A 115,343-nucleotide genomic window follows, 5' to 3' on the forward strand; every position below is an offset into this window, starting at 1 on the left:
TCCAGTATCGCGAACGGGTCATCGCTCGACGAATAAAAGAAGCTACTGTAATCATAGTCGGAGACGCTCATGCTCGTCTGCGCTTCGACTCGTGTTGCCATGGGTGACCTCCAAGTGAATGCCGAGAGCGCCGGCTTGTCTCCGCAGCACGCTCCTTCTCCGGATCCAGCTGCACCACGACCACCCATCCTCCCCTCGTCCGGATCCCGACTTGCGCGTATCGGGCGCGTACTACGCAGCGGCATTTTCTTCGTCATCTACTTCTGCTACGTGACCATCATCATGGGGCTTGGGCAGCGGTTGCTGCTATGGCCCGCAATTTTTCTTTTTCCTGCGCGGCGCCGGGCGATGGTCCGCGCCTGGCTCCGCTTTCACGCCACTGCCACGCTCCGAATGGCGCGAGCCCTCGCGGGCGTGCGCCTTACGACAAACGGATTACTGCCCGCCGAGAGTTGCATCGTGGTGATGAATCACCAGTCGGTGCTCGACATCCCACTCGGCCTCTTCTTGGTACGCGGACCCTATCCACTCATTCCGACCCGCGACCGGTATCGTCGCGGCATTCCAGGCATCTCGCCGCTCAGTCGTCTTGCGCGCTTCCCGTTTCTCTCGCAGAAGCGCACGCTCTCGCGTCCCGAGCTGGCATCGCTCACCGAGGCAGCCGAACAGGTTGCACGAGGCGAGCAATCGCTGTTGATCTTTCCCGAAGGACACCGCACCGACGATGGCCGCATTGGTCGCTTCATGCGCAACGGCTTGCGGATTACGCTCGCGCGGGCTTCCCGACCTATCTATTGTGTAGTGGCCGACGGCATGTCGCACGTTCGAACGTTCGCCGATTCCTTCGTGCGATTTGCCGACACCCACATTCGTGCTGTCGTGCTCGGACCCTTCGACCCTCCGACCGATGAAGCACAGGTCGACGAGTTCATCGACATGCTGCACCAGCGTATGACAGCGGCGCTCGACGAGATGCGGCAGTCGTGAGCCGCAACCGCCGGTAATGTCCAACCGGCAACCGCACTTTTCCCTCCCGCGCGATCCAGCGCTTGGCGCCCAGCTCGCGACGGGACTGGACACCGCACGCTCGGCGCGCACGGACCAGCTTGCTGCATTCATTGCGAGCGCGTGCGGCCCGACCACGGTTGCACTCGTGCACTACGGATCACACGCCCAACAATCCCAACCGAGAGCCGAAAGCGCTCACGACTTCTTTGTCATCGTGGATCGCTATCGGGACGCCTATCGCTCACTCACGTCGAACGGCGTTGCACGATTTCGGCCGCACGTCGCCACGGTGCTCAATCATCTGCTTGCGCCCAACGTCATTCGTGTCACCGTTCCCGGCGTCACCCCGGTGCTCGAGGGCAAGTGCGCCGTGTATTCGTGGTCCGATTTTCGCCTTGCTGCGTCGTCCCTGGCGAGCGATCACTTCGCGTTAGGGCGACTCTTTCAACACGTGCAAGTTGCGTGGGCGCGAGATGAACAGAGTCGAGAACGTGTTATCGACTTACTGGTCGGCGCGCGCATCGCGACGTTCGTGTGGGGCAGACCATACTTACCCCAACAATTCGATGTGGATGCGTACTGCCGGATTCTGCTCGAGACGTCGTTTGCTGCAGAGATTCGACCCGAAGGGAGTGAGCGCGTGAATGCTTTGGTTGACGCGCAACGTGAGACGTTGATACCGGTCTACACGGCGTTGCTGGACCAACTCGTCCAGCAAAGAATAGTTGCACGGAAAGGTAAAGTCTACACCATCGTCGAGCCGGTTGGAAAGTGGGCCAAGTTCCGTGCCGCCATGTATTTCCGGCGTAGCAAAGTTCGCGCGACGCTGCGCTGGCTCAAATACATCGCATTGTACGATGGATGGCTCGAGTACATTCTTAAGAAGGTCGCCGGCCGCAGCGGTGTTTCGGTCGAGCTGACCGAGCGCGAGCGGCGTTGGCCGCTCATCTTCCTATGGCCCAAGGCGATTCGCTACCTCAGATCTCGACCACAACGACGAAGCTGAAATGACGCCTACGACGTATGCGGCGCTGATTCTCGCCGGAATGTTCGTATTGACCATGCCTGTGTTCGCTGTCGTGTCGCGGAACCGGCCGGTGGATGCCGATGTCGCGCGCCGCCCAACGACGTTTCTATTGGGCACGTGGGTGCGCGACTGGTTGATGTGGCTGATCTCGCCCGCCGAACGTGCGTTCGTGTCGTGGGGCCTCTCCCCCGATTTGTTCAACTACTTCGGCGGACTCATGGGGCTGTTCGCCGGCTTCGCGTACGCGAAAGAGTCGCTGGCCTTGGGCGGCTGGCTGGTCCTGGTGGGTGGCGTGGCGGACATCATCGACGGCCGCATCGCGCGCGCTCGACGCGTGGCTTCCGACTACGGCGAGTTTCTCGACTCGATGCTCGACCGCTTTGCCGAGATGTTCGCGTTCATCGGGCTCGCGGTGTACTTCGAGGCGGTGCCGCTGGCGATGACGGCGACGATCCTTGCGTTAGGCGGCTCGTTGATGGTGAGCTACGCGCGCGCCAAGGGCGAGGGCGTGCGGGTGGACTGCCGCGGCGGTGTCATGCAGCGGGCCGAGCGTCTGGTGTTGTTGGGCGTGGCCTCGCTGGTCGACAGCCCGCTGACCCGCGCGCTCCACTGGCACAACGGCGCACTGCTGCTCACGGTGATCGTGCTGATCGGCGCGGGCTCGATCGGGACGGCAGTGTATCGGACGGTGTTCGTGGCGCGCGAGCTCAGGAAGCGGGAGCGCGAGACGGGGGAAGGGCGGCACATCGTGTAAGGCACCACAGCGTCAGCGAGCGCCTCGCTTCGCCAGATTCCGCAACACGTACGGCAGGATCCCGCCATTCCTATAGTACGTCGCCTCCTCCGGCGTATCGATGCGCGAGCGGACCTGGAACGTCCGGGTCGTGCCGGCCGCGTCCGTCGCTCGCACCGTGAGCTCGGCGCGCGGCGCCATGTTGTTCGACAGCCCGTCGATCTCGTAGGTCTCGAATCCGGTCAGGCCTAACGACTGCCGGGTCGCTCCATCCACGAATTCGAGCGGGATCACGCCCATGCCGACCAGGTTCGAGCGATGGATGCGCTCGAACGATTCGGCGATCACCGCGGAAACGCCTAACAACAGCGTGCCCTTGGCCGCCCAGTCGCGCGAGGAGCCCGTGCCGTATTCCTTGCCGGCGATGATGAGCAGCGGCGTGCCTGCCTGCTGGAACTGCATCGACGCATCGAAGATCGTGACCGGCGTCCCGCCCGCCTGGAGCGCCGTCCAGCCGCCCTCGGTGCCCGGCGCCAGCTCGTTGCGCAGGCGAATGTTCGCGAACGTGCCGCGCATCATCACTTCATGGTTGCCGCGTCGCGAGCCGTACGAATTGAAATCGGATGCCTTCACGCCGTGCGCGATGAGCCACTGGCCGGCCGGACTCTTCACGGGAATCGAACCGGCGGGCGAGATGTGATCGGTCGTGATGGAGTCGCCGAGCATCGCGAGCACACGGGCGCCGCGGATCGGCCGCACGGGGGGCGGGTCGAGCGTCATGTCCTGGAAGAACGGCGGGTTCTTGACGTACGTCGACTTCTCGTCCCACGCGTAGAGATCGCCCGTCGGCATCGGCAGCGCACGCCACCGTTCGTCGCCGTCGAAGACGTTGGCGTACTCCTTCGTGAACATCTCGCTCTTCACCGACGACAGAATCGTCTCCTGCACTTCCTTGGACGACGGCCAGATGTCGCGCAGGAACACGGGCCCGTCGGCGCCGATGCCTAACGGCTCGGTAGCGAGGTCGATGTCCATGCGGCCCGCCAGCGCGTACGCCACCACGAGCGGCGGCGACGCCAGGTAGTTGAACCGCGTCAGCGCGTTGACGCGACCCTCGAAGTTGCGGTTGCCCGACAGTACCGCGGCCACGACGAGCTTGTGCCGTTCCACTGCATCCGCGATGTCCGGCGGCAGCGGGCCCGAGTTGCCGATGCAGGTGGTGCAGCCGTAACCGGCGAGATAGAAACCCAATTTCTCGAGGTACGTCATGAGGCCGGACTTCAGATAGTAGTCCGACACGACCTTCGACCCGGGCGCGAGACTCGTCTTGACCCACGGCTTGACGGCCAGACCTTTCTCAACGGCCTTCTTGGCCAGGAGTCCGGCGCCGATCATCACCGACGGGTTGGACGTGTTGGTGCAGCTCGTGATCGCCGCGATCACCACCGAGCCGTGCGTGATCGTGAACGTCTGCTCGTGCATCCGCACGCTGACGGCGGCCGCGGCGGCCGCCGGTGCGACGCCCACGCCGCCCGACCCGCCGGCGTTCGACAACCCGCCGCCCGTGTCTTCGCCTAACCGTTCCAATTCTCCGCGCAGCGCTTCGGCGAACATGCTCTTGGCCTTGGCGAGCGGCACGCGGTCCTGCGGCCGCTTGGGCCCGGCAAGCGACGGCTCGACCGTCCCGAGATCCAGCTCGATCGTGTCGCTGAACACCGGATCGGCCGACGCATCCGTCCGGAACATGCCCTGCGCTTTGGCATACGCCTCGACCAACTGCACCTGATGCTCGCTCCGGCCCGTGAACCGCAGATACTTGAGCGTCTCGTCGTCGACCGGGAAGAAGCCGATGGTCGCGCCGTACTCGGGCGCCATGTTGCCGATGGTCGCACGGTCGGCGAGGGACAACGATGAGAGTCCGACGCCGTAGAATTCGACGAATTTGCCGACGACTTTTTTCTTGCGAAGCATCTGCGTCACCGCGAGCACGAGATCGGTGGCCGTCGCGCCGGCGGGCAGCCGTCCGTGCAGCTTGAATCCCACCACCTCGGGGACGAGCATCGAGAGCGGCTGGCCTAACATGGCCGCTTCCGCCTCGATGCCGCCCACGCCCCAGCCCACGACGCCTAACCCGTTGATCATCGTCGTGTGCGAGTCGGTGCCGACCAACGAATCCGGGTACGCGTACCGCACACCGTCGATCTCGGTGCTGAAGACCGAGCGGCCGAGGTACTCGAGATTCACCTGGTGGCAGATACCCGTGCCGGGCGGCACGACGCTGAAATTGCGGAATGCCCGCTGTCCCCACCGCAGGAAGGCGTAGCGTTCGCTGTTGCGCTCGAATTCCTTCGTGGTGTTGATGAGCAGCGCCGCTTCGGTGCCGTACTCGTCGACCTGCACCGAGTGGTCGATGACCAGGTCGGCGGGCTGCAGCGGGTTGATGCGCGTCGGATCTCCGCCTAACCGGGCAATCGCGTCGCGCATCGCGGCGAGGTCGACCACCGCGGGCACGCCGGTGAAATCCTGCAGCAGCACGCGGGCGGGGCGGAATGCAATCTCCTGCTCGCGCGACGCCGTCACGTCCCACGTGGCGAGCGCGGCAATGTCGTCGCGCTTGACGAAGGCGCCGTCCTCGTTGCGGAGCAGGTTTTCCAGCAGGACGCGAAGCGAAATCGGAAGGCGGTCGATGTGCGCGCCGTCGAGCGACGCGAGACCCGGTGCATCCAGGCGGAAGATGGTGTAGTCGGTGCCGTCAACGTGCAGCGTCGAGCGGCTCCTGAACGAATCGAGAGATGACATGTGCACTCGCGATCGGTGCGCACCGCGAGAAACGGGCGCCGTGAAGAACTGAGCCACTGCCGCCGCGTAGTCGAGCGGCGACAGGCTAAATGCAATCTACAGCGGCGCCACGACGCCGGTCATGCGTGGCCGCCTTAGAGGGAAGACGGGCCGCGGCCCGAGAACGTGTAGCACCATGCTTCACCCTCGAGCACCACGTCACCCGTCTGGCGGCGGACCACGATGCGCAGCTGCGTCACCGGCTTTGTCGCATGCACGCTCACGACTTCCGCCTCGGCCGTGATGGTATCGCCGATGTAGACCGGTGCGGTGAATTTCCAGTTCTGGCTCAGAAACACCGTGCCGGGTCCCGGCATATCCATCGCGACCAACGCGTGGAGCAGTCCGGTCGTGAGACCGCCCTGCACGACCAGCTTCCCGAAGCGCGTGCGCTTCGCGAACGCTTCGTCGAAGTGCAGCGGATTGTAATCGCCCGTGAGCTCGGCGAAGGCCTGCACTTTGTCGGCGCCGATGGTGAGACTGCGGGTGGCGCGTTGGCCAGGTGTGAGAGGCATGGCTGGTAAGGGAGTCGCGCTGGGGCGCGGGCGCCGGCTACATGGTGAGGACGAGCGGCGCACCTGTCCGGATCACGATCGTGTGCTCGTGGTGCACCGCGAGCGCGCCGCTCAGCGTGCGCAGCGTCCAGCCGTCGTCATCCTGCACCGCTCGCGTTGGGCGCGGGGTGACCATCGGCTCGAGCGCAATCACCAGCCCGGGCGTGAGCACGCCGCGGGTCGCCGGATCGTTCCAGTTAGGCACCGATGGGCTTTCGTGGATGCGGCGTCCCACGCCGTGGCCGCAGAGCTCTCGCACCACCGCCAAGCCGTGGCGCCGCACCTCGCGTTCGACCGCGCCGCCCAGCTCGCCGAGCGAGGTTCCCGCGCGCGCCGAGCGCAGCGCCGCCGAGAACGCCTGCCTCGCGCATCGCTGCAGTTCCCGCGCGCGCTGTTCCGCCGGCGGGACGAGCACGGTGATGGCCGCGTCCGCGATGTAACCGTCGAGCTCGAGCGTGACGTCCAGTTTCACTGCGTCGCCGCCGCGGAGAACGCGCGGGCCGGGGATGCCGTGCACGATTTCGTCATTCACGCTGATGCAGGTGAATCCGGGAAAATCATAGGCGAGTTGCGGCGCCGAGCGCGCGCCGTGCGCGCGCGCGAACCGCGCGGCAACTTCGTCGAGCGCGGCTGTGGTGATGCCGGGCCGCACCGCTCCGCGCATCGCGGTGAGCGTTTGTGCGACGAGCTGTCCGACGCGTTGGAGTCCGGCGAGATCCGAAGCGGATTGGATGGTCATGAATGGTGTGCGGCCGGTGCGCGCGCCGGAGGAGCATCCTCCCCCGGCGCAGGCATCCCTCGACTGCCGCTATCCTCTCTTGAAGTACTGGACGGCTCGTTCGTGTTTCTCCGCTGCCGATCGCGACTTGAACGTGCCGAGGTTGCGTCGTTTCCCGGTCTGCGGATTCTTCTTGCGCGAGTAGAGACGGTATTCGCCGTTCTTCAATTTGCGAATCATGGTGTCCTCCCGGCGGTTCGCGCCTTGTCGTGGTGCCAGAGCACGATGGCGAGCAGCACCGCGCCGACCGACACTCCGGCATCGGCCACGTTGAAGGTCCAGAAGTGCCAGGCGCCGAATCGCACGTCGATGAAATCCACGACGCCGCGCGCCGAGCGCAGGCGATCGATGAGGTTGCCCAACGCGCCGCCCGACACCAAGCCTAACGCAGCACCCAGCCAGGCGTCGCCGGCGGCGGTCTTGCGGTACATGCTGAACAGGATGATCAGCGCGATCACCACCACCGCCGCCAGCGCGCCGCGGGCCAGGATGCCGCGCCCGACAGGAATTCCAAATGCCGTGCCGGGATTGTAGGTGAGCGTCAACTGGACGATCGTGCCGATGAACGGATGCGCGATGTGCGCCGGCTCGAGGTACACGACGGCCAGCGCCTTGGTGATCCAGTCCGCGACCACCACCAGCACGGCGAGCGGCCAGTAGGCGAGCGCCTTACGCGGAATTCCCGTCGTGGGCACGCGCCGGCTCAGGACGGACGGTGCGAGGCCACGCCCGACACCACGAGCAGGAGCGCGATGGATACCGGCGCGCTCATGGCTCGACTCGTCCTAACGGACGATCGGCGGTCACGCCAGCCCCAGGTAGTGGCAACCAGCTTCTTCCGCACGCGCCACGCCGAAGACCCCGGATGGCACCACGATCACGCCCGGCACGAGCGATCGCCTGACCTCGGCCGACACGGAATCGACGCGCTGCTTCGCGTCGTCGGCGAGCTCCGCCGCGAACCCGCCGAGCGCGAGGTTGCAGCAGAGCACGATCACGCCGCGCTTGATCAGCGCGTCGAGCGACGATGTCTCGTCCACCAGCGCGTACTTGTCGTCGGACTTCACGCCGACAAACGGATTGCGCTTCGCTTTTTTGCCGGTGGTCGGGTCCTTGAGCTTGGTATGATCGGCCACGAAATCGTACCGCGCCCAGATGTCATCGCCGAGCGCCATGGGAATGGCCCGGTGCCGGATGACGATGACGACGTTGACGTCGGCGTCGCTGGTCCCGTACACCTGATGAAAGCCGTCGAGATAGAGGGCTGCTTTGCCGAGCGCTTCGCCGTCGGCGATGGCGGGCGAATCGAACACCTGGCGATGTTGGGCGGTCAGTTTATCGACCCACGACAGGTCCCACGGACCGCGCGCCGGCCCTGTGGTGTCGGAGCGTGCGCGTGCGTCCCGCCGTTCGTTGGGCACGGCGTCCGCGAACACACGCGATGGCTGCACCAAGCCTCCGGCGGCGAGAGCAACGGCGGCGGTCGCCAGTTGGGCGAGGAAGCCGCGTCGTGGCGGTTCGGGTGAATCGAGTGACGTGCGGCGTTCTCGCATGGCGGGTACGGAATGAGCGGGGCGATACGGGTGTGAGAGAAATACTCTCCGGAACGCAGAAGGGGGAAGAGCACAGGGGCAACGCGAAGTTGCGCCTGGTCTCTTCCCCCTGCTTGTGCAGCCGAAACGAACTTACTTCTTCGACCCGCGCCGCGTTCCACGGAGCTCGCGGAGGAGCCGATCGACGACGCTCGTGGTGGATTCGCGCGAGTGCTTCTTCTCGCGATCGAGGAAGGCGCGTGCCGCCTTGCTCACCCAGATCGTGGTCTGGTCCTCCCGATACTCACGATAGCGATCCCGCGTGGGCATGAAATGAGCCCTCAGTGTAAGGGTGAAATGTTGACCAGCCGCTTCGCGGTGCGTCGATGGACGACCGCCCAACGTCTGACACACGCACATGCTGGAGGGTGGTGTCGCGCCTTACGAGCAGCACGACATTCCTCCGCGATGAACGGGGAGTCCCGCGCGAGCGAGGCTCGCCTCGTCATCGTCCTGCAGCGAGAGCGTACCGACTCCCGCATCCGACTCGACCGACAGCATCAACGCGCCGCCGCGATAGACTGCCGGGTCACGTACGGCGGCCGGTCCAGCCACGCTGCCCAACAGACCATTGGGCAGCATGTCCTGCAAGACGGCAGCCGATTCGCCGGTGAGCATCCACCGGTCGCCGGCGCTGGCGACGCGCCGCCGGAACGGCGCCAGGAGTTCATCGAGCGCGGCCCACGTCGTGCCCGGCACGTACGGCGGACCGAGAAATCCCAGCGTAAACTCGTCGGCGCCCCGGGTCATGCACCAGTCGAGCAGCCGCCAGCTCGACGCCGCCGTGTAGTCGTCACGTCGAACACAGAGCATCGATGCGGTCCTGGTGGCTGGTTCCGCGATCCGCCGTGTCCGGCCGTTCGGTGTCTCGTTGCCTAACTACCGGCTCGTCTGTGCCGGATCCGGCCACCGGGTTGCGTGCATCGCAGTCGCGGCCGAGCGCGCGCCATCATCGCATCGCGCTGGCGCAGTATAACATCTTTCTCCGCGATGTCGAGAGGCAAGCGTGCAATCGCCGCTCGGGCGCGTCCCTAACGGTGCGACGTCGACACCGTTCGCCCAACGCTACGCCGCCGCGGGCCGGTTTGGCGGCGCGCCCGCACATCGACCACGTGTTCCGCGTCCCAAATCTGCCATCGGACCTCAAAAAAATCGCATCGACCGTTGGGCGTATGCCCAACGCAACACTCGGACGGCCCGGCTCAGCGCCTAGCGGCGGGCGATGAGCACGGCGCCGATCACGCCGAACGCGTACATCAGGGCGACGGCCTGCCATGCGTGGGTAATGAGCGGCTGCGCCTCGTCGACATAGAGCCGGCGGCGCCAGCGGAACGGCACGATCACATAGGCAGATCGCGGCATCCCGGGGCGCCGCAGCCGCTGCAGCCGAAAATCGAGCTGCCACATCCGCACGGCATGGAATGCGGCCGCGACGATCGCGACCCCACCCAACAAATGCATCCACCACATGGCGCCCCCCCGGCGACGGCGTCGACGGCAGACGCGGTCGCAAACATCTGCCGCGTTCCGTTAGCCACACGCGCGTCGCGAGCCGCGACGGCCGCGTGCGGGATGGCCGCAACGCCCGGCGGGCGCGCGCATCAAGAAAGCGTTGTGCGGAACGCGCCGGCTCAGTGCAGCGCTCGGATCTTGATGTTCCGCAGCGCGAGCATCCCCGGATGGTCGCCCTGGATCCCGATATATCCCTGTTTCGCCATTCCGTAATTCGCGTAAGGCGCAAACTTGCTCGTCTTCACCTTCGCCGCCCACGCCGGACTCCACAGCTGGTAGCTCAGCAGCTTCTTGCCGTTCAGCCAATGCTCGACGTGCGCACCCTTGACGATGATGCGCGTCGTGTTCCACTCGCCGGCCGGCTTCACAATGCCCGCGGGCGACGGGTAGAGCGCGTAGGCCGAGCCCGCCGCCGTTAGACGGCTCTTGCCGTCGGGAGCGTTCGCGTCATCGAGCAGCTGAAACTCCGGTGCGCTCCAGTAAATGTGGTCGTACTCCTCCGTTCCGCGATAAAAAATTCCGCTGTTGCCGCCCCTGCCGATCTTCCAGTCGAGGTCGAGCTCGAAATCGCCGTATTGCTGCGCCGTGACGATGTCCTCGGTCTCCGTGCTCTTGGTCAGCGTTCCATCCAGCACGGACCAGCCGGCGGGCATGGTCTGCTGCTTGTACCCGCGCCAGCCCGCTGTGGTCTTGCCGTTGAACAACAGCGTCCAGCCGTCCGCCTGCTCGCGCGGCGTGAGGGTGTTAGGCGCAGACTGGGCAGCCGCGGGCAGGGCGGCGAAGGCGGCGATGACGAGCGCGGTCGAATACCGTGCACAACGGCAGCACACCATGGACAACCTCGATGGGACGATGTGTGGATTGAGGTACAGGAAACGCCGGCGGCAGTACCTTATCCCGGGCGACGCGACACCCGCAATGCCTACGCGTCTCGGCGAGGAATGGCGATTGGTTCAGCGGCGGAGTGCGCGTCGGCGTGACGCTCGGCGAGGAGTCTGGTGGCGAAGCGCTGCGCTTCCGAAATGCGTTCGACCTCGATCGCGATCGCGTCGACCGCCTGCTCGAGATGCTCGAGCCTGGTGTCGTCCAACGGTGGACGCTCGCGCGGCGGGCGTTTGAGCAGCTTCATGCCGACGACAACGGCGCCGATCATGACCAGCGAAAACGTGCCGACGATGGCGAGAACCTGTGCGAGCTCGATGACGTCGGGATCCATGGCGGCGACCGGGGTGGCGAGGAAGTTGGCGGCCTCATGCCTCTCCCTACGCGCATGCACTCGGGCGGGTTTCCCCTCGCGCTCGCGTCCGGCGCAGCCGCCATGCGGTTAGTCCGATCGGAGCGCGTGCATGGGATCCGCGCGCGCGGCGCGCTGGGCCGGCATGAAGCTGGCGACCCCGGCGACGGCGAGCAAGACGGCGGCGACGAGTCCGAACACCCAGGGGTCGCGGGGCGATTCGTGGAAGAGCAGCGGCGCGACCCATCGCGCGACGAAGAGCGCGATCCCCGCTCCGAGCAGGACACCGATCACGGTGAGCTGCATGGCCTCCCGCACCACCAGCCGCGCCAGGTCCGACATCCGCGCGCCTAACGCAGCGCGGACGCCGAGCTCGTGGGTCCGTTGGGCAACGTTGTAGGCGATCACGCTGTAGAGGCCGATGGCCGCGAGCACGAGCGCCAGCACGCCGAACACGACGAACATTGTCGCGCCAAGGCGCCACGAGCGCGTCTCGTCGCCAAAGACCTGGGTGAACGGCGTGACCACGAGATACGATGCGCCCGGCATGATGGGTTCGAGCGCGCGCCGGATCGTCTCCTGGTAATTCACCGCCGGGCCCCGGGTGCGCACGAACAAACCACCCATGTCCGGATGGTATTGGTCGATCGACATGTAATAGTAGAGGCCGGGATCGTTGTCGAGCGCGCGCTCCTTGATGTTCTCGGCCACCCCGACCACGTACGTACACGGAACGGTATCAGCGCCAACCTTCACGCACTGACCGATCGGGGACCGCCCGGGCCACAATGTGTTCGCCATCGACTGGCTGACCACCATGGCGCGCGGCGCGCCATCGCGTTCCGCTTCGGTGAGCGATCGGCCGGCGATGATGCGTGTGCCCATGGTCTGGAAATAGCTGGGGGACACGGCGTTCAGATCGAACGCGCCTAACTTGTCGACCGAATCGATGCCGGCGACGTACAGCGACATGTCCCACATGCTCCAGAACGGCATCGTCAACTGCCGCGTCGCGCTGACCACTCCCGGAATCGAGCGCGTGGCCTCGAGCAGACGCCGGCGCAGCGCAATGTTCTGCGCGCTGTCGAGCGTCACGCCGCGCATCTGCAGGTCGACCGCGGCTACGTGCTCGACATCGTAGCCGAGCGGCGTCTCCTGCACGTGGCGCAAACTGCGCACGAAGAGGCCGGCGCCGACGAGCAGCACCACGGACAGCGTGCCTTGGAAGATGAGCAGGCCGACGCGCAGGCGGGATCTCTGATACGTCCCCTCGCGGATGCCCGCTTTCAGATCGCCGGCGAGATTGGCCCGGCGTGTCTGCACGATGGGCGCGAGACCGGTGAGCAGGCCCGCCACGAGCGCCGCAGCGCCGGCGTAGAGCAGCGTGCGCACGTCGGTCACCACAGCGGGTTTGGCGGTGCCGTCGAGCAACTGTGCACGCAGCAGCGAGCCGCCCCACTGTGCGATCGCGATCCCGATCACGCCGCCGGCCAACGCCAGCACGATGCTTTCCGTCACCAGCTGCGACCCCAGCCGCGCGTCGCTCACGCCTAACGCAAGCCGCACCGCGATCTCGCGGCGGCGGCGAAGTGCGCGCGCCAGCAACAGGTTGGCGACGTTCGCGCACGCGATGAGCCACACGACGATGGCGACGCCGGTGATCCACGTGGCCACCTTGGCGGTGTTCGATTCGTCAGGCCCGCGGTTGCTGAGAATCGACGAGACGAACGCATGCGGCCGGCTCAGCGCGATCGACTGCATGTGGGGCGACTTGGCCAGCGCCGCCTGGTAACTGCGCACGTAGGCCTGCGTCATATCGGCGTTCGCCGCCGCCAGGCTCACTCCGGGTTTTCGCTCGGCGATCATCGATGCCCACGTCCAATGATACGTGGTCCACCACTCTTCTCCCGGCAGCCGAATTCTCGAGCTCATCTCGTGACCGTAGGCGGAGATGGGAACGAACGCGGCAGGCGGATCGCTCTCCCAGAGCCCCGAGAATCCGGCCGGCGACACGCCGATGATCGTATACGTCGTGGCGCCGATCTGAATGGGCTTGCCCAACACGTCGCGCGACCCGCCAAAGTGCGCCTGCCACATCGGGTACGTGATCACCGCCACCGGCGTCCCGTTAGGCGGACGATCCTCGGCCGCCGTGAAGTAGCGGCCGAGCGCGGGCGGGGCGTCGAAGAAGCCGAAGAAGCTCGCGCTCACGACCCCCACCTGCATCTGCCGCGCGCTCGCGCCGGTGCCGATCGCCAGCTTGTCTTCCGCGACCTCCGCGGTGCGGCTGAACGACGTCGTCCAGCTCGTGAGGTCCGTGTAACGCGCGTACTGGACGCCGCTGTTGACGTCCTCTTTGCCACGGAACGTGCTCGCCAGGTAGACCCGGTGCGTCAGGTCTGGATCGCGCAGCATAGCCGGCGGCCGGAACAGTAGCCGGTCGACGATCGAGAACATCGCCGAGTTGGCCCCGATGCCGAGCGCGAGCGTGGCGATGACGGCGGCTGTGAAGCCGGCTGAATTTCGCAGGCCGCGTATCGTGTAGCGGAGGTCCTGACGGAACGCGCTCCACCAATCGGTGGTTGCCCGCGAAGTAATGGCGCGTGGCGTGGAGGCGGGCATGGGAGCGGGGTCGGGGAGACCTGAGATCATGTCGGGATCGACTCGCGTGTGCGCGGTGGGTCGGAGATCAATGGTTCGACACCGGAATGAGCGCAAGGGTGGCCTGCCGATTGAACGGCGGCGTGATGCTGCCGTCGGGCCACTTCCGTACCGGGCAACGCGGCCGACTTTTGTTTCGGCGCCGACAACTCGCCGCGCGCGGCATGTATGGCTCCGCGCCGCTCACCCTCGATCCACAGTTGAGTCGCCAGACCAGGCGGCGCATGTTCGAGCCGGAGTCCCGCGTCTGATTCCTGACGCGGTGGCCTAACGAACTACGGCGGCGTCGCTCGATCGACGTGGAGCACGGTCATCATCCCCGACCCCAGGTGCTCGGCGATGTGACAATGCAGCATCCAGTCGCCCGGGTTCGATGCGTCGATCAAGACGTCGACGGTCGAGCCAACCGGAATCAGCACCGTGTCCTTCCAGACGAGATTCTTCGCGCGAACGCCATTGCGCGCCACCACGAGCATGCGTTGGCCGTGCAAATGAATGGGATGCTGCATCGGATGGAACGACTTGGGATCGTTGTAGAGCTCGAGCTTCACGACTGATCCCTGCTTCACGTGCCAGTCGATGTCCATGTTTTCCTTGCCCGTTGCGTCGTCGCGCAGGATCCACCGGACTTGTTCGCTGGTCGACAGCCAGTTCATGTCGGGCATGCCGTCCACCCACTCGACGGGCGCGTAGTACGCGGTATCCACGTTCATGAACTGCACCGTGGCGAGCGGCAGAGCGCTCCCGTGCACGGTGAGGGTGAGGCGCTTGTCGGGCGGCTTGTCGAAGTACGGGCGGTAGCGGTCGATGTCGCGCGTGACCGCGGCGTTGTCGCGCAGCGCGTCGAACGCCGCGGCATAGTCGGGCACGGCCGCCGACGAGTCGACGTCGATCATGCCTAACGTATCCGACTCGGCCTCGAATTCTCCGCGGAAATGGTTGATCGCCTGCACGGCGTTGACGAGCGCATACCGCCCAGGATGCTCGAAGCGGACTTCCACGATGTATCGCTCGGCGGGCGCCAGGACGACGCTCGGCACGCGTTGCTCGTGCTCGAAGCGGCTCACGTCGGACGCCAGCACTTTGATCGGCGCGCCGCCGAACGAGATGTTGTAGGTGCGTGAACTGGCCGCGTTCGTGAGATAGAACCGCACTACGTCGCCGCGATGCGCGTCGAGCGTGTAGCGCGGCTCGCCGTTCACCAACAGCAGGTTGCCGACCCGTCCCATGAGCGCAAAGTCGGGCCCCTTCTTTCCATAGGGAATGAGCGTATCGGCGTTCACGAGCAGGTCATCGAACACCAGCACCTGCTCCTGATTCGCCGGCGAATAGTAGGACGAATCGGGCGAATCGACGATCATGTTGCCAAACAAGCCTAACGCCTGCTCGATGTCCTCGCGGACGTGGGGGTGATACCAGTAGACTCCGGCGTCCGGAAAGTGGACGCGATAGACGAAGCTGTCGCCGGGAGCGACAGCCTGCTGGGTCACGCCGGGCACGCCGTCGTAGCGGTTGTCGAGTCGAACGCCGTGCCAGTGGATCGAGCTCGGCAGGTCAATGCGATTGTGAAACCGCACGGTGATGGTCGCGTTCTGCGGGACGCGCAACAGCGGACCGGGCACTTCGCCGTTGAAGCCGTACATGATGTACGGCCGACCCGCCACCGTTCGGCGCACGAGCGTGGCCGAGAGGTCGAGCGTGTCGCCATCCTTCACGCGCAGGATTTGGCGTGGCCTAACTTGCGGCACCGACGCCGGATCTGCGCCTCCGCCCGGCAGGAACGTCCCGCCCGGCGGCGTGAGCCCGACCAGCCCCGGCATCATGACCATACCCTTGGGCATCGGGATGGGCATGGGCATGCTGTTCGACGACATGCCCGGCATGTTCATCGAGTCGGCGGGTGCACGACGGGAGGCAGTGTCTGCCTTGCCGGGGCTGCCCGGCATGGGCATCCCCGGCGGCATTGCGGGCATGGTCGTGTCGTGCTGCTGCGCGCTGCTGGTCGCCGCGACAGCGGCGACCAGCAGCGCCGCCGTCGTCAAAATGCGGCGATTCAATCCGTCACTCCATGGAAGAATGCCGTGTGCGCCTGGAAAATCTGCAGAAACGTACTCGGCGAGCTCCCGTGCAGAACGGACGGGCCGCCGTGCGTTGCCACCGCCGAGTCTCGTTCGGCCTCGATCACCAGCAGAAATTTGTTCATCGCGACAGTGCCGACGGTCGACTTCCCATTCGTCACGACGCCGAGCCGCTGCCACCGCGAAAGATCTGACGATACTGCCCACGCCACGTAGGCCCGGTACGCGCCTAACGACGATGGCGCGGGCAGTCCCGATGCGGTGATCTGCGCATCGTACCGGGCGTGGCCGTCGGCCGTGACGGCCACGCCGAACGGCGACTCGTCGAAGACGAGGCGCGCGCTCCCCTTCGCCGTGGGCGCCGTCGGCGTGGCATACAATGGAATGTCGTACGGTCCGACATCGGGCCCCGTCGCCGCGACGAGCGCGGCGAGGGCCGCCAGTGCGCGCAGACGCCCGATCACCGGCGACCCTTGCCCGGCGACGTCGCGGGTTTCGGCGCGCCATCCGGCCCGTGATCGTAGTCCTGCACGCTCGAGATGTTAGGCATCCCCATGGTGCGTCCGTTCCATCCCTTGAAGCCGTCCATGCGGAACAGCCACAAGCCCGTGCGCATGTCGGACAACGCGATCAGCCCGTCGTAATTCCGCACGTCGACGCCGAACGCGCCTTGTTCGACGCTGATCGTGCTCTCCCACCCGTTGTCCGGCGTGCCGCCGAATCCGTGCTCGTGCGTGCAGTCACACGTGTAGTAATGCCCATCAGTTTTCGGAGCGAGCGGATTCTTGAGATCGAAAATCTGCAGACCATCCTCGTACGCGGACACGAACACGTACGGCCAGCGCACTTCGTGGTTGTGCGACAGGTCGCGCCAGTCGGCCGTCCAGGCGCTGATCGGCGTGTCGAGGTTCTGCGTCTTGCCGCTCTGGCCGTCGCTGAGGTCCCAGACGCGCAGCGGCGTGTACTGGTACTCTGTTTCCGTGACGGCATACTTGGCATCCGGCGACGGCGTGAAGGTGTGTGCGACGTCCAAGCCGAGTCCCGTGATCGTGAAGAGCTGCTTCGGGGATTCGGGCTTGCTGACATCCCACACGGAGTAGCCGCCTAACCCGGCGCCGTAGAACTTGTCCTGGTGCGTGGTCGCGTCGTACCCGACGTAGAAGTCGTGATAGCTCGCGGTGCCGAACGCCTTGAACGGCGTCGGATTCGGCACCTCGCCGATGAGCCACGTGCTCGAATCGGCGCCGCTCACGACCTTGTCGAGATCATAGATCAAGGCGTGTCCTTCGTTTACGGTGGTGAAGTACAGCACCCGTCCGTCGGAGTGCTTGTACGCGAACGTGTTGTGAAATCCGCCGGGGGCCTTGGGATATCGGATTCGGGCGACGACTTTGACCTTGGACGAGTCGGGCAGCCCGGTGACATCGAAGATCACGGCGCCCAGATCGGCGTCGGGCGTGCCCTGCATGAACTGATACGACTGCGCGTAGTAATAGCGGTTGCCGATCTTGAAGTACTTTCCGTCCATTGCGCCGATGCCGCGGTGCAGCTCCGGATTCTCGATGGTCCACGAGTACACCATCTTCGGGTGCGACGGATCGCGCACGTCGTAGATCTGCACGTCGAAGTTGGTAAAGCCGCATGCGTACACGTATGGCCGGTTCGGATCCTGCTCCATCTCGACGTCCGCGAGCTTCCACGCGCCCTTGTGCGTCACCACGTGCGCCAGCATGTGCACGTTCGGACTGCCGCCGCGCTTGGCGTCGAACGGCTTGACCGACATGCCTGGATCCTGGGCGGCAGCCGCCGCGGCGCCGACGACGGCCGCGATGGCGACGAGAGCGAGAGAACCGCGCATTGCACTTCTCCTGTAGGGTGAAAGTGGGTCTTGCCCGTCGTTAGGCATTGCCCGAAACATTACTCGAGTGCGGGCTCGAATTCCTCGTGCACGCGGGGGTGCAGCCGCTCGATCTTGTTTAGTAGCCGCGCGCACGCGTTCCAGCGCAGGATGGCGTCATCGTTGCCCGCGGGCCTGAGATGTTCGGCGCGCTCGTAGTGCGGCATCGCTTCGCGAAGCCAACCGTCCGCCACCTCGTGCGCGCGCGGGCCACCGCGCCGCAGGTGTGTCGTTGCCCTTCGCTCGCAGATGATCCCGGCGTAGTAGTGCCGCTTGTACTCGTCGTCGAGGCGCGGCAACACCGCTCTCGCGCGCGCCACCGCCTCCGCCGCGTTGTCGCCGAAGCCATCCGTGATCGCGAGCAACATCATGACCAGCGCGTCCTGGTTTGCCGGGTCGACGTCCAGCACGTCCTGGCAAATGCTCTCGGCAGCCGTCCAGTCGTTGAGTAAACGGTATCGCTCGGCTTTCTGCAAGGCAGCCGGAACGCCCGCGGACGTGATCGGCTTGAGGGAATACATCGGTGCCTCCCGCGCCTAACTGCGACGCTTCCGCGAAAAGATCTTCACCAGCTTTCCGATCGGGTCGTAGTACTCGTCAACCACGCGTTCCTTGAGCGGGATGATCGCGTTGTCCGTGATCGTGATCCCCTCCGGACACACCTTGGTGCAGCACTTGGTGATGTTGCAGTAGCCGATTCCGTCGGCTTCCTTGAGCTCCGGCACACGGTCCGCCACGTCGAGCGGGTGCATCTCCAACGCCGCAACGTACACGAGGAAGCGCGGGCCGATGAATTCGTCCTGCTTCTGGTGCTCGCGCAGCACGTGGCATACGTCCTGGCACAGAAAGCACTCGATGCATTTCCGGAATTCCTGCACGCGATCCACGTCGCTCTGCTGCATGCGCCACGTGCCGTCGGGCGCGTCGGGCGGGCGAGGCGTGAAGCGCTGGATCCGCTTCTTCACGCGGAAATTCCACGAGACGTCCGTCACCAGATCCTTGATCCGCGGGAAGGTGTGCATCGGCTCGATCGTGACCGGCTTGTCGAGCGGCAGATCATTGAGCCGCGTCATGCACATGAGCCGCGGCTTTCCGTTGATCTCGGCCGAGCACGAGCCGCACTTACCTGCCTTACAGTTCCATCGTACGGCAAGATCGTTCGCTTGCTCGGCTTGTATCTGGTGGACGGCGTCGAGCACCACCATACCCGGGGTGATGTCTGTCGTGTAGTCGCGAAATGCGCCGCCGTTCGCGTCGCCGCGCCACACCCTGAACGTGGCGGGTCGCGCGGCCGGCGCGGATGGTTGCGGCGCGGTGGTCGCTGCGACGCTCTTCTCGACTGTCGTCGTGGCCATACTCGATACCTCCGATCAGCCCATCTCGGCGATCACGGCGCGCAGCTCTTCGGGCATCGCCGCGATCGGCTCGCGACTCAGCGCCATGCTGCCGTCCTTCGCCTTGCGGATCACGATGTTGAAGGAGCTGTAGTTCGTGTCTTTTGCCGGGAAGTCGTCGCGGAAATGGCCGCCGCGGCTCTCGCGCCGCTCGAGCGCCGATCGGGTGATGGCTTCGGCGATCGTCAGCAGGTTGCGCAGATCGAGCGCCGTGTGCCATCCGGGATTGTACTCGCGATTGCCGTCGACGCTCACGCGTTGGGCGAGCGTCCGGAGCTCGTCGATTTTGCCTAACGCCCGACGCATGTCGTCTTCGCGGCGGACGATGCCCACGAGGTCCTGCATCGTTTGCTGGAGCGCGTGCTGGATCTGATACGGGCCGTCCCCCGTCTGGCGGTCGAACGGCTCGAGGGCGCGGCGCGCGGCGGACGCGGCTTCGCTCTCGTCGACGGCCGCCGCACCATGGTCGCGCGCGAACGCGGCTGCGTGCTCGCCCGCGCGCTTGCCGAACACCAACAGGTCGGAGAGCGAGTTGCCGCCTAACCGGTTGGCCCCGTGCAGACCGGCCGCGCATTCGCCGGCGGCGAACAGGCCGGGCACGGTCGACATCTGTGTGTCGCCGTCGACGCGGATGCCGCCCATCACGTAGTGCGTGGTCGGGCCGACTTCCATCGGCTCCTTCGTAATGTCGATGTCCGCGAGCTGCTTGAACTGATGATACATGCTCGGCAGCTTCTTCTTGATGTGCTCGGCTGCGTTAGGCAGGCGTTCCGCGATCCAGGCGATGTCGAGGTAGACGCCGCCGTGCGGGCTGCCGCGGCCCTCGCGCACTTCCCGCATGATGCAACGCGCGACGTGGTCGCGCGTGAGCAATTCCGGCGGACGCTTGGCCGACTTGTCTCCCTGCGTGTACCGCCAGCCCTCGTCGGGGTCGGTCGCCGTCTGCGCGCGATAGTTCTCGGGTACGTCGTCGAACATGAAGCGCCGACCCTCGCTGTTGCGCAGCACGCCGCCCTCGCCCCGCACACCTTCCGTGACGAGAATCCCCCGCACGCTCGGCGGCCACACCATGCCCGTGGGATGAAATTGCACGAACTCCATGTCCTGCAGCGCAGCGCCGGCGTGATACGCGAGCGACTGGCCGTCGCCCGTGTATTCCCAACTGTTGCTCGTGATCCGAAACGCGCGGCCGATGCCGCCCGTAGCCAACACGATCGCCTTGGCGCGAAACAAGCGAAATCGTCCGCGCTCGCGATCGTACCCGAACGCCCCCGCCACGCGGTCGCCATCCTTGAGCAGCGCCAGCACCGTGTGCTCCATGTGCACGTCGATGCCCAGATGGATCGCATGATCTTGCAGCGTGCGGATCATCTCGAGTCCCGTCCGGTCTCCCACGTGGGCGAGCCGCGGATACTTGTGGCCGCCGAAGTTGCGCTGGAGAATGCGGCCGTCCGGCGTGCGGTCGAACAGCGCGCCCCACGCTTCGAGCTCGCGCACGCGCGCGGGCGCTTCCTTGGCGTGCAGCTCCGCCATGCGCCAGTTGTTGATGTACTGGCCGCCGCGCATCGTGTCGCTGAAGTGCACCTTCCAGTTGTCCCGGTCGTCGACGTTGCCGAGCGATGCCGCGATCCCGCCCTCGGCCATCACCGTGTGCGCCTTGCCGAGCAGCGACTTGCAGACGACGCCGACGGTGAGGCCCGAGCCGCCACAGACCGCGGCAATCGCGGCGCGCAGGCCGGCGCCGCCGGCGCCGATCACCAGCACGTCGTGGGATACGGTGTCGTACTCAGCCATGCACCATTCGCCTAACGGAGATCACAAGAGGCGGAGATCGTGCAGCACGCCCATCGAGCACAGCCGCACGTACAGGTCGGTGAGGGCGACGCCGAAGAGACTCAACCAGGCCCAACGCATGTGCCAGCGGTTGAAGCAGCTGGCGCAGGCGTACGCCGTGCGCCGCACCGGACGGTTGGCGAGCCGGTCGAAACAGCCGCCCACAATGTGGCGCAGCGAGTGGCAGCCGAACGTGTAGCAGCTGAGCAGCACGACGTTGAGCGTCAGGACGAGCGTGCCGACGCCGATGCCAAAGTGCGTCTGACCGGTGGCCGGATCCCTGAACCACAGCGCATTCCATGCGTCGTGCGCCAGAATGACGAGGAAGATGAATGCGATGTAGAGAAAGTATCGATGGATGTTCTGCAGGATGAGCGGAAACGAGTGCTCGCCGAGGTACGTGTTTCGAGGCTCGCGAACCGTACACGATGGCGGATCGGCCCACATCGCCTTGTAATACGCGCCGCGATAGTAGTAGCACGTCACGCGAAAAAGACCCGGAAACGGCAGGATGATGAGCGCGGGCGAGAACGGCAGCCAGAAGGGCCACCATCCAGGCTTCGGCCCCAGCAGCGCGTGCGGCGAGCTGCCGAATATTTCAGGCGAATAGAACGGCGACAGATAGGGCCCGAATGTGTAGTGGGCGTTCTGGAATGCGGCCCACGTGGCATACACGACGAACGACGCCAACACGATGGCCACGACCGTCGGCTGCACCCACCAAGCGTCGCGTCGCATGGTGAGCGCCCGTTGCTGATCGACAACCGGGAGCTGCGCGTGGGCCATCGGGTTCCTCCGGGCCGAGCTGGTCGCGAGTCGCACATCGAGCGATCCGGCGGATCTCTCGATTCGGAGCGGATACTCCTACCCGGTCCGCCCACTGTCAATAGAGAATGCTCGCCCTTTTCACCCTTTGCCCCTGGCTGGTTTCGTCAGGGATCACTTGCGTAACGCTGACATACCTGACAAGCCCGAGGCCGGGCCGCATCGTAGCTTGTCCATCGACCTCTTCGGCGACTGCGATCGATGCGTTCATTCGTTCGACTGCGTCAGACAGCGCGCCGCTTGCTGCGCGCGCCGGGCTTCACCGTGTCGGCGACGTTGACGCTCATGCTCGGCATCGGAGGGACCACGGCGGTGTTCACCGTGGTGAACGGCGTGCTGTTGCGTCCGCTGCCTTACGCGCACGCGGACCGGTTGGTGGATCTCTCGCATACGCTGGCGGTTTCGGGTATCGCGCACGTCGACCAATCAGATGCGACGTATCTCGTGTATCGCGCCGGGAACCGCGTCTTTACGGACGTCGGCGCTTACGAGGCGACGTCGGCGAACGTAGTTCCCTCGACGGCATCGGGCCTCGGTACCGGGGAAGCCGAGCGGGTTCCGGCGGCCGTGATGACCGCTGGTGTGTTTCGGGTGCTCGGCGTCGGACCGCACGCCGGGCGCGAGTTGAGCGATGCCGACGTCGCGCCTGGTGCGGCGCCGGTGGTGCTCATCGGCGAGTCGTTGTGGAGGCGGAAGTTCGGCGGCGATCCGTCGGTCATCGGGCGCCAGGTGCTGGTGGATGGCGTCGAGCGCACGATCGTCGGCGTCATGCCGCGCGCGTTCCATTTTCCGGAGCCGGCGACGGCGCTCTGGATTCCGTTAGTCATCGATCCGGCGCACACGGCATCGGCGGCGTTCGACTTCCGCGGCATCGCCCGGTTGCGCGACGGCGTGACGATCGCCGCGGCGCAATCCGATGTGCAGCGGTTGCTGCCGACGGTGCCGGTGGTGTATCCGGGGCGGCTGACGGTGGATGCGATCCGGGTGACGCACATGCAGGCGGTGGTGCGCCCGATGCGCGATGTGGTGGTCGGGGACGTGGGCCGGGTGTTGTGGGTCGTGCTCGGCGCGGCGGTGGTGTTGCTGGCCATTGCGTGCGCGAACGTCGCCAACCTGTTCCTGGCCCGCGCCGAGGGGCGCCAGCGTGAGTTGGCGGTGCGGCGTGCGTTAGGCGCCGGGCGCGCCAGCGTGTTGGGCCAGTTCCTGGGCGAGGCGGCGCTCATCGCGGCGCTCGGCACTGCGTTGGGCATTGGATGCGCGCTGGCGGCGCTGCGGGCGCTGGCGGCGGCGGGCGCGGCGCGCAGCGTGCCTCGGTTAGGCGACGTGCGCGTGGACGCGGCCGTCGTCGCGGTCGCGGTCGCCGCCGCGGCGCTGGCCGCGTTCCTGGTGAGTCTCGTTCCGCTCGCCCGGGCGCGCGCGCTGTCGCTCTCGGCCATTCTCGGTGCCACCGGCTCGAGCGCCAGCGGTGGACGTGCGCGCTCCGGCGCCCGCCGCGCCTTGGTGATCGCGCAGGTGGCGCTGGCGCTCGTGCTCCTGGCGGGCGCCGGCCTGCTCGCGCGCAGTTTCGCTGCGCTGCGCGCGGTGGATCCGGGCTTCGTGCCGGAGCACGCGCTGACGTTCCGCATCGCGATGCCTAACGTCGAGTATCCGGCGGCCGCCGACGTCGCGCGCCTGGTGTCGCAGCTCTCGGACTCGCTCGATGCGCTGCCCGGCGTTCGCGCCGCCGGCGTCGTGACCAAGCTGCCGTTGTCCGACGAAAGCAGCCAGGATAGCGCCGTCTTCGTCGAAGACCACCCGCTCAAGCCCGGCACCATTCCCGGCATCCACCCCATGGCGTTCGTCACGCCCGACTACTTCCGCGCCATGGGGATTCCGCTCGCGGCCGGCCGCACGTTCGACCGCATCGACCCATCGATGGATCCCGCGAAGCGCCCGCGCGAAGTCGTGGTGAGCCAGGCGTTCGCCCAACGATACTGGAGCGGCGCGTCACCGATCGGACGGCGCATTCGGATGACGATCTCCGACCCGTGGTCGACGATCGTCGGCGTGGTCGGAAGCGTGCACGACGCCGGACTCGACCAACCGCCGGCCGAAACCGTGTACATGCCGGCATTCACGCTCAATGCCGCCGGGAAGGCATGGGCGCCGCGCGATGTGGCTTTCGTGGTGCGCACGACCGGCGATGCAACGGGAGTGATTGGATCGGTGCGCCGGATCATGAGCGAGGTCGCGCCGGCCCTGCCGATCTATGCCGTGGCGCCGATGACCGCGCTCGTCACGCGCGCCGAAGCGCGCACGACGTTCACGCTGACGATTCTTGGCATCGCGGCCGTCATTGCGATGGGCATCGGCGCGGTGGGGATTTACGGCGTGATCGCCTACCTGGTGAGCCTGCGCACGCGCGAGATCGGCGTGCGGTTGGCGTTAGGCGCGCAGCCGGCGCAGGTGCGCCGCCTGATCGCGGGCCATGCGCTGGCCGACGCGGCGATCGGCATCGTCGCGGGACTGGTCGGCGCGGTGGTGCTCACCCGCGTGCTCGGCTCGGTGCTGTTCGGGGTGAGCCCCACCGATCCGGTTGCGTTAGGCGGAGCGGCGCTGCTCCTGATCGCGACCGCCGTCGCCGCGAGCTGGATCCCGGCGCGGCGCGCGGCCGCTCTCGAGCCATCGATTGCGTTGCGGGTGGAGTGACCGGGTGTCCGGGTCGAGCGGAGGCGCCGGATGATGACGCTGGTGGTGTTGGCCTTTCTGGGCGGCGTGCTCACCATCGCCAGCCCGTGCATCCTGCCGGTGGTGCCGCTCGTGATGACGCGCACCGGCCGGTCGCTGCGCCGTGACATCCTCCCCATGCTGGCCGGCATGGCGGTCACGTTCGCGGCGGCGGCATCGATCGCGACCGCGAGCGCGGCGTGGCTGATACGGGCGAGCATCGTCGGCCGCTGGATCGCGCTGGCCCTGCTCGCGCTGGTCGGGGCGAGCCTGCTCTTTCCACGGGTGGCCGACGCGCTGGCGGCGCTGCCGGTTCGGTTAGGCGCGCGGCTCGATCGCGCGGCCGGCTCCCTGGTGCCCGGCGTCGCCGGCAACGCCGTGATCGGCGCGGCGGTTGCGCTGCTGTGGGCGCCGTGCGCCGGCCCGATCCTCGGGCTCGTCGTCGCGATCACGGCCGCCGGCGGATGGAGCGCGCGCTCGGCGTCGCTCTATCTCGCGTTTGCCGCGGGCGCCGCATTGTCGCTGGCGGTGGTGCTGTTCGCCGGCGCTCGGCTGCTCGAGCGGCTGCGGCGCGGCGCCGGCGTGGACCGATGGGTCCGTCGTGCGTTAGGCGCAGCCGCGATGGCCGTCGTCGTGCTGCTCGCGTCGGGCCGCGACTCGGCGCTCTTCGCGCGAGCGGGCGTCTCGACCGCGCCGGCGGAAGCGCGGCTCGTCGCCCTCGTGCGTGACGGCGCCACGCCAGGCAGCAGCCGGCCCGGTGTGGACTCGTCCGTCGTGGCGCGGCCGGCGTCGTTGCCGTCGTTGACGGCGCAGGGCTCGTTCCCCGGATTTGCCGGCGGCGGCCCGTGGATCAACTCGACCGCTCTCACGCCGGCATCGCTGCGCGGCAAGGTGGTGATGGTCGATTTCTGGACCTTCCTCTGCGACAACTGCCTCAATGCGCTGCCGCACGTCGAAGCGCTGGCGAAGAAGTACCACGATCGGGGATTGGTTGTGGTGGGCGTGCATACGCCCGAGTTCCTGGCCGAGCACGATGAAGCGAGCGTGCGCGACGAGGTGAAGCGGTTGGGCATCGCGTATCCCGTGGTGATGGACAACGACTACGCCATCTGGCGAGCGTTCAACAATCAGTACTGGCCCGCCGCATTTTTCATCGACAAGGCCGGGAAGATTCGCTACCACCACTTCGGCGAAGGCGCGTACGACACGCAGGACCGCGTGGTGGCGCAGCTCCTGTCCGAGCCTGCGCCGTAAACCGGCCGCCGGCAACCGTCGGGCACGTTCCGTCTCCCTCCTCCGTTTATGTTTGACGGACCCGTTTTCCGGCGGCCTCGCGCCGGGCGCGGGCGATTGACCCATCACGCGACAGGAGACGGGCTGGGCTGTGACTGCGCCATCACGTGCATCCGGAGCCGCCGTCACCGCCGCCTCATTGGCGGCGAACGACGCGGCCGATGCGGAGCTCAACAAGCACCGCTGGCTGATTCTGTTAGGCCTGATCACGGCCGCGATCATGGAGGTGCTGGACACCACGATCGTCAACGTTGCGCTGCCGCAGATGGCCGGCAACCTCGGTGCGACGTTCGACGAAATCGGATGGGTCGCCACGGCGTACATCCTCTCGAACGTCATCGTGCTGCCGATGACGGCGTTCTTCACGGCGCGGTTCGGTCGTCGCAACTATCTCACGGCGTCGATCGCCATCTTCGCGTTCGCGTCGTTCATGTGCGGCACGTCGCACAGCCTGACGGAGCTGGTGTTGTGGCGGATCATGCAGGGCGCGGGCGGCGCGGCGCTCCTGTCCACCGCGCAGGCGACGCTGCGGCAGGTCTTTCCGCGCGAGCAGCAGGGCATGGTGCAGGCGCTCTTCATCCTCGGCATCATCGTCGCGCCGACCGTCGGGCCGACGTTGGGCGGATGGATCACCGACAACTACAACTGGAACTGGATTTTCTTCATCAACATTCCCATTGCGGCGGCGTCGACGTTCCTGGTGACGGGCTTTCTGCACGACCCGCCGTGGATGACGCGGCGCAAAGAAGACATCGATTGGTTGGGCATCGGTCTCCTCACCGTCGGGTTGGGCACGCTGCAGTACGTGCTCGAAGAAGGCCGCCGCGACGACTGGTTTCAGGATCCGTTGATCATCCGACTGGCGATCGTGGCTGCCGTCGCGCTGTCGGGCATGCTCTGGTGGGAATTATCAAAGCGCAACAAGCACCCGGTGATCGAGTTTCACGTGCTGAAAAACCGCGAGCTCAGTGCGTCGATCTTCCTGTTCCTTGCACTCGGCTTCGGTCTGTACGGAGGCGTGTTCATCTTTCCGTTGTTCACGCAGACGATTCTCAACTTCACACCCACCGAGACGGGTCTCGCACTCCTGCCCGGCGGTATCGCCACGGCTGTGGCGGCCGTGATCTGCGGCCGTCTGTTGAACGGCGCCAAGCCGTTGGTCGATGGCCGTATTCTGATCGTGATCGGCGTGTGCGTGTTCCTGGTGTCGATGTGGCAGTTAGGCCATTTGACGACGGCGGCGGGCGAGCCCGATGCACGCGCGGCGCTCATCATCCGCGGCTTCGGCCTGGGCCTGCTCTTCACGCCGATCAACAACTCGGCGTACGGCAGTCTGGATCCCAAGACGGCGCAGCAGGCCTCGGGGCTGATCAATCTGGCGCGCCAACTCGGCGGCTCGTTCGGGATTGCGGCACTGAGCACGTACGTCGACAAGCACACGCAACTGCACCGCGTGGATCTCGTGTCGAACATCTACGCCGGCAATCCCGCGTTAGTCGCGCGCCAGCACCTGCTCACCCAGGGCTTCATGGCGCACGGCTACACGCCACTCGAGGCTGCGCACGCGGCGATGGGTGCGATCGACCAGCTGGTGATGCGCCAGGCGGCGATGCTCAGCTACAACGATGCCTGGATGCTGATCATGATGGCCTTCATCATCGCGTCGCCGGCGATCATCCTGCTGCGGAAGCCGAAGGGCGGCGGCGCCGGGGCCGCGGCGCACTGAGCGCGGTCGTCCGTCGCCTAACGCAATCTACCACGACTCGTCGGCGGTCGGCCCGTACATCGAGGGCAGCGGCACGTCGTTCAGCCGCAGGTACACGGTGAGCTGGCCGCGGTGGTGGACGATGTGATTGAGGTGCTGGCGCACGACGATGCGCCGCGGCATGGTGAAGAGCACCTGGTCGCCGTGCACGAGCGACCAGGGCGCGTCGAGGTCGCGATCGGTGGTCGCCGCCAGCGCTTCGTGCGCATCGTGCACCCCGCGGTCGAACTGCGCGAGGAGCGCCTCGGTGTTCTCGAGGCTGTAGCCCGGGGCGGCGCCGAGGTCGAGCTTCGTGTCGCGCAGCATCGGCACGAGCCAGCCGGGCATCCGTGCCACCAACTGTGAAAGATGGCCTAACGAAAACGATTTCTGGTGCGGCTTCCACGCGCCGCGATCGCTCGGCACCCGCTCGAGCAGTTTCCGGGTGGGCGGCATCTCCCCATCGAACTCCGCCAGGAATTCTTGCGCTACGCTCATGACCTGCTCCGCACTCAGGGATGATCTCGCAGTCTGTACTCGAATCGATATGAATGCTTGCCGCCGCTGATGTCGATCTGCATGGTTCCGGAGATGCCGGCCAGGCCGTCGGTCCCTGAGTCCGGCACAACCGAGATGCGGAGGTCCGGCGCACCCCGCGTCATTGTCGCTACATGGTAGAGCGCGAATGACCCGCTGTGGCCGTCGAGCGCACCTGTGACGCGCTCGATGGCGACGTATGCCGCCGACCCGGATACGGCCGTCCCGGCGGAGAGCATTTCGCCGATTGAAGTAGCCTCGAGGTCGCCGCGGTATGTCTTGTCGAGGGACATGCGGGCAATGCGCGATCCCGGGGCCTGGTCGTAGGGCGTGAGAGGCTTGACCGACACCTCGAACGGCCCGGCGGCGATGGTCGACATATAGATGAGTGGCTCCAGATGGGTGCGGGCAGCGTCGGGCCTTCGTGGGTCATGCCCACACTCTAGGCGCACGCGTCATCCGATGCAATTTAGTGGGCTTGGCGCCGCGCCCGGCCGTCACAGCAGTTTCACGATTGCCGTCGCCAAGCCCACCAGTTTTTTGTCGTCAGTCGGTTGGATGCTGAGCATGAAATGCGTTTTCCCTTTCAATACGTGTAGCCAGTTTCCTGTGTCATCCGGATTTTGCCAATAGGTGGAGTCGCCGACGGCCGGCGCCGGCTTTGACTTGTCAGCCAGGTAGACCGCGATCTTGTTGAAGGCTTCCTTGGCTTCGGCCGAAGACGCCTCCTGGTACACAAGGAAGTCGACGGTGGTCTCGTGACCTCGCGCAAAGGGAGGCTTGGAAGAGAATACGCAGCGCATGCCCGTCGCGCCGGCATAGGCAGGCACCGCCGGGGATGCGACCGGCTGATCATTGAATTTCTCGCCGAACGCGCTGTCGAGCAGCGATATCGGGATCACAGCGCACCCGCTCGGTGCCGGCGCGTGGCGCACGTGCGCTTCAGCCGGCGAGAGTCGAAGGGACGCCAAGAATAGTACTGCTATCACGGCTACTGCCGGTCGCAACGTCATATCGTTTCCTCCAAAAAGGACTCCTTACTGCACGCGGATCGGCACTCTGGCCAGCAAGTTCCGCTGGCCGCCGTTCCGCCGGATCTCCAGTCGGAGGTTCCCCGGGTGCTCCGGCACGTACTCGAAGTCGTACGTCTCGCCAATCCCGATGTACTGGCTCGCCAGTCGCAGCTGCCGCTCGGCCTCCGGAAAATCGAAGCCGTCCTTGGCTAACGGTCGCCACCGAACGGTCATCGTGTCGGTGACCCCCCGCAGCGAGCTGTCGGGCCGCGCCGTGAGCGCGGCGATCGGCGCAGTATTCACCGTTGACAGATTGAGGAAGCGAAGGCGCGCCGGCCGCCCAACGTGAAGAAGAATGGTGTCGGGGTTTGCTGTGCCGTTGATTTCGAACGGGTGCTCGACCGGACCGTTGAACACGGTCAACGTTCCGTTGATGCCCTTGAGAAAGAAGACATAGTCGTCCGCCGGCGGCGCCGTCCCGGAGTCACGAACGATCAGCGCTCCCTCGAGTCCGCCGATCTCGGCGCGCAACTCGTCCATGTGAACGTGATACATGAACGTGCCGGACCGCGGCGGCGTGAAGCGCGCGTCGAATGAATCGCTCGGCGCGATCTCCGGCGATCGGTGACCGCTCTCTCCGCTGAACCCCATCACCCCGTCCATGTAGCTGTCCTGGAGCTCGATGCCGTGCCAGTGCACGCTGGTGGGCTCGTTCAATCGATTGACGATCATGATCGAGACCGGCGCGCCGCGCGCGAGATCGAGTTCGGGACTCATGTCCGACTTCGATTCGACACGATGCCCATTCTCCTCGAGCACGAAGTGCATCGACGGTATCGCGCTGGCCGTGCCGTTCGCGCCGCCCAACGGAGTTTCTTCGGCGATGAGGCGCAGATGCCGAACGGGCGAGGGCGGCGCGCTCGCGGCCTGAGCGCCGGGATGTTGGCCAACGGTTATGCCTAACACGAGGCCGACCATGCCCAGCATGTGCGGATCGTTTGGCTCCGCCGACGTCGAATCGGGCTCGAGGTGGACCGCGAGATGGCAATGAAAGATCCAGCTGCCTGGCCGGTCCGGCGACCAGGACATGGCCATCGCCGTGTATGGCGGCAGGAGCTGGGTCACGACCATCTCGCCCGGCGTGGGCCGGCTCAAGTTGCTCTGGCCCGAGAAGTCGTCGATCCGGAAGTAGAAGCCGTGCAGATGCATCGGGTGCGGAAGAAACGAGGCATTGATGACCCGCCAGTGCAGCGAGTCGCCGACCGTTGCGTTGATGCGCTCCGTGTTAGGCCAGGAACGACCGTTGATCGTGTAGATCAACCGCCCGACCGGCGCGCCCGGTTGCGATGGACCCTGCACGGTGTCACGGAACGCGTTGAGGGTCGAGTCTTGCGTCGCCATGATGACGAAGACGCGGTCATCTGCCGCGCGCGAGCCCGATGTATCGACCACGATCGCTCCGGTCAGGAGCCCGGTGACGCCGGTTCCCTGGCTCGCTTTGTCAGGCATCAGCGCGCGATACATATAGTTTCCGGGCACGGTCGCGTGCAGCGTGAGCATGCCGGTCGCTTTTGGCGCGATGACCACCGAGTCTCCCCGTTTGGGCGCTTTCGGGTCCCCGCGGATCGCGGACGGCACGAGAAACGTGAGCGGCGCCGCGAACGAATTGCGCACTGAGATCCGAATCTCCGTTCCCGCTGCCACGCGAATGAGGGGGCCAGGGACGAGCGGTGCCTTCCCATTTTCGGAGAACGCCGCGATGGCCACCGGTGGTCGATGCGGTCCGTCGCGCCACCACCTGGCCTGGCCCGCTTCGAGCGAGACCGTGAGGACGCCGTCGCGCAGAAGTCCGGCGCGCTCGACGTTCGGGTTGGGCCGCACGACGGGCGGCACAGCGTAATGAGCCACGTGGGCAGACAGGACTAGCGTGCCCAGGAGCAGTATCGCGGAACGAGGCGACATAGGAGGCATGGTGACGGTTAGGAACGAGATGCTACCGCCGCGCATCACGCCACCGTCACTCCACCGTCACCTGCCCGTGTGCATCCACTGAGTGCCAGTATGCGGCCTGCCATGGCCTCCCGCGTACATATATTTGGCTGATCAGTTCGCCACCTGCATTCCGGCTTCCCGAGGTCTCCATGAAACGATCCGCGCGCATCACAGCCGCCGTTCTTGCGCCGATCGGCGTCGTACTGGTACTCCTCGCGCTGCTGCCGTTCGTGTTTCGCGACCGGATTGCACTGCGCGTCCAGCAAGCGGTCAACGACAATGTGAACGCGCACGTGGCATGGCGCAGCATTGGGCTCTCCTTCTTCCGGCACTTCCCCAATTTGAGCCTCACGCTCGACGATCTTGCCATCGTCGGCGCGGGACGCTTCGAGGGCGACACGCTCGCCGCCGTGAGCCACCTGCGCGTGGTGCTCGAGCTGACCAGCGTGGCGGGTAATCTGCTGCACGGCGCGCCGCTCGAAGTCGGCGCGCTCGAGCTCGATCGGCCGCGCGTCCACCTGCTGGCGCTCGAGGACGGCACGGCCAACTGGAACATCACCAAACCGGCACCGGCGGCGGCGCCGACCGCGCCTAACGCCAAGCCGTTCGCGGTGCGCCTGCGCCGCGTCGCGATCACCGGCGGCACGATCGTGTTCGACGACCGGCACGCCAACGTCCTCGCCTCGCTCGCCGGCTACGACCAGTCGTTGAGCGGGGACGTGAGCCAGCGGCGTGTGAGCATTCGCACGACGGCCGGCGCCGACACCGCCACCCTCGTCTTCGCCGGAATCCCCTATCTCGACCACGTGAAGCTCGGCCTGACGGCCAACGTGGACGCCGACCTCGCGGCGAAGGCGTACACGCTCGCCAACACGGAGCTGCGCCTCAACGACCTCGCACTCGCCATCTCCGGGTCGGTGAAATCGGCGGACAGCATGATGGCGCTCGACCTGGCGTTCACGGCGCCCAAGGCCGACTTCAAGAGCATGCTGTCGCTTGTGCCCGGCGTGTACGCGCACGATTTCGACAAGGTGCAGGCCACGGGCGCCGTCGCGCTGGACGGCTGGGTCAAGGGCCGGTACGGCCTAACGGCGTTTCCGGCGTTCGCGCTCACCGCCAAGGTGACGGACGCGGCGTTCAAGTACGCGGATCTGCCGCTCCCCGCGCGCTCGATCGGCGTCGATCTCTCGCTCGACAACCCGGGCGGCAGCGCCGACAGCACCGTGGTCACGCTCGACCGGTTTCACGTCGTGCTCGGCGCCAATCCCATCGACGCACGCATGGTGATGCGCACACCGATCTCCGACCCCGACATCGATGCTCGCCTAACGGGCAAGGTCGATCTCGCCGACGTGCGGCGCACCGTGAAGCTCGAGGGCGTCGACCAGCTCGCGGGCACCGTCGCCGCCAACGCGGCGGTGCACACGCGGATGTCCTTCCTCGCGAAGCAGCAGTACGACAAGGTGATGGCGAACGGCACCGTGGACGTGGCCGGTCTCACCATGAAAGGCGCGGCGCTGCCCCGCCCGCTCGCCGTCCAGCAGGCGTCGCTCGTGCTGGCGCCGCAGCGCGCGCAGCTCAAATCGTTCACGGGCACGGTGGGATCGAGCGACCTCCAGGCATCGGGCACGCTCGACAACCTCATCGCCTTTGCGCTGCACGGCGACACGCTCCGCGGATCGGCGACCGTCACGAGCAAGCGGTTCAATCTCGACGAGTGGCGCTCCGGCGGCGACCTCGCGATCATTCCGGTGCCGCCCAAAATCGACGTCGCGCTCGACGCGACCGTCGGGCAACTGCTGTACGACAAGCTGACGATGAGCAACGTGCACGCCCGTCTCCGCATCGCCGACCAGCGGGCGACGCTCGAGCAGTTCCAGGCCGGGGCGTTAGGCGGCCAGATCGCCGTCAGCGGCGTCTATGAAACCACGCAGCCCGCCAAGCCGACGTTCGACGCCACGGTGACCATGACCAGGGTCGACCTTCCATCCGCGTTCCAGGCCTTCACCACCGTGCAGATGCTGGCGCCCGTGGCCAAATATGCGAGCGGCACCGCCACCACCACCGTGCACGTGAGCGGAGCGTTAGGCAAGGACATGATGCCGCTCTTGCCGAATCTGAGCGGCGCCGGCACGCTCGAAACGTCCGAGCTCGCGCTGCGCGGGTTCCCGGCGTTGAGCAAGCTCGCCGCCATCACCAAGCTCGACGTCCTCGACAATCCCACGCTGCAGCCGCTCCGCGCCCGGTTCCGGATCGACAACGGCCGCCTGACGGTGCAGCCGTTCGACGTCAAGGTGGCCGGCATCGCCGCCACGATCGCCGGCTCGAATGGACTCGACCAGTCGCTCCAGTACACCATGAACATGCACGTCCCGCGATCGATGCTCGGGACCGCGGCGAACGATGCGCTCTCGAGCCTGGCGTCGCAGGCCGGCAGGGCCGGGGTGAACCTCGGCGCCGCACCCGAGATTCCCCTGGCCATTCAGTTAGGCGGCACGGTCGCCAATCCGACCGTCAAGGCCGGCGCCGGGACCGCCGCGTCGTCGGCTGTCGCCGCCGCCCAACAGGCCGTCACGCAGCAGGTGTCGGCCGCCGCGTCGAAGCTCGTCGAGCAAGCCGAGCAGCAAGCCGCGACCATCAAGCAGAACGCACAGGCCCTGGCCGACACGGTGAAGCAGATCGGCCACGCCCAAGCCGACTCGTTGACCGCCAAGGCCGGCTCCAATCCGCTGCTGCAGGTCGCGGCCAAAGCCGCGGCCGACAAATTGCGCAAACAGTCGGACGACAAGGCGGCCGCGATCGTGCGCACGGCCAATCAGCGCGCCGACAGCCTGGTCGCCTCGGCGCGCGCGCAGGCGGCCAAGGCGGGCGCCAAGCCGTGAGGCCGAGCGTTAGGCGACGAGACCGCGTCGCGCTCGATCGCTGAGGACCGGGAATGGAGCAATTCCTCGCCAGCCTGGCGCTGATCGCCATCGTCCTCATCGCGGCCGCTCTCCTTTCGAGCGCGCTCGAGCGCGCCGGCGTCCCGATCGCCGCCGTGTTTCTCGCCCTCGGTGCGCTGCTCGGTCCGTTCGGCATGGGGCTGCTCGATGTCGGATTCCATTCTGCCGCGCTCCACGCGCTGGCGACCCTTGGCCTGGCCCTGGTGCTGTTCAGCGACGCGGTCACCGTACGCATCGCAGAGCTCAGCGCGCAGCGCCGGCTGGTCTGGCGCGTGCTCGGCCCGGGCACGCTCATTCCGGCCATCCTCATCGCCGTGGCCGCCTGGCTTCTGTTAGGCGTGACGCCGCCCGGTGCGGCGATCCTCGGCGCCGCGCTCGCGTCGACCGACCCGGTGTTGCTGCGCGGCGTACTGCGCTCGCCGGCGCTCCCGGCGCCGGCTCGATTGGCGCTGCGGATCGAGACCGGGATGAACGACGTCGTGCTGCTGCCCATCGTCGTACTCGCCATGCTCCTGCTGCGCGCGCCGTCGAGCGGCGTCGCGCCGCACGACGTCGTGCGCAGCGTGCTCGGTCTGTTCCTGCTCGGCCCATTGTTAGGCGCGGCGGTCGGCTGGACCGGGATCGCGGCGCTGTCCCGCGTTCGCGAGCGGATTGGCGTGAGGCGCGACTACGAGTCGCTGTATGCGCTGGGGCTCGCGTTCGGCGCCTATGCCGCGGCCGAGGCCGTCGGCGGAAGCGGGTTCGTCGCGGCGTTCGTGGCCGGCCTCATGGTGGCGATGCAGGACGTCGAACTGTGCGACTGCTTTCTCGAATACGGCGAAGCCACCGCCGAGATGCTGCTGCTGCTCACGTTCGTCGCGTTAGGCACGTCGCTCATCTGGTCGGGATTCGCCGGCGTCGATTGGCGGCTCGTCGTGTTCGCCTGCATCGCGCTCGGCACGAGAACGGTGGTCCTGTATCCCATCCTCGTCGGCGCCGGGATGGAGACGCGCGACCGGCGGCTGGTCGCGCTCTTCGGCGCGCGCGGGCTCAGCTCGCTGCTGCTCGTCCTCCTGCCCGTCTTCCTCGGACTGCCCGGCTCCGACCGTCTGTTCGCCATCACGAGCTTTGTCGTCGTGCTGTCGGTGGTGCTCCACGGGGGCGGCATAGGCCTGTTCGTTCGCCGGCACCGCGCCGCCACCGCGCCGGCCCCTGTACTAACGGAAAGGCCAGCCCTTCCGATCGCCGCGCCAGCCACCGATGGGGTTCCCGAACGGATCGGCATCGACGAGATGCGCGCGATGCAGGCGCGCGGCGAACCCGTCGTGATCGTCGACGCGCGCGCGCGCCGGAACTACGACGCGGATACCATCACTGCCGCCGGCGCTGTCCGACTCGACCCGGACGACCCGGTTCGCGATGCGACCGCGCTCCGGCTGTCGCAGCGAGCAACGCTCGTGGTCTACTGCGCCTGACTCGACGAAGCCACGAGCGCCCGGGTGGCGCTCCAGCTGAGACGAGCGGGTTGGCCCAACGCTCGAGCACTTCGCGGCGGATGGACGGCGTGGAAGAATGCCGGATTGGCCACCCAAGCGAAGGCGCACTGACGCGCGCGTGAAGAAACCGCGGGTCGCGCCGGCGTGAACGCACACGGCTGCCGTCAGATAACTGCCGCGTAACGTCCAACGTAGCGCCGGGATAACGGGAGCCGACCATCATCTGCCCGCAACCACACCTTCGGTCGGGCCTCCATGTCGTTGTCATCCGCGCGCGGTGCGCGCCGGGCTTGTCGCACACTCGCGCTCGGCGCTCGCGTCATGTGCGGCACGGCGGCCGCCCTGTTGCCGGCTTGCGCGCTCGCGCAGCCGGCGAGAGCACAGGCCCCGCGCACCCCGGGACTCATCACACAGTTCTAAACGGAGGAGTTTTCTCATGTCAGTCATGCGCCTGTGGCCGCTCGTCGGCCTGTCGGCTTTGGCGTCGGCGATCGGCGGCGCCGCCAACACGAAGGATCCATGTTCGCTGCTCTCGGCGGCCGAAGCCGCGCCGTACGTCGGCACGCTCGCGTCGCCGCCCTTCCGCGCGAACGACGGCACGGGGGAGCCTAACGTAACCGGAGAGGTGTGTGTGTATCGCGGCGCCGACAGCCGGGTGCTGACGGTCCAGGCCTCCTGGACCGGCGGCAGGACCATGGCCAACGCCCAGACCACGGTCACGACGAGCGCATCGTCGCTCAGCCAGGCGACCGGATTGACGGCCGGCAGCAAGGTCGCGCAGCAGGACAGCACCGGGCCCTGGGATCAGGCGACGTGGTATCCTAACGGAGCGCTGTTCGTGGTCAAGGGAGAGGCCACCGTCATCATCGACGTGAGCGGCGCGAGCGGACAGAAGGGCGACGCGTACGCGATCGCGCGGACCATCGTGCCGCGCATCGCCCATCCCCTCGCGTACGACGGCGCGAAAGCGGTCGCGCTGGCGCCAAAGCCCGTCAAGCATCCAGCGAACGCGTGCGACTTTGTGTCCCGCGCGGCGGTGGAAGGTGCGATCGGCCCGCTGTCGGCTACGCCCGTGCCCGACTCATCGGGTAACGGGTGCAAGTATCGCGTCGCCTCCGCGCAGGGCTCGCGGACCTACGCCGTGAGTTACTCGTGGCAGTACGGCGAGAAGAGTTACAACGCGCTCGCTCACGGGCCGGCGATGATGAGCGGTTTGTTCGGCACACCCGCCAGCACGCCGATGGACACGATGAAGCCCACTGGCCCGACGGGCGCGATCATGTCGGGGATGATGAAGATGGTGACTGGCGCACCCAAGTCTCAGGCGTCGGGCGCCGTATCCACCGTGGGGTTCCAAACCGACACCACGCTCAAAGGTCCGTGGGACAGAGCGGCGCTGATTCACGGCACGCAGCTCATCGCCGTCCGACACGACGTATTCGTGGGCATGGACCTGACGTCCGCCGACTACCAGAAGGCGAAGGCCCTCATGGTTGCCATCTGCTCGCGCCTCTAAGGCAGCGTACACCACCGGAGCCCGGGACATCGTGTCATGACCGAGCGCAAGCGCCGTGTGTTGTGGACGCTGGCCGTCATCATTGCGTTCATCATCGGCTTTCTGTTAGGCAGGCGGTATTGTGAACGGCACATGTTCGGCGGCTCCGGCGGCGGTGTGATGTTGGGCAAGGGCGGAAGCGCTGGGGGAGGCGGCGGTGGTCGCTTCGCCCGCGGCAGCGGCGGCGGCACCACGAAGAGCAATGGCGGGTACCTCAAAACCCCCGTCGACACCGATAGTAGCGGCGGTGGAAACGCCGCGCCCGGCGGCGGCGGCACGAGCGATGTCCAGGGTGGCAACGGCGGTGGAAACTCCGAGACTCCGTACGACTCGGGTGAGTTCAAGAAGAAGCCTAAGGCTGTCGATACGCTGAGCGCCGGTTTCGTCGCCCAGCTGTCGCAAGACCAGCTCACGGGTCGAGCGCCAACCGGCCCTCCGCCGCCGCCCAGTCCCAACGTGACCACCAAAACCGCCGACGACTTCAGTCTCGATCAGACGTCGCTGCCGCGTTTTCCGATGGACGTCAAGACTGCGTACAGCAGCGTCTCTACACGCTCCGATAAACCGGCGGACACCGGCACCGCGACGGTGTTTGCCACGAGCGATAGTTACGACTCGGTGACGTCATGGTATCAGCACCACATGCCGGCCAGCACACACCCGCTGAGCGTCGACGCCAAGAAGTTGTCGGCGATCGCCAGGCAACTCACGCCCAAGAACATCATGAAGATGTTCACGGACTCGAATGACTCCACGAAAGCGTTGGACACCGCGGCGGTCGACAGCACGGTCCCGGACCGCAAATTCACCGGTTGGACCATTCCTGATGACGGAGTACACGGGCAGCGGACGGTGATGGTGGTCGACGAGCCGGGGAAGCCGACCACGATCCTCATGACGCGGGGGAAGCGGCCATGAATCGTGCTATCGCATTCGCCGCCTTTACGTGGCTCACCGCGCATCACGTGGCGCTCGAACCGCAACCCAGGTAAAACCAGCGGTCACTCTGGCGGACGCAGGCACTCCGCGCGACATTCCCTGCGTGGCCACCGACATCGGGCGCCTAACCGCGATCCTCGCCGACCGCTACGTCATCGAGCGGGAGCTGGGCGCCGGCGGCATGGCCACGGTGTATCTCGCCCAGGACGTCAAACACGACCGCAACGTCGCGGTCAAAGTGTTGCGGCCGGAGCTCGCGGCGGTCATCGGCGCCGAGCGATTCCTGGCCGAGATCAAAACGACGGCGAACTTGCAGCACCCGCACATTCTCCCGCTGTTCGATTCGGGAGAAGCCGACGGCATGCTGTTCTACGTAATGCCGTTCATCGAAGGGATCTCGCTCCGCGACCGGCTGGTGCGCGAGAAGCAGCTGCCGGTTCCCGACGCCGTGCGTATAGCGACGCAGGTCGCCGCGGCGCTCGACTACGCGCACCGTCACGGCGTCATCCATCGCGACATCAAGCCCGAAAACATCATGCTGCACGACGGCTCGGCGCTCGTCGCCGATTTCGGGATTGCGCTCGCGGCGAGCAAGGCCGGCTCGCGGATGACGGAGACCGGCATGTCGCTCGGCACACCGCAGTACATGTCGCCCGAGCAGGCGATGGGCGAACGCGAGCTCGATGCGCGCAGCGATGTGTATGCGTTAGGCTGCGTCGCGTACGAGATGCTCGTCGGCGAGCCGCCGTTCACCGGACCCACCGCGCAGGCGATCATCGCCCGCGTGATGACCGAAGAGCCACGTCGCCTCACGCTGCAGCGAAAGACCATCCCGCCCGAAGTCGAGGGCGCGGTGCTGCACGCGATCGAAAAGCTGCCGGCGGACCGCTTTGCCACCGCGGCGCAGTTCTCCGACGCGCTGGCAGGCCAGGGCCTAACGGTAACCACGCGCGCGACGGCGGCCGTACCCGGTCGCAACGCCTGGCGCGCGCGCTTCCAGGTAGCAAGTGGTGTGGCGATCGTCGCGATCGCATTCGGTATCTGGAGCGCGCTGCGCGGACGGACCGTCGACGGCCCGGTAGAGCGACGCTACATCTCGCTGGGCGACAGTGTGCGGCTGCAGACGCCACAGCGCGTCGCGTTGCCGTTAGCGCTCTCTCCCGACGGCTCGCGCCTCGCGTTCATCGGCGACACACTGTTCCGTATCTGGGTCAAGCGCCGCGACGCGCTGGACGCCGCGCCCCTTGCCGGCACTGAGGGCGCGAGCTCGCCCACATTCTCTCCGGACGGGCAGTGGATCGCCTACGTGGTCGACGGCCATCTCAAGAAAGTACGCGCCGGCGGCGGCGTGAGCATCACGCTCGCCGATTCCGCCGGAACCGGATTCGGCGAGGCGTGGCTCGACGACGGAACGCTCATCTATACCGACGGCAGTCTGCTCGGCTTGCGCCGGGTGAAGGAATCAGGCGGCCCCACCTGGGTGGCGGTGCCCGACACGGCGTTCAAGGGCCTCGCACCGATGTTGGCGACGCCGCTGCCGCACGCGCGCGGCGTCCTGTTCGTGGTCTGCGCATCGAACTGCGTGACGATGAGTCTGCACGTGCTCGACTTCAAGACGGGCCGTTCCAAACGGCTGGTGGACAATGCATCGGCAGGATGGTACCTGCCCAGCGGCCAGCTGATGTATTTCGAGCCTAACGGGGTGGCGATGGCCGTGCCGTTCGACCTCTCGACGCTGACGATCCGCGGCGCGCCGATTCCCGTGTTGCAGGGTGTGCGGATGGCCGGCTACATACCGGAGCTGGCGTGGTCGACCTCTGGACGGCTGGTCTACGGGATTGGATCGGGATCTGCTTCCACGGTCACACTGCGCGAGGCCAACCGCGACGGAACCAGCACGGCCTTCGATCCGTCGTGGAGCGGCGCGTTCAACTCGTTCGCCCTCTCGCCTAACGGACGCCAGGTGGCCGTCGGCGTGAGTACGCCCGGCGCCGGCCTCGACATCTGGGTCAAGCAGCTCGACCGCGGCCCATTCACGCGCCTCACGTTCAGCGGACGCGACCGGCGCCCCACGTGGTCTCCGGACGGGCGGCAAGTGGCGTTCGTCCGCGACAGCGCGAGCGGCGGCGACGTATGGGCGCGTGCCGCCGACGGCGGCGGCACGGAGCGCCGGCTCACCCATTTCGGCCGCGCCATCCAGGAAGTGTCGTGGTCCAAGGATGGCCGGTGGCTGCTGGTACGCACGGAAACCGGCGCCGCGGGGAACGGCGACATCGTCGCCCTGTCAGCGTTAGGCGATACAACGGTGGTGCCGATCGCGGCGACCCCGGCAACCGAGCTGCAGCCCGCCCTGTCGCCTAACGGTCGGTGGGTCGCCTACGTCTCGAACGAGGCCGGAGTGAACGAAGTGTTCGTCCGGCCATTCCCGAACGCCGACGCCGGACACTGGCAGGTGTCCAACGGCGGCGGCGGCTCGCCCGTCTGGTCGGCCGACGGCAAGGAGCTCTTTTTCCTCAACGGAAGCGATCGCCTCATGTCGGCCGAGATCGGGCCAGGCCCGGCGTTCAGCGTGACCAGGCTCGTTCCGCTCTTCGACGCGACGGCATTCGCATACGTCGGCTATCACTGGGCGTTCGACGTGACGCGCGACGGGAAGTTCGTGTACATGGGCCAGGCGGACACCGAGCGGCCGAGCACCGGGCAACTCGTGCAGGTCGACAACTGGTTCGCCGACATCCGCGCCCGGCTGCAGCCGTAACCCGGCCGGCGCGCGCTCTCTACTGTACACAAGATTTTTCTTGCGTAAGGCTCGCAACCGTGTTCGGCGCGAGGCCAGGTTTCCCGTGATGGTCGCTGTTGCGTATGTGGCGGGCGGCACGCGCCTTATCCGCCAGCCCCTGGCCTGCCGCCTGCGCCGCCGGCCCGTGCCCGCACGCGCTCGAAGTGAACCGATTGCCGTCCCATCGAAAGTCGAGTGGGCTGACCGAGCTCATTGAGATCGAACGTCACGTACTGCGTTCCGTAGTACTGGTAACGCCATGCGACCCGGAACGTGTTGTCATGCCAGTACTCGAGATCGCCGATGAAGTCGAGGTTGCCGAGCCGCAGCACGAGATGTCCGTCCTCCATGCTGACCCGCACGGCGCCGGCGAACGGATCCTCGTAGACGCCGGCATAGTCGGGCAAGGGATGCGGTGCGCGGCCCGTGCTGTCGCGGGTTGCCGCCAACTTTGCCGCCGCGGCCTCGCCCGCCTTCTGCGCGCGCTGCGTCATCGCGAGCAGCGTGTCGCTGAGATTTCCCGGCGGCAGCCCGAGGTAGGCGTTCAGCACGCGCTGGATGATCCCGAACCGTGCGTCGCTCTGGTTCATGTTCGACAACACCACGACGCCTAACTGGGCGTCCGGCACGAGCGCAACGGCCGATGCCATCCCATCGATATCACCGGCGTGCCATACGAGCGTGTGCCCTCCATAGGTCTGGATGAAGAGCCCGAGACCGTAGGTGTAGAAGGCGCTCCCCGGAAGCCATGCGCGGATCTCGCGGCCCACGCCCGACGTCGCCTCGATCAGCATCTGCGGCGTCTCCATGTCCCGGACCGTCGCCGAGTCGAGCACGGTCTTCCCATCGTACCGGCCGTCGGCCAGGAGCATTAGCATCCAGTGGCTCATGTCATCGGCGCTGGAATTGATCCCGCCTACCGGCGACATGATGTCCATGTTGTGACCCCAGTACGGGCGGATCGCCACCACTTTTCCTTCGTAGAGGCCGTGCGGCACCGCGACGTCGCTCGCGGCCGCGACTTGAGCCGACGTGGTGACCGTGTGATCCATCCCGAGCGGCGCGAAGACATGCTCGGCGACGTAGCGGTCCCAGGTTTCGCCAGTGACAGCGGGAATGAATCGGCTGGCGGTGAGGTACAGAATGTTGTTGTAGCAGAATTCCGCGCGGAATCCGTACTCCGGTTGTTGGTAGCGCACACGCGCGATCACGTCGCTGTCGTCCGATGTATACCACATGCCGGGATCGCAATATCCGCTGCGATGCGTGAGCAGATCGCGCAACGTGATCGATTGCGTCACGTAAGCGCTGCTCAGCTGGAATGGCTTGACGTAATCCACCACGTGCGCATCCCAGTCGAGCTTCCCGGCGGCGACCAGCGTGCCGAGGGCCGCGGCAGTGAAGGCCTTGGTGTTGGAGCCGATATCGAAGATGGTGCCGCCGTCCACCTGAGCGGGCTTGCCCACCTCGCGCACGCCGTAGCCTTTGGCGAGCACCACCTTACCGTCCTTGACGATCGCGACTGCGAGTCCGGGCACCTGCCACTGCGCCATGACGTGCTGCACGTAGGCGTCAAAGCCCTTCATCTGCGCCGGAAGTTTACCCGTCGCCTGAGCCGCGGCTTGGGTTCCGAGCAGTACGATTGCCGCGAAGGCAATGAGCCATTTCTTCATCAGGGGATCCTGTTCAGGGTATCGACGGGCGACTGGGCGGGGTTTGCGGAGCGGTGAGGCGGTTCGACGAAATACACAACTGTGTACATTTTCACACATGCGCTCGCCGAGCGCAAGGAAAGCCAGGCCGCCGGGCCTGCGCCTAACTCGCCGCCGGCGCCGCCCGGACCCAAGGCCAGCAGCCTGCCGAATCCGTCGAGGCGCAGCTGGCCGCTATTGACTATCCCACTGGTTGCAATAGCGTAGTTCGCCCGCTCCACAGACAATCGACGCCCCTCCAACCAGGCGCTTCGCCCCGGAGACACCGATGTTTTTGGCCCTCCTTGCCGCCGTCGCGTGCTGCGGGACCCCGGCGCACGCGCGCGCCGCTGTGCCGCATTCTTCTTCCGTCATCGCATCGAACGACAACCGCCGCCCGGCCGGGAGGCTGCGCAACGGCGTACTCACGATATCCCTCGAGGCGCGGGTCGGAACGTGGTTCCCCGAGGGGCCTAACGGGAAGTCCATCTCCACCGCGGCATTCGCCGAAGTTGGCGGCCCGTTGCAAGACCCCGGACCACTCATCCGCGTCCCGGTCGGCACCGAAGTGCACGCGACCGTCCGCAATGCGCTCGAGACTCCGATGACGGTGTTCGGCTTGGGCGCGGTGCGCGGCGGCCGCGACAGCATCGTCATCGCGCCGGGGGCATCGCGAGAGGTCCGATTCACCGCGACGACCGCGGGAACGTACTACTACTCCGGCAAGACCACCCCCGGTCCGATCGTGGCGCGCGTCAACGATGGCACGCAGCTCAATGGCGTGATCGTCGTCGACGGCGCGGCCTCGGTGCCGGCCGATCGCATCTTCGTCATCTCGTGGTGGTTCACGCTCGACTCGCTGAGCCCGACCGGCATCGGACTCGGGACAATGACCATCAACGGATTGTCTTGGCCGCACACCGAGCGATTGGAGATGACGCAGGGCGACAGCGCGCGGTGGCGGTTCGTGAACGTCACGGCGTTGGACCATCCGATGCATCTGCACGGATTCTATTTTCGTGTCGATGCGAAGGGCGACGGGGAGCGCGACACGATATACACGGCTGCCCAACGGAGGTCGGCCGTCACCGAGATCCTCGCGCCCGGACAGACGATGATGCTGTCCTGGGCGGCGACGCGCCCCGGTGATTGGATCTTCCACTGTCATTTCGCCGGCCATCTCTCGACGCTCGTGTCGCTCGACGATCAGCATGGCATGATGGACTCGTCGGGCGCGATGCGGCACACCTCCGACCGCCCCCATCAGATGTACGGCCTGGTGCTCGGCATCCACGTTGCGCCTAACGGGCAGGGCCCGCGCGTCGCCGCGGACGAGCGACACATCCGCCTGCTGGTGCGCGAGAAGCCGAACGTCTACGGCCGGGCGCCCGGCTATGCGTTTGTGTTAGGCGGATCGCCGGACGACTCGAGCGGCGCCATGCCGGTGCCCGGTCCAACGCTCGTCCTCCAACGCGGCCAGCCGGTCGCGATCACCGTCGTCAACCAGACCGTGGACCATGCCGCCGTGCACTGGCACGGCATCGAGCTCGAGGACAGCTATGCCGACGGCGTGCCGGGATGGAGCGGCACCACCGACAATCTGATGCGCGCCATTCCTCCCGGTGATTCGCTGACCGTGCACTTCACGCCCCCGCGCGCAGGCACGTTCATGTATCACTCGCACTTCAATGAGTTCCAACAGATCCCGTCGGGCCTCTACGGCGCGCTCGTCGTGGTCGACAGCACGCACACGCTGACCACCGACGGCGATCGCATCTGGGCGTTCGGCGACCGCGGCCCGACGACCAACGTCATCCGCGGCCCCTTCGCATCGGCGACGATGAACGGCGATACCGCTCCGCCGCCGATGGACCTCCAATCGGGTCACGTCTATCGCTTGCGCTTGATCAACATTCGCGGCGACGGCTCGTTGGAGCTTTCGCTTCGCCACGGCGACTCGCTGTTGACGTGGCGCGAAGTGGCCAAAGACGGCGCCGACCTGCCATCCAGCCAGGCGACGGAACGGCCGGCAACATTGTACTTCGACCCCGGCGAAATCTACGACTTCGCCTTCACGGCCCCCGCAGCGGGGACGTACACGCTGCGCTTCGGCGATTCTCCGTCACCCACGCCACCCAACGAGACGCGCGACGTCGTGATTCGCGTGCACTGAGTACCCCGCGCCGCCGGCCGATCGTCTGCTCAACACGACCGGCGGTGCGACCGGAACTCCGAGGTGAGCGATGGCAGTGGGCAAGATGGACGGTGCAGGGATCCAGAAGCTGAAGACGATCGATGAGGCGCAGTCGACGATGCAGACGTTGCACGGCCACGTCGAGCGCATGGCGATCGAGGTGAAGAACCACCGTGGAACGGGCGTGATTCCGCAGCAGATCAAACGCATTGCCGGCCCCCTCCAGGGACAGCTCAAGGGGCAGTTCGGCGTCATCGCCGATCAGGTGTCGGGGATGATCCTCGCGTTAGGCAGAGGCGGCAGCGACCAGCTGCGGGTGCGGGTGATGCGCGAGTACGTCGGCCAGATCCGCCAGGCGCTGGACGTCGCCGCGTCCAAGGTTCAGGAGCAGCACACCGTCACCGAAGAGGCGCCGGGCGGCGCCGGCTGACGCCGTTAGGCAGATGCGCCGGTGCGCGGGAGCCGCACCGGGCGATATACCGTGACCGGCGATCCGTCGGCTACGAACGCAAACGCCGGCTGGCCGGCGAGCAGCGCGTCGAAAGGAACACCGTAGAGCGCGAGGGCGTCCGCATCGAAGCGCGCATCATCCGCCGGCGCCGCGCGCCAGCGCGGATGCGCCACGCGATATTCGATGGTCGAACCGTCTCGCTGCCGCGTGTACCCCCAGTAATGCTCGGCGATGAATGCTTCCGCCGAATCCGCCGCGATCGGTGCCGGCTCGGCGCTCGTTCGCACTGAAAGGCCTTCCCACCGTCCGCGCCGCCGCCACTCGTACCGCGCGGCGGTCGGCCAGCCGTCCGCGCGCCGGGCGATGGTGTGGCGCATCGGCAGTGTGCGATACGGCTCGTTGTACCACGCTCGCGCCGTCCATGCGATGGCCCGGCGCGGCACCAGCTCGTGGATGAACACGACGCCCCGCCGCCATCCCTCCGGCGCCCGGTGCCTAACGTACGTGCGCAGATTCACTTCATCGAAATCGACGTGGCCCGGGATGCGGATGCCCAACACCCGGGTCGACGCAAAGCGAAACCCGACCACGCTGACGTACGCGGCGCCCTCGTGCTCATCGAGCTCGGTGCCGGCCGGCACGCAGCGGCGCACCGCGTCGGGCGGCACGCGGTAGTTGAGCATGGCGAGGTCGAGCCATGCCGCGGTGAGCGCCGTCTTCCGGTGTGACGCGAGATCCGCGCCGGCGCCGTCGAGCCGCGACGTCACTCGTTCGTGTCGCGGCGCAGATGTTCGTCGGCCTGTTCCATCCCCCACGCCGGCGATGCGCTCGCGAAGAGCAGTGCGCACTCGTCGGGCAGCGCCGATCGCTGCACCGTGTCGAGCACCCGCGGCTCACCGAACGCGTCGATGGTGGCGCGAAGCGCCGCATCGCTCAGGTACAGATCGACGCCGTCCGAGTCGTCACGGGTGCGCGACCAGAGGACGACGCCGCCGTCGGCGTCCCGATACGATGCGCCGCGCGGGCCGCGGACGAATCGCGACAGCGCCGCGACGAACGCCGCTGCCTCCTGGCGGTCCGGAAAGCCGCAGCGGTGATACGCCTCGTTAGGCTCGGCGGACTCGCGGCCCATGTCGCCCGGAAGATCCAGCGGCGCCGTCATGGCGCGGCGGGTTGCTCGAACAGCGGGCCCGGCGACCGCTCGATCGCCAGCATCCGCAGCTTGGTCGGTACGCCGCTGCCGCCCGAGAAACCGCCCGTCCGGCCTCCGGCCGCGAGCACGCGGTGACACGGCACGACGATCGGGAACGGATTTTCGCCTAACGCCTTGCCCACCTCGCGCGCCGCGCCGGGGTCGCCGAGTCGGGCCGCCAGTTCGCCGTACGTAATGGTCGAACCCGGCGCGACCGTCCGCGCGATCTCGTACACGCGGCGGTTGAAATCCGGCACACGGCGCATGTCCAACGGAACGCCGGACAGATCGGTCCGCCCCCCATCGAGCAGCGTGATGATGTCGTCGATCGCGGAGCGCACGAATCCGGGCGGAGCGGACTCGGCCGCGGCGGGAAACCGCTTGGACAGGCGTGCGCGCGTCGCGGCAGGCGTCCGTTCAGGCAATTGCACGCCTGTCACGGCCATGCCAGTCCAGGCGATACCGCATTGGCCAATGGCGGTGGCGAAGAACGCGACGCCCGAATCGCTCCCGCTCGGAAGAATCGAGTCCATGATTGCAGCCTAATGCGACACGGCGCGCCGAGGTAGACCCTCGAGGCTACGGCGCGCGCGCCAGCACCTCGCCGCTGCCCAGGTCGATCGACGCGACGTTGCCGTCCTGTGTCAGCGCGAACGTGACGAGGGTCTGGCCCAACCAACGATTGCGGTAGTGCGCCATGAACGTGTCGTAGTTCCACGGCTCGAGATCCGCTTGGAGCAGTGGCACCGTTTCCAGGACCAGCGCGCCGTGCTCCACGCGCACGCGCGCCGTTCCGTAGAGGCTGTCGGTGTACGTGCCGGCGTATCGTTCGAGCGGCAGCGACGGTTTGGTGCCCAACACACGCGTCGCGAGCGCCGCCCGCTCCTGCTCGTGCTGCTTGCGGTCGAGGTCCGTGTACATCGCCAGCATTTCCTTGCTCCAATCGTGCGTCGCGCCGCCCAGGTATCGGTCGAACACGGTGTACATGAGCGCGTGGCGCACTTCGGTATGGTCAATGTTCGCGAACACCACCACGCCTAACTTGCGATCGGGAATGAGCCCGACGATCGCCACGTAGCCGTCGATGCTTCCGGTGTGGAACACGACGTACTCGCCGCGATAATCCTCGACGAACCAGCCGAGTCCGTATGCCGTGAGATGCGGGTGCGTGAGACGCTCGGTCGGATAGAACTGATCGGATCCCACCATCATTTGCGGACGGAACATCTCGTTGAACGACGCGCTGTCGACGAGGCGCCTGCCGCCGACGCGGCCGCTGTCGAGCAAGAACTTCATCCACTTGGCCATGTCGCTGACGCTCGAGAACATGCCGCCGGCGGGCCCGATGCCGTCGATCGCGAGGCGCGGAATCGCGCGCACGGTGTCGTTCACGAGATAATGCGGCGTCGCGATGTTCGCCTGGGCTGATGCAGCGACGGGATTGGTGTACGTCTCGTGCATGCCGAGCGGGTCGAAGATCCGCTGCGCGTCGAACTGTCCCCATGACTCGTGCGTCACCTGCTCCTGGATCAGTCCCGCCGTCGCATAGGTGTCGTTCTGGTAGGTGAAATGTGTGCGCAGGCTCGTTTCCGGCTTCACCCAGCGCAGCCGCCTAACGATTTCGGGCAGGTCCAGGGTCGTGCCGTACCACAGAAAATCTGCCTCCGGGAGACCGGTGCGATGGGTGAGCAGATCGCGCACGGTCACCTCGCGCGTGACGTATGGATCGTACAGCTGGAACCACGGCAGATAGGTGGTCACCGGAGCGTCGAGCCGAACCGTTCCGCTGTCTTCAAGCATCGCGATCGCCATCGACGTGAACGCTTTGGTCGTCGATGCATTGGCGAACAGCGTATGCGTGTCGACACGATTCGCGGTGCCTATCGTGCGTACGCCGTAGCCTTTCGCGAACACCACCGAGTCGTCTTTCACGACCGCGATGGCGAGACCGGGGACGTTCCAATCCTTCACCGCCTTGGCCACGTACGCGTCAAAACCGCCGAGCGGCCCTTGTGCTCCGGCGGCCGGCGCGACGACCGCCAATGCGAACAGCGCGGCGGCGGTTCGTGCGGTGCGGGGCAGCAGCCGGCGAATGGTGCGGGCATTGTTGCGGTGGACTGGGACGACCGGTTCGCGCATGGCGGTAGGGGTGGAAAGCGAAACGAAATCGTTGCGGGCTCAGCCGTGCGAACGGCCGACGAAAACTGGTCGTTCGTACGCAGGCGCGCTAGATTCGCCGACACGATCAGCTTCTTCTGCGAGAGTGAAGGATTATGCGGTCATTGCACCCAGCCTCGGCTGTGCTCGCTTCGGCGTTCATCATGGTGATCGGTGTCAGCGGCGCAGCTGCGCAGGCAGCCGCGCCGGATTCGAGCGAGGCATCCGCGATTGCCGAAGCGCGAGCCGACAGCGCGCGGTACCCGTATACGGACGCGGACATCAAGTTCATGAGCGGCATGATTCCGCATCATGCGCAGGCGATCGTGATGGCGGGTTGGGCGCCGACGCACGGGGCCAGCCCGGCCGTGCTCACGCTGTGCTCGCGCATCATCAACTCGCAGCGTGACGAGATTCACCTCATGCAGACGTGGCTGCGCGATCGGAATCAACCGGTACCGCAGCCGGATTCGTCGGGCACCGTCATGATGGACATGAACGGCATGCGGATGCCGATGGTGATGCCCGGGATGCTCACGCCGGAGCAGATGAAGGAATTGAACGCGGCGCACGGCCAGGACTTCGACCGGCTGTTTCTGCAGTTCATGATCCAGCACCACCACGGCGCGGTGTCGATGGTTCAGGATCTGTTCGCGACTAACGGGGCGGCGCAGGACCTGATCGTGTTCAAGCTGGCCACGGGCATCAACGCGGATCAGACCACCGAGATCGCGCGGATGCAGCGGATGCTCGCCGATATTCTGTTCGCGCCGAGCTCGTCCTCGCAATGACGGACTGAGTCGCGCCGTCCACGCACGCGATGTCGGGGGAAACGCACGAATACGCGGCTCGCCTTACCTGGGAGGACTCGGGCGGGGAGGGCACGGCGTCGTACGAGCGCTACGGCCGGCAGTATCGCGTGCGTATTGACGGGAAGCCCGATCTCGTCGGCTCGGCCGATGCGATGTTTCGCGGCGATGCGGCGTTGCCTAACCCAGAGGACTTGTTTCTCGTCGCGCTCTCCTCGTGCCATATGCTGTCGTACCTGGCGTTGTGCGCACGGTCCGGCGTGCGCGTGCTGGCCTACGAGGATGAGGCCCGCGCGACGCTCGAGTTCGACGGGAAGGGCGGCGGGCGTTTCGTCGAGGTGATGCTGCATCCGCGCGTGACGATCGCGGCCGACTCCGATGCTGCGTTAGCATGGCAGCTGCACGAGCCGGCGCACGAGATGTGCTACGTCGCCAGCTCGTGTTCGGTGCCGGTCCGTCATCGCGTCACGGTCACGACGGCGTAGAAATTTCCGCCGCCCGGCGACCCAGCTCACGGAAGCGTGATGGTGGTCGAGGCGAGCGTCGATTCTTCCGTTTTGCCCGCGTTCACCGTGCGCAATGCGAGGCGGGCCGCGCGCGTGCCGCTCGGCACATCGTGCACCGTCACCGAGAACGCCGTGGGGATGGCGAGCACCGGGCACGGCCGCGTCGCGATCGCGGTGCTGAGCGTCATGATCAGGCTTCCGGAGCGAAGACCGGCCACGACCGTCGGATGCGACGCGCAGGGATTGTTCGGGTTCGCGGCCACTACGGCGACGCTATCGCCCGCTGCGGCGACGGATGGCAACCCGTCGTTGGAGAACGCCACCAACGACACTCGTGCCGGCAGGCCGTTAGGCGGAGCCGTGAGGCTGCTCGAACACCCGGACGCCGCGGCGACCGTCAGGCCGCAGATCCAACGAGTGAGACGCATGGGTTTTCCTCCTCGCCGATGGCAGCGTACGCGGGCAGCCGACCCCGCGCCGGGCAGCGGCGCCCCACCACAACGACGGCGGCGCTGCGTTAGGCCTCCCCGGGCGGCGCGACTACTGCACCGTGATCGGGCCGGATCCCAGTTCGATATATGCCGCGTTGCCTCCGCTGATTCGCCTGAGCACGACGCGGGCCGAGTCCGTGCCGGCGGGAACCGCGTGGACGACGAGACGGATCGGCAACGGCACAACGGCGGCGAAAGCGGCAACAGGCCCGCAGGTCGTACGGACGACCTGCGCCGATACCGTGACGACGAGCTCGCTCCCCCGGATGCCGGCCGCCGCGGTTGGCGGACCGTCCTCGCACGTGAACTGGGTCGGCTCGCTGACGATCGCGATCACGCTGTCGGCGCCGCTGGTAATGGATGGCGTCTGCACGTCTGATTCGACGAAGGACAGGTCCACCGGAAGCCCGTTGGGCGGCGCCGTCAGGCCGCCGGAGCAGGCGGCTGCGGCGATCAACGTCACGGCACAGATCGAACGTGTCAGGCGCATCCTGCCTCCTCGAGTGGGTTCCGCGTTCAACGACCGGCCCGCGTTGCGGCGGGTCGATGTCGAGTAATACCTCACCATACAGCGCCAGGACACTTTCCCGGTTAGGGAAAACCTGTACGCGACCGCTCTTCCTGAATGCAGTATCGGCAACGGTCCACTGGTCATGATCGGGCGCCATTGCTCCGGAAGCCAGTCGCGGGTAGCGTGGAGGCATGCCCCCTCGCGCGGCCAGTCCGCGGGCGGGCCGCTTCGACGCCCGTCCATCACGGTCCGGCGTTGGGCGACGGTGCGCGCCGGCACACCGGCGCGCCGTGCTGTCGCTCGTCGCCGTGGCCTTGGCGTGTGCATGCACTCCGGTGCCGGCGCAGAACCTCGGGCCGACGCCCGAGCGCAAAGCCCGACATGTCCAACGCGACTTCGAGATGCTGCGCCGCGCCCTGCTTCCCCGCGTGCCGGCCCGGGGCGACGGATGCGACGTCACGATCGGCGACATCTGCTACTGGGACGACAACGCTGATTCGCCGCTGCCGGCCGAGCGGCCGCGCGTGGCGCTCGCGCGCCGGCAGCTGCGCTCGTCGCTCGACTCGTTAGGCGCGATCGATTCGGCCAGCGACTACATCGCGGGCCAGCGCGTGCGGTACGCAGTCGAAGCCGGCGATGCCGCCGGCGCCGCACGGGCGCTCGCCCACTGTGCGGCCACACCATGGTGGTGCGCGGCGCTCCGCGCGTTTGCCTGGCACCGCGCCGGAGACGAAGCCGCGAGCTCGGCTGCCTTCGACACCGCGCTCGCCGAAATGCCGGACACGCTTCGATGCCAGTGGCTGGATGTGCACGATTGGCTGCCACAGGGCACGAACCTCGAGGCGGCGCGGGATCGGCCCTCCTGCGACGCACGCGCGGCGACGAGCGAGCGGGTCTTCTGGCTGGCCGCGCCCCTGCTCACCTGGCGCCCCGATGCGGCGCGCGATGAGTTCTTCTCGCGGCGCACGCTGACAAAGATGCTGGAGGGCACTGCCAACGCGCAGTACTCGTTCTGGCGATGGGACAGCGAGAAGACCGCGCTGCGCTACGGCTGGCCCGATCAGTGGGCGCGCGAAGACACACCGATCGACCCAGCCGCGTTCCCCGATCCGCGCATCATCGGCGACGAGCCGCGGCCCAGCTTCAGCCTCGTGCCCGATCCGCACGCGCTCGAGTCGCCGTTCGCCGCCAACCCCGGCGACTGGCGACTAACGGAAGACCGCGCCGCGATCATGCGCTACGCGCCCGGTTGGCTGCGCATGATCGACACGCTTCCGGTTCAGATCGCGCGCTTTCGCCGACCCGGCGACAGCATGGTCGTGGTCGCCGTGTACGACGCCGGAGTGCTGCTCGACAGCGGCAGCACGGCGTTCGTGGCGGCAGCGTCGCTGTCCTCGGGCCTCGCACCGGAGAGCACGCTGGCGATCGGGCGAACGCAGGGCGCTCCGACGGGAGACATCGTGCTCGATGCACCGGCGCGCGCGGCGCTCGCTGCGGTCGAGGTCTTCGATTCCGTTGGGCATCGGGCCGCCCGCTGGCGCGCCGGGCTCGCCCCGCTGCCGGCGTCGGCTGCGATCTCGGACCTGCTCGTGGGACGCGCGGGCGCCGCGTTCGCGCCGGCCACGCCCGACAGCGCCGCGCGCGTGGCCATGCCCACGCTGCGCGTCACGGCGCGCGACACCCTCGCGCTCTACTGGGAGAGCTATTTGCGTCCTCCCCCCGGCGTACCGATCCGCACCACCGTCCGCCTAACGAAGGCCGCCGGCTTTTTCGGCCGCCTCGGCCACGCGTTCGGCCTTGGCCGGTCGCAAGCGGGCCCGGCCGTATCCTGGGAGGATGCCCAGTCCGACGCGACGGTGGCGCATTCCCTCCGCTTCGGCGTCGCGGACTTGCCGCCCGGCCACTATCGGATCGAGGTGACCGTGCAAACGCCGGGTGCTCACGGCACCGCGTTCCGGGACGTCGACGTGGTGGAGTGAGGCCGCATTTCCTCGGCACGCGCCGTGCGATAGCCCATCGGGCGGCCACATCGGGAGTGGAACGAGATGTGGCGGCCGTTTCCATTCTCCGGAGCCGGACTCATGCACACGAACGGCAGTTGGATCGCGCGCGGTGTCGTCGCCGCGTGCGCTGCGTTGGGCGTCGCGGCCTGCAGTAGCAACAGTCCGACGGGCGGTGGACAGCAAGCGTCGACCGTGACGGTGACTCCGGCGACATCGACGGTCGTCGCCGGCGACAGCGTGTCGCTCACCGCGACCGCGAAGGACGGGCAAGGCAATCCAATCACAAATCCGTCGATCACGTGGACCGTGAGCGACACCGACGCGGTCAGCGTCTCGTCCGCCGGCCTCGTGAACACGCTGCTGTCGTCGACCGACACGGTCACCGCCACGGTCAGCGGCGTCTCGGGCACGGCGGTGGTCACCGTCCAACCGCCCACGCCGATCCAGCTGAACGAAGGCGGTCTGGTGGGCGCCGTCACCTTTCCCAACGGAAGCACCGCGAGCGGCGGCCAGGGGGATCCGGTGGACACGATCCCGTGCGGCACGGGCGCCGACGCCGAGCACTATCACGCGCACCTGAGCCTGATCGTGAACGGCCAGCAGATCGCGTTGCCGTTAGGCGTAGGCATCAAGAACGCCGTCGTCGAGGGCGACAGCCTGGCGATCGCCGGCACCTGCTTCTACTGGCTGCACTCGCACGACCGGACGGGGATCATCCACATCGAGCCGTCGGTGACGGGCCACACGTTTACGTTAGGCGAGTACTTCGACATCTGGGGCGAGCCGCTCACGTCGGGCAACGTGGCCGGCAATCAAGGCGCCGTGACGGTGTACGTCGATGGCGCTCGCTACTTCGGCGACCCCCGCGCCATCGTGCTCGCGGCGCATCAGCAGATCACGATCGAGGTCGGACCCCGCGTCGCGCCGCCGGTCTTCGACTTCCCGCCGGATTATTGATCGAATCAGCGCCGCTTGACCGCCGGCGTCTGGCCGGTGTCGAGCGTCGGCTCGCTCATGGGGCGCGTCGTGCGACGCGTCCCATCGAGCGTTTGCACGGTGATCGCTTCCGTTGGGCAGTGCTGCACGAAGTCGCCATCCGCCGGCGACCATTGCAGCGGTGTCGCCGTGACCACCGCCTTGCGCTCCGCGTCCAGTGCCATCACGCGGGGCGCGAGGGCGACGCACATCCCGCATCCGATGCACCGGTCGCGGTTCACGTGAACGGACACGACGCTGCGAGGATAGACGCCGCTGCCGGTGCACAGCGCATCCCCCGCCAGATCCAGCGCGGTGCGCGCCGCCTCATAGCCGGCCTGCACGATCTCGCCGCCGTGGGTGAAGCTGAACCAGTGATGGCGTCCCACATCGGGTCGCACCAGCAGCATCGGCGGCCCGCTCCAGTCGGCTAACGGACGCGCCTGGAGCGCGTGCATCATCAAGGTTGCCGCGCGCATGTAAATCGCCGCGAATCCCTGCGACCCGATGTCGCGCGGGCGCTCCACCTCGAAGCTCCCGACGTCCACCGCGATCACCGCGTCGGCGCCGAGTGCGGCAATGGAAATCGGCAGGTTGTCGATGGTGCCGCCGTCGATGCACGTGCGCGTGCCGACGTACCCGGGCGGAAAGAAGCCGGGCAGGGCACACGACGCGTACACGGCGTCCACGACCGGAACGTCCTGCAGGCCGGGAAGTCCCCACACGAGGCGCGTGCCGCGCTCCACGTCGACGGTGTTCACGAGCACCGGTGTCTCGAGGTCGGCGAACGTTCCTGGCGGCGAGACGGCCGCGCACAAATCGCGCAACGGTTCTTCGAGATAGAGCGACGGGCTGCGCATGCGCTCGAACAGCATGCCCACATGATTGATGCGGAACAGGTCGCGTCGTCTGAGCGACACTGCGCGCGCCGTCATCTCGCTCACGCTCATGCCCCCGGCGTAGGCCGCGCCGATGAGCGCGCCGATGCTCGTGCCCGCGATCACGCTCGGCCGGATGCCGCGCTCCTCGAGGGCGCGGATCACGCCGATGTGGGCGAATCCCTTCAATCCGCCGCCGCCTAACACGAGCGCGGTGCGGGCGGGCACGTTCGACATTCCGTTGGGACTCCTTCGGGAGGCGGTGGTGCGGTGCGCGGACGAGCCGCGTCGCTGCACGACAGACGATTCGCTGCCCCGGCGCGTTGCCGGGCCTCGCCGCGGGCCGTCGGTTCGCCGCATGATCATGATGACCTGCCACCGACAAATAAACGCGCGGCACAGGGATGGTTCCAGCCTGCGCCGTGCCGGACGCGCGCGCGTCCCGTGCGGCGATCGCGCGTCCGCTGCCGGATCATGCGGCGCGCCGCGTCAGAACCGGATCGAGTATCCGATCTCGGACGGGGTACCGGAATGCGGCCGGCCCAACTGCAGATAGAGCCCATAGAGCAGGACGGCGCCGCCGCCGATCATGATGATCGTCCCCGGCGTGTCGCCGATGATCGCGCCGGTGATGAGCGCCGCACCGCCCAACACCATCAACTTCTCGCCATTGGAGAGCGCAAACGCGGAGTTGCTGAGGGTCGGCGCGTCCGCCGGCTCCTCGGCGAGCCGGGGCGCGAGAGAAGCAGCGGCGGCCGTTGGGCCCGAGGGCGCCGGGGAAGCGGCGACGCTCTGAGCGCCTAACGGAGAAACGCCGGCGACGATCGCGGCCGCGGCCGCGACAACGAGCCCTGTCCGAAGCATGGCGCGTGTCCTGTGTGTGATGGTACGCTCCGCGTCGCGTTCGACGCGGACTGGGTGACGCGCGACGTCTCTGCACGCCGCACCTGTCGCCAACGCAAGGCACGCGCCGCGGCACCGCGCTACCGCGTACACGACCAGCCGCCTCGCGCGTGGCGGACGCGGCGGCCCGTGCGCGCGCCGCCCACCCGCCCTACATTGAGCGACCATGAGCGCATCCCGGACCGGAGGCGAGCACACGCTCGTCCGCGCGATCGGCGTCACCGGTCTCGCCGCCACGACGTTCAACATCATGATCGGCGGCGGCATCTTCGTGCTGCCGGCCGCGGCCGCTGCTGCGTTGGGTGAACGCGCGCCGGTGGCGTACGTCATCTGCGCCGCGGCGATGAGTCTCGTCCTCATCTGCTTTGCCGAAGCCGGCAGCCGCGTGTCGCTCACCGGTGGGCCTTACGCCTACGTCTCGTTGGCCTTCGGTCCCTTCGTCGGCTTCTTGAGCGGTGTGCTGTTGTGGGTGATGGCGGTGTTCGCGATGTCGGCGGTGATGAGCGCGCTCGCCGGTTCCGCGGCGGTGCTATGGCCGGCGTTGTCGCAACCGGTTCCGCGCGGGCTGCTGCTCGTGGCGGTGCTGCTGCTCATCACCACGGTGAACGTGCGCGGCGTGCGCGGCGGCGCGCGACTGGTGGAGCTCATGGCGGTGGTCAAGCTTCTGCCGCTGTTCGCGTTCGTGCTGGCCGGCGCGCTCGTCGGGCATGCGGCGGCGCCGGCGCCGGCGGCTCGGATGGGAGGCGACCTCGGAGGCACGGTCGCCATTCTCATCTTCGCGTTTGCGGGTTCGGAGAGCGCGCTCGTCCCGAGCGGCGAGGTGCGCGATCCCGCGCGCACGGTGCCGCGAGGCCTGGCCATCGCGATGATCACCGTCATGCTGCTCTACATCGCGGTGCAGGTCGTCGCGCAGCGCGTGCTCGGCGCCGGCGCCCTGGCAGCGGCGAGCGCGGCGCCGTTGTCGGCGGCCGCGGCGCGCATCGCCGGCCCGTTAGGCGCATCCATCATCGCTGTGGCGGCGGTGCTGTCGATGTTCGGCAACGTGAGCGGCATGACGCTCGCCACGCCGCGCGCGCTCTACGCGCTCGGGCGCGATGGCTTCGTGCCGTTCTTCTCCCAGTCGTTAGCCCGCGTCCACCCGGAATTCCGCACGCCGTACGTGGCGATCGTCGTCCAGAGCACCATTATCGGTTGCCTGGCGGCGACGAACGGGTTCGTCGCGCTTGCCGTGCTGGCGAACGTCTCGGTGATCACGCTCTATCTCGTGTGCTGCGCGGCCACGATTCAGCTGCGACGCCGGGATGTACGGCAGGCAGGCGTGCCCTTTCGGATGCCGGGCGGCCGCGCCGTTCCGTACGTCGCCATCGCCGTGCTCGCCTGGATCCTCTGGCACTCGCCGGTACACCAGATGCTCGTCGTGCTGGCGGTGATCGTCGTCGCGGCGTGCCTGTTCGTCATCACTGCCCCGTATCGCCGCGCCGCGCCGCCGGTGCCCACGCCATGAATGATTCGCTGCTCGCCTACCGCGCCGAATTCCCGATCGTCGATCGGGTCACGTATCTCGTGTCCAACTCGCTCGGCGCGATGCCTCGCGCGGTGCCGGACCGGCTGGCCGAGTACGCCGCATCGTGGAACGAGCGCGGCGTGCGCGCCTGGGCCGACCGATGGTGGAGCATGCCGCTCACCGTCGGCGACGAGATCGCGCCGTTGTTAGGCGCGGGACCGGGCGAGGTGGCGATGTTCCCGAACGTGACGCTCGCCCAGGCCGCCGTGCTGTCGGCGCTCGACTACACGCCGCCGCGCGACACGATCGTCATGACGGGGCTCGACTTTCCGTCGGTGCGCTACGTGTACGATCAGCTCGCGGCCCGGTTAGGCGCGCGCATCGTGAGCGTGCCCAGCGATGACGGCATCGCCATCGACGTCGAGCGGGTGCTGGCGGCGATCGACGAGCGCACACGCCTGGTGGCCGTGTCACACGTGCTCTTCCGCTCCGCGTACATCCTGGACGTGGAGGCCGTCTGTCGCCGCGCGCACGATGCGGGAGCGCTGGTGTCGCTCGACGCTTTCCACTCCGTTGGCGTGATGCCCGTGGACGTGCGCGCGAGCGGCGTCGATTTTCTCACCGGCGGGGTGCTCAAGTGGCTGTGCGGCGGACCCGGCGGCGCGTTCCTGTATGTGTCGCCGCCCGTACGCGACACGCTCGAGCCGGCGCTCACCGGCTGGCAGGCGCACGCGCGCCCATTCGCGTTCGAGCTCGAGATGGAGTACGGCCACGGTGCGGGCCGGTGGCTCAACGGGACGCCCGTGATTCCGGCGTTGTACGCGGCACTCGAAGGTCCGCGGATCGTGCGTCAGGCGGGCATCGAGGCCATTCGCGCCAAGAGCGTCCGACAGACCGCGCGGCTCGTGTCGCTTGCCGACGCGCACGGATGGCGCGTCAACGCCCCGCGCGACCCGGCGCGGCGCGGCGGTACCGTGGCCTTCGATGTGCCTAACGGATACGCGGTGGCGCAGGCGCTGCTCGCCCGCGACATTCTCGTCGACTATCGTCCCGAGGCCGGCATCCGCGTCGCGCCCCACTTCTATACCGACGACCGCGAGATCGACGACGCGGTGCAGGCAATGGAATCCATCCTCGAGAGCGGCGCCTGGCAGCGGTTCGCCGGCAAGAACTCGGTGGTCACGTAAGGCGCGCCCGAATCAGTGCAGCTGCGCCGCGCGGCTGCGGTCGATGAGCACCACCAGCACTTTCGCCACTGCCGTGAGCGTCGCGATGCGCGAATTGACCGCGTTTTCGCCGAGCTCGATGCGCGCGCGCAGGTACCAGTCGCGCGCTTCCCGCGCCGCGCCGAGCGCCAGCTCGTACGCAGGCACGCGATCGTTCCTGGACATGCGGCTGTACCCTGCCGCGATCTGGGCGCCGATGGACGCCGTTGCCGCGACCAGCCGTCCCGCGATTCCTTCCGTGACAGGATTCGCCACCAGCCGCCGCGCGTCATGCGACGCCAGCTCGGCCACGTAGAGCGCCGCGCGATAGACGCGCAGCGACCAGATGGGATCCGTGCGGATGTCGACCGGCACGCCGCGCTCCCAGTCATCGTACTTCACGACCCCTCCGCCGTTGCGCTCGCGAGAATACGCGACCGCGAGACGGCGTCCCGCATCATCCGAGTGCGCGCCGCATCGGTCCATTGCTCGGCGAGCGATGATGCGCCGGGCGCGCACACGTGTGCGGTAGAGGTACAGTTTGGTCCGGTACCCGGATGAGACTCGTTGCAGGCCGGAGGGGCAGAGCGCTACGCTCATGAAGACGCGGACAAAACAGGACACAACGGACACGACACCAGCAACACCAACGTTGGTTTGTTGTCAGTGCTTTGTCCGTTGTGTCCTGCGTGTCCGCGTCTTCATGAGCGTAGATGCAAGCCATGAGGGAACGGCGCCCCAAAACTGAATCGGTACCACGTGTGCCTCTCTCTATTGTGAGGCTGCACGCGTGACAGTAGTTTGGTCCCTCTCCCCAACCACTCTTATGCCGACGCCACCAAAAAAGCTCCGCAAGCACTACACGAACAATGAGCATCCGGCCGTCATTCTGCGCTTCGAGGATGGGCACGAGATCGCCGTCCCCAAGGGCACGAGCAAGTCCTTCGACGCGTACGAAGGCGAGACGGTGAAGGTGCTGGCTGTCTACGACAAGAAGACGGGCGAGCGCGAGCTGCTCGTGACCAAGAAGGCAGGCGAATTTCCTGATGGCTGACGGCCTCGCCTTGCCGCGGTGGACGCGCGGCGCGGCGCTGGCTTTCCTGCTGCTCCTTCCTGCCTGCGCGCGCGGACAGGGCGCCGGTGGACAACTCTCCCCGGTTCGCGCCGACACCGCACTGCTTCGCCACACGCTCGATTCGCTCGCCGACGCACACCACGGTGTCGTCGGCTACAGCATCATCGACCTCGATACCGGAGACACACTCTCGCGCCGCGGCGATGAAACGTTTCCCACCGCGAGCCTGATCAAAGTCCCGATCCTCGTCACGCTCTACGATCTGGCCGCGCAGAAAAAAATCTCGCTCGATGACCCGCTCACGCTGCTCGACATCGACAAGGTGCCGGGGTCGGGATCGCTGCAGTTCATGCACGACGGAGCGACCCTCACCGTGCACGACGCGGCCTGGCTCATGGCCACCGAAAGCGACAACACGGCCACCAACCTCCTGCTCGACCGCATCATCATCCGCCGCGTGTGGGCGAAGATGGAATCGCTCGGCCTGATGCACACGAAGGTGCACTCGAAGACGTTCCTGCGCATCTCCAGCGTGGCCATGGACAGCTCGGCCAAGTACGGGTTGGGCGTGTCCACGCCTAACGAAATGGCGCACCTGTTCGTGCTGCTGGCGCAGGGCAAAGCCGTGAATCCGTCGGCCGACTCGTCGATGCTCGACATTCTCGAGCACAACGAGGACAACACGCTGCTGCAGCGCGAGCTGGATGGCGTGCGCGCGGCGCACAAGACGGGCGCGGTCGATGACGCGCGCACGGAGTGCTCGCTCTTCTATCTCCGGTCGCGCGTGGTCGCTTGCGTGTTCACCAAGGACAACAAGGACCAACGCTGGATTCTCGACAGCGAACCGCAGCTCACGATGGCGCACATGGGCGCTGTGATCGCGCGTGCGTTCGGGCTTCGGGACAGCGCGTCCGTCGCCGGTCCGTAAGGCGCAGCGGTCGACCGTCAGATCGACCGAACCGCGTGCGTCAACTCGTCCAGACATGGCACCGGAAATGCCCGGTCCGTCACCCGGCCAGCATCGAAACGTGACCGGAGGAATCTTTGTGAGAACCTGGGCTGCCGTCGCCACGATCGTCGCACTCGCAACTGCTCCAACCGCCGCCGCTGCGCAGTTCACCGCCGCGCTGGTGCCGGCGCACCTTCCGGCTCCGCACACGCGGCTAACGGACAACTCGCACGCTCCCACAGCGATGCCGGCCGGAACACACGTCGATTCGTCGCTCGGCTCTTTCGATTCGACATTCTTCGACTCGTCGTCCAATTCGGTCACGCCGACCGAGAAAGGCACCACGGCGCGCGTCCGCGGCGGCTCCGCTGTACATTCCGCCGACACCTCCACCGCCGGAGACACCGTTTTCAGAGACGGCGCGTCGGCTCCGCAAACCGATTCAACGCTTCCGGCATTGGCACTCGCTGGTGTAGGTACGCTACTCGTTGGTGTTGTACTGGTCCGACGCTGACATGCGACGTTTCTTCGGAGTCTTCTTCATCCTCGCCGGCGCGTGCTTGCTGCTCGCCGTGGGTTATGCGTACGGCGCCAGCGCCATCGCGCGCCGCCACGTGCGCGCGTCGTGGACCGCCGTCGAAGCGAACGGCTCGCTGGGCACGCCCGACAGCGACGTTTCTCACCGCAGCTTCGCGCGCGGTGAGCCCGTTGGGCGAATCGATATTCCGTCGATCGACCTCGACGAAGTGTTCATCGAAGGCGTTGGCGACGCGCAGCTCGCGATCGCGCCCGGTCATCTTCCGCAGAGCGCGCTGCCCGGCGAGCCCGGCAACGCGGTAATCTCCGCGCACCGTGACCGGCAGTTTCACGCGCTGGACAAACTGTCGCTCGGCGATACGATCGTCACCGAGACGTACGGTGGACGGACGACGTGGGTCATCGTGGCGCGTCGCATCGTGGAACGCGGCAAGCCCGCGTTGTTCGCGACGGTGGAACCGACGCTGACGCTCACGACGTGTTGGCCGGTGCGTTATGTGGGTCCGGCGCCGGACCGGTTGATCATCACGGCCAAGGTGCTGGAGCGGGCTCGCCGCGGCGTCTGACGTCGCATCACTTCCCAAGCGGGCGGCGGCAGGGCATCGTAGCGTCGTGTCGAAAATCGCTCCGTCCCAGGCCGCCGGCACTCCGCCGCGCGCGCACCCGCCGTCCGGCGTCACCAGCGCCCCGCGGGTCATTCAGACGAGGAATGCCGAGGATCCGGCGCTGCGCACGTGGATCGTGCTGGCGCGCGCCTACCACACGATCGTGCGCGCCGTGTCGCGCGACGTCAGCCGCCACCGCCTAACGCTGGGACAGTTCGCGGTGATGGAGGCCCTGTATCACAAGGGCGCGCTTCCGTTAGGCAGAGTGGGATCGCTGCTGCTCGTCACCGCGGGCAACATCACCTATGTGGTGGACCAGCTCGAACGGCGCGGCCTCGTGCGCCGCGAGCGGCGGCACGGCGACCGCCGAGTGGTGTACGCCGCGCTCACCGCCAAGGGCAGGGCGTTCATCGACGAGATCTTCCCGTCACACGCCCGCTACATCGCCGAATTGTTCGACACGCTTCCCCCCGACGAGCAGAACCAGCTCCGTCGCCTGCTCAAAAAAGTCGGCTTCGCCGTGGCCGAGCTCGAGGGCGACGGGAAATCCGACTGATCTACAGTGCGCGCCGCACGAAGAAGACGCCGAGTGCAATGAGCACGGCTGCCAGGATGACGACCTGCACGCCGTTCCGCTCTCCCGCTGCCGGGGGATCTGCTTGCTGTTCGGTCTCGTCGCTCACGATGCTCTCCACGTTGATGCACAACTCTCTGGATTCACGTCTCATGCGCTTCGTCGCTGCCTTCGCGCTTGCCATTGCCGCCGCCGCCCCGGCCGCCGCCCAACGGATCACGCCCAACGAGATCGACGGCGATCTCCGCTTCCTCGCATCCGATCTGCTCGAGGGCCGCGCGCCGGCCACGCGAGGCGGCGAGCTGGCCACCGCGTACATCGCGTCGCAGCTGCGGTCAGCCGGGATCGAGCCCGCGGTGAACGGATCCTACTTTCAACGTGTCCCGATCGACGTCGTCACTGTCGACTCGTCGTCGATGCGCGTGACGGCGTCCGGCAAAGCCGCGGGACAACTCCGATTTCCCGATGACGTCGTCATCTGGGCCGGGTCCGCCGTCCCGTCGAGCGCCGCGCACGCCGAAATCGTGTTCGCCGGATACGGCGTCACGTCGCCCGAATACAAGTGGGACGACTTCAAGGACGTGGATGTCAAAGGCAAGATCCTGCTCGTGCTGGTGAACGACCCGCCCGCCACGGCGAAAGAGCCCACGTTGTTCGGCGGAAAGGCCATGACCTACTATGGGCGGTGGACGTACAAGTTCGAGGAAGCGGAGCGGCGTGGGGCGGTTGGCGCACTCGTCGTGCACACGACGGCCACGGCGAGCTATCCGTGGCACACGGTGATCGCGTCGTGGGCGACCCCGCAGCGGATGCTGCCGCGCGATGCGTCGGCGCCGCCTCCGTTAGGCTTTCGGGGCTGGATCACCGACTCGGCCGCCACGGCGCTGCTCGCCCACGCCGGCCTCGACCTGGCGGCGCTGCGCAGGCAGGCGGACACGCGAGCGTTTCGCCCGGTGAACACCGGCATTACGCTCGATGTCGCCTTCAAGAGCACCGTGCAGCATCTCGAGAGCAAGAACGTCGTCGGCGTGATCCGCGGACGCGGCAAATCGCTCGCACACCAGTACGTGGCGCTCAGCGCGCACTGGGATCACTTCGGCATCGGTCCCAAGGTGGACGGAGACTCGATTTACAACGGCGCCGTAGACAACGCGTCGGGCGTGTCGACGCTGCTCGCCGTCGCACGCGCGGCAGCGCACGCACCACCGATGCGCCGGTCGCTGGTGTTCGTGTTCGTGACTGCTGAAGAGGCCGGACTGCTCGGCTCCCAGTGGTTCGCCGAGCATCCGACGATGCGCGACGGCGACATCGTCGCCGACCTCAACATGGATGTCGTGACCGTGCTGGGACGGGTGCGCGACCTCAACGTGCTCGGCGCCGACAAATCGACGCTCGGGCCGATGCTGGCGCACCTGATCGCGCCTAACGGACTGCGGATCGATCCCGATGCGCATCCCGAAGCCGGGCATTTCTATCGGTCGGATCACTTCTCGTTCGCCAAGGCCGGCATCCCCGCGGTATCGATCGGCGCGGGCACCGATTATGTCGGACGGCCGAAAGGCTGGGGCGTGCAGCAGGAGGACGATTACACCGCGCATCGCTATCATCAGCCGGCGGACAACTACAGTCCCGATTTCGATCTGAGCGGCGCCGCGCAGATCGGCGACATCGTGCTGCGCTTCGCCACCGCGCTCGCCAACTCGCCGGTGCTTCCGTCGTGGAACGCCAACGCCGAGTTCAAGGCGGACAAGCCGCGGACGCTGCCGGAATGATCGTACGCTGGTGACGACGCCAGTGCGCGTCTCGCCTGCGGTCGCCGCTGCCCTACGCGACGGCCGGCCGGTCGTCGCGCTCGAGAGCTCGGTGTTCGCGCAGGGACTGCCGCAACCGGAAAATCGCGAGGCGGCGCGACGCATGCTGGCGGCCGTTCGCGCGCGCGGCGCGGAGCCCGCAATCACGGCGGTTGCCGCCGGCACGCCGGTCGTTGGGCTCGCGGACGATGATCTCGAGCGGTTCCTGGCGCGCGATGGCGTGCGCAAGGTTTCCGCCCGGGACCTTGCACCGGCTGCCGCGGCCGGCGTGGACGGTGCGACGACCGTTGCCGGATCTCTCGTGCTCGCTCGCGCCTCACGCATCGACGTGCTGGCCACCGGCGGGATTGGAGGAGTGCACCGCGTGCCTCCGGCAACAGCGCACGTCGCGCTCATGGTGCGGGATGAATCCGCCGATCTCGTTGAGCTCGCTCGAACGCCAATGATCGTCGTGTGCGCCGGAGCCAAGTCCGTACTCGACCTTCCGGCGACCATGGAACGTCTCGAATCGCTTGGCGTCGCTGTGGTCGGTTACCGTGTCGGAGAGCTGCCGGGGTTTCTCACGAGCGGTACAGGCATTTCATTGTCGTGGCGGATGGAATCTGCAGCCGAGGTCGCCGCGGCGTGGCGGGTGCAGCGCTCGCTCGGGCAGATGCAGGCGATGCTCGTCGTTCAACCGCCGCCGGCGTCCTGTGCGCTGCCGCGCGCGCTGGTGGACGCGGCTGTGGAGCAGGCACTGGAAGCGGCGGCCCGTGCGAAGGTCGCCGGTGCAGCGCTCACCCCGTGGCTGTTGGGTCGTTTGGAGCAAGAGACGGAAGGCGCGTCGCTGGCCGCGAACGTCGCGCTGCTCGAATCGAATGCGGCGTTGGCCGCGGAGATTGCTGTGGAGGTGGCGACAGATGTCGAAATCGTGCGTGCGCGGGCGTAATATCCCGTGAGCGCGTCTGTCGTCCTTGGTCCAAAGGGGTGGAAGGGAAGTTAAAGTTCAATGAGACGGAAATAAAGTCAACATCTTGAACTGCGCGGATTTCCAGTTGTACAATAGGCTGACCGACATCGGTCTTCATTGAGACACGTCGGAGGTGCGAATCGCCATGCCTACCCCATTTCTGAGTTCTGAAGAATACGACGAGCGCGCGCATCAACTCTATAACGACGGGCAGTACGACGAAGCGCTCGAGGTGTTGCGCGAAGGACTCGCGCTGTATCCGAACTCAGTCGAATTGCACATTGGGGTTGGCTACGCTCGCCTGGCACGGGATGAGTTTGCCTGGGCCCGGCAGAGTTTCGAGAAGGCGCTGGTGCTGGATCCGGACCACGAGGATGCGATCGCCGGACTCGGCGAGACGCTGCTCAAGTTCGGCGCGCGCGACCAGGCGCTGGATCGCTTTCGCCGCATCCTCGAGCTTGGCTATGCCGACGACATCGATCTCGTGCTGCAGATCGGCCGCGCGCTCTTTCGTGAGGACCTGATCGCGGAAGCGCGCGACTTCTTCGAGATTGCGGCGCGGGAGGCGAGCGAGATGGCCGAGGCCGCCGCCTGCCTCGGTTACGTTAGGCATCGCGGCGGCGATGACGAAGGCGCGATCACCGCGCTCAGGCGCGCGCTGCAGCTGGATGATGACCACGCCGAAGCGCGCATCTATCTGGCCAACATTCTGTACGACCGCGGCGACTACGAGGCCTCCCTCTCGCAGCTCGAGCGCACCGAGCCCGACGACCATTGGGAAGAGCTCGGCATCTGGCGGTTGATCGAGCTCAAGAAATCGATCTACCGCCTAACGGACAGCGACCCCGAGCTCGCGCCGTGGGAAGACCGGCTGGCGGAGCTCGCCGGCGAGCCCGACGACATCGACGAGATGCTGTCGGAAATCGAGACGCGCGTGAACGAAGAGGAAGCAGCGCGCGAGCGCGGCCAACTGGAATTGTTCGGCGCCATGTTGTCGGATCTCGCAGGGCAGAAGCTGTCGGACACGCTCGAGCACCGCATCCTGCTCAACGACGGACGCATCTACGTCGGCAGCTGGGATCGCATCGTGCGCGCCATGCGCGACGCGAACAAGGCGATGACGGGCCGGTCGGTGCAGGAGTTCATGGCCACCGAGGCGAGCCGCGGATATTCGATCACCGGCGTGAAGATTCCGATCGGAGACGCCGAAAGCTTCATTCGCGGCAGCGCAAACGCGGGACTGCTGCGCATCGTGCGGTGACGGATCCGTCGTCCGCCTCGCGGGGCGCCGTACACGCGCTCGAGGCGGTTCGGCCGGCGGTCGAGCGGCTCTCGCCGAGCCGGTCATCCGAGGACAACGCATCCGATCTCACTGCCATCTGCGCCGGCGTCGAGTTGGCGCTTGGCGCGTTGCTCGGTCGCACCGACCTCTCGGGCCAGGCGCTGGTGCGGGAGGCGAGACAGCGCGAATCGATCTCGCTCGAGCAGGGGCATGCCGCGCTCGAGATGTTCTCGGTGCGCGATCGGGTGAGCGGGTCGAGCCAGGTGGACGCGGCCGACCTGGACGTCGCGCGCCAGGCGTACGAGGCGCTCGCGCACGGCTTCCGGCCGGCGGCGGCCGAACCCGCTGTGGTGCCGGGCGCGCCAAGCGAGCCGCCGGTCGCGGTGCCGTCGGGCATTCCGTTAGGCATCCCGCCGGCCGAATCGATCGGCGCGCCGTCCGATACGAGCATCGACCCCGTCCGCGGAGCGGCGCCGAACCATGGGCCGCTGATCGTGGCGGCCATCATCGCGGTGCTGGTGCTGCTGGGTGTGTATTACCTGATTGGACGGCGCGAGCCCACGGCGCTCGAGGCCGGCCAGGCCGCCTTCGCGGCCGGCCAGCGCGACTCGGCCGTCGCGTCGTTCGCGCGCGCGGCGCGCGATGAGCCGCGCTCGCCGCTGCCGCACCTGTACCTGGCCCGCATCGCTCGCGAGAACGGCGACTACGCCACCGCCGGCAAGGAGCTCAACGCCGCGATCCAGCTCGACCCGGCGGGCGCCGCCGGCCAGCGCGAGTTAGGCGCGTTCTTTTTGGCGCGCGGCGCGTCGTTCGCCGCGCAGCGGCGGCCGGACCTCGCCACCCAGGATTACGAGGCCGCGCGCCGCGCGTACGTGCGCGTGATCCAGGCGAACCCGGCCGACTCCGCCTCCGAAGGCTACCTCGCGTGCGCCCTCGCCCGGCTCGGCCGCGCCGACGAAGCCGCGACGTGGCTCAAGCGCGCGGGGCCGGGCCCGTGGGCCACCTGCGCCGCATCGTTAGGCACGCAGTGACCTCGCCGCTCGGTGTCTCGGGCGGCAGCGTCCACCGCAGTGTGTTGGGCAACGGCCTCACCGTGCTCGTGCACCGCGACGACTCCGCGCCGGTCGTCGCGATCGTGACCCACGTCAAGGCGGGCTACTTCGACGAGACCGATGACATCACGGGCATCGCCCACGTGATGGAGCACATGTACTTCAAGGGGACGCCCGCGCGCGGCGTCGGCGAGATCTCCCAAGCCACCAAAGCCGCGGGCGGCTACCTGAACGCCGGCACCATTTACGATCGGACCAGCTACTACACGGTGCTGCCCGCCACGAGCTTGCTCGAGGGCCTCGAGATCCAGGCGGACGCGTACGCCAACTCGCTCGTCGACGCGGGGGAGCTCCGGCGCGAGCTCGAGGTGATCATCCAGGAAGCGCGGCGCAAGGCGGACACGCCCAGCGCGGTCACGGTCGAAACGCTGTATCGCGTGCTCCACGACCGGCACCGCATCCGGCGCTGGCGCATCGGACGCGAAGACGACCTTCGGCGTCTCACGCGCGACGACGTGACGGCGTTCTACCGCTCGTACTATCAGCCGTCGAACACCGTGCTCGCCGTCGTCGGCGATGTAGACCCCGACGCCGCGCTCGCGGCGGTGGAGCGAAAGTACGGCGGGCTGGCCGACCGACCCGTGCGCCGCGACCGCGGACCGGCCGAACCCTCCGCGCCGCACGGGTTCCGCTTCGATGATCTCTCGGGCGACGTGACGCAGTCGCAGCTCGCGGTGGGCTGGCGCACGCCCGGCACGCTGCACGCGGATACGCCGCGCCTGGAGATGACGGCTATTGTGTTAGGCGGCGGTCGCGCGTCGCGCCTCTACCGCGCGGTGCGCGACCGCGCGCTCGCGGCGTCGGTCACGGCGTCCAACTACGCGCCCACCGAGCTCGGCGTGTTCGTCGTTCACGCGGACGGGCCGCCGGAGTCATCGGGTGACGCGCTGCGCGCGATCTGGGCCGAGGTGCGCGGCCTGCGCGAGCACGGCCCCACGGCCGACGAAGTGTTCCGCGCACGGCGCCTGATCGAAGCCCGCTTCGCTCGCGCGCTCGAGACGATGGAAGGCCAGGCCAACTGGCTCGCCGATTGGGAAGCGCTCGGCGATTGGCAGTTAGGCATCGAGCATTACGACCGGCGGATGGCGGTCGGACCACAGGACATCGCCGAGGCGGCGACGCGCTGGTTGGATCTCGATGCCGCCGGCGTGGTCTCGTACCGCCCCGACGCGATCGCGCCGCTCGCCGCCAACGGCGGCGCGCTGCGCGATCGCGTCGAGGCGCCGCCCGTCCCGGTCTCCGTGGGAGGCGCGCCCGCGGCGCCGCCGATTGCATCGGCGGCTGCCGCGCCCGCGCCCGCCCTCGAGCGCGGCGAGGGCCGTGTGCGCGCCTACCGCACGGCCCGCGGCACCGCCGTCCTCGTTAGGCACATCCCCGGCGCCCGGCTCGCCCACATCGCCGTCGCCATCGTCGGCGGCGCCTCCGACGAGCCGGCCGGCCGCGCCGGCCTCACCTCGATGCTCGTCCGCACCGCCGTCAAAGGCACCGCGCACCGCGACGCGGCACGCATCGCCGCCGACGCCGAGCTGCTCGGCGGCAGCATCGCGCCCACTGCGGGCGCCGAGCACTTCGGCTGGTCCATCTCGGTGCCGAATGCCCGCGTCGACGACGCCCTCGCGCTCCTCGCTGACGTCGCCCAACACCCGGCGCTCGAGGACTCCGCGCTCGATACCGAGCGCGACATCGCACTCGCCGCGCTCGCCCTGTTGCGCGACGACATGCAGCAATGGCCATTGCGTCTGCTCACACGCGCGGCGTTTCGCGAACACACGTACGGCGTTCCCGCCTCCGGCGACGAGCGCAGCCTCCCCACGATCGATGCCGGCCAGCTGCACGCCTGGCACGCGAAGCACTGTCTTGGCGGCCCGTCGGTCATCGCGATCGCCGGCGACGTCGACGCCGACGACGTCGCCTGTATGGCGGCCCGTCACTTTCAGGAGCTCGGCGCCGCTCCTGCGCGCGCGCCCGAGTCGCCATCGTGGACGCGCGACCCGATCATGGTCCGTGAGACGCGCGCCAAGGCGCAGACCGCGCTTGCCATGGCGTTTCCGTCTCCGGACCGCACCGACGACGCGCGCTGGGCGATGCGCCTGTTGGCCGGCGTCGGCAGTGGGTTAGGCGGGCGGTTCTTCGAGGAGCTGCGCGACAAGCGGTCGCTCGCCTACACGGTGACCGCGGGCGTCGTCGAGCTCCGCCGCGCCGGAATGTTTCGGACCTTCATGGCCGTGTCGCCCGGCCGCGAAGACGAAGCGCGCCGCGGCATGCTCGACGAGCTGGCCAAGCTCCGCGAGGCGCCGGTGTCCGAGGGCGAGCTCGCGCGCGCCAAGGCGTACGCCATCGGCATGCACGCCATCCGCGAGCAGAGCGGGGCGTCGGTGCTCGGCGAGCTGCTCGACGCATGGATGTTCGGCCGCTCGCTGGCCGAGCTCGACGAGCACGACGCGCGCGTGCGCGCGGTGACGGCCGCCGAGATGCAGCAGCTCGCCCGGCGATATCTGGATGAGGGCCGGCGCGTCGAAGCCGTGGTGGCCGGCGGGTCCGGCTCCGCCTAACTGCCCCCGCGCTGCAGCTGCGCGGCGGCGCGGCGCAGCACCGCGGCCGCGGGACGCAGCCGCCCCGCCGCCGTGCGCAGTCCGATCGGCACCCGATAATCGGACGCCTGATACGCAATCAATCCCTTGATCGCCGCGCGGCTTGTCGCCCAGGCAAGTGCGCCCCACAACGCGCGCGCCTGACTCTCCTCGCCGTGCGCCAGCGGGAACGCGCCGGCCTCCAGCACCCACACCGGTTTCGAGGACCGCGACGCGCGCAGCCACGAGTCGGCGACGCGCATGCGCGCGTCGAGATTCGCCGCGCCGCCTAACCCGGGATAGAGCGACAGCGCCGTGCCGTCTACCGGCGACGCACGCGATGCGCTCCACGCGTAGAGCGCGCTGTCGTCGGCGCTGAATCCCCCGACGTGCGACAGCACCTGCACTTTCGCGCTGTCCGCGCTGCTGTCGGCCTGCGCCGCCACGGCCGCCGCGCGCAGGTACGCTTCCCACGAGGCGACCGGCATGCGACCCAGCGCGCGCGCGGCCGTTCCGTTAGGATCGACCACCGGCACCACGAAGTCGGGGTGCAGCCGGCGCGCAATGCGCTCCACGTCGGCCACGCGGTCCCGCAGATACGCCTCGCGCTCGGCCGGCGGCACGCGGTGCTCATCGGACAAGTCGAGTGCCGCGATCACGCGCCGCGATCCGCGCACATCCTCCAACACATGCTCCACGCTGTCCAGCGTCTCGGCGCTCGCGCCTTTGGGCGTGAAGTACACGGCAAGCGCTCCCGCGCCGATCGAATCCGCAAGGCCGAGATCGTTGGTCAGCGACAACGGGGTCGGCGGATTGGAGAGCGACGGGAACACCTTCAACCCAACGACAAAGTCGCTGTCCGGGTGCTCCTGCAATCGCTCGCGCGCATATCGATCGTAACTGCGCACGGCGCGCGCGGCGCCGGGGATCTGTGTGACGATGAGCAGCAGCCAGCCAGCCGCGATCACCGCCATGACGCCGCGTACGAACATGCGGCCATCCGGCCGTCCCGGCGTGACGGGCGCGAAGATCGGCAAATAGAGGAACCAGGGCATGACGAGCGCCAGCGACTGCGCGGAGACCGCGACCGCGGACCGGTCGGCGGCGAGGAGCGTCAGCAGACCGGTGCCCGGCGCCGCCCCCACGAAGTCGAGCCAGCGCGCCAGTGTGACCAGCGTGAGCAGAAAGTCGAACGCGAGGATCGGGATGCCCACAGGCATCGACGCGCGGCGTTTGACCAGGGCGTATGCGCTTTGCGCCGCGGCGAGGGCGACGGTCGCGGGCCAGATCCACGCCACGGAGATGAGCGCCGCGCCGGTGAGCAGCGACGTCGACACCAGCGACACGACCAGCGCCGGCAGCAACAGCAGTCCGCCTAACGCACTGAGGAAGGCGAGCGCCGGCGGAAGGCCCTGGATGCGGGCCGCGCGTCCCGCGATCCACAAGTTCCAGATCAAAACCAACGCGCACAGCACCAGGTGCGCCGTCGCCAGGTGGTGCCATGCGCTGAGCCGGCTCATCCCATTCGGGACGCAGAACGGTGCAGGGCCGTCACGCGCGCCACGTCGGGCTGCGTGCTCAGAACATCGACATCGCGAGCACCGAGCGCAGGTTGTCGTTGGTGGCGCGCAACCGGCCGCTCAACACGCGCACCACCGCCCACAGCACCTTGTACGCAATGTCGCGATGAAAATCCAATAACATCTCGAATTCGGCCCGGCTGATCGTGATCACGCGCGTGCCGCCGTGCGAGATGGCGTCGGTCGAGCGCTCGCTCCGATCGAACACCGCCATCTCGCCGAACATGGCGCCGGGCTTGAGCACGGCTAACGCTTCCTCGCCGGCCCCCGGTATCTGGCGGCTGATCCGCACTTCTCCCTCGATCACGATGAAGAGTCGGTTTCCCGGCTCGCCCTCGCGAAAGATGTAGTCGCCCGATGCATAGGTCTTCTCTTCGCACAACTCCGACACGCGCGCCAGCTCGTCGGTCGAGAGTCCGCTGAAGATCGGCAAAGTGCGCAACACGTCGATCGTGGCCGGCATTGCCTCCCTCGCGCAGTGTGGGCCGCTGCAACCTACACGCGAAGCCGTGCTGCGAAACCCCCGGATCGAACGTTCCGTCGTGTGAACCGCAGTCCTCACCGCCTGGAAGCGATGTCCCACCTGCTCTAAGTTGACTCACCGTGACTTCGTCTCGCGTCCTGACGGTTCCGAATCTCCTGTCGCTCGCACGTCTCCCGCTGGCGGCGGCGTTCCTGCTCGTCGACGGTCGCTCGGCGCGTGTGGCGCTCGTTGGGCTCGCGTCCCTCACCGATTTCCTCGACGGCTGGCTCGCACGCCGCGGACAAACATCGCAACTCGGTGCGTTGCTCGATCCCATCGCCGACAAGACGTTCGTGCTGATCGCGATCTCGGCATTCGTGATCGAGGGAGCGGTGACGGCCGGGGAGTTCGTCATCGTCATTTCGCGTGATCTGGCGACAGCAATCGGATTCATCGTCGCGTATCTGCTGCCCGGCCTCGATCCGCGCGCCTTCAAGGCTCGATGGCCGGGGAAGGTCGTGACCGTGCTGCAGCTCGCTGCGTTGTTTGCACTGTTGCTGTGGCCCTCCGCCTTCCCGGCACTGATACCGCTCCTTGCCGTTGCGTCCGCGGCGGCGATCGCAGACTACACCCTCGTGTTGCACCGCCAGCGCGTTCGGTCGTGAATGCAGGCGCGCATCGCGGCAGCGGCGTTTCTGGTCTGGACGGGAGTGTCGGCGCCCATATCCGCGCAGCGTGCATCAGGACTTCAAGCGGGCGCACGCTTCGACGTCATGGTCTCGACTATCACCGCAGTGCAGGCGGGCGTCGAAATGAGCAAGCCAGCGTCGACCAACGTGCGAGTCGGCCTGACGCTTGCCGGCGGTGAGTCATCGGTGCACGGGCGCACGGGTTTCAGCGCGCGGGCCGATTTGGTCGGACGCTTCCTGCTGGATCCGAATTTTCGAATGCGTTGGGCGCCGTATGCGGGCGGCGGGCTTGGCCTGCGCTACGACAAGATCGGCGATTGGCGCGGGACCATCATCGCGGTCATCGGCGTCGAAGGGCCGAATTGGGGCGGCGTGGTGCCCTTCGCCGAAGGAGGATTTGGCGGCGGTCTTCGGCTCGGCGTCGGGTTCCGGGCGACACGTCGTGTCGGCCGGTAGCCGTCGCGCCGAGCCCAAAGATCAAGCAGCGGAAACCGCGTCTGCGGGTTCGTTGGTCTCGCCTTCGGTTTTCGCTTTTGGAGGCCGGCAGAACCTCGTGCCGAGGGTGCGCAGTTCAGAAAGCTGGCCGTCCGACAATTCTGGGTAGCGGTCCTGCAAGTACGGCATGGTATCGTGGAACCACTCTTCCTGATGCTCCGGAACCGCCTGTATCACGCCACACCGCATGATGTGTTGAAATAATTCGTCGCGTGCCTGTTCGAATGGTGTTGGTGCAGGGGTCTCACGGCGACGATTGCGCTGTTTTGCCATTCAATCCTGTTGGCTGAAGTGAAGGAAATATATTGTGCTCCGCGCGAGGATTGAAGCTCTCGCGCGTCGGATGCCGAATTCATTGGGCTCCCCATACGTTACGTTACGACGCGGCTGACCGTTGGCGATCGAGCAGCTCCAAAACGACATGTGCCAGCGCATCCGGGTTCTCTTCCGGCACGAGCGCGCCGATGCCGTGAAAACGCAACAAGCTGCTTCCGGCGATTGCGGCCTGCAGCCGCTCAGGTAAACCGCTGTCGAGCCAGGGCTGTTCCTCGCCCCAAACGATCGCCACCGGTGCACGAATCAGCGACAGATCGAGCTCTTCGACGTCGTCCGCCTTGAGCGCGCGAGCGATCGTGAGCAGGTGCGTGACACCCTCGGGGCCGACATACGGTGCGAGATACCGTGCCACCAAACGCGCGGGCATCGTTTCCTTTCGAGCCACGCTGTCTTCCAGGACACGTCGCAGCAACGGTGCCGCCCCGAGCACACCGTGCGCCACACGCAGCGCGAAACGCGCCGTGCCGAGCTGCACGGTGCGCACGTCACGCCCCGGACAGTCGCCGAACGCGACACTGTTAACGAGCACCAGACCATCCACACGCGCCGGGTGCCGAAGCGTCAGTCGCTGCACGATGCCACCGCCGACACCGAGCCCAACGAGGGCGGCGCGGGGTACGCGGAGCGCGGCAAGCGCCCGGTCCAGGTACTCTGCCTGCGCGGCGATCGAGTAATTGGCCTCGAGCGGACGGTCCGATTCCCCGTAGCCCAACAGGTCGACGGCGTACGCGGTGTGCCCGGCCGCTGCCAGTAGCGGCCCCACGACGCGCCACACGAAACTCGACGTCGCGAAGCCGTGTACCAGCATCACGGCGCGTCCGCCGTGGCCGTATCGCTCGACGTGCAGAGCGCCGGGGCCGGCGGGCACACGTATCACGTCCGGATCGATGGGACTCCTCTCTTCGGTGGGTGGAGAAGAACGCGCGGGACAAGATATCAGGACCTTGACGGGTCCGCCTGGTACCTCACATCCGGACGCGACGCTAGCTTTCAGCCCTGTCTAAAGCGAGTTCACGGTCATGTCACAGAAAAGCGCCCGCGCACAGCGGTCGAATGTCGTCCGCACGCAGCGGGCGGCCTCACTCAAACCGTTCTATATCGGGCTGGCCGTCGTCGCGGTGGTCGGCATCGCGTTGATTGCACGAACGGCGCAGCATAGTGACGCGTCGCGCCCGTCGATCGCAAACGTTGCCATCACACCGGTAAAGGCCGAAGGCCACCTGCTCGGCAACCCCAACGCGCCGGTGCAGGTGCTCGAGTTTGCCGACTTCGAGTGTCCGCACTGCGCGGAATTCGCGACGATCACCGAACCCGATGTGCGCAAGCGAATCGTGGACGCGGGTCTCGCGAGCTATCGGTACTTCGATTTTCCTATCGGCGAGTTCTCGAACTCCGTTGCGGCGAGCAACGCGGCGGCGTGCGCGGGCGATCAGCATAAGTTCTGGGAGATGCACGACAAACTCTTCCAGGGCCAACCCGACTGGAGCAGCGAGAGCAACCCCAAGAGCGTGTTCGCGACGTACGCGAAGGCGTTGGGCCTGGACATGAGCACCTGGAACTCGTGCTACGACTCGCAGAAGCATCTGCCGGAGATCAAAGCCAACCACGATGAGGGCGTGCGGCGCGGGGTGAACTCGACGCCGACGTTCGTCATCGGCACCAAGCAGATTCCCGGCGCGATTCCGTACGACATGTTCAAGGCGTATGTCGACACGGCGGCGATGGAGGCCAAGGCGGCGTCGCACGCCGACAGCTCGGTGACGAAGCAAGCGAGCGCCACGCCGTGACACGCAGTGCGCGGCTGATCATCGCGCTGCTGGCGCTCGTCGGCGCGCTCATCGCGTTGTATCTCACGTTGTTCAAGGTCGGTGTGATCGGCCAGCTCGTATGCAACGTCGGCTCATGCGAGCGTGTGAACACGTCTCGTTGGGCAATGTTTCTCGGACTGCCGGTTGCCGCTTGGGGGCTGGCGAGCTACGTGGTGCTGCTCGTGCTCGCGCTGGTCTCTCTGCAGCGCGACACGCTCGAGCGACAGGTTGCGTTGTTGCTCGTGGCGCTCTCGGCGTGGAGTGTCCTCTTTTCCGCGTGGCTGACGTCGAAAGAGTTGTTCGTGATCCACGCGATCTGCATTTGGTGTGTCACGTCCGCCACGATCATGGCGCTGATCTTCGTCGCCAGCCTTGCCGAACTGGCACGCGCGCGGCGCGTGGATCGCGAGGAACGTTTCGATGCGCAGAACGCGGCGCCCGCCGCACCGTCTGGGAGCGGGCCAATTCGCGGCTAGCGCCGTCGATGAATCCAGCGGGCCCCTCCGTACGTCATATTTTGACAGGGGCTCGGTTGGTACGATCTCTGCTTGAACGGGAGGTCGAGGGTTCCCGGGCCGCCGCTGATGGCGGCTTCTCCATTCCACCGTCGGAGCATTCCATGCTGGGCACGCTGTTTCCTGAACGCATATTCGCGCGCAAGTTGAACGCAGCGGCCGAGAAGCGGTTGCGGCTGGCGCAGGCGCGCGCTGAGGAGTCGGTGATTCGGGCGCACGTGGACAACGCCATGATGTTCGTGGACACGTTAGCCGAGGATCTGCCGTTCGACCGCGCGATCGAGAGCTATGTGCGCGTGATGGGTATTCCCGAGCCGTTGGCGAGCACGGTAGTGACGCGGGCGCTCGTCACGTTGGGCGAAGACCTGGTGCAGTATCGCCGGCGTCCGGCGGAAGCGGTGCGCGACGAGGAGCCGGCGCGTCCGCCGCTGCGCCTGGACGACGCCTCGGATGGACGGTTGCGTGCGATGCGGCGTGCATGAGCGCCGCTCGTTAGGCAGCGACGGAAGCACCGACGGCCCGCCCTCCGGCGGGCCGTCGTGCATCCGGCGGTCGCGCTACTTCGTCTTCGGCGGCAGCACGTCGCGCAGCATGCGCTGCAAAACGGGATCGGAGAGCGACACATCCTCGAGCCGGGGAACCACGTGCATCTGGAGGCGTGGGTTCCGGTACTGTTCGGATCGCGTGTCCACGCCGCGTTCCTCGGCGCGGAGCGCGGGGGCAGCTTCCCAGATGGCGAGCAGGTCGGGCTGGCGAGCGGCGAGCCGGAGGAGGAGCTGACGCGCCTGTTCGGGGAGCACGGTGAGCAGGCGCTCGAACGCCTCGAAGTCGAGATCCGGGCGCAGGCGTTCGCGGAGGTCGGGCGACAAAATGAAGGGCGGTGTCGGGCGGCGGGGATCGGGCATGGCGGTGCGGGCAGAGCGGCGTTCGAGCGGTCCACTCAAGGCTGCGCAAATTTCGCCGCGGGCACAATGGCCCGCCGGAGCGCTCGCCTGGCCGAGCGCTCCGCACGCGGCGCTAGCTCGCCGGGGCCACCTGGTACTGCTCGAGCTGGCCGTTAGGCATCTCGTACGTCCAGACGCGCAGCACGCGTCCCTGGACCGTGACGCGATACACGCGCTCGATCATGCCGCCGCGGTTCGTCTGCCCGATCTGCACGAAGCCCGTCGGCGCGCCTAAGGGAGCGAGGCCCGTCGCGAAATCCTGCAGCGCCGCGGCGCTGAAGTACGCGTTCGCATCGGGCGTGAACACCGAGCGGTCCACCGTGCCCTTCTGCAGTCCCTCGAAGATGCTCCGGGCGCGCGCCGTCCGCTCGGCCGTCATCGCATCCTCGGTGGTGAACAGCACGCGCGAGACCTGCTGCGCGATGGCGCCGGACGCGGGGGCGGCATCCTGGTTGGTCAGCACCACGATCGCGGCGCTGTCGTCGGGGAACACCATGTTCTCCGCCGTGAAGCCCGAGACTTCGCCGGAGTGCGAGATCATGCGGTGGCCGCCCACCTGTCCCACCTCCACGCCTAACCCATAACCGGAGCTGACGCCGTTCTTGAGCAGCACCGTCGTTTCCATGGCCTTGTACGAGGCCGGGGACAACAGCGACTGCTTGATCATCGAGATGTCCCACTTCGCGAGGTCGGTCGGCGTCATGGCCAGCTCGCCGGCGCCGAACATCCAGCCCGGACCCGTGGGCGTCGAGGGCCGCAACGGCCCGAGGCCGTAGCGCATGTATCCGATGGGCTGCGCCGCCGACGGGCCGAGCGCATCGAAATCCACCGCGGTCGTGAGGCCGAGCGGGTCGAGAATGCGCGTATGGATGAATTTCGTGAACGGCGTGCCGCTCGCCTTCTGGACGATGAGACCCGCGATGATGAAGTTCGTGTTGCTGTACTGCCACTTGGTGCCCGGCTCGAAGTCGAGCGGCTGCTTGGCCCACCGGTCGATGATCTGCTGGGGCGTGGTGGGCTTCTCCATGCTGGGCGGCACGTAGTCCTGCGGCCAGAAATCCTGATACCCGGACGTGTGCGAGAGCAGCTCCCGCACCGTGACCTCGTTGCCGCGAGACAAGCCTGGCACGAACCGCGATACCGGGTCGTCGAGCGACACCTTGTGCTGCTGCGTCAACAACAGGATCGCGGCGGCGGTGAATTGCTTGCTGATGGACCCGATGGCGTACCGCATCGTGGTATCGGCCGGCGTCTCTCGGTCCAGCTTCGCCTTGCCGTAAGCGTGCACGTACGCGATGGCGCCGTGCCTAACGATAGCCACGGATGCGCTCGGGACGCCGGTCGCGGCGAGCACGGCGGTGGCGATCGAGTCGACCTGGGCGGGCAGTCGGCCGGCGTCCTGCGCGACGGCGGGCGCAGCCGCCGCGCCGCCGACACAGAGCGTCACCAGACAAACGAAACGAAATCGCATGATCGAATCGGTTGAGATCGAGAAACGGGAACGGATGCGCGCCGCTCAGCGCGACCCGGTGAGCGCCTTCACTTCGGGTGTGCCGGATGATGCCGGCGCGTTCTTCACGTATTTATCGAGCCACGCGACCCAGCGCGCCCACTGGTCGAGCACCGTCTCGCGCGTGAGCGGACCGTGGTCCTCGTACGGATACATGTACAACGCCGCGGTCTTGCCGAGTCCCTGGAGCGCGTGGAGCATGCGCACCGAGCTCTCGAGCGCGGTGCCGACGTTCTGATCTTCGAGCGAATGGTACATGAGCAGCGCGCCGCTCAATTTGTCGGCGTACATGAACGGCGACATGTCCAGATAGGTTTTCTGACCGTCCCAGAAGTCGCGCCGCTCGTTCTGGAATCCGTTAGGCGTGAGCGACCGGTTGTACATGCCGTCGCCGGCGATGCCGGCCTTGAAGAACGGCGTGTGCACCATCGCGTTCACGGTGCTGAATGCGCCGTAGCTGTGGCCGCCGATCGCCAGCTTCGTCCGGTCGATGTAGCCGGCGCGATCCAACTCGTCGATCACCGCGTAGAGATCGGCCTGCAGATCGGAGACGTAATTGTCGTTCATGCGTCCCTGCGCGCCGACGATGGGCGGGTCGAAGTCCGCCACCGCATAGCCCTGCGTGATCATGTACTCGATGGTGCGCGGTTGCGAGCGCGGAAACTGCTCGATGTTCTCGGTGCGCAGCGTGCGGAGATAGCCGCCCTGATCGGTGTACTCGTAGGGATAGAACCAGAACAGCGTGGGCAGCCGGGTGCCGTCCTTGTAATCATCGGGCAGCGTGAGGTTGACCAGGAACCGATAGCCGTCGGCGCGCGTCACCCAGATCCGCTTGTGCACCGCGTGCGTGAGCTCGGGCGTGTAGTCGATGTTGTTCGTCAGCTTGCGCGTCGCGCCCCTGGCGTCCCACAGATACGACTGCGGCACCGTCGTGCTCGATTGGCGCTCGACGATCAGCTTCGTCAGGCTGTCGTCCATCACCGCCGTCACCGTCGCGAAGCCGGCGGAATCGGCATCGAAGATCGGCGTTTTGCTGCCGGTGCGAATGTCGACGCGATCGACGAAGCCGCGCGGCGCGTGGTGCTCCCAGTCGCGATCGTAGCGGATGCCCTGCAGATACGCCGACGCGCCATCGGGCGAGAGCAGCGCGATTTCGCCGCCTAACCGACCGCGCGCGGTCATGATCGAGCCGGGATTCTCGTAGAACGTCACGGAGTCGGCGCCATTTCCGCCGCGGGCGCCGCCGAAGAACCCGCGACGGGTCGTCCCGACGGTGGCGTTGAGCCCGTGCAGCCGCCAGATGGTGTACTTCTTGTCGGGTTGCGCGAAGTACACGGCGTAGACGTGACCGGTGCCGCCGGTGTTCTCGGCGACGAAGGCCATCTTGGCGTCGTCGGAGAAGAGGACGCTCGCGATGCGCGCGTCGCTCGCGAACAGTTGCCGCCGGCTGGCCGAGTCGTAGGGCGGCGCCCACGCGTACAGGTGATCCTTGCGGCGCACGCGGCCGGCGGCGGCGCCGCCGCGTTCTTCGGCGGCTGACGAATCGGACGCGCCACCGTTAGGCGACGGATCCTGCTTGAGGAACGCGAGCCCCGAGCCGTCGGGAAGCCACGTGAAATCGCGCGAGACGGTGTCCGACGCCTCGCGTTCCGCCGGCGTGAGGTCGTCGCGGTCGTCGGTGAGGCGTGCCGGCTGGGCCGCGAGGCGCGCCACCGTGCGACCCGAGGCATCCCACAGCTCCTCGACGCGCGCGAAGCTGCTGAGCGGAACTATGTACGAGAACGGTTTCTGAATCAGCGTGATGCGGAAGTATTTCCCATCGGGCGACGGATCGACCGCGTCGATCATCGCGGGCGCGCCGATGCGGTGCACGGCGCCCGAGGCGGCGTCGATCACCGCGAGCTGGCCGGTGATGTAGTACTCGAGCAGCGCTTCGTCGTATGGCGTCTGCAGCAGCGTCGCGTAGACGCGGGTCTTGTCTTTCTGGCCGTCGGTGATGCGGACTTCGGGGCCGGTGGCGATCGCGGGGCGCACCGGCGGCGGCTTGCGTGCTTCCGGGAGAATGACGGCCACGAGGCTTTTGCCGTCGGCCGTCCACTGCGGCTCGGTGACCAGCGTCGCGAGGAGCGGCGCCTGTCCGACCGCATGCGACTTTCCCGATGCGACGTCGGCGACGTAGAGGCGCGTCGCCGTCTCGAAGTTGGCGATAAAGGCGATGCGCGCGCCGTCGGGCGACCACTCGGCGCTGCTCATGGTGGCGCCCGCCGGCGCCTCGATCGTGCGCACGGCGCCCGTTAGGCCGTCGATGAGCTCGAGCTTGGCGCCGCCGCGGTCGGTGAGCGCGCGGGAGCGGTTGGCCTCGTAGTCCACTTGCAGCTCGCCGAGGTAGTAATGCGGCTTGCCGAAGGTCTGGACGCTGGGCATGCCCGCCGGCACCAGCTTGAAGAACCAGCGATGCGTCGGGCTCTGCGTGGCCGACTCGAGCGTCACGTCGTTGTCGCGCGGCGCGGTCACCAGCCGCTCGATCGCCGCCGGCGGCCTAACGTAGTGCTCCGCGGCGAGGATGGCGTCGTCCGACGCCGGCGCTGCCGCGTCGTTCCGTTGGGCGACGGTGGTTTGGCCGCGTCCAACGGACGGGAGCGCAGCGAACAGGACGAGCGCGGCGAGCGGCGATGCGAACCTGAATTGGTGCGAGACGGTGATGCGCATAGGGGGTCCTGGACGAGGGCATTCGTGGTACCGCAGCACGAAGATCGGCCCACGCACACCGGTTGGCCAGGGTGGTCCTGCCGCTCGCCCGACGTCGTCAGGACTTGCCCTCGTACGCCCGCTGCATGGCCGCCATGTCGATCTTCTTCATGCCCAACATCGCGTTCATTGCCCTGGCCGCTCCGGCCGACTTTTCATCCCGGTAGTACGCGGCAATGTCCCGGGGGACGATCTGCCAGGAGAGACCGTACCGATCCTTGAGCCAGCCGCACTGCTGCGCCTTCGGGTCGCCGCCCTTGGACAACTCGGCCCAGTAGTAGTCGATCTCCTCCTGCGAATCGCAGCTGACGATGAGCGAGACGGCTTCATTGAACGTGAACACGGGCCCGCCGTTGAGCGCCATGAACGACTGGCCATCGAGCTCGAATGAGACGGTGAGGACCGAGCCCGCGGGCCGGCCGTGCACCTCCTTGCCTGCCTCGCCGTAGTGGGTGATCATCGTGATCTTCGAATTCTTGAACACGCGCACGTAGAACCGCGCGGCCTCTTCTGCCTGGTCCGCGAACCACAGGCACGGGCTTATTCTTTGAGTCGTGATCATTGTGCCTCCGCCGCCAGACGGCCTGGAAGGGTGACTTCGGTTTGCAACGACAATGTGCCAAAACTAGTCGCTCCGGCCGGGCAAGCAGGCGGACGCGCTGGCCGCGGAATTGCTTGATCCGGGCCCGGCGCGTCGCGATGACGCGCGCGGAGCGCTGACATCGACATGGAAATCATCTCGACCGTGCGTCGTCTGAGCGACGTCGTGCTCGCCGCCAGGGCGTGGCATCCGGCGACGCTGGCGGCGCTTAGCGGCGGCGCCATGCACCGCGCCCGCAACGAGGAGCAGCGCCTAACGGATCGCGAGCACCTCGAGCAGGCCGCGGGCTGGCTGGCCCGCGCGCAGGACGCGCAGTCCGATGGCGGCGTGTCGGGCCGATATCATCTGGGACGGGGCTGGTCGTCATCGTATCCCGAGACGACCGGCTACATCGTGCCCACGTTCTTGGCGCTCGAAGCCGAGGCGCGGCTGGCCGGATTTCACGCGCGGGCGCAGCGATGCATCGAGTTTCTGTTAGGCGTGCAGCTCGAGTGCGGCGGTTTCCCGGGCATGGAGATCGCCCAGAATCGGGACACGCCATCCATCTTCAACTCGGCCCAGATCCTCAACGGCCTCACGTCGTGGCATCGCGCGACCGGCGATGAAACGGTCCTCCGCGCCGCGACGCGCGCCGCCGACTGGTTGGTCGCGGAGCAGGATCCGGACGGCGCATGGCGACGCCATCTCTACGGCTCCGGCCGCACGTATACCTACATGGCGCACGCGGGCTGCTGGGTGGCCGAGTTCGGCGCGCACACGGGTGACCAGCGGTATCTCGAGGCGGCGCGGCGCCACCTCCAGTGGGTGCTGTCGCACGTCGACGACTCCACGGGTTGGATCGACGACTGCGGCTTCGACGATGGATCCGGCGAGCGCGCTGCCGTGACCCATACCATTGCCTACACGATCTGGGGTGTGCTGATGATGTCGCACATCCTGAACGATGCGCGCGGCATGTCGGTGGCGCGCCGCGCGGCGCGCGCGGTGGCCCGGCGTCTCGGCCTCTCGAAGTGGCTGCCCGGGCGGCTGGACGCGCGGTGGCGACCCGCCGCCTCGTATGCCTGCCTAACGGGAAACGCGCAGATGGCGCTCATCTGGCTCGCGTTGCATCGCATCGAGGGCGACCCCGCGCTCGTGAACGCGGCCCTGCGTTCGATCGACCTGGTGAAGCGCGCGCAGGTGATGCGCTCGAGCAATCCCTCCGTGCGCGGCGGCGTCGCCGGCTCGGATCCGATGTGGGGGAAATACATCGAGCTCGCGATTCCGAATTGGGCAGCCAAGTTCTTCATCGACGCGCTGCTCGCGAAGACGCGCGTGCTCGCCGCGATGACGCTCCCGTGCCGCGCCGCGGGCGCGACGCTCGAGATCCCGGCCGACGTGCCGCGAACGCTGCCGGCGCCGACGCCGGGCGCATCTTCCGTTAGGCGGCCGCGCGTGGTCCTCCTGGCCGAGGAACGCAGCCGCAAGGTGGCGCAGTTCGCGGAATCGTGGCGGTCATGGGGCTTCGCGCCGGATGGCGTGATCATCCGGAACACACACGACGAGTCGCGGCGCGAGCGCATCGCAGCCTATATCAGGGAGCACGGCATCGGTGGCTTCCTGCGCCGCGCTGCGGGAGGTCGCACCGCCGCGAGCGCCGTCGCCGACACCGCGTCGCACAAGGCCGCACCATTGGACGCGAGCCACGAGCCGGCCGCCGCCTATTGCGCGAAACGCGGCATTCCGGTCGTTCGCTTCACGTCGCTCGACGACCCGGCGGATCTGGCCGCCTTGCGCGCGCTCGACGCCGACGTGTTCGTGTGCGCGGGCTTCGGCATCGTGCGGGATCCGATGCTCGCAATCCCGCGCCTCGGCACGCTCAACGTACACATGGGACTGCTGCCACCGATGCGCGGGATGAACGTCGCCGAGTGGAGCGCGTTCACCGGGGTCCCCACGGGCTGCACGGTCCACGTCGTGGACCGGGGTGTCGACACCGGACACATCATCCTGTTCCGCCCCGTGGACATCGCCGGCGCCGGGGATGTGGGCGCGCTGCGCGACCGTGTGGACCGGGCGCAGATTCTTGCGTTAGGCGAAGTGGTGCGGTGGGTGGTGGAGCACGGCGCGCTGCCGCCGTCGTGTCCGCAGGCGGCCGACGCCGGCCGGCAGTACTTCGCGATGCACGACGAGCTGCGCGCGCTCCTCGCGGCCCATCTCGGACGGCTCACGCCTGCCAGCGTTCCAGCGCCGTGAGGCCGTCGAGCGCATCGCGGCGCACGTAACATTCGAGCCCGATCGGAACGAGCCCGGCCTCGCGAAAACGCGCCCGATGCCACGCCGGCGGGCGGCGCACCAGACCGCGCACGTCGCCCTCCACGTCGTCCGATGACGTGACCACCGGCAGGTACGCCACGCCGCCTAACCGCGCCACGACCTCGGCCAGCCCCGCCCGCACGTCGGCGGCCGCCACGTAGTGGAGCACGTCGGCGCAGATGATGAGATCGTACGCGCGCCCGAGTCGCAGCGCGCCGAGTGCGCCGAACGACCCCAACCGGATGCCGCGGCGCCGTCCATAACGCCGGACGACGTACTCGCTCGGGTCCACGCCGTGATACGCGAGCGCCGGTCGGAGCGCGATCATCGGCGCCCGCCACAGCGCTTCGCCGCAGCCGACGTCGAGCACGCGACGCACGGCGCGGCCCAGGACCCATTCCGTGATGCCGATGGCGAGTGCCACACGACGGCCGATTTCCGCAGGCGTCGCGACGCGATGACGCGGGTCGCGATACCAGCGGTCGTAATAGGTGCGATCGAACCGACGGCGGGCGCTCAGGGTTCCTCCGGTTAGCGTGTGGCAATGAAAACAGCGTCGCGCGTGTCGAGCAAGTGGACGCGCGCGGCGCGGCCATTGTGTGACACGGCGCGCTGCCACATGCTTATCGCGCGATCACGATCTCACCGAGGAGGAGCGATGACGCAGCATGACGATCCCGCAGCGCCCGCGGGAGGCATGAGCCGGCGACACTTCGTCGGCGCCACGCTGGCGGGCGGTGCGCTCGCACTTACCAAAGGCAAACTCCCACAGCTGGCCCCCGGCGCGGGGCCGCCGCCTAACGCAACGCGCCCGGCGCGCCACGTGGCGGCGCCCTTCGAGCTGGAGGAGGCCACGATCGCCCAGCTCCAGGATGGGATGGCCTCCGGGAAGTACACGGCGCGAAAGATCGTCGAGCTCTATCTGTCGCGCATCGACGAGCTGGATCATCGCGGTCCGATGCTCAACGAAGTGATCGAGCTCAACCCTGATGCCTTCGAGATCGCCGATGCCCTCGACGCCGAGCGCAAGAGCAAGGGTCCGCGCAGTCCGCTGCACGGCATTCCGGTGCTGATCAAGGACAACATCGCGACCGACGACAAGATGATGACGACCGCCGGATCGCTGGCGCTCGTCGGCGCCAAGGTGCCGCGCGACTCGTTTATCGCCGCGCGTCTGCGCGCCGCGGGCGCCATCATCCTCGGCAAGACGAACCTCTCCGAGTGGGCGAATTTCCGCGCGTCGCATTCCACGAGCGGGTGGAGCGGACGCGGCGGACAGAGTCACAATCCGTATGCACTCGACCGCACGCCATCGGGGTCGAGCTCGGGCTCGGGCGGCGCCTCATCGGCGAGCTTTGCAGCAGCGGCGATCGGCACCGAAACCGACGGCTCCATCGTCAGTCCGAGCGCCGCGTGTTCGCTGGTGGGCATCAAGCCGACCGTCGGGCTCCTGAGCCGCTCCGGCATCGTGCCGATCTCGCATTCGCAGGACACGCCGGGACCGATGTGCCGCACGGTCGCGGACGCGGCGGCGCTGCTCGGCGTCCTAACGGGAGTCGATCCGCTCGACAAGGCGACGCACGCGAACGCCGGCAAGGCACACACCGACTACACGACGTTCCTCGATGCCGGCGGGCTCAAGGGAGCGCGCATCGGTGTGCTGCGCGGGCGGTACATGGGGTACAGCCGCGCGGCTGATGCACTCATGGAAGACGCGTTGCACGCGATGCGCGATCGCGGCGCGGTGCTTGTGGACCCGGTGGCATTCCCCACGGCGGGCAAGTTCGGGGACGCCGAGTTCGAGGTGTTGCTCTACGAGTTCAAGGCCGACCTGGACGCGTATCTCGCTGCGCTGACGTCATCGCCGGTCAAGTCGTTAGCCGATGTGATCGCGTTCAACGAGCAGCATGCGTCGACGGAGCTCGCGTACTTCGCGCAGGAGACGATGATCCAGGCGCAGAAGAAGGGGCCGCTCACGTCGCCGGGGTACACGAAGGCGCTCGCGAAGTGCCACGAGCTCTCGCGCGTGCGCGGGATCGATGCGGTGCTGGCCAAGCACAAACTGGATGCGTTAGTCGCGCCGACCCAGGGACCGCCGTGGCACATCGATCTCGTGAACGGGGATTCGGGCGGCGGCGGGAGCTCGGAGCTCGCGGCCGTCGCCGGCTACGGCAGCATCACCGTTCCCATGGGCTACGCGTTCGGGCTGCCGGTGGGGCTGTCGTTCATCGGCGGCGCCTGGTCGGAGCCGACGCTCATCAAGTTGGCCTACTCGTATGAGCAGGCGACCAAGATGCGCCGGCCGCCGGCGTTCGCATCGATGGCGGACATTCCGACGGATGGTCACCCGCGCTCGACTTGAGCCGCTTTGTTAGGCAGGATCTTCGCGTTCGATGAGGGGCGACGCGCGCCGGTCCTGGACGCACGCCGTGGCGCTGGCGCTGATTGCCGCCGGCGCCATCGGCGTCGCGCTCGCCGTGCTGCCGTACAAGACGTTCGACCTCGACCGCTTTTTCGTCCCGAAGGAGCTCGTGCTGCACGGCGCAGCCGCGCTCGCGGCGCTGGTGCTGATATCGCGCGCGCCGCGCTTCGAGCTCACGCGGATCGACACGCTGCTCGTAGCGTTTCTCGGATTGTCTCTGGTCTCGGCGGTGCTGAGCACGAATCGGTGGCTGGCGTGGCGTGCGCTCGCGGTGTCGCTCTCGGGTGTGGCCATCTTCTGGTGTGCGCGGGCCATCGCGCGCGCCGGCTGGCGCGACGCGCTCCTGTCGTGGCTCGTGCTCGCGGTCGTATTGGTCGGCGTGACGGCGCTGCTCCAGGCCTACGGGCTCGAGACCGACTACGTGAGCCTCAACCGCGCGCCGGGTGGTACGTTAGGCAACCGCAATTTCGTGGCGCATCTCGCCGCCATTGCCACGCCGGCGCTGCTCTGGCGGACGCTCGGCGCCAAGACGGCGTGGGGAGCGCGGCTCGGTACGGCCGGCACGGTGGTGCTCGCGGCGATGCTGACGCTCTCGCGCACCCGCGCCGCGTGGCTGGCGCTCGCGGTGTGTGTGCCCATCGCCGTGATCGGCGTTCTGGCCGGACACCGCGTGTGGCGGCGCAGCGCCGCGTCCGGCCGCGCGGGAGGGCTGCTGGCCGGAGTCGCGGCGGCCGTGCTGGCCGCGATCTTCGTGCCTAACCATCTCAACTGGAAGAGCGATTCCCCGTACCTGGACTCGGTGCGCGCCGTGGTGGACTACCGTGGAGGGAGCGGCCGCGGACGGCTGGTGCAGTATCGCAATACGCTGCGCCTGGTGTCGGCGCATCCGGTGCTGGGCGTCGGTCCGGGCAACTGGTCGGTTCGCTATCCGTCGGTGGCCACGCCTAACGATCCATCCATCGACCCCGACGATGGCATGACGGCCAATCCGTGGCCGAGCAGCGACTGGATGGCGGATGTGGCCGAGCGCGGCGCGCCGGCGGCCGCATGTCTCCTCGTCACGTTCGTCGGGCTCTGCGTGACGGGCGTGCTGGCAATGTCGCCGCGCGCCGACTCGGACGAATTCGCGCAAGGACTCGTCCTCGTGGCCACGACGGTCACGGTCGTCGTGGCCGGCGCCTTCGATGCGCTGCTGCTCCTGCCCGCGCCGGCGCTCATCGTGTGGGCCCTGTTAGGTGCGCTTGCGGTTCCATCGCGTACGCGCGCGACCATCGAGCTCACCCCTCGGCGACGCGCAATCGCGTTGACGCTCGTGTTGGCTGCCGGCGCGGCCGCGTTCGGCCGGAGTTTCGCGCAGGCGACCGCCATGCGGTGGGTGGAGCGCGATGGACGGACCGCGGCACTCGAACGCGCCGCGACGCTCGACCCGGGCAGCTATCCCATTCAGATGCGATTGGCCACGTTGGACGCGCACCGCGGCCGTTGCGACGCCGTGCGCGAGCGAGCCGGCGCCGCGCACGGGTTGTTTCCGTCGGCGCCGGCGCCGCGACGTCTCCTGGCCGCGTGCGGCGTTCGGACGCGCGAGCGGTGAGCGCCCGGGTCAGGACGCCGCGTGCTGCGGCGGCAGCGCCGGCGAGGCGCCGCGATCGGACTGCAGGCGAACCATGTAGCGCTGGGCTTCGGAAATCCGCTCGATCTCGATGGCCATCGAATCGACCGAATTCTCGATCCGCTTGAGCTGATCGGCGAGCCCCTGGTCTAACGGAGCCGGCATTGGCCTCGAGACGATGCGCCGCGCCAGCGCGCGAGCGATGGGCACGATGAAGAAGAGCGACGCGACCATGACGAAGAAGCCGATCGCGATGTGCTCGAGGCGCCCGTTCACAATGAAGGGATCGACGGTGAACGGCGGGACCGTGGTGCCGGCGACGAGCGGTGCATCGGAGACGCCCGGCAGCGGTGGCGGAGCTGGAGGCGCCGTCTGACCTTGCTGCACGGCCTGCTGCGCGTGCCGTGCCTGCTCACGCGCCACCACCGCCTGCTCCTGCGCCGCCCGCACCTGCTGGAGCACCTGCTCACGGATCTGGCGGCTGAGCGCCGCCGCGTCCGGCACCTGCGTTTGTGTCGCTTGCTGCATAGCCTCTCCTAACGCGAGCATCGCTACCATCCGTTGCGTTCGCGAAGCGATGTAATGTGCGCCACGTGATGGCGCCCGTGCCAGGCATACGAAGCCAGGGCCTCCGATAGCGGCACGAAGCGCTCGTACTCAGGGTGGTCGTATCCGCGCTCGAAATCCGATGGCCGCATGGCGCGGAGGAGCGTGACCCAGCGCGCATGGAGTGCGTCGAGTAGCGCCAGGGATACGTCCACCGGAGTTGCGGCCGTGTCCGGCAGCGTCACCCACACATCCTGGTCGTACGGCTTGATCGTGGGTGTGCGCTCGCTCAACGCCTGCTTGAACCGCACATATGCGTTGATGTGACTGTCCGGCACGTGGTGGACCACCTGCCGAACGGTCCAACCGCCGGGACGGTACGGCGTGTCGAGTTGGCCCGGTGTGAGCCCGGCTACCGCGGCGCGCAACGCAGCCGGCGCACGCGCAACGTCGTCGATCAACGTTGTGCGTTGCGACTCCGAAATGCTCGCGGGAGGCGTGAACTTGCCGACTGGATAACGCAGATCGGTCACTGCAACCTCGAGCGGTGTCAAAGATTGTGCAGCACCCGCGTTCTCGTGTCGTACCATAGAGAAATCACCAACCCGATGCAACGCGTGAGTACGAAACCTTCCCTGCAACTTTCCGTACGGGATCGTGCAGAGAGAAGATTCCATGCGCTCGCACGGGTGAGCGCCGACGACTACATAAAGAGGTCTGTATGAAGCTCGCCTGGAACCCCGGCGACTACGCCGCGAATGAATGCAAGCGTTGTCATAAAGTGGTCCGCACGCGATTCGAGTATCGCACCGTCCGTCTCGCTCGCTCGCGCCTCTGTGTACCGGACGTCCTCGTGGATGTGTGCACCGAGTGCGATCACATGGTGTCGATTCCGCCGCAGTCCGTGCCGCAGCTCCGCGAGGCCGGCGTCGGCAAATGAGCTCGACACGCGCGGGGCGCTCCAGTGAGTGCCCCGCCGCGCTCGCGGCCCGTCCGTACTTCGTTAGGCGAATCCGCCGCGGGCCCGCGCCGTAACGACACGGCCGCTCCGCCGCGGCTTCCATCCCTGGCGCGCGAGCGAAATCCGGCCGGCCGCATCGAATCGCAGGCCTTCGGCCTCCAGCAACAACCGCTGTCGCACACTGCCCGCGCCGTCGCCGGCGCGCGGACTCACGCCGCCCCGCGCGTTGATCACGCGGTGCCATGGCACCGACGTTCCGTTGGGCAGCGCGTGCATCGCGTACCCCACGAGACGCGGCTGTCGCGGCAGGCCGGCCAGCACCGCCACCTGGCCATACGTCGCCACCCGCCCACGCGGAATCCGTCGCACCACCGAGTAAATCCGGTCGTACGATTCCGAACCCTTAGGGCGCGCCACGCGACAGCGCCTACTCCGGCTCGGTGCAGGGCGGGCCCGCCCTGAGCGGCGCCCAACTCGGTGGATCGCTCGCCGGGAAACTCTCCCGCGACGACTCGTCCACCGGATCCACCTCGGGCATGCGCTTGGGCAGATTGTCTTTGGGTGCCGGCGCGTCGTCTCGCAGCTTGTTCTTCATACCGCAATCTCACCGGCGGTGGAGTCAAATACGACCCGTCACGCCAAACTCAGACGACTTGCTTGGGCTTCCACATGGCGGCGTCCAGGATGGCCCACAGGTGAATCACCCAGCCCATCCAGAAGAACCACAACACAAACGCAAGGGCGAACATCAAGACCGCCATGCCGAGCCGCCCCTGCAGTAGTTGGCCCAGGCCCGGTATGAAGAAGCTCGCTGCAGCCGCCAGCACGTTTCCGGTAGACCCTTGTCCGGCCATGGCTCCTCCTTGCGCTCGTTGACTCGCCTATGCGTCGCCGCCGCGGCGAATAGCCGCGAGATACCGCTCACGAAGAATCTGCTGGTGGTGCCGTTCGTGCCCGGTGATAATGTGCGCAAGCGCGCGGACGGTGTACTCGCCACTCGGGACGCGGCCGCGGCGCAGCAGCTCGTCCTCCGTCAATCCGCCGAAGAGTGCTATCGTGGATGCGCGCACCGTACCGAGCTCGGCGACGAGTGCGCCGAGCTCGCGCTCGTCGAACCGCGATGCTTTCACGTACGCGTTTTCATCGAACGACGGAAGCAGTCCTTGTTCGCCGCGGGCAAAGCACAACGCGCGATAGGCCATGATGCGCTCGGTGTCGGTGATGTGACCGACGACTTCTTTGATGCTCCATTTGTCCGGCGCGTAGCGGAAGCGGGCGTCAGCATCCGATAGCGAGCCCAGCATCGAGCGCGTTTCGGCGAGCTGGTCGGTGAGATGCTCGATCAGGTCGCCGTCTGGAATTTTGTCGAGATAGCGCTGGAAGTACGGTGCGTACTCGTCGCTCGCTGGACGCGGAATTCGGACGTGCGGCATCGTGGCTCCGTGCGGGAAGGACGTGTCGTCCGGGTCGCGCTGCACCCGTTCGATTCATGATGCTCGCCGCCGGCGGTGCGCGCCAGTCGAGTCGCGTCAGGGAATCACAGCATCCGCAATGCGCCGGGAATAGTACAGGCCGACGCCGCTGCCGACGGCGCTGACGATCACTGCGGTGGTGAAGCCGACCCTCGCGCCGATCCACCAGCCGATGGCGCCGCCGATTGTCGTACCGATGAATGCAAGTGTGCCGCGCATCGTGTCACTCCGGAAGAGTGCGTCCTCCGGAGTGACGAACGAGACGCGCGGAACGCCACCCGCTACGACTCCTGCGACTCGTACTGTTCTTTGAGTTTCGCCACGACGGCAGGATCGGCAAGCGTCGTCGTGTCGCCCAACGCACGGCCCTCGGCGATGTCGCGCAGGAGTCGCCGCATGATCTTGCCGGAGCGCGTTTTTGGCAGATCGGCGCTGAACAGAATGTCGTCCGGTTTGGCGAGCGCGCCGATTTTGTCGGCGACGTGATCGCGAAGCTCGTCGCGGAGCTCGGGCGACGATTTGAATCCTTCGCGCAGCGTCACGAATGCGGCGATTGCCTGTCCCTTGAGATCGTGGTGCCGCCCAACGACGGCGGACTCGGCCACGGCCGGGTGCGACACGAGCGCAGACTCCACTTCCATCGTGCCGATGCGATGGCCGGCGACGTTGAGCACATCGTCGACGCGGCCGAGGATCCAGTAGTAACCGTCTTCGTCGCGCTTGGCGCCGTCGCCCGGGAAGTAGAGGTCCGGACGGCCGGGCCACTTCGAGAAATAGGTCTGCACGTAGCGATCCGGATCGCCCCAGATGGTGCGCAGCATGGATGGCCACGGGCGCGTGAGCGCCAGCAAGCCGCCGCCTAACGGGATCGACTTCGCGTTCGCGTCCAGCAAATCGGCCGACACCCCGGGGAAGGGAACCGTCGCGCTGCCCGGCTTGGTCGACGTGACGCCCGGGAGCGGCGTGATCATGATCGCGCCCGTCTCGGTTTGCCACCACGTGTCGACGATGGGGCACCGCTCGTGTCCGATGTTGACGTGGTACCAGATCCACGCTTCCGGATTGATGGGCTCGCCCACTGAGCCTAACAGACGCAGCTGCGACAAGTCGTGGCGCGCCGGCAGGTAGTCGCCCCACTTCATGAATGCGCGAATCGCCGTGGGCGCCGTGTAGAAAATGGTCACTCCATACTTCTCGCACAGCTCCCAGAAGCGATCCTTGTCCGGCCAGTCGGGAGCGCCTTCGTACATCACGCAGGTCGCGCCGCACGCGAGCGGTCCGTACACGATGTACGAGTGGCCGGTCACCCAGCCCACGTCTGCCGTGCACCAATACACATCATCTTCCTTGAGATCGAATACCCACTTCGTGGTCGCGACACAGCCGGTGAGATAGCCGCCGGTAGTGTGCACGATCCCCTTTGGCTTGCCGGTCGTGCCCGACGTGTAGAGGATGTAGAGCACGTCCTCCGCGTCCATCTCTTCGGGCGCGCAGTCGGCATCGACATCCCTCATGAGCTCGTGCCACCAGTGATCGCGCTTCGCGTGCATCGACGCTGCCGATTCATCGCCCTGGCCGCCGGGCCGTCGTTGGACGACCACCACGTGCTCGATGCTCGGCGTTTCCTCGAGAGCTTTGTCGGCGTTGCGCTTGAGCGGCACGATCTGTCCGCGGCGATACCCGCCGTCGGCCGTGATGAGCACCTTGGCTTGCGCATCGTTGATCCGGTCTCGCAGCGACTCAGCCGAGAATCCCCCGAATACCACGGAATGCGGCGCGCCGATCCGAGCGCACGCGAGCATCGCGATCGCCGCTTCGGGAATCATGGGCAGATAGATCGCGACGCGGTCGCCGCGGTTCACGCCGAGCCGGCGCAGCACGTTGCCGAACCTGCACACTTCCCGGTGCAGATCCCAATACGTGAAGGTGCGCGTGTCACCGGGTTCGCCCTCCCAGATGAGAGCCGCTTTGTTGCGGCGGGGACCGCGGAGATGACGGTCCAGGCAGTTGACCGATGCGTTGAGCTTCCCTCCGAGGAACCACTTGGCCCACGGCGCATTCCACTCGAGCACTTTCGTGAACGGCGTGGACCACTCGAGCTCGCGGGCCTGCTGGGCCCAGAAAGCCTCCGGGTCCCTGGCCGCGCGGTCGTAGACATCGCGTGAGGGGACGTTGGCGGCGCGCGAAAACTCGGCCGTCGGCGTGAACTTGCGTGTTTCCTGGAGCAGCACGTCGATGTCGGTCATGGCACGAGCGGAGTTGAGGGTGGGTTCGAGGTACCTTATGCGGCGCCCCGCAGGGCGTCCAGAGCGACGGCATCCTTCATACCGCGTTCCGCGCGCGGCGGCGACGCGCTACTGTTGAGTCATGATTGGCACGACTCGACCGCGGCCGCGCGGCGTCACGGACGCATCGTGGCGACATCGGCGATAGTGGCGGAGGCGCGGCACGCGGTCGAGGTCGAGGCGCTGGTGCGCGCGTTCGGGCCGCGGCGCGCGGTGGACGGCGTGTCGTTCGCGCTCGATGCGGGCGACTGCCTGGCGGTGTTCGGGCCTAACGGAGCAGGGAAGACGACCCTGCTGCGCGTGCTGGCCGGCCTGCTGCGCCCCACGCGCGGCCGCGCATCGGTCGCCGGCGTAGCGCTGCCGGGCGGTCCCGAGGCGCGACGTCACATCGGGTTCATCTCGCACGCGAGCATGCTGTACGGCGCGCTGTCGGCGCGCGAGAACGTCGAACTGGCGGCGCGATTGTTCGGCGTTCGGGATCCGCGGCGCGCCGCCGGGCGCGTGCTCGAGGTGATGCGGATGACGCCGCGCGCCGATACGCCCGTGCGATCGCTGAGCCGCGGCATGCAGCAGCGCGTGAGCATTGCGCGCGCCACGGTGCACGACCCGACGGTGGTGCTGCTCGACGAGCCGTTCACCGGTCTCGACGCCGCCGGCGCGGCGGCGTTGTCGGCTGCGTTAGGCATCCTGCGCCAGTCGGGCGCCGCGCTGGTGATGGTGACGCACAACATCGAGGAAGGCCTCGCACTGGCGACGCACGCCGCGGTGATGACCGCCGGCACGTTCGCGCGATACGAACCACGCGAGGGCATCGATGCGCGTGAGTATGCGGATGCCTACCGACGGCTCGTGACGCTCGATGCCTGACGCGTTCGGCGCCGCGCTCCTGATCGCGCGCAAGGACCTGGCCATCGAGTTCCGGACGCGCACGGCGTTCTTCTCGGCCGTCGTGTTCGCCCTGCTGGCGATCGTGATTTTCTTTTTTGCCTGGGATCCGACCGCCGTGGCGGCGTCCGATCTCGCCCCCGGCGTCCTGTGGGTGATCTTCACCTTCGCGGGACTGCTCGGCCTTCACCGCTCGTTCGGCGTCGAGCTCGAGGACCGCGCACTGGATGGTCTGCTCGGCGCGCCGATTCCGCGGCACGCCATCTACCTCGGGAAGGCGATGGCCAACCTGGTGTTCGTGCTCGCGATCGAGGTGATCGCCGTGCCCGCGGTGGCGCTGTTCTACGACATGCCGTTAGGCGGATTTGCCGGCGCCGCCGCCCTGGCGGCGCTCATGATTCTGGCGGCCATCGGGCTGGTCGCGGTCGGCACGTTGTTCGCCGCCATGTCGGTCAACACGCGGCTCGGCGAGCTGCTGCTGCCGATGTTGTCCCTCCCGTTTTTCGTGCCGATCGTGGTCCCGGCCGCGCAGACGACGGCGCGACTCTTACTCGGGCGCCCGGTGATCGAGTCCATCGCATGGCTGAAAATTCTCCTCGCCTTCGATTTGGTGTTCGTGGCCGCGTGTACGCTGGCGTTCCCGTACACCATCGAAGACTGACGGCCGAGGCCGTCCGCGTTGCCATTCGACACGAGCGCTTAAGGACGGGCTTGGCCCAAGCACAATCCACCGCCATCTTTGGCTGTCGGCAGTGCCTTACCCCGTCTCCTCAGGAATGACAGATACCGCTGCTCGAGCATCAATGCGCGCCAGCGACGCGACACCTGCCCCCCGTGTCGCGCCGCCGACGTTCGACTGGTTGTTCGTCGTGGCGGTGCTCGCTGTGGTGGGCACCTTCATTCGCGCGATCTTCTTCACGCCGATGGACGCGCTGCAGGGCCCGGCGCAGAAGATCTACTACGTGCATCCGCCATCGGCGTGGGTCGCGTTTCTCGCGTTCGGCGTCGTGGCAGTGGCGAGCATCGGCTATCTCTGGATGAAGGACATGCGCCTCGACCGGCTCGCCGAGTCGTCCGCCGAGGTGGGTGTGGTGTTCACGACGATCACGCTGATCACCGGATCGTTGTGGGGCAAACCGATCTGGGGCACGTGGTGGACGTGGGATGCGCGCCTGACGTCGACGCTGTTCCTGTGGTTCATCTACGTCGGGTATCTGATTCTCCGCGGCGCCGTGGAGGACCGCGCGATGCGCGCCCGCTACGCGGCTGTGTTAGGCATTTTGGGATCGTTGCTCATCCCGTTCATCCACCTGAGCGTGTATCTGTTCCGCACGCTGCATCCGATGCCCATCATCGGCAAGCCGAGCAAGCCGTCCTTGCCCAACGACATGCTGATCACGTTCCTGATGGCGTTCTGCTCGTTCACGCTGCTGTACCTGGCGCTGCTGCGCGCGCGGTACCGGCTGGCGGCGGATGAGATGCTGCTCGAGGCGGAGGACGGCCGATGATCCCGCAGAATGCCGGCTACTACCACGCGGCGTACCTCGTCGTCATCGTCGTGCACGCGGCGTATGCGGTGAGCATCTGGCTGCGGCGGCGCACGGTGCGCCGGCGCCTGGCGGATGCGAGCGACTCGGGCCCGCGCGACTGAGCGCCCGCGCGGGCCCGACGGTTCCGTTAGGCGCGGCCGCCGCGTTCGGCGATGAGGCGCATCGCCGGCTCGCTCACGAGTTGCTTGAACACGAACCGCTGGCCCCATGACAGCGGCGTGATGTCGCGATATTCGCGCATCGGGTCGGCGCCGTATCCCGGGTGGATCTGCTTGCGCAGCGATGCCCGAACGTTGGGATCGGCGCCGCGCTCGAGTAGCAACTGCGTGAACGGCGCCTCGAACGGTCCGCCGCGATGGTTCATCCAGAATGCCGGCTGCGACACTACGGTATTGAAGAGCGCGGTATGACCGCCGAATCCGTCTCGGTCGATGGCGGCCCTCACATTCACATCCATCCGCTGCTCCAGCAGCCACCGCGCGATCTCGATCTCGTCGTAGTCGACGCACATGTGGAGCAGCGTCGTCCCGCCGAGCGGTGTGCCGTGCGTGGCCAGCACCTCATCGTGGCAGCCGAGCCCGGGTGGGTAGATCTCGGCGAAGGCGAACGTGCGATGCAACAAGGACGGATCGCGGTGCAGGTGCCACTCGAGTAGATCGATGCGACCGCGGTGCAGCGCCATCACCGGCGTGTCCGGCAGCTCGAGGCCGTGCGCGACGTACATCTCGAGAATCGCGTGCTTGGCCGATGGGTTCCGGCTGTCGGACTCGAGCACCACATCCACCGGTGCGACGCAACGGCCCTCCGCGTCGACCACCGGCGCACCGAGCTCGAGCATCAGCGCCGTGCCTTCGACGCTCAGCGTGTACGCAGGGCCGCTGAGCGAGTCGGCCGTCGGGCGAGGCGAGCCTAACCGGCGGTGGAGGCGGCGGGCCGTGCCGACCTTCCCCTGCAGGGTGGCGCGGCCCACGGCATGCTCGAGATCCGACGCACCCAGCTCGAGCAGGGCGTCGATGATGCGGTCGCGGCCCAGATTGGCGGCGTAGCTCATGGGTGGACCCCAGTTGCTGTTGGTGCGGATGAGCGCCTGCTCGTGGAGCAACTCGGGGAACTTGACGATGAGCGCGCGCACGGCGTCGACGTCGTCGCGCCAGATCGCATCGGTGAGCTCGCACGCGTGGACCAAGCGCGGCCAGCTTTGCGCCTCATAGCTGCGGGCGAGCACGAGTTGCGCGTCGGCGAGCGTGGCCCGCGCGGGATCGATCGGGCGGGGATGAAACGCGGCGAAGTCGGCGAGGGCCGATGCATCGCGCTCGTGCGCGGCACGCAGCAGATCTTTGGCTTGGTGGCGGAGCTGCTCGAGGTCGGGTCGGACCGGCAAGCGGCGGTTAGGCATGACGAGCCTCCTGGGTGCGCCCGTGGTCCGCCGGCATCGGGCAGAGGAGGTTCGTGAAAACCGTGGCCTGTCGTATCGCCAACTCAGGTGGACTCGGTCCTGTCCGCGGACGGGAGGCGCCCTGCGCGCCATGCTCCAGCGTAGCACCAGAGCCGCGGCGGGTCAAGCAACGCCGGGTGGGCTAGAGGAGACCAACGCAGCCCGCGGCGCCGACCACGACGAAACGCGGGCCGCGCACCTGCGCGACCCGCGTTTCGTCCACCGGCATCCTCCGAGGGCTACCGGTTAGGCATGGCACTCCGCAGCACGTGCGTCGGCCGCCGGATCGTGCCCGTCGGCACCACGAGCGGCGCGGTATCGATGCTGGTGACGGCGGCCAGCACGTTCTGATTCAACGCGTCGTACGCCAGGACCACATCGCTCGTACCCGGCGTCAGGGCGGACGAGCAGGCGACGTACAACCCGGTCATGCCGGTCGTGACCTGATACGCGCGCAGCGACGACGAGGACAGATCGGCGGTGCTGCAGGCGAAGTTGCCGCCTGCGTTCGTCATCGCCGAGCCCAGGTTCGAGAGAAAGGCGTTCTCGATCGGGAAGTACCGGCCGTACGTCGGCGGATTCTCACCGACGAACACCACACGACCGCCATCCTTCGCGAACTGCTTGATGGTGTTGATCTCGACCGGCGTGAACGCCTGCGTCGGCAGGAAGAAGATGATGAGCTTCACATCGCTCGGGATCGACGTCAGGCTGCCGGCGCTCGTGCTGATCGTGGACACCGTATAGCCCTGGCCGGTCATTGCCGACGTCGCACTGCTCAGGTTGCCGATGCAGGCGGAGTTGCAGAGCGAGCCGTGCCCGAAGTCGAGCCATACCGTCTTGCCCGACGCGCGGGCGCCCGCGGCCGTGTACGACACGAGGTTGCGCATCAGAATCGCGTTGCTCGAATCGGCCGTGAGTGCGGCGTTCTGGAACAGGCCAATGTCATTGAACACAACCAGGTCGCCGCCGGGGGTCGGCCCGAGCGAAACCTGAATGGATGCGGCGTTGCTCTCGACGCCTTCGGCGAACGCGACGATTTGCGCGCTGCCGTCCGCGACCGCGGTCACGAGACCCGTGGAATCGACCGTCGCAATCGCGGAGTCGCTCGACGCCCACGTGAACGAGGCCACGGTTGCCGCGGTGCTATCGGCATGGTGCGCCGTCGCGCTCAGCTGCACCGTGGCGCCGACCGACGTCAACGTGTCGGCCGCGGGCGCGACCGCCACCGACGCGACCAGATGCCCAACGGAGAACACGACGTGCGCGCTGCACGCCCCGTGGCAGGACGGTGCGACGACGGTCACCGTGTCGGTGCCGAAGTGCGCCGCGGTCACGGCGGCGGAGTCGCCGCCGGCGAACGGCGTGACGACGAGGACGCTGTCGGCGCCGTGCGACCAGGCGAGGCCGGTCGAGTCGACCGACACGCCATCGAAGCCTAACGCCCGCGCCGAGACGACCATCTGCGCGCCGATCGTCGGCAGGGTGGCCGCGCCGTCGGGTGCCGTGATGCGCGCACCGGAGAGACCGACGTGCACGACGCCGGAAGTGCGGAGGCTTTCGCTCGCACCCACGACATCGACGGACACTGTCGCGCTGCCGGGGCGGGCCGCGGTCACGCGGATCGAATCGCCGTTCGCCAGCGTCTGGATGGAAAGCACGGACGGCGCGCTGTTGGTCCACGACAGCTGCGGCGCGGCAAGGGTATCGCCGTGTTGGTCGAGCACGCTCGCGCGGAACGTCACGGACTGGCCGACCACGAGGCTGTCGGCCCATGCCATGGCATGGATCTGCGACGCGACGCTGTGCTTGGGATTGGTGCCGCTCTCGTGGTCGCAGGCGGTAAGTCCGGCGAGCATCACGATACCCGCCAGCGTTAGGCGCAGCGGGTTGGGGATCGATGATCGGGTCATGGTCTCAGGCGAAAAGGAGGAGGACGGTCGACGGTTTCGCCTGAGTATCGTCGTGCCGATCTCAGGCTTTAGATCGACTGCCTTTTCGCGGAGATTCCCTTACGAACTGTCAGGCAATCCCTGACGCGCCAGCGCGTCGAGGGACGATCGGGCTCCTCAGTCGGAGCGCATGCTCGAGAGCGGGTCGACCCTGGTAGCCCGGTGGGCCGGGACGACAGACGCCACGGTCACGATGAGGAGCGAGCCGGCGGCGACCAGGGCGTAGGTCGTGACGTCCAGCGGGCCGACGCCGTAGAGGGCGCCGGTGAGGAGGCGCGCGCCGGCCACGGCGCCCGCGATTCCCAACGAGAGCCCGACGATCGACCAGGCGAGTCCGCGCCGGGCGACGAGCGCCAGGACGCTGGCCGGCGTTGCGCCTAACGCGAGGCGGACGCCGAATTCGCGCGTCCGCGTCGAGACCTCGTACGCGAGCACGCCGTAAATGCCCAACGTCGCCAGCACGAGCGCCAATCCGGCGAAGCTTCCTGCGAGCCCGAGCGCGAAGCGCCGCGCGGCGAGACTCGCGCCGACGACGTCGTCCATCGGCTCGATGTTCCGAAGCGGCATGGAGGGATCCACATCCTTCACCGCGCGCCGCAGCGCGTCGATTGCCGCCCGGGCGTCAGACGTGCGCATCACGACCGACAAGGTGTGGGACCACGCCTCCTGCGCGTGCATCACGTACAGCGTGGGGATGGGCGGTTGGTCGAGCCCCCCGCTGCGCACGTCGCCCACGACGCCGACGATGGTCATCCATTCGCCGTTCGGGTCAGGCCCGATGCGAATGCGCTTTCCGACGGCATCGCCATTGCTGAAGTAGCGGCGCGCCGCGGTCTGGTTGACGAGGACGCGCTTCGGACCGTCCGGGGTGTCCGACGCATCGAAGCGCCGGCCGGCCAGCAGCGGAATGCGCATCGCCTCGAGGTAGTGGCCGCGGATGGCGACATACGCCATATCGGGCAGACGCGATTCGTCTACCGGCTGCCCCTCGATGCGCATGCTGGTGGAGACCGAGCCTTGCGTCGGAAGGATCGTTGCGGCGCCGGCCGCGATCACCGCCGGCGCGCGCGCGATTTCGCCTAACACACCGTCGTAGAACGCGTTGGTCGTCGGAACCGAGTCGTAGCGCGGACCGCTGACGCGCAGCTGCGCCGTCACGACGTGCGCTGGATCGAAGCCGAGTTGCACGCCCGTGAGCTCGGTGAAGCTGCGCGTGAGAAGCCCGGCGCCGACCAGCAGCATCACCGCCAGCGCCACCTGTGCCGTGACCAGCACGCGCCGTACGCCGCCGCCGCTGCGCGTCGCGTTGGCGCCGCGCCCTCCTTCCTTGAGCGCGTCGCTGACGCCCGCGCCCATCGCGTGCAGCGCAGGGATGAGTCCGAACAGCGCGCCGGCGGCCACGGACAGGAGCACGCTGAAGGCGAGCACCTGCCGGTCGACGCCCACGGCGAACAGGGGCGGCAGGGTGCCGGGATTGATCGCCAGCAGGGCTCGCGTCGCCGCGATGGCGAGCGCCACGCCTAACGCGCCGCCGGCGCCTGCCAGCAGCAGCGATTCGGTGAGCAGTTGCCGGATGATGCGGCCGCGGCCGGCGCCGAGCGCCGCGCGGAGGGCGAGCTCCTGGCGGCGACCGATGGTGCGCGAGAGTGTGAGGTTCATGAGATTCGCGCACGCGATGAGCAGCACGATCGCGGCAGCCGCCTGCAGCAGGAGCAGCGGCGTTCTCAGCGTGCCGGCGGCCCGCTCGTGCAACGGAGTCACGATCGCGTTGCGTCCGCTGTCGGCAGCCGGGTACTGCACGGCGAGGCGATGCGCCACCATCGCAAGATCCGCCCGGCCGGCCTCGAGCGACACGCCGGGGCGCAGGCGCCCGATGACGAGCACCCAGTGCTGCTTGCGCGTGATCTCGGGTCTGGCCAGATCATCGCGGATGTCGAGCGGCAGATAGATGTCTTCGGTGCGGTCGAGCACGAAGCCGCGCGGCATCACGCCGATGACGGTCATGGAGCGGCCGTTGAGCACGAGGCGCCGTCCGACGGCGTGCGGATCGCTGCCTAACGCTCGCCGCCAGAAGTCCGAGGAGAGAACCACGCTGCTGCTGTCGCCGCTCGCGTCATCGTCGAACGTGCGGCCTAACGCTGCACCCACGCCCAGCACGCGGAAGAGATGGGCGTCCGCCGGGATGCCGTTGAGCGTCGTCGGATCCGCGCCGGCCGGCTGCCATACCACGGGACCCATCGCCGTCGAGTACGCGCCGAGATCGGTGAACGCGTGCTGCTGGGCACGGTAGTCGACGTAGTCGGGCGGCGACAGCGGCGCGTGCGTCCCCGGATCGAACGGCCATGACTCGGTGACGGCGACGAGGCGGCCGGGATCGGCGTACGGAAGCGGCCGGAGCAGCACCGCGCGCACGACGCTGAATATCGCTGTGTTCGCGCCGATGGCGAGCGCGAGCGTGAGGAGCGAGATGGCGGCGAAGGCGGGCGAACGCCGCATCGTACGCAACGCGTAGCGCGCGTCCTGCCGCCACTCCGTTAGGCGGTCGGCGGCGCGGGCGGCGCGGTCGCTCCGCGCATCGGCAGCCCGACAGTACGTGCGGGTCCCCTCGAGGTCGCCGAACTCGGCCGCTGCGGCGCGGTGCGCATCGCCGGCGTTCATGCCGCCGGCGACCAGCTCGCGCACGCGCATGTCGAGGTGGAACGCGAGCTCTGCGTCCACCTCGCGCGCGATGTCGGCGCGCGATCGCCATGGAAAGCGAAACGATGGCCGCGGCCGCGTCATATGGCCTCGCTCATGCGGGCTTGAGCACTTTGGTCACCGCCTCCGCGTACGTCCGCCACACCGCGGATTCGGCGCGCAGGCGCGACCGCCCGGCGGCCGTGAGCGTGTAGTACTTGGCCTTGCGATTGTTTTCCGACGTGCCCCAGGACGCCGAGACGAGCCGGCGTTCCTCCAACCGGTGCAGCGCCTGGTACAGCGCGGCGCCGTCGACGGCCAGCACGCCGTTGCTGCGCGCGTCGAGCCAGCGCGAGATGGCGTAGCCATGCATGGGCTCCCACGCCAGGGCACGCAGGATGAGAATGTCGACGGTGCCCTGCAACAACTCGGACGGCGTCCGGCTCACGGGTCTCTTCCAGTCACCAGGTGAGTGGAAGGTCGTCCGGCGGTGCATGGCTGTCAAGGGGGTGCGCCCATGCCGCCGCCGGCCGCTCGTCCCGGTGGCGGGTTATTCATTCCATAGAGGGATTTGCATGGAGGTGCTACGGTGTTGGAACCGATCGTCGTCACCATCGATATCGATGCGCCGCCTAACGACGTGTGGGCGGTGATGAAGGATGTGGAGCACTGGCCGGACTGGACGCCCACGATGCAGGAAGTCACGAGGCTCGATCACGGCCCGTTCACCGTCGGGAGCACGACCCGCGTGCGCCAGCCGCGCATGGGACCCGCGGTGTGGGAGGTCACGCGTCTCGACGAGCAGCGCGGGTTCACGTGGATGAGCCGGGGACCGGGCGTCATGACGGAAGCCGACCACGCGATCGAGCCGCACGGTTCCGGAAGCCGCGTCACGTTGTCGATTCGTTTTTCGGGAACGCTCGGCGGACTTGCCGGCCGGATGTATTTCGCGCTTGCGACTCGCTACATCAGAATGGAAGCCGAGAACCTGCGAGAGCGCTGCGAGTTGGCGAACGTCGGTGGCGAGGCACGGAACGCGCACGTATAGTTCGGGGTCGCGCACCAGGGCGCGCCCCGTCCGCGGAAAGGGATCGTCCCGCCTGGCAGATGGTTAGGTACATTCGCTACCTCTTTCATGCCCGGCGGGAGCGGACACTCGGGCGCTCATGAAGGAGGCCGTGTGTCCGCACTCCCCCCATCCCCGGATTTTTCCTACGAACGGAAGCGCGCCAAGGATCTGCTCCGCGATTGGCGCGCCGGAGATCGCGACGCAATTGCGCGTGTAGCCGCGCATCTGCGTGATACGACGTCGCCCAAGCTCTCCCAAGCGCAGTTCGTGATCGCGCGTGAGCGCGGCTTCGAAAGCTGGCCCAAGCTCAAGGCGCAGATCGAGACATCGCTTCCGCTCGATGCGCAGGCGGCGCGGCTGCTGGACGCGGTCGAACACGGTCGTACGGGCATCGTGTCCCGGCTGCTCAAGCAGCATCCGGGGCTGCCGCGGTTCAGCATCTTCACGGCCGCCGCGGCGGGCGATGCCGGTGACGTTGCGCGCCGAATCGCAGACGACCCCGCGTGCGTGCACGAGACGCGCGGCAAGCAGGCGTGGCCGCCGCTCGCGTACGCCTGCGCATCCGCCGTCCACCGCACGGGCCCGCGCCGTGCCGCCGATGTGCTGCGGGTCGCGGCGATGCTGCTCGACGCCGGCGCGAGTCCGAACAGCGGGAGCCTGTACTTCGAACAGGACGGCGCACCGGCGCCGATCTCGGTGCTGTACCACGCGTGTATGAGCGACAATCTTCCGTTAGTCAACCTGCTGCTCGATCGCGGGGCCCGCACGCAGGATGGCGAGTCGATCTATCACGCCGCGCAGTTCAACCGGCGTGCCTGTCTCGAGGCGCTGGTCGCGCACGGCGCCGATCTGTCGTCCACGCAGTCGCCGTACGGCAATACGCCGCTCTACTTTCTCGTGGGGCACGCCGGCGACGCCGACGGGCACGCCACGTGGTTCAAGGGCTTCACATGGCTGCTCGAGCAGGGCGCCGATCCGAACGTCCCGAGCGGTAAGACGCAGGAGACGCCCTTGCACGGCGTCGCCTGCGGGGGACCCAAGGTCGCGACCGCACGCGCGCTGCTCGCGCACGGCGCCGATCCGAATCTGCGCCGCGCGGATGGGGCGACCGCCTACGCGCTGGCCGTGCGCAGCGGCAACCGGGAGATGGCGGCGCTGATGCTCGAGCACGGCGCGGACGCTGCGTCGTTGGGCCCGCAAGACGAGCTGCTCGACGCGTGCTTCGCCGGCGACGCGTCGCGAGCGCGCGGCGTGCTGACCGCACATCCCGAGCTCGCGACGCTCATCGTCACGCACGCCGGGTTCGGGCTCTCGCGCGCGGTGTCCCAGGACAATGCCGACGCCATCCGGGTGATGCTCGAGCTCGGGTGCACGCTGGATGCGCAAGCGCCCGACGGCGGGACGGCGCTGCATTGGGCGGCCTGGCAGGGCAAGCTCGAGCTGGTGCGCATGCTGCTTGCGTTAGGCGCGCCGGTGGAGGTGCGCGACACCCAGTTCGGCTCCTCGCCGCTCGGCTGGGCGGCGCACGGGTCCGGCCAACACCGCGGCCACGACGAGACGTACGTCGCGATCGTGGACGCGCTGCTCGACGCCGGCGCCGCGCGCCTGCCGTCGATCAACCGATGGGGCGAACCGCCCGAGAACATCGCGAGTCCGGCCATCGCCAAGCACCTCGCGGCGCGGGGCGCCACCGCCGCGCAAGACGATGTTGGCTGACGCCTTACGGACGCCGGTAGATCACGCCGTTCTTCATCACGAATCGCACCCGGCTCACGGCCGAGATGTCTTGCGTGGGGTCGCCCTGGACCGCCACGATGTCGGCCTTGAGCCCGGGGACGAGCCGTCCGATCTCCTTGTCTAACTGAAGGATCTTCGCGTCGACGGCCGTGGCCGCGAGCAGCGCCTGCGCCGGCCGCATGCCGTCTTTCACCATCCACTCGATCTCGCGCGCGTTGGTGCCGTGGGTGAACACGCCGACGTCGCTGCCGCAGCCGATGGTGACGCCGTTCTTCAGTGCGAGCTGGAATGCGTGTTTGGCTTCGATCATCGATGCGGTCGGCGCGCTCTTGCCGGGGATGTAGTGGTCGAAGTACTCCGCGTAGGCTTCGACCGCGGTGAGCGTCGGTAGGTACGCGACGCCGCGCTCGGCCATCATGTGAAACACCGAGTCCGTGCCTCCGAATCCGTGCTCGACGGTGTTGACGCCGGCGAGGATCGCGCGCCGCATTCCCTCGGCGGTGGCGGCGTGGACCGACACGGGGCGGCCGGAGGAGTGCGCCTCGGCGACGAGGGCATTCAACTCATCCTGGCTGAACGTCGGCATGGTCGTTCCGTTAGGCCCGCGGCGGTAGTCGGCGTACACCTTGATCCAGTCGGCGCCGCGGCCGGCCTGCTCGCGCACCGCGGCGAGCACTTCCGGCACGCCGCTCACCGCCTGTCCGCCCTGCGGCAAGTCGAGGTCCGGGCGATAGCCGCGCGGCCCCGGGCCGTAGCTCGCCGTGGCGACGATCGCGCGCGTGGCCACCTCGAGACGCGGGCCGGGGATGAGTCCTTCGTTGATCGCGCGTTTCATCGACACATCGGCGAACCCGGCGCCTTCGGTGCCGAGATCGCGGAGGGTCGTGAAGCCCTGCATGAGCGTGTTCCGTACGTGGAGCACCGCTTCCACCACGCGGTAGCCTTCCGGCTCCTTGAGCACCTGGTCGTCCCACAGCGTTTCGTTGTACGGGTGGAGGAAGATGTGCGAGTGGGCATCGATCAGCCCGGGCAGCAGCGTTAGGCCAGGCATCGCGATGGTCTCGGCGCCGGCGGGCGCGTGCACGGTCGCGGCCGGCCCAACGGCGACGATGCTGTCGCCCTCGACGAGCACGACCCATCCCGCGTGCACGGATTCGCTCGTCGCATCGAACACGCGGTCGGGGCGCAGGAGCACCGGATGTCCCGGCGCCGGCGGCACCAGCGGGGCGTACCCGGCCTCGACCGGAAGCTTGAGCGCCGACAGCAGCGTGTCGCGCGCCTGGGCGGCGAGGGGCGTCACGTGCCCAACGGAAGCGAACGCGGCCATGGCGAGGCCGAGCGACCACGGGAACCGGCGATGGCGTTGGGCGAGAGTGTGGTGCAGGCAGCGCGCTTGGAAGCGCATGGGCGAATCTCCTGGAAGGCGTCGAGCGGGGACCGGCAAGCCATGGCCCGGATGCTACGGGCGGGCGCGCCGCATCACCAGAGCCGGAAGCGGGACTGACGTCCGGTGCGGCAGGGAGTAGACTTCCGCATGCAATCACCCACACCCACGGCACGCATGCCTGCGCCCCTGCATCCACCCACCGAAAGCGTCGTCGATCGCTTTCTGCGCTACGTGCGCATCGATACGCAGTCGAGCGAAGACCAGCACACGACGCCGAGCACCCGCTCGCAGTGGACGCTGGCGAACCTGCTCGCGACAGAGCTCGAGCAGCTGGGCGCCGCCGAGGTGACGGTGAGCGAGCACTGCATGGTGTACGCGACGATCCCGTCGACGTTGCCTAACGTGAGGCGCGCCCGGACCGTCGGCTTCATCGCGCACGTCGACACGTCGCCGGCGGTGAGCGGGGCCGGCGTGACGCCGGTCATCCATCGGAACTACCAGGGCGGCGACATCGTGCTCCCCGGCGATGCGACGCAGGTGATCACCGTGGACCAGCACCCGGTGCTGGCCGAGCTGATCGGCGACGACATCATCACCAGCGATGGCACCACGCTGCTGGGCTCCGACGACAAAGCCGGCGTCGCCGCGATCATGACGCTCGTCGATGTCCTGCTGCGCAATCCCGACGTGCCCCATGGGCGCGTCCGCGTGGCGTTCACCGCGGATGAAGAAATCGGGACCGGGATCGAGCAGTTCGACGTCGCCGCCTTCGGCGCCGATTTCGCCTACACGGTGGACGGCAGTACGTTAGGCGAAGTGAGCGACGAAACATGGAGTGCGCGCCTGGCCACCGTGACGTTTCACGGGAAGAGCGCGCATCCAGGCACGGCGAAAGGCGTGATGGTGAATTCGCTGTACGCCATGGCCGACTTCCTCGCGCGTATGCCCCGCGACATGCTGCCCGAGACCACCGAAGAGCGCGAGGGCTTCGTGCATCCGTACATCGGGTCGCTCGACATCGAGCAGTCCACGGTGAAGGTCCTGCTTCGCGATTTCGACCTGGACGGCCTCGAGGCGAAGGAAGCGCTGCTGCGGACGTTGGCGCGGGATGCGGCGTCGCATCATCCGGGTGTCAGATGGACCATGGACGTCCGCGAGAACTACAAGAACATGAAGGAAGTGCTGCAACACCACCCGCACGTCACGCAGTTGGCGCTGGACGCGGCGCGGCGCGCCGGCCTAACGCCATACCTGAAACCGATCCGCGGCGGCACCGATGGGTCGCGCTTGACGTTCCGCGGGCTCCCGTGTCCCAACATCTTCACCGGCGGCCACGAGTTTCACAGCAAGCTCGAGTTCAACTCCCGGCGCGGTCTCGAGAAAACCACGGAGACGCTGGTGCACCTGGTCCAGCTCGTCGCGGAACGGCAGGTCTGAGGGCGCGCCGCCGCGGCGCGAACCCCCCGAACGACGAATCGCCCGGACGCGTCGTGCGCGTCCGGGCGATTCGCCGTGCAGGCCGTCCGTTAGGCGGATCGCAGTCCGGCGCCGCTCAGTGCGTCGCCTGGGCCGTGACCGGCGTCAGATGCTGCGTCGACGCAATGAAATTCGCGATGTCCGACTTGAGCTGCTTGGCGGACGCCTGATTCAGGTACGCCATGTGGCCGCTCTCGTAGTACTTGAACTGGACGCGATCCTTGTACGTCTGGTCGAATCCCAGATGCGAGAACGTATACTCGGCGTTCGCGAACGGCGTCGCGGTGTCGTAATACCCCGCGCCGACCATCACGTGCAGGTACGGATCTTTCGCCATCGCCAGACGCAGCGACTCGACTTCGCTCGGGAAGCCGCGCGAGTTGAGCGAGCTGTAGTCCCAGCGCCCGGTGTGGCCGCCCATGTAGTACTGCAGGTCGGTCGTGTACTTGAGATCGTTGTGCAGGTACCGCATGAACGCCGCCATGAAGGCGCCCGACGGCGCGACGTCGGACGGATCGTAGTCCTGCCGCTGATTGGCCGCATTGCCGTTGATTCCCGTTAGGCGCGTGTCGTACCGGCCCATGATCAAGCGCTGGTCGCGCAGCAGCTCGGTGCGGAAGCTGCCGGCGTCGAGGCGCAGGTTCGTGTTCATCAAGTACTGCTCGGAGATGCCGGTGAGTTGCGACAGCTTCTGCGCAACCGCCTGCCGCTCGGATTGCGAGAGATCGTTGCCCTTCGCCAGCGCGGTCATGTAGTCGCCGAACGCATACTCGCGCGACTGCGCCACCACCTGCTCGAGCGACTCGCTCTGCAGGGCCGACGGCAGCTTCTTGTGATACCATGCCGTGGCCGTGTACGTCGGCAGGAACGTCGAGTACGCGATGTCGTTGGTTGGCTCCTGCGAGATGTACTGGAAGTCGAGCACGGTGCCCAACAGCATGATCCCGTTCAGCTCGATGCCCTCGCGCTCCTGCAGCTCGCTCGCCAGACCGGCCGAGCGGAACGTGCCGTAGCTCTCGCCAAAGAGATACTTGGGCGATGCCCAGCGGTCGTACTTGTCGAGGTAGTCGCGGATGAACTGGCCGAACATCTCGACGTCGTTCACCGCGCCGGTGAACTCGGAGGCTTTGACGCCGGGTGCCGGGCGCGAATACCCGGTCATCATCGCGTCCACCTGCACCAGGTCGGTCACGTCTAACGGAGTATTCGGATTGTCGACCAGGTTGTAGGGCGGCGCGGGTTCAGACCCTGCGGGTCCCATCTCCGGATGCTTGGGGCTCATGATGCCTTCGTCGAGCCAGATCGACGCCGAGCCGGGACCGCCGTTGAAGAAGAACGTCACCGGGCGGTTGGCCGGATCGACGCCATCCTTCGTGTAGGAAATGTAGAAGACGGTCGCGGCGGGTTTCCCCGTGGAGTCGCGCAGCACCATGGTGCCGGCGCGCGCCGTGTACGCCACCGGTTTGCCATCCACCGTGATCGTGTGCTGCGTCGTCGACACGCGCTCGACTGGCGCGACGCCAACATTCGAATCGGGCGCAGCGCTGTCGCGCTGCATCGCGGGTCGCTGGACCCCAGGGCGCTGGCCCGGTGGTCCTTGCCGTTGTTGGGCCGCGGCAGAGCCGGCGGCCAGGAACGAGAGGGCGGTGCCGAACAACACCAAACTCGTGCGCATGACGGGCACTCCTTGTATCCGGTTCACGATGGGATCGAGCGACGGCGATGATTATGGACAGATGTCGTCACGATAGTAGAACGAAGAGGTGGCTCGGATCGCTGCAGTTAAGCCGGACAAGGCCGGACAGGGCCGGACAGGACCGGAGAAAAACAAACTTGCGACCTCTTTAGCCGCCGTCAGTCCGGCCTTGTCTGGCCGTGTTCCACCTTGTCCGACCTGAGGCCGGCAATGCTCGGGTTGGCCACCCGTCCCTCGAGATCGAACACCTCAATCTCGTTTCTGCCGCGGCGAAGCCACACGCCGGGCAGATAGAGCGTCTGCTGCGGTCCGACGCGCCAGTAGCGGCCGAGGTTGATGCCGTTCACGAAGACGATGCCGCGCTTCCAGCCGCGCATGTCGAGAAACGTGTCGCCGGTGCTGTCGATCGTAAAGGACCCTCGGTAGACGCTGGGGCGATTCTCGGCGGCGAAATGCCCTGTGGCGTGGGCCGGCACATCGAATGGGAGGCCAAACATTTCCCATCCGGTGAGCCGCACGCCGCCTAACGTGACCGGCTCGACGATGCCCTTGCGGTCGTCCACGAGCAGCGGGCCATAGTTGATGTGTCCCGTGTTCTCGACGAAGATGTCGAGGCGGGCGCCGGCGGGAACGTCCAGGCGGGCGGTGAACGCGCTCGTGCGGCGTGCGAGCGTCGCAACGCGGCGGCCGTTCACGAACACCTCGCCGAAGTCGCGCAGGCCCGGCACGGCCAGCATACCATCGGCGGCGGCGGACATCCGATGGCGGTAGAGCACGTAGCCGTGCGCCTGTCCAAGATCGGCGAACGACAGCGGATCTGGCGCGCGCACGGGCGCCGTGTGGGCGACGAGGTCCAGGATGTCCGCGGCCTGCGTTAGGCCAAACCGCCGAATGGCGATCGCGGGCAAACGCGCCGGAACATCCGGAATCGGATACGACACGTGGCGGCGGATCACGTCGCGCAGGGCGTAGTACTTCTCGTTGGGCCAGCCGGCTTCCGACAACGGCGCGCCGTAGTCGTAACTGGTCATGCTCGGCTCGATCGGCTCGGTCGTCGTGTAGTTGGCGCCCGACGTGAACCCGAAGTTCGTGCCGCCGTGAAACATGTACAGGCTCACGCTCGCGCCGCGCGACAGCAGGCTGTCGTACTGCGGCAGGAACCCCGAGAGCGGCGTGGATGGCAACGGCTCGTCCCAGTGCGTGAGCCACCCCGGATAGAACTCCGCCACCATGTACGGGCCCATGCCGTGGTTGTATGGCTCGACGTGCGCGACGAGTGAGTCGTAGTTGGTCTCGCCGGTCACCGAGGCGAACACGCCGGGCATCGATCCCTTCGCCAGCTCGGCAGCGCCGTCGGCCGTGAAGAGCGGGGCATCGATGCCCGCATCCACGAACATGCGGCGTGTCGCATTCTTGTACGCGGAGTCGGCGCCGAACGAGCCGTACTCGTTTTCCACCTGGACCATGAGAATGGGTCCGCCGTGCGTCACGAGCAGCGGCCTGATCTGGCCGCCTAACGCACGCAGGTAGCGTTGGGCCGCGCGCTGGTACCGGGGATCGTTGCTGCGCACGCGCGCGGCCGGCGAGCGCAGCAGGTACGATGGAATGCCGCCGAAGTCCCATTCGGCGCACACGTAGGGGCCGGGCCGCAGAATCACCCACAGCCCTTCCTGTTGTGCTTCGCGAACGAACTCGGCGAGATCGCGATTGCCGGTGTGGAAGTCGAATACGCCGGGCGCGCGCTCGTGATAGTTCCAGAAGACGTACGTCGCGATGGTGTTGAGCCCCATCGCCTTCGCCATCCGCAGGCGATGCCGCCAGTATTCGCGCGGGATTCGCGCGTAATGCATCTCGCCGGCGATGATCTGGAACGGCTTGCCGTCGAGCAGGAACGCGCCTCGGCCGATCGCAAAGGTGTGGGCGGCGCGTTCGGTCGCTACGACGTTCGGCGACGCGCCGTAGAGTCCGATCAGACACAGTGCGGCGAGGCCGCGGCGCGCGCCGCGGCTCCAGCGCGCGAGCGCCGCGTCGCGCGTCCGCCTCCATTGACGATGCGTGGCTGGGGCGATAGTCTCGCCACGACGAATCCTTCGAGTGTTGCGCATTGGCAGTCGACCCCGATCGTCTATCCGTGTCCGCGTCCGTCACCCGCCGCGCCTTTCTCGAGCGGAGTGGCGGCCTGATGCTCGGCGCCGGCGCGCTTGCGTTAGGCGTGGGGCGCGCGGCTGCCGGGGCGGACGAGATCTCGCTGGGCAACGATGCCATCTCGGCTATCTGGACCACAACCGGCGGCTCGCTGCGCCCGGCGCGTTTCACCGACGGCGTCAACAAGACCGCGCTGCCCGTGCCCGCGCAAGTCTTCACGCTTGCGTTCGCGGACAAGACCACGCTCGACGCGGCCGATATGCGCATTGCAGCGCCGCCGATCACCGAGGTGGTCGCAGGCGCGCCGGCCGCGTCGCGTGCCGCCGAGCGTGTAGGCGGCCGGAGGGTGACCGTGCGGCTGCGCGATGGCGGCGGCCGGATCGAGGCCGTGTGGCGCGCCGAGCTGCGCCACGGCAGCGCGTACATCCGCCAGGAGCTCGCGCTGCGGGCGTTAGGCAGCGACGTGCCGCTGCGCGCCGTGACGATGTACGCGGTGCGTGCGCCCAACGCGATGACGCCCGGCACCGTGCGCGGCACGCCGGTGGTGATCGGCAACGCCTACGTGGCGATCGAGCATCCGCTCGCCGACAATGTCGTGGACGGCGACGACGTGCGGTGCCGCGCCACGCGCACGTTGCCGCTCCGGCCGGGAACAACCTTCGACCTCAGCTGCGTCGTGGGCGTGACGCGTCCGGGGCAGCTGCGCCGCGATTTCCTGGCGTACGTCGAGCGCGAGCGCGCGCACCCGTACCGGACGTTTCTGCACTACAACTCGTGGTACGACATCGGCTACTTCAACCGCTACAGCGAAGCCGATGCGTTGGGCGCGATCACTGCGTTAGGCGCCGAGCTCCACGAGCGGCGCGGGGTGACGCTCGACAGCTTTCTGTTCGACGACGGCTGGGACGACCCAACCACGCTGTGGCACTTCAACGCGGGCTTCCCGGACGGATTCACGAACGTCGCCGCGGCCACGCATCGCTATGGCGCGGCGCCCGGCGTGTGGCTCTCTCCCTGGGGCGGCTACGGGAAGCCGCGCCAGGAGCGGCTGGCGTACGGCAAGCAACACGGCTTCGAGACTAACGCAGATGGCTTCGCGCTGTCCGGCCCCATCTATTACAAGCGCTTCCGCGACACCTGCGTGGACATGGTTCGCAGGTACGGCGTCAACCAGTTCAAGATCGACGGCACGGGCGACGCATCGAGCACGAGTCCCGGCAGTCCGTTCGACAGCGATTTCGACGCCGCGATTCATCTCATCGGCGAGCTGCGCGCGCTCGAGCCCGATCTTTACGTGAATCTCACGACCGGCACATATCCGTCGCCGTTCTGGCTGCGCTACGCCGACTCGATCTGGCGCGGCGGCGACGACCACGATTTCGCCGGCGTCGGGTCGTCGCGGCAGCGATGGATCACGTACCGAGACTCGGACACGTACGACCACGTCGTGCGCGCCGGCGCGCTCTTCCCGATGAACTCGCTCATGCTGCATGGAATGATTTACGCGAAGCAGGCGCACAACCTGATGACCGATCCGGGCAACGATTTCCCGAGCGAAGTGCGCAGCTACTTCGGCACCGGCACGCAGCTGCAGGAAATGTACGTCACGCCGGCGCTCCTCTCATCTGGTGACTGGGACACGATCGCCGAATGCGCGAAGTGGTCGCGGGCCAACGCGGGGACACTCGTCGACACGCACTGGGTGGGCGGAGATCCGCAGCGGCTGGAGCCCTACGGTTGGGCATCGTGGTCGGCGAGGAAGGGGATTCTCACGCTGCGCAATCCGTCGAACGCGGCGCAAAACATCGCAATCGATGTCGCGCAGGCCTTCGAGCTGCCGGATGGAGCGCCGCGGCGGTACGCTGGCGTTAGCCCATGGGCCGCCGACAGCGGGCGAGCGGCCCTCGAGCTTCGCGCCGGAGATGCGCATCGGTTTTCGCTTGGCCCGTTCGAGGTGCTGACACTCGAGTGCGCACCGCGATGAGCGTTTGACGTGCGGCTCACCACGCTCGATTGGATCATCGTCGCGGTCAGCCTCGGCCTGTGCTACCTGCCGGCGTTCTTCTACATCCGGCGGTCGCAATCCGGGCTCGCTGAATTCTTTGCGTCGGGGCAGTCGGCGCCGTGGTGGCTCGTCGGCACGTCGATGGTCGCCACCACCTTCAGCACCGATACGCCTAACCTGGTCACGGACTTCGTGCGCTCGCACGGCGTGTCCTACAACTGGGTGTGGTGGGCCTTCCTCCTCACGGGAATGGCCACGGTGTTCTTCTATGCCCAACTGTGGCGCCGGTCGGGGGTGCTCACCGACCTCGAGTTCTACGAGCTGCGCTACGCGGGGAAACCGGCCGCGCTCGTGCGCGGATTCCGCGCCGTCTATCTCGGGCTGTTCTTCAACATCATGATCATGTCGACGGTCACGCTCGCCGCGATCAAGATCGCGAACGTGATGTTGGGGTGGGACCGGCTCGAAACGGTGGTGATTGCCGGCACGGCGTGCGTGCTCTTCGCGTCCATCTCCGGGCTGTGGGGTGTGCTCACCACCGATATGGTGCAGTTCGCGCTGGCGATGATCGGTGTGATTGCCGCGGCGGTGGTGGCGCTCCAGCAGCCACAGGTTGGCGGACTCACCGGCATGCTCACCAAGATCAGCCCGAAAACGCTCAACCTGCTGCCGGATTTTTCGGACACGTCGCTCACGTTGAGCGTGCTCGTCATCCCGCTCACCATCCAGTGGTGGTCGGTGTGGTATCCGGGTTCGGAGCCGGGCGGCGGCAGCTACATTGCCCAACGCATTCTCGCCTCGCGCAACGAGCGGCACGCGCTTGGCGCCACGCTCTGGTTCAACGTCGCCAACTACGCGCTCAGGCCATGGCCATGGATCATCGTTGCGCTGTGCTCGATGCTGGTCTTCCCGACGTTAGGCGACATCCACCGCGCGATGCCGCACGTCGAGCCGGCGCTCATCGGCAACGATCTTGCCTACCCGGCAATGCTCACGCTGTTGCCGGTGGGGATGAAGGGGCTCATCATTGCCGCGCTCTTCGCCGCGTATCGATCGACGATGGAGACCCATCTCAACTGGGGCTCGTCGTACCTGATCATCGATTTTTATCAGCGGTTCGTCGCTCCGGGGAAGAGCGAGCGGCATTATCTCTGGGCATCGCGGTCGCTCACCGCGATTCTGATGATCGCCGCGGGCGCGTTTACGCTGTTGCTGTCGACGGCGAGCGAGGCGTTTCAGCTGTTGTTGTCGGTGGGCGCTGGCACGGGTCTCATTTACTTGCTGCGATGGTATTGGTGGCGGGTCAACGCGTGGAGCGAGATCTCGGCGATGGTGTCGTCGTTCGCGGTCTCGATCGCGTTCTTCGCGGCGCGGAAGTTAGGCGCGCAGGTCGCCGATCCCGTGCCGCTGCTCGCGACCGTGGCGGTCACGACGGTGGTGTGGATCTCGGTCACGCTGCTCACCGCGCCGGCCGACGATGCGACGCTGCTCCGGTTCTACGAGCTCACGCGACCGTCGGGCCCGGGATGGAATAGAATCCGAGCGGCGTCTCGCATCGCTCCTTCGCCGGACAGTTTGCCGCAGATGATGCTCGGCTGGACCGCCGGCGTGGTCTTCGTGTACGCGGGGTTGTTCGGCACCGGCAGTGTGGTATATGGGCGCCTAACGCAATCCGCCATCTGGCTGGTCGCGTTCGTGGTGAGCGGCGCGGTGCTGTGGCGCGTCGTGCGCCGTATCTGGTCGGCCGACCGCCCCAAGATGGCGGGCGCCGACACCTCGGCCGTGGCCGCCGAGCACGAGTGCACGAAGGCGGTGATCCTCGCGCGGGGGATGGGCACGCGCATGCGCGAAGCGGATGACGGCGTTGCGTTAGGCGTGGCCCAGGTAGCGGCGGCGGATGCCGGGGTGAAGGCAATGATTCCGGTCGGCCGGCCCTTTCTCGACTACGTGGTGAGCGCGCTCGCCGACGCCGGATTCACCGACGTGTGTCTCGTCGTCGCGCCGGAGTCCGATGCGATTCGCGAATACTACACGCGCACGGCGCCGCCCACGCGAGTGCGGATTGCGTTCGCCGTGCAGTCGGCGCCGATCGGAACGGCCGACGCGGTGCTCGCCGCGCACGACTTTACGCGGGGCGAGCCGTTCGTGGTGCTCAACGCCGACAACTACTATCCTGTC

The 115,343-nt window shown here is 67.4% G+C and carries 104 protein-coding genes (1 of these 104 running past the window's edge); 46 read left to right on the forward strand and 58 right to left on the reverse strand.

Annotated elements, in window-relative coordinates:
• The first annotated feature begins 270 nt into the window (after positions 1-270).
• The 3 genes from VFW04_12710 to VFW04_12720 are packed head-to-tail and all read left to right on the forward strand — an operon-like array spanning position 271 to position 2,789.
• On the forward strand, positions 271-987 hold the full coding sequence (locus tag VFW04_12710) for a 1-acyl-sn-glycerol-3-phosphate acyltransferase (protein ID HEX5180186.1): 717 nt from the start codon (positions 271-273) through the stop codon (positions 985-987).
• A gap of 16 nt (positions 988-1,003) precedes the next feature.
• The gene (locus tag VFW04_12715; GenBank protein ID HEX5180187.1) at positions 1,004-2,014 is read left to right on the forward strand and encodes a hypothetical protein; all 1,011 of its coding nucleotides are present in this window, start codon (positions 1,004-1,006) and stop codon (positions 2,012-2,014) included.
• Position 2,015: 1 nt separating this feature from the next.
• Positions 2,016-2,789, forward strand: a complete 774-nt coding sequence (locus VFW04_12720; protein HEX5180188.1) for a CDP-alcohol phosphatidyltransferase family protein — start codon at positions 2,016-2,018, stop codon at positions 2,787-2,789.
• 12 nt (positions 2,790-2,801) lie between these two features.
• Here VFW04_12720 and acnA read toward each other — a convergent pair whose 3' ends face one another.
• The 19 genes from acnA to VFW04_12815 form a co-directional block, all read right to left on the reverse strand.
• The gene (gene acnA / locus VFW04_12725) at positions 2,802-5,567 is read right to left on the reverse strand and encodes an aconitate hydratase AcnA (GenBank protein ID HEX5180189.1); all 2,766 of its coding nucleotides are present in this window, start codon (positions 5,565-5,567) and stop codon (positions 2,802-2,804) included.
• 134 nt (positions 5,568-5,701) lie between these two features.
• A complete protein-coding gene (locus VFW04_12730; GenBank protein HEX5180190.1) occupies positions 5,702-6,121 on the reverse strand; it encodes a MaoC family dehydratase in 420 nt (139 codons plus the stop codon).
• Positions 6,122-6,158: 37 nt separating this feature from the next.
• Positions 6,159-6,899 (reverse strand): type I methionyl aminopeptidase, encoded by a 741-nt coding sequence (gene map, locus VFW04_12735; GenBank protein HEX5180191.1) that lies wholly within the window; start codon positions 6,897-6,899, stop codon positions 6,159-6,161.
• 69 nt (positions 6,900-6,968) lie between these two features.
• The gene (locus VFW04_12740) at positions 6,969-7,118 is read right to left on the reverse strand and encodes a hypothetical protein (GenBank protein ID HEX5180192.1); all 150 of its coding nucleotides are present in this window, start codon (positions 7,116-7,118) and stop codon (positions 6,969-6,971) included.
• A complete protein-coding gene (gene lspA / locus VFW04_12745; protein HEX5180193.1) occupies positions 7,115-7,633 on the reverse strand; it encodes a signal peptidase II in 519 nt (172 codons plus the stop codon). Before lspA ends, VFW04_12740 begins: the two co-directional genes overlap by 4 nt.
• Positions 7,634-7,741: 108 nt before the next feature.
• On the reverse strand, positions 7,742-8,491 hold the full coding sequence (locus tag VFW04_12750; GenBank protein ID HEX5180194.1) for a twin-arginine translocation signal domain-containing protein: 750 nt from the start codon (positions 8,489-8,491) through the stop codon (positions 7,742-7,744).
• A gap of 132 nt (positions 8,492-8,623) precedes the next feature.
• On the reverse strand, positions 8,624-8,800 hold the full coding sequence (locus VFW04_12755) for a hypothetical protein (protein ID HEX5180195.1): 177 nt from the start codon (positions 8,798-8,800) through the stop codon (positions 8,624-8,626).
• A gap of 111 nt (positions 8,801-8,911) precedes the next feature.
• Positions 8,912-9,343 carry a hypothetical protein gene (locus VFW04_12760; protein ID HEX5180196.1) on the reverse strand — a complete coding sequence of 144 codons (432 nt, stop codon included), beginning with the start codon at positions 9,341-9,343 and terminating at the stop codon, positions 8,912-8,914.
• A gap of 396 nt (positions 9,344-9,739) precedes the next feature.
• Entirely contained in the window at positions 9,740-10,000 is a 261-nt protein-coding gene (locus VFW04_12765) for a hypothetical protein (GenBank protein ID HEX5180197.1), read from the reverse strand.
• Positions 10,001-10,161: 161 nt separating this feature from the next.
• Positions 10,162-10,875, reverse strand: a complete 714-nt coding sequence (locus tag VFW04_12770; protein HEX5180198.1) for a DUF1080 domain-containing protein — start codon at positions 10,873-10,875, stop codon at positions 10,162-10,164.
• Positions 10,876-10,964: 89 nt separating this feature from the next.
• Positions 10,965-11,258 carry a hypothetical protein gene (locus tag VFW04_12775; GenBank protein ID HEX5180199.1) on the reverse strand — a complete coding sequence of 98 codons (294 nt, stop codon included), beginning with the start codon at positions 11,256-11,258 and terminating at the stop codon, positions 10,965-10,967.
• Between the two features lie 108 nt (positions 11,259-11,366).
• On the reverse strand, positions 11,367-13,898 hold the full coding sequence (locus tag VFW04_12780) for an ADOP family duplicated permease (protein HEX5180200.1): 2,532 nt from the start codon (positions 13,896-13,898) through the stop codon (positions 11,367-11,369).
• A 314-nt stretch (positions 13,899-14,212) separates the two neighbouring features.
• Complete coding sequence (locus tag VFW04_12785; GenBank protein ID HEX5180201.1) at positions 14,213-15,994, reverse strand: multicopper oxidase family protein; 1,782 nt, start codon at positions 15,992-15,994, stop codon at positions 14,213-14,215.
• Complete coding sequence (locus VFW04_12790) at positions 15,991-16,479, reverse strand: hypothetical protein (protein HEX5180202.1); 489 nt, start codon at positions 16,477-16,479, stop codon at positions 15,991-15,993. Before VFW04_12790 ends, VFW04_12785 begins: the two co-directional genes overlap by 4 nt.
• Positions 16,476-17,873, reverse strand: coding sequence for a hypothetical protein (locus VFW04_12795; GenBank protein HEX5180203.1), 1,398 nt, complete (start codon positions 17,871-17,873; stop codon positions 16,476-16,478). Before VFW04_12795 ends, VFW04_12790 begins: the two co-directional genes overlap by 4 nt.
• 59 nt (positions 17,874-17,932) lie before the next feature.
• Positions 17,933-18,433 (reverse strand): hypothetical protein, encoded by a 501-nt coding sequence (locus VFW04_12800; GenBank protein HEX5180204.1) that lies wholly within the window; start codon positions 18,431-18,433, stop codon positions 17,933-17,935.
• Positions 18,434-18,448: 15 nt separating this feature from the next.
• On the reverse strand, positions 18,449-19,267 hold the full coding sequence (locus VFW04_12805) for a succinate dehydrogenase/fumarate reductase iron-sulfur subunit (protein ID HEX5180205.1): 819 nt from the start codon (positions 19,265-19,267) through the stop codon (positions 18,449-18,451).
• A gap of 15 nt (positions 19,268-19,282) precedes the next feature.
• Positions 19,283-21,100 carry a fumarate reductase/succinate dehydrogenase flavoprotein subunit gene (locus tag VFW04_12810; GenBank protein ID HEX5180206.1) on the reverse strand — a complete coding sequence of 606 codons (1,818 nt, stop codon included), beginning with the start codon at positions 21,098-21,100 and terminating at the stop codon, positions 19,283-19,285.
• Positions 21,101-21,121: 21 nt separating this feature from the next.
• Entirely contained in the window at positions 21,122-21,925 is an 804-nt protein-coding gene (locus VFW04_12815; protein ID HEX5180207.1) for a hypothetical protein, read from the reverse strand.
• Between the two features lie 240 nt (positions 21,926-22,165).
• Here VFW04_12815 and VFW04_12820 point away from each other — a divergent pair, with 240 nt between their 5' ends.
• The 3 genes from VFW04_12820 to VFW04_12830 all read left to right on the forward strand — a co-directional run bounded on the left by VFW04_12820 (position 22,166) and on the right by VFW04_12830 (position 27,689).
• On the forward strand, positions 22,166-24,652 hold the full coding sequence (locus VFW04_12820) for an ABC transporter permease (protein HEX5180208.1): 2,487 nt from the start codon (positions 22,166-22,168) through the stop codon (positions 24,650-24,652).
• 30 nt (positions 24,653-24,682) lie between these two features.
• Complete coding sequence (locus VFW04_12825) at positions 24,683-25,924, forward strand: cytochrome c biogenesis protein/redoxin (GenBank protein HEX5180209.1); 1,242 nt, start codon at positions 24,683-24,685, stop codon at positions 25,922-25,924.
• 130 nt (positions 25,925-26,054) lie between these two features.
• The gene (locus VFW04_12830; protein HEX5180210.1) at positions 26,055-27,689 is read left to right on the forward strand and encodes an MDR family MFS transporter; all 1,635 of its coding nucleotides are present in this window, start codon (positions 26,055-26,057) and stop codon (positions 27,687-27,689) included.
• A gap of 27 nt (positions 27,690-27,716) precedes the next feature.
• Here the strand turns inward: VFW04_12830 and VFW04_12835 are convergent, their stop codons facing one another.
• The 4 genes from VFW04_12835 to VFW04_12850 all read right to left on the reverse strand — a co-directional run bounded on the left by VFW04_12835 (position 27,717) and on the right by VFW04_12850 (position 31,150).
• Positions 27,717-28,205, reverse strand: a complete 489-nt coding sequence (locus VFW04_12835) for a DinB family protein (GenBank protein HEX5180211.1) — start codon at positions 28,203-28,205, stop codon at positions 27,717-27,719.
• 14 nt (positions 28,206-28,219) lie between these two features.
• Positions 28,220-28,624 (reverse strand): DUF3224 domain-containing protein, encoded by a 405-nt coding sequence (locus VFW04_12840; protein HEX5180212.1) that lies wholly within the window; start codon positions 28,622-28,624, stop codon positions 28,220-28,222.
• Between the two features lie 117 nt (positions 28,625-28,741).
• Positions 28,742-29,146 carry a hypothetical protein gene (locus VFW04_12845; GenBank protein ID HEX5180213.1) on the reverse strand — a complete coding sequence of 135 codons (405 nt, stop codon included), beginning with the start codon at positions 29,144-29,146 and terminating at the stop codon, positions 28,742-28,744.
• A gap of 135 nt (positions 29,147-29,281) precedes the next feature.
• Positions 29,282-31,150 carry a multicopper oxidase domain-containing protein gene (locus VFW04_12850; protein HEX5180214.1) on the reverse strand — a complete coding sequence of 623 codons (1,869 nt, stop codon included), beginning with the start codon at positions 31,148-31,150 and terminating at the stop codon, positions 29,282-29,284.
• Positions 31,151-31,398: 248 nt separating this feature from the next.
• Between VFW04_12850 and VFW04_12855 the strand changes: the two genes are divergently transcribed.
• From VFW04_12855 to VFW04_12875, 5 genes are all read left to right on the forward strand, one after another.
• Positions 31,399-34,131, forward strand: a complete 2,733-nt coding sequence (locus VFW04_12855; GenBank protein HEX5180215.1) for an AsmA-like C-terminal region-containing protein — start codon at positions 31,399-31,401, stop codon at positions 34,129-34,131.
• 53 nt (positions 34,132-34,184) lie between these two features.
• A complete protein-coding gene (locus VFW04_12860; protein ID HEX5180216.1) occupies positions 34,185-35,645 on the forward strand; it encodes a cation:proton antiporter in 1,461 nt (486 codons plus the stop codon).
• Positions 35,646-36,102: 457 nt separating this feature from the next.
• Positions 36,103-37,182: a hypothetical protein gene (locus tag VFW04_12865; protein HEX5180217.1), complete on the forward strand. Its 1,080-nt coding sequence runs from the start codon at positions 36,103-36,105 to the stop codon at positions 37,180-37,182.
• Positions 37,183-37,218: 36 nt separating this feature from the next.
• Complete coding sequence (locus VFW04_12870) at positions 37,219-38,139, forward strand: hypothetical protein (GenBank protein HEX5180218.1); 921 nt, start codon at positions 37,219-37,221, stop codon at positions 38,137-38,139.
• A 124-nt stretch (positions 38,140-38,263) separates the two neighbouring features.
• Positions 38,264-40,918, forward strand: a complete 2,655-nt coding sequence (locus VFW04_12875; protein HEX5180219.1) for a protein kinase — start codon at positions 38,264-38,266, stop codon at positions 40,916-40,918.
• Positions 40,919-41,043: 125 nt separating this feature from the next.
• On the opposite strand, the gene VFW04_12880 is transcribed toward VFW04_12875, so the two are convergent.
• Positions 41,044-42,612 (reverse strand): serine hydrolase, encoded by a 1,569-nt coding sequence (locus VFW04_12880; GenBank protein ID HEX5180220.1) that lies wholly within the window; start codon positions 42,610-42,612, stop codon positions 41,044-41,046.
• A 307-nt stretch (positions 42,613-42,919) separates the two neighbouring features.
• On the opposite strand from VFW04_12880, the gene VFW04_12885 reads away from it, so the two are divergent.
• Together VFW04_12885 and VFW04_12890 are read left to right on the forward strand one after the other, a co-directional pair.
• Entirely contained in the window at positions 42,920-44,803 is a 1,884-nt protein-coding gene (locus VFW04_12885; GenBank protein HEX5180221.1) for a multicopper oxidase domain-containing protein, read from the forward strand.
• A gap of 70 nt (positions 44,804-44,873) precedes the next feature.
• Positions 44,874-45,254, forward strand: coding sequence for a hypothetical protein (locus VFW04_12890; protein ID HEX5180222.1), 381 nt, complete (start codon positions 44,874-44,876; stop codon positions 45,252-45,254).
• 5 nt (positions 45,255-45,259) lie between these two features.
• Here the strand turns inward: VFW04_12890 and VFW04_12895 are convergent, their stop codons facing one another.
• The 4 genes from VFW04_12895 to VFW04_12910 are packed head-to-tail and all read right to left on the reverse strand — an operon-like array spanning position 45,260 to position 48,606.
• A complete protein-coding gene (locus tag VFW04_12895; protein ID HEX5180223.1) occupies positions 45,260-46,042 on the reverse strand; it encodes a DUF2071 domain-containing protein in 783 nt (260 codons plus the stop codon).
• Complete coding sequence (locus VFW04_12900) at positions 46,039-46,437, reverse strand: hypothetical protein (GenBank protein ID HEX5180224.1); 399 nt, start codon at positions 46,435-46,437, stop codon at positions 46,039-46,041. The genes VFW04_12895 and VFW04_12900 overlap by 4 nt, the downstream gene beginning before the upstream one ends.
• Positions 46,434-47,000 (reverse strand): methylated-DNA--[protein]-cysteine S-methyltransferase, encoded by a 567-nt coding sequence (locus VFW04_12905; GenBank protein ID HEX5180225.1) that lies wholly within the window; start codon positions 46,998-47,000, stop codon positions 46,434-46,436. The genes VFW04_12900 and VFW04_12905 overlap by 4 nt, the downstream gene beginning before the upstream one ends.
• A 46-nt stretch (positions 47,001-47,046) precedes the next feature.
• On the reverse strand, positions 47,047-48,606 hold the full coding sequence (locus VFW04_12910; protein ID HEX5180226.1) for a serine hydrolase: 1,560 nt from the start codon (positions 48,604-48,606) through the stop codon (positions 47,047-47,049).
• A gap of 161 nt (positions 48,607-48,767) precedes the next feature.
• Here VFW04_12910 and VFW04_12915 point away from each other — a divergent pair, with 161 nt between their 5' ends.
• Together VFW04_12915 and VFW04_12920 are read left to right on the forward strand one after the other, a co-directional pair.
• Entirely contained in the window at positions 48,768-49,415 is a 648-nt protein-coding gene (locus tag VFW04_12915) for a DUF305 domain-containing protein (protein HEX5180227.1), read from the forward strand.
• A 29-nt stretch (positions 49,416-49,444) separates the two neighbouring features.
• Complete coding sequence (locus VFW04_12920) at positions 49,445-49,918, forward strand: OsmC family protein (GenBank protein HEX5180228.1); 474 nt, start codon at positions 49,445-49,447, stop codon at positions 49,916-49,918.
• A gap of 26 nt (positions 49,919-49,944) precedes the next feature.
• Here VFW04_12920 and VFW04_12925 read toward each other — a convergent pair whose 3' ends face one another.
• Together VFW04_12925 and VFW04_12930 are read right to left on the reverse strand one after the other, a co-directional pair.
• On the reverse strand, positions 49,945-50,367 hold the full coding sequence (locus VFW04_12925) for a hypothetical protein (protein ID HEX5180229.1): 423 nt from the start codon (positions 50,365-50,367) through the stop codon (positions 49,945-49,947).
• A 112-nt stretch (positions 50,368-50,479) separates the two neighbouring features.
• Positions 50,480-50,920, reverse strand: a complete 441-nt coding sequence (locus VFW04_12930; protein HEX5180230.1) for a hypothetical protein — start codon at positions 50,918-50,920, stop codon at positions 50,480-50,482.
• Between the two features lie 212 nt (positions 50,921-51,132).
• On the opposite strand from VFW04_12930, the gene VFW04_12935 reads away from it, so the two are divergent.
• Positions 51,133-52,920, forward strand: a complete 1,788-nt coding sequence (locus VFW04_12935; protein HEX5180231.1) for a hypothetical protein — start codon at positions 51,133-51,135, stop codon at positions 52,918-52,920.
• 102 nt (positions 52,921-53,022) lie between these two features.
• Positions 53,023-53,901: an Ig-like domain-containing protein gene (locus VFW04_12940; GenBank protein ID HEX5180232.1), complete on the forward strand. Its 879-nt coding sequence runs from the start codon at positions 53,023-53,025 to the stop codon at positions 53,899-53,901.
• 5 nt (positions 53,902-53,906) lie between these two features.
• Here VFW04_12940 and VFW04_12945 read toward each other — a convergent pair whose 3' ends face one another.
• Positions 53,907-55,034, reverse strand: coding sequence for a patatin-like phospholipase family protein (locus tag VFW04_12945; GenBank protein ID HEX5180233.1), 1,128 nt, complete (start codon positions 55,032-55,034; stop codon positions 53,907-53,909).
• A gap of 252 nt (positions 55,035-55,286) precedes the next feature.
• Complete coding sequence (locus VFW04_12950; GenBank protein HEX5180234.1) at positions 55,287-55,661, reverse strand: hypothetical protein; 375 nt, start codon at positions 55,659-55,661, stop codon at positions 55,287-55,289.
• A gap of 205 nt (positions 55,662-55,866) precedes the next feature.
• On the opposite strand from VFW04_12950, the gene VFW04_12955 reads away from it, so the two are divergent.
• Positions 55,867-57,204 (forward strand): amino acid permease, encoded by a 1,338-nt coding sequence (locus VFW04_12955; protein ID HEX5180235.1) that lies wholly within the window; start codon positions 55,867-55,869, stop codon positions 57,202-57,204.
• Positions 57,201-58,391, forward strand: a complete 1,191-nt coding sequence (locus VFW04_12960; protein HEX5180236.1) for an aminotransferase class V-fold PLP-dependent enzyme — start codon at positions 57,201-57,203, stop codon at positions 58,389-58,391. Before VFW04_12955 ends, VFW04_12960 begins: the two co-directional genes overlap by 4 nt.
• A 12-nt stretch (positions 58,392-58,403) precedes the next feature.
• On the opposite strand, the gene VFW04_12965 is transcribed toward VFW04_12960, so the two are convergent.
• A complete protein-coding gene (locus VFW04_12965) occupies positions 58,404-58,811 on the reverse strand; it encodes a four helix bundle protein (protein ID HEX5180237.1) in 408 nt (135 codons plus the stop codon).
• A 424-nt stretch (positions 58,812-59,235) separates the two neighbouring features.
• Between VFW04_12965 and VFW04_12970 the strand changes: the two genes are divergently transcribed.
• The 4 genes from VFW04_12970 to VFW04_12985 all read left to right on the forward strand — a co-directional run bounded on the left by VFW04_12970 (position 59,236) and on the right by VFW04_12985 (position 62,131).
• Positions 59,236-59,463: a hypothetical protein gene (locus VFW04_12970; GenBank protein HEX5180238.1), complete on the forward strand. Its 228-nt coding sequence runs from the start codon at positions 59,236-59,238 to the stop codon at positions 59,461-59,463.
• Entirely contained in the window at positions 59,456-60,412 is a 957-nt protein-coding gene (locus VFW04_12975) for a serine hydrolase (GenBank protein ID HEX5180239.1), read from the forward strand. The genes VFW04_12970 and VFW04_12975 overlap by 8 nt, the downstream gene beginning before the upstream one ends.
• Before the next feature lie 536 nt (positions 60,413-60,948).
• Positions 60,949-61,536, forward strand: coding sequence for a class D sortase (locus VFW04_12980; protein ID HEX5180240.1), 588 nt, complete (start codon positions 60,949-60,951; stop codon positions 61,534-61,536).
• Between the two features lie 46 nt (positions 61,537-61,582).
• Positions 61,583-62,131 carry a MarR family winged helix-turn-helix transcriptional regulator gene (locus VFW04_12985; GenBank protein ID HEX5180241.1) on the forward strand — a complete coding sequence of 183 codons (549 nt, stop codon included), beginning with the start codon at positions 61,583-61,585 and terminating at the stop codon, positions 62,129-62,131.
• 1 nt (position 62,132) lies between these two features.
• On the opposite strand, the gene VFW04_12990 is transcribed toward VFW04_12985, so the two are convergent.
• Positions 62,133-62,303, reverse strand: coding sequence for a hypothetical protein (locus VFW04_12990; GenBank protein ID HEX5180242.1), 171 nt, complete (start codon positions 62,301-62,303; stop codon positions 62,133-62,135).
• On the opposite strand from VFW04_12990, the gene VFW04_12995 reads away from it, so the two are divergent.
• The 5 genes from VFW04_12995 (at position 62,302) to VFW04_13015 (ending at position 69,855) form a co-directional block, all read left to right on the forward strand.
• Positions 62,302-63,921 carry a M28 family peptidase gene (locus VFW04_12995; protein ID HEX5180243.1) on the forward strand — a complete coding sequence of 540 codons (1,620 nt, stop codon included), beginning with the start codon at positions 62,302-62,304 and terminating at the stop codon, positions 63,919-63,921. The genes VFW04_12990 and VFW04_12995 overlap by 2 nt on opposite strands.
• A gap of 10 nt (positions 63,922-63,931) precedes the next feature.
• Positions 63,932-64,888, forward strand: coding sequence for a pseudouridine-5'-phosphate glycosidase (locus tag VFW04_13000; protein HEX5180244.1), 957 nt, complete (start codon positions 63,932-63,934; stop codon positions 64,886-64,888).
• Positions 64,889-65,054: 166 nt separating this feature from the next.
• Positions 65,055-66,170: a tetratricopeptide repeat protein gene (locus tag VFW04_13005; GenBank protein HEX5180245.1), complete on the forward strand. Its 1,116-nt coding sequence runs from the start codon at positions 65,055-65,057 to the stop codon at positions 66,168-66,170.
• Entirely contained in the window at positions 66,167-67,222 is a 1,056-nt protein-coding gene (locus VFW04_13010) for a tetratricopeptide repeat protein (protein HEX5180246.1), read from the forward strand. The genes VFW04_13005 and VFW04_13010 overlap by 4 nt, the downstream gene beginning before the upstream one ends.
• On the forward strand, positions 67,159-69,855 hold the full coding sequence (locus VFW04_13015; protein HEX5180247.1) for a pitrilysin family protein: 2,697 nt from the start codon (positions 67,159-67,161) through the stop codon (positions 69,853-69,855). Before VFW04_13010 ends, VFW04_13015 begins: the two co-directional genes overlap by 64 nt.
• Here the strand turns inward: VFW04_13015 and VFW04_13020 are convergent.
• A complete protein-coding gene (locus VFW04_13020; GenBank protein HEX5180248.1) occupies positions 69,852-71,393 on the reverse strand; it encodes a hypothetical protein in 1,542 nt (513 codons plus the stop codon). The genes VFW04_13015 and VFW04_13020 overlap by 4 nt on opposite strands.
• Before the next feature lie 58 nt (positions 71,394-71,451).
• Positions 71,452-71,916, reverse strand: coding sequence for a cyclic nucleotide-binding domain-containing protein (locus VFW04_13025; GenBank protein HEX5180249.1), 465 nt, complete (start codon positions 71,914-71,916; stop codon positions 71,452-71,454).
• A 140-nt stretch (positions 71,917-72,056) separates the two neighbouring features.
• Here VFW04_13025 and VFW04_13030 point away from each other — a divergent pair, with 140 nt between their 5' ends.
• On the forward strand, positions 72,057-72,581 hold the full coding sequence (locus VFW04_13030; GenBank protein ID HEX5180250.1) for a CDP-alcohol phosphatidyltransferase family protein: 525 nt from the start codon (positions 72,057-72,059) through the stop codon (positions 72,579-72,581).
• On the forward strand, positions 72,582-73,061 hold the full coding sequence (locus tag VFW04_13035) for a hypothetical protein (GenBank protein HEX5180251.1): 480 nt from the start codon (positions 72,582-72,584) through the stop codon (positions 73,059-73,061).
• Between the two features lie 21 nt (positions 73,062-73,082).
• On the opposite strand, the gene VFW04_13040 is transcribed toward VFW04_13035, so the two are convergent.
• Complete coding sequence (locus VFW04_13040) at positions 73,083-73,373, reverse strand: hypothetical protein (protein ID HEX5180252.1); 291 nt, start codon at positions 73,371-73,373, stop codon at positions 73,083-73,085.
• Positions 73,374-73,476: 103 nt separating this feature from the next.
• Positions 73,477-74,313 carry an alpha/beta hydrolase gene (locus VFW04_13045; protein HEX5180253.1) on the reverse strand — a complete coding sequence of 279 codons (837 nt, stop codon included), beginning with the start codon at positions 74,311-74,313 and terminating at the stop codon, positions 73,477-73,479.
• Between the two features lie 142 nt (positions 74,314-74,455).
• Here VFW04_13045 and VFW04_13050 point away from each other — a divergent pair, with 142 nt between their 5' ends.
• The 3 genes from VFW04_13050 to VFW04_13060 all read left to right on the forward strand — a co-directional run bounded on the left by VFW04_13050 (position 74,456) and on the right by VFW04_13060 (position 76,241).
• Positions 74,456-75,223, forward strand: a complete 768-nt coding sequence (locus VFW04_13050; protein HEX5180254.1) for a thioredoxin domain-containing protein — start codon at positions 74,456-74,458, stop codon at positions 75,221-75,223.
• Positions 75,220-75,720, forward strand: a complete 501-nt coding sequence (locus VFW04_13055) for a vitamin K epoxide reductase family protein (protein ID HEX5180255.1) — start codon at positions 75,220-75,222, stop codon at positions 75,718-75,720. Before VFW04_13050 ends, VFW04_13055 begins: the two co-directional genes overlap by 4 nt.
• Positions 75,721-75,863: 143 nt before the next feature.
• The gene (locus VFW04_13060; protein HEX5180256.1) at positions 75,864-76,241 is read left to right on the forward strand and encodes a hypothetical protein; all 378 of its coding nucleotides are present in this window, start codon (positions 75,864-75,866) and stop codon (positions 76,239-76,241) included.
• Between the two features lie 75 nt (positions 76,242-76,316).
• On the opposite strand, the gene VFW04_13065 is transcribed toward VFW04_13060, so the two are convergent.
• The 4 genes from VFW04_13065 to VFW04_13080 form a co-directional block, all read right to left on the reverse strand.
• Complete coding sequence (locus VFW04_13065) at positions 76,317-76,664, reverse strand: hypothetical protein (GenBank protein HEX5180257.1); 348 nt, start codon at positions 76,662-76,664, stop codon at positions 76,317-76,319.
• A 112-nt stretch (positions 76,665-76,776) separates the two neighbouring features.
• The gene (locus tag VFW04_13070) at positions 76,777-78,150 is read right to left on the reverse strand and encodes a serine hydrolase domain-containing protein (protein HEX5180258.1); all 1,374 of its coding nucleotides are present in this window, start codon (positions 78,148-78,150) and stop codon (positions 76,777-76,779) included.
• A gap of 69 nt (positions 78,151-78,219) precedes the next feature.
• Complete coding sequence (locus VFW04_13075; protein ID HEX5180259.1) at positions 78,220-80,922, reverse strand: prolyl oligopeptidase family serine peptidase; 2,703 nt, start codon at positions 80,920-80,922, stop codon at positions 78,220-78,222.
• A 97-nt stretch (positions 80,923-81,019) separates the two neighbouring features.
• Positions 81,020-81,523, reverse strand: coding sequence for a VOC family protein (locus tag VFW04_13080; GenBank protein ID HEX5180260.1), 504 nt, complete (start codon positions 81,521-81,523; stop codon positions 81,020-81,022).
• 165 nt (positions 81,524-81,688) lie between these two features.
• On the opposite strand from VFW04_13080, the gene VFW04_13085 reads away from it, so the two are divergent.
• Positions 81,689-83,797: a formyltransferase family protein gene (locus VFW04_13085; protein ID HEX5180261.1), complete on the forward strand. Its 2,109-nt coding sequence runs from the start codon at positions 81,689-81,691 to the stop codon at positions 83,795-83,797.
• On the opposite strand, the gene VFW04_13090 is transcribed toward VFW04_13085, so the two are convergent.
• Positions 83,769-84,281 (reverse strand): class I SAM-dependent methyltransferase, encoded by a 513-nt coding sequence (locus tag VFW04_13090; GenBank protein ID HEX5180262.1) that lies wholly within the window; start codon positions 84,279-84,281, stop codon positions 83,769-83,771. The genes VFW04_13085 and VFW04_13090 overlap by 29 nt on opposite strands.
• 234 nt (positions 84,282-84,515) lie before the next feature.
• Between VFW04_13090 and VFW04_13095 the strand changes: the two genes are divergently transcribed.
• Both VFW04_13095 and VFW04_13100 read left to right on the forward strand, forming a co-directional pair.
• A complete protein-coding gene (locus tag VFW04_13095; protein HEX5180263.1) occupies positions 84,516-86,219 on the forward strand; it encodes an amidase in 1,704 nt (567 codons plus the stop codon).
• 31 nt (positions 86,220-86,250) lie between these two features.
• Positions 86,251-87,870 carry an O-antigen ligase family protein gene (locus tag VFW04_13100; GenBank protein ID HEX5180264.1) on the forward strand — a complete coding sequence of 540 codons (1,620 nt, stop codon included), beginning with the start codon at positions 86,251-86,253 and terminating at the stop codon, positions 87,868-87,870.
• 9 nt (positions 87,871-87,879) lie between these two features.
• On the opposite strand, the gene VFW04_13105 is transcribed toward VFW04_13100, so the two are convergent.
• Complete coding sequence (locus tag VFW04_13105; protein HEX5180265.1) at positions 87,880-88,416, reverse strand: hypothetical protein; 537 nt, start codon at positions 88,414-88,416, stop codon at positions 87,880-87,882.
• Positions 88,417-88,439: 23 nt separating this feature from the next.
• The gene (locus tag VFW04_13110) at positions 88,440-88,967 is read right to left on the reverse strand and encodes a putative metal-dependent hydrolase (protein ID HEX5180266.1); all 528 of its coding nucleotides are present in this window, start codon (positions 88,965-88,967) and stop codon (positions 88,440-88,442) included.
• 188 nt (positions 88,968-89,155) lie between these two features.
• Here VFW04_13110 and VFW04_13115 point away from each other — a divergent pair, with 188 nt between their 5' ends.
• Complete coding sequence (locus tag VFW04_13115) at positions 89,156-89,374, forward strand: hypothetical protein (GenBank protein HEX5180267.1); 219 nt, start codon at positions 89,156-89,158, stop codon at positions 89,372-89,374.
• 63 nt (positions 89,375-89,437) lie between these two features.
• Here the strand turns inward: VFW04_13115 and VFW04_13120 are convergent, their stop codons facing one another.
• From VFW04_13120 to acs, 6 genes are all read right to left on the reverse strand, one after another.
• Positions 89,438-89,812 carry an MGMT family protein gene (locus VFW04_13120; protein HEX5180268.1) on the reverse strand — a complete coding sequence of 125 codons (375 nt, stop codon included), beginning with the start codon at positions 89,810-89,812 and terminating at the stop codon, positions 89,438-89,440.
• Positions 89,813-89,822: 10 nt separating this feature from the next.
• A complete protein-coding gene (locus tag VFW04_13125) occupies positions 89,823-89,990 on the reverse strand; it encodes a hypothetical protein (GenBank protein ID HEX5180269.1) in 168 nt (55 codons plus the stop codon).
• A gap of 49 nt (positions 89,991-90,039) precedes the next feature.
• Positions 90,040-90,249: a hypothetical protein gene (locus tag VFW04_13130; protein ID HEX5180270.1), complete on the reverse strand. Its 210-nt coding sequence runs from the start codon at positions 90,247-90,249 to the stop codon at positions 90,040-90,042.
• 27 nt (positions 90,250-90,276) lie between these two features.
• Positions 90,277-90,828, reverse strand: coding sequence for a DinB family protein (locus VFW04_13135; GenBank protein HEX5180271.1), 552 nt, complete (start codon positions 90,826-90,828; stop codon positions 90,277-90,279).
• 96 nt (positions 90,829-90,924) lie between these two features.
• A complete protein-coding gene (locus tag VFW04_13140) occupies positions 90,925-91,086 on the reverse strand; it encodes a hypothetical protein (protein HEX5180272.1) in 162 nt (53 codons plus the stop codon).
• A 62-nt stretch (positions 91,087-91,148) separates the two neighbouring features.
• A complete protein-coding gene (gene acs, locus VFW04_13145) occupies positions 91,149-93,113 on the reverse strand; it encodes an acetate--CoA ligase (GenBank protein ID HEX5180273.1) in 1,965 nt (654 codons plus the stop codon).
• A gap of 114 nt (positions 93,114-93,227) precedes the next feature.
• Between acs and ccmA the strand changes: the two genes are divergently transcribed.
• From ccmA to VFW04_13165, 4 genes are all read left to right on the forward strand, one after another.
• The gene (gene ccmA, locus VFW04_13150) at positions 93,228-94,019 is read left to right on the forward strand and encodes a heme ABC exporter ATP-binding protein CcmA (GenBank protein ID HEX5180274.1); all 792 of its coding nucleotides are present in this window, start codon (positions 93,228-93,230) and stop codon (positions 94,017-94,019) included.
• A complete protein-coding gene (locus VFW04_13155; GenBank protein HEX5180275.1) occupies positions 94,012-94,698 on the forward strand; it encodes a heme exporter protein CcmB in 687 nt (228 codons plus the stop codon). Before ccmA ends, VFW04_13155 begins: the two co-directional genes overlap by 8 nt.
• Before the next feature lie 142 nt (positions 94,699-94,840).
• Entirely contained in the window at positions 94,841-95,545 is a 705-nt protein-coding gene (gene ccsA / locus VFW04_13160; protein ID HEX5180276.1) for a cytochrome c biogenesis protein CcsA, read from the forward strand.
• The gene (locus tag VFW04_13165) at positions 95,542-95,688 is read left to right on the forward strand and encodes a hypothetical protein (protein ID HEX5180277.1); all 147 of its coding nucleotides are present in this window, start codon (positions 95,542-95,544) and stop codon (positions 95,686-95,688) included. Before ccsA ends, VFW04_13165 begins: the two co-directional genes overlap by 4 nt.
• A 26-nt stretch (positions 95,689-95,714) precedes the next feature.
• On the opposite strand, the gene VFW04_13170 is transcribed toward VFW04_13165, so the two are convergent.
• The 4 genes from VFW04_13170 to VFW04_13185 form a co-directional block, all read right to left on the reverse strand.
• Positions 95,715-96,983 carry an ankyrin repeat domain-containing protein gene (locus VFW04_13170; protein ID HEX5180278.1) on the reverse strand — a complete coding sequence of 423 codons (1,269 nt, stop codon included), beginning with the start codon at positions 96,981-96,983 and terminating at the stop codon, positions 95,715-95,717.
• A 278-nt stretch (positions 96,984-97,261) separates the two neighbouring features.
• Complete coding sequence (locus VFW04_13175; GenBank protein HEX5180279.1) at positions 97,262-98,935, reverse strand: Ig-like domain-containing protein; 1,674 nt, start codon at positions 98,933-98,935, stop codon at positions 97,262-97,264.
• Between the two features lie 156 nt (positions 98,936-99,091).
• Positions 99,092-101,755 carry an ABC transporter permease gene (locus VFW04_13180; protein ID HEX5180280.1) on the reverse strand — a complete coding sequence of 888 codons (2,664 nt, stop codon included), beginning with the start codon at positions 101,753-101,755 and terminating at the stop codon, positions 99,092-99,094.
• Positions 101,756-101,765: 10 nt separating this feature from the next.
• Entirely contained in the window at positions 101,766-102,098 is a 333-nt protein-coding gene (locus VFW04_13185) for a PadR family transcriptional regulator (GenBank protein HEX5180281.1), read from the reverse strand.
• Between the two features lie 141 nt (positions 102,099-102,239).
• On the opposite strand from VFW04_13185, the gene VFW04_13190 reads away from it, so the two are divergent.
• A complete protein-coding gene (locus VFW04_13190; GenBank protein HEX5180282.1) occupies positions 102,240-102,698 on the forward strand; it encodes an SRPBCC family protein in 459 nt (152 codons plus the stop codon).
• Positions 102,699-102,830: 132 nt separating this feature from the next.
• Positions 102,831-104,435: an ankyrin repeat domain-containing protein gene (locus VFW04_13195; protein ID HEX5180283.1), complete on the forward strand. Its 1,605-nt coding sequence runs from the start codon at positions 102,831-102,833 to the stop codon at positions 104,433-104,435.
• Between the two features lie 4 nt (positions 104,436-104,439).
• Here the strand turns inward: VFW04_13195 and VFW04_13200 are convergent, their stop codons facing one another.
• Positions 104,440-105,861, reverse strand: a complete 1,422-nt coding sequence (locus VFW04_13200; protein HEX5180284.1) for an amidohydrolase family protein — start codon at positions 105,859-105,861, stop codon at positions 104,440-104,442.
• Between the two features lie 156 nt (positions 105,862-106,017).
• Between VFW04_13200 and pepT the strand changes: the two genes are divergently transcribed.
• Positions 106,018-107,280 (forward strand): peptidase T, encoded by a 1,263-nt coding sequence (pepT, locus tag VFW04_13205; protein ID HEX5180285.1) that lies wholly within the window; start codon positions 106,018-106,020, stop codon positions 107,278-107,280.
• Between the two features lie 115 nt (positions 107,281-107,395).
• On the opposite strand, the gene VFW04_13210 is transcribed toward pepT, so the two are convergent.
• Both VFW04_13210 and VFW04_13215 read right to left on the reverse strand, forming a co-directional pair.
• The gene (locus tag VFW04_13210; GenBank protein HEX5180286.1) at positions 107,396-108,994 is read right to left on the reverse strand and encodes a hypothetical protein; all 1,599 of its coding nucleotides are present in this window, start codon (positions 108,992-108,994) and stop codon (positions 107,396-107,398) included.
• A 179-nt stretch (positions 108,995-109,173) separates the two neighbouring features.
• Positions 109,174-111,120: a beta-galactosidase family protein gene (locus VFW04_13215; protein HEX5180287.1), complete on the reverse strand. Its 1,947-nt coding sequence runs from the start codon at positions 111,118-111,120 to the stop codon at positions 109,174-109,176.
• Between the two features lie 26 nt (positions 111,121-111,146).
• Between VFW04_13215 and VFW04_13220 the strand changes: the two genes are divergently transcribed.
• Both VFW04_13220 and VFW04_13225 read left to right on the forward strand, forming a co-directional pair.
• On the forward strand, positions 111,147-113,144 hold the full coding sequence (locus VFW04_13220; protein HEX5180288.1) for an enterotoxin: 1,998 nt from the start codon (positions 111,147-111,149) through the stop codon (positions 113,142-113,144).
• Between the two features lie 9 nt (positions 113,145-113,153).
• Positions 113,154-115,343 carry the 5' portion of a sugar phosphate nucleotidyltransferase gene (locus VFW04_13225; GenBank protein HEX5180289.1) on the forward strand. The gene runs 432 nt beyond the window's last position, so the window shows 2,190 of its 2,622 coding nt (coding positions 1-2,190); the start codon lies at positions 113,154-113,156; its stop codon lies off the right edge, out of view.

The sequence above is a fragment of the Gemmatimonadaceae bacterium genome, from assembly GCA_036273715.1.
In the GTDB taxonomy this organism is placed as follows: domain Bacteria; phylum Gemmatimonadota; class Gemmatimonadetes; order Gemmatimonadales; family Gemmatimonadaceae; genus JADGGM01.

What these genes read in the sequence shown, in the direction of transcription:
- VFW04_12715 (HEX5180187.1), top strand. Translation starts at nt 1,004, where the DNA reads ATGTCCAACCGGCAACCGCACTTTTCCCTCCCGCGCGATCCAGCGCTT.
- VFW04_12720 (HEX5180188.1), top strand. Translation starts at nt 2,016, where the DNA reads ATGACGCCTACGACGTATGCGGCGCTGATTCTCGCCGGAATGTTCGTA.
- acnA (HEX5180189.1), bottom strand. Translation starts at nt 5,567, where the DNA reads ATGTCATCTCTCGATTCGTTCAGGAGCCGCTCGACGCTGCACGTTGAC.
- VFW04_12730 (HEX5180190.1), bottom strand. Translation starts at nt 6,121, where the DNA reads ATGCCTCTCACACCTGGCCAACGCGCCACCCGCAGTCTCACCATCGGC.
- map (HEX5180191.1), bottom strand. Translation starts at nt 6,899, where the DNA reads ATGACCATCCAATCCGCTTCGGATCTCGCCGGACTCCAACGCGTCGGA.
- VFW04_12740 (HEX5180192.1), bottom strand. Translation starts at nt 7,118, where the DNA reads ATGATTCGCAAATTGAAGAACGGCGAATACCGTCTCTACTCGCGCAAG.
- VFW04_12750 (HEX5180194.1), bottom strand. Translation starts at nt 8,491, where the DNA reads ATGCGAGAACGCCGCACGTCACTCGATTCACCCGAACCGCCACGACGC.
- VFW04_12755 (HEX5180195.1), bottom strand. Translation starts at nt 8,800, where the DNA reads ATGCCCACGCGGGATCGCTATCGTGAGTATCGGGAGGACCAGACCACG.
- VFW04_12760 (HEX5180196.1), bottom strand. Translation starts at nt 9,343, where the DNA reads ATGCTCTGTGTTCGACGTGACGACTACACGGCGGCGTCGAGCTGGCGG.
- VFW04_12765 (HEX5180197.1), bottom strand. Translation starts at nt 10,000, where the DNA reads ATGTGGTGGATGCATTTGTTGGGTGGGGTCGCGATCGTCGCGGCCGCA.
- VFW04_12770 (HEX5180198.1), bottom strand. Translation starts at nt 10,875, where the DNA reads ATGGTGTGCTGCCGTTGTGCACGGTATTCGACCGCGCTCGTCATCGCC.
- VFW04_12775 (HEX5180199.1), bottom strand. Translation starts at nt 11,258, where the DNA reads ATGGATCCCGACGTCATCGAGCTCGCACAGGTTCTCGCCATCGTCGGC.
- VFW04_12780 (HEX5180200.1), bottom strand. Translation starts at nt 13,898, where the DNA reads ATGCCCGCCTCCACGCCACGCGCCATTACTTCGCGGGCAACCACCGAT.
- VFW04_12795 (HEX5180203.1), bottom strand. Translation starts at nt 17,873, where the DNA reads ATGCGCGGTTCTCTCGCTCTCGTCGCCATCGCGGCCGTCGTCGGCGCC.
- VFW04_12800 (HEX5180204.1), bottom strand. Translation starts at nt 18,433, where the DNA reads ATGTATTCCCTCAAGCCGATCACGTCCGCGGGCGTTCCGGCTGCCTTG.
- VFW04_12805 (HEX5180205.1), bottom strand. Translation starts at nt 19,267, where the DNA reads ATGGCCACGACGACAGTCGAGAAGAGCGTCGCAGCGACCACCGCGCCG.
- VFW04_12810 (HEX5180206.1), bottom strand. Translation starts at nt 21,100, where the DNA reads ATGGCTGAGTACGACACCGTATCCCACGACGTGCTGGTGATCGGCGCC.
- VFW04_12815 (HEX5180207.1), bottom strand. Translation starts at nt 21,925, where the DNA reads ATGGCCCACGCGCAGCTCCCGGTTGTCGATCAGCAACGGGCGCTCACC.
- VFW04_12820 (HEX5180208.1), top strand. Translation starts at nt 22,166, where the DNA reads ATGCGTTCATTCGTTCGACTGCGTCAGACAGCGCGCCGCTTGCTGCGC.
- VFW04_12825 (HEX5180209.1), top strand. Translation starts at nt 24,683, where the DNA reads ATGATGACGCTGGTGGTGTTGGCCTTTCTGGGCGGCGTGCTCACCATC.
- VFW04_12835 (HEX5180211.1), bottom strand. Translation starts at nt 28,205, where the DNA reads ATGAGCGTAGCGCAAGAATTCCTGGCGGAGTTCGATGGGGAGATGCCG.
- VFW04_12840 (HEX5180212.1), bottom strand. Translation starts at nt 28,624, where the DNA reads ATGTCGACCATCGCCGCCGGGCCGTTCGAGGTGTCGGTCAAGCCTCTC.
- VFW04_12855 (HEX5180215.1), top strand. Translation starts at nt 31,399, where the DNA reads ATGAAACGATCCGCGCGCATCACAGCCGCCGTTCTTGCGCCGATCGGC.
- VFW04_12860 (HEX5180216.1), top strand. Translation starts at nt 34,185, where the DNA reads ATGGAGCAATTCCTCGCCAGCCTGGCGCTGATCGCCATCGTCCTCATC.
- VFW04_12865 (HEX5180217.1), top strand. Translation starts at nt 36,103, where the DNA reads ATGTCAGTCATGCGCCTGTGGCCGCTCGTCGGCCTGTCGGCTTTGGCG.
- VFW04_12870 (HEX5180218.1), top strand. Translation starts at nt 37,219, where the DNA reads ATGACCGAGCGCAAGCGCCGTGTGTTGTGGACGCTGGCCGTCATCATT.
- VFW04_12880 (HEX5180220.1), bottom strand. Translation starts at nt 42,612, where the DNA reads ATGAAGAAATGGCTCATTGCCTTCGCGGCAATCGTACTGCTCGGAACC.
- VFW04_12885 (HEX5180221.1), top strand. Translation starts at nt 42,920, where the DNA reads ATGTTTTTGGCCCTCCTTGCCGCCGTCGCGTGCTGCGGGACCCCGGCG.
- VFW04_12890 (HEX5180222.1), top strand. Translation starts at nt 44,874, where the DNA reads ATGGCAGTGGGCAAGATGGACGGTGCAGGGATCCAGAAGCTGAAGACG.
- VFW04_12900 (HEX5180224.1), bottom strand. Translation starts at nt 46,437, where the DNA reads ATGACGGCGCCGCTGGATCTTCCGGGCGACATGGGCCGCGAGTCCGCC.
- VFW04_12905 (HEX5180225.1), bottom strand. Translation starts at nt 47,000, where the DNA reads ATGGACTCGATTCTTCCGAGCGGGAGCGATTCGGGCGTCGCGTTCTTC.
- VFW04_12910 (HEX5180226.1), bottom strand. Translation starts at nt 48,606, where the DNA reads ATGCGCGAACCGGTCGTCCCAGTCCACCGCAACAATGCCCGCACCATT.
- VFW04_12920 (HEX5180228.1), top strand. Translation starts at nt 49,445, where the DNA reads ATGTCGGGGGAAACGCACGAATACGCGGCTCGCCTTACCTGGGAGGAC.
- VFW04_12925 (HEX5180229.1), bottom strand. Translation starts at nt 50,367, where the DNA reads ATGCGTCTCACTCGTTGGATCTGCGGCCTGACGGTCGCCGCGGCGTCC.
- VFW04_12930 (HEX5180230.1), bottom strand. Translation starts at nt 50,920, where the DNA reads ATGCGCCTGACACGTTCGATCTGTGCCGTGACGTTGATCGCCGCAGCC.
- VFW04_12935 (HEX5180231.1), top strand. Translation starts at nt 51,133, where the DNA reads ATGCCCCCTCGCGCGGCCAGTCCGCGGGCGGGCCGCTTCGACGCCCGT.
- VFW04_12940 (HEX5180232.1), top strand. Translation starts at nt 53,023, where the DNA reads ATGCACACGAACGGCAGTTGGATCGCGCGCGGTGTCGTCGCCGCGTGC.
- VFW04_12945 (HEX5180233.1), bottom strand. Translation starts at nt 55,034, where the DNA reads ATGTCGAACGTGCCCGCCCGCACCGCGCTCGTGTTAGGCGGCGGCGGA.
- VFW04_12950 (HEX5180234.1), bottom strand. Translation starts at nt 55,661, where the DNA reads ATGCTTCGGACAGGGCTCGTTGTCGCGGCCGCGGCCGCGATCGTCGCC.
- VFW04_12955 (HEX5180235.1), top strand. Translation starts at nt 55,867, where the DNA reads ATGAGCGCATCCCGGACCGGAGGCGAGCACACGCTCGTCCGCGCGATC.
- VFW04_12960 (HEX5180236.1), top strand. Translation starts at nt 57,201, where the DNA reads ATGAATGATTCGCTGCTCGCCTACCGCGCCGAATTCCCGATCGTCGAT.
- VFW04_12970 (HEX5180238.1), top strand. Translation starts at nt 59,236, where the DNA reads ATGCCGACGCCACCAAAAAAGCTCCGCAAGCACTACACGAACAATGAG.
- VFW04_12975 (HEX5180239.1), top strand. Translation starts at nt 59,456, where the DNA reads ATGGCTGACGGCCTCGCCTTGCCGCGGTGGACGCGCGGCGCGGCGCTG.
- VFW04_12980 (HEX5180240.1), top strand. Translation starts at nt 60,949, where the DNA reads ATGCGACGTTTCTTCGGAGTCTTCTTCATCCTCGCCGGCGCGTGCTTG.
- VFW04_12995 (HEX5180243.1), top strand. Translation starts at nt 62,302, where the DNA reads ATGCGCTTCGTCGCTGCCTTCGCGCTTGCCATTGCCGCCGCCGCCCCG.
- VFW04_12990 (HEX5180242.1), bottom strand. Translation starts at nt 62,303, where the DNA reads ATGAGACGTGAATCCAGAGAGTTGTGCATCAACGTGGAGAGCATCGTG.
- VFW04_13005 (HEX5180245.1), top strand. Translation starts at nt 65,055, where the DNA reads ATGCCTACCCCATTTCTGAGTTCTGAAGAATACGACGAGCGCGCGCAT.
- VFW04_13020 (HEX5180248.1), bottom strand. Translation starts at nt 71,393, where the DNA reads ATGAGCCGGCTCAGCGCATGGCACCACCTGGCGACGGCGCACCTGGTG.
- VFW04_13025 (HEX5180249.1), bottom strand. Translation starts at nt 71,916, where the DNA reads ATGCCGGCCACGATCGACGTGTTGCGCACTTTGCCGATCTTCAGCGGA.
- VFW04_13035 (HEX5180251.1), top strand. Translation starts at nt 72,582, where the DNA reads ATGCAGGCGCGCATCGCGGCAGCGGCGTTTCTGGTCTGGACGGGAGTG.
- VFW04_13040 (HEX5180252.1), bottom strand. Translation starts at nt 73,373, where the DNA reads ATGGCAAAACAGCGCAATCGTCGCCGTGAGACCCCTGCACCAACACCA.
- VFW04_13050 (HEX5180254.1), top strand. Translation starts at nt 74,456, where the DNA reads ATGTCACAGAAAAGCGCCCGCGCACAGCGGTCGAATGTCGTCCGCACG.
- VFW04_13060 (HEX5180256.1), top strand. Translation starts at nt 75,864, where the DNA reads ATGCTGGGCACGCTGTTTCCTGAACGCATATTCGCGCGCAAGTTGAAC.
- VFW04_13065 (HEX5180257.1), bottom strand. Translation starts at nt 76,664, where the DNA reads ATGCCCGATCCCCGCCGCCCGACACCGCCCTTCATTTTGTCGCCCGAC.
- VFW04_13075 (HEX5180259.1), bottom strand. Translation starts at nt 80,922, where the DNA reads ATGCGCATCACCGTCTCGCACCAATTCAGGTTCGCATCGCCGCTCGCC.
- VFW04_13080 (HEX5180260.1), bottom strand. Translation starts at nt 81,523, where the DNA reads ATGATCACGACTCAAAGAATAAGCCCGTGCCTGTGGTTCGCGGACCAG.
- VFW04_13085 (HEX5180261.1), top strand. Translation starts at nt 81,689, where the DNA reads ATGGAAATCATCTCGACCGTGCGTCGTCTGAGCGACGTCGTGCTCGCC.
- VFW04_13095 (HEX5180263.1), top strand. Translation starts at nt 84,516, where the DNA reads ATGACGCAGCATGACGATCCCGCAGCGCCCGCGGGAGGCATGAGCCGG.
- VFW04_13100 (HEX5180264.1), top strand. Translation starts at nt 86,251, where the DNA reads ATGAGGGGCGACGCGCGCCGGTCCTGGACGCACGCCGTGGCGCTGGCG.
- VFW04_13105 (HEX5180265.1), bottom strand. Translation starts at nt 88,416, where the DNA reads ATGCAGCAAGCGACACAAACGCAGGTGCCGGACGCGGCGGCGCTCAGC.
- VFW04_13115 (HEX5180267.1), top strand. Translation starts at nt 89,156, where the DNA reads ATGAAGCTCGCCTGGAACCCCGGCGACTACGCCGCGAATGAATGCAAG.
- VFW04_13125 (HEX5180269.1), bottom strand. Translation starts at nt 89,990, where the DNA reads ATGAAGAACAAGCTGCGAGACGACGCGCCGGCACCCAAAGACAATCTG.
- VFW04_13130 (HEX5180270.1), bottom strand. Translation starts at nt 90,249, where the DNA reads ATGGCCGGACAAGGGTCTACCGGAAACGTGCTGGCGGCTGCAGCGAGC.
- VFW04_13135 (HEX5180271.1), bottom strand. Translation starts at nt 90,828, where the DNA reads ATGCCGCACGTCCGAATTCCGCGTCCAGCGAGCGACGAGTACGCACCG.
- VFW04_13140 (HEX5180272.1), bottom strand. Translation starts at nt 91,086, where the DNA reads ATGCGCGGCACACTTGCATTCATCGGTACGACAATCGGCGGCGCCATC.
- acs (HEX5180273.1), bottom strand. Translation starts at nt 93,113, where the DNA reads ATGACCGACATCGACGTGCTGCTCCAGGAAACACGCAAGTTCACGCCG.
- VFW04_13155 (HEX5180275.1), top strand. Translation starts at nt 94,012, where the DNA reads ATGCCTGACGCGTTCGGCGCCGCGCTCCTGATCGCGCGCAAGGACCTG.
- ccsA (HEX5180276.1), top strand. Translation starts at nt 94,841, where the DNA reads ATGCGCGCCAGCGACGCGACACCTGCCCCCCGTGTCGCGCCGCCGACG.
- VFW04_13165 (HEX5180277.1), top strand. Translation starts at nt 95,542, where the DNA reads ATGATCCCGCAGAATGCCGGCTACTACCACGCGGCGTACCTCGTCGTC.
- VFW04_13170 (HEX5180278.1), bottom strand. Translation starts at nt 96,983, where the DNA reads ATGCCTAACCGCCGCTTGCCGGTCCGACCCGACCTCGAGCAGCTCCGC.
- VFW04_13175 (HEX5180279.1), bottom strand. Translation starts at nt 98,935, where the DNA reads ATGACCCGATCATCGATCCCCAACCCGCTGCGCCTAACGCTGGCGGGT.
- VFW04_13180 (HEX5180280.1), bottom strand. Translation starts at nt 101,755, where the DNA reads ATGACGCGGCCGCGGCCATCGTTTCGCTTTCCATGGCGATCGCGCGCC.
- VFW04_13200 (HEX5180284.1), bottom strand. Translation starts at nt 105,861, where the DNA reads ATGCGCTTCCAAGCGCGCTGCCTGCACCACACTCTCGCCCAACGCCAT.
- pepT (HEX5180285.1), top strand. Translation starts at nt 106,018, where the DNA reads ATGCCTGCGCCCCTGCATCCACCCACCGAAAGCGTCGTCGATCGCTTT.
- VFW04_13210 (HEX5180286.1), bottom strand. Translation starts at nt 108,994, where the DNA reads ATGCGCACGAGTTTGGTGTTGTTCGGCACCGCCCTCTCGTTCCTGGCC.
- VFW04_13215 (HEX5180287.1), bottom strand. Translation starts at nt 111,120, where the DNA reads ATGCGCAACACTCGAAGGATTCGTCGTGGCGAGACTATCGCCCCAGCC.